Here is a 115,343-nt window from a genome sequence, read left to right as displayed (position 1 = left end):
TTGATGAATACCGTATTCTAAATGAAGAAGGTCTGCGCTTTGATAATGAGTTCGTTACTCATAAAGTGTTGGATGCAATTGGTGATCTTTACATGTGTGGTCACCCAATTATCGGTGAATTCCGTGCATTCAAATCAGGCCATGGTCTAAACAACCAGCTTCTGCGTGCTGTTCTGGCTGATCAGGAAGCATGGGAATGGACAACATTCGAAGAAGAAGTAGGTTCGCCAGTCGCATTTGCGGAACCAAACATGGTACTAGCGTAATTCCGCTATAGAATATTAAAAACCAGGTCTTGACCTGGTTTTTTTCTATCTAAAATTTACGCTGGCTAGATCTGTTATTGCTTTGACTTGTCTGCCATCTCGGCCAGTCTTTTTAGGCGCTCCTGAATTTTAGGTGGTGCCATGTCGGCAATGATCATTAGGGACTTTGCTGCAGACTCGGTTAAAGGTGGTCGCTTTGGCCTGTCATCTAGATCATATCGATTGCGGTAAAGGGAAGGGTTAATTCTGACCTCAACGCTCATCAATTTTGCAAAACCTTGGGTTCGCAGTTTATTGAGGATCATCAGACGATCGTAGTCGATCTTCATTTTGATCGCCGCGCTGGATACATCGATTAACAGGTGGCCGTTACGAATGTTCGCCACTCGGCAATGATCAGCCGTTCCTTTAGGCAAAATCTCTTGCAAAGCTTGATTGATCTGCAAGATTTCTCCGGCATGTTCTTGAATCTGCTTAAATTGAGATTCAGCGATAACATCCTCTGTTGAGGTTGGGCGGTGATCACGCATAGGTAAAATCTAATTTTGTTGATATATGAACTATTCTAGAGCAGCTTTCTAGCTAGGTATAGTTTACATTAGCCACTTTGACTTTAGTTTTGCAATCGGTTGTGGAATTAGCCTATTGAAAAGTAAGAGTGATAGATTCACCGCTTTGCTGCTGGAATGTTGGCTAATCGATCGCCACTTTAACTAAAAACTTCAGAGTGCTTCAAACAAATACGTCTATTTATGGTTGTATCGATTAAAAATCCTTACACTAAGCCACATTGTTTCGAATTTAGCCTTGAAATATGGATGTTTGAACTCAATATCTTTGATAAATGATTTATCTCAGTATCCTTAGTTCCAAACTGGCAGAGACTGAATGCATTACGAGTAGATCGGGAACGGTCTGATGAAAGAGAGATTCACGAAAAATGATAACTAAGCTACTGACAAAAGTAATTGGCAGTCGCAACGACCGAACACTGCGCCGCCTTAGAAAAATTGTAAAAGAAATTAATAATTACGAGCCGACTTTTGAAGCTCTAAGCGATGAAGAATTAAAAGCGAAAACTGTTGAATTTCGTGAGCGTCTAGATAAGGGCGAAACTCTTGATCAACTCATTCCAGAAGCCTTTGCTACTGTCCGTGAAGCGTCTAAGCGTGTATTCGGAATGCGCCACTTCGACGTTCAGCTAATTGGTGGTATGGTTCTGAACGCAGGCCAAATCGCGGAAATGCGTACAGGTGAAGGTAAGACTCTAACTGCAACTCTTCCTGCTTATCTAAATGCACTCGCTGGCAAAGGTGTTCACGTAGTAACGGTGAACGATTACCTTGCTAAGCGTGACGCAGAGACAAACCGCCCACTATTTGAATTCTTAGGTATGACCGTTGGTGTTAACGTGCCAAACATGCCGCCTCATGAGAAAAAAGCGGCGTACCAAGCGGATATCCTTTACGGAACAAACAACGAATTCGGTTTTGATTACCTTCGCGATAACATGGCTTTCCGTACTGAAGACCGTGTACAACGTGAACGCTTCTTTGCGGTAGTCGATGAGGTGGACTCAATCCTTATTGATGAAGCTCGTACGCCTCTTATCATTTCTGGTCCTGCTGAAGACAGTTCTGAACTGTACACACGCATCAACCTATTGATTCCATATCTTGAAAAGCAAGACAAAGAAGATTCAGAAGAGTACCGCGGTGATGGTCACTACACAGTAGACGAAAAATCTAAGCAAGTTTACCTTACTGAAACGGGTCAAGAGTACGTAGAAGAACTGCTGGTTAAGAATGGTCTGATGGAAGAAGGCGATACGCTTTATTCTCCAGCGAATATTAGCCTGCTTCATCATGTGAATGCAGCACTGCGTGCCCATGTTTTATTTGAACGTAACGTGGATTACATTGTTACTGATGATGGCGAAGTGGTGATCGTTGATGAACACACTGGCCGTACTATGCCGGGTCGTCGTTGGTCTGAAGGTCTGCATCAAGCTGTTGAAGCGAAAGAAGGCGTTAAGATTCAAAACGAAAACCAGACGCTGGCTTCTATCACTTTCCAGAACTACTTCCGTCTGTACGAAAAACTGTCGGGTATGACAGGTACTGCAGATACTGAAGCGTTTGAGTTCCAGTCTATCTATGGTCTGGAAACAGTGGTTGTTCCAACCAACAAGCCGATGATTCGTAATGATATGCCGGATGTGGTGTACCGTACCGAAGCGGAAAAGTTTGCAGCAATCATTGAAGACATCAAAGAGCGAGTAGCAAAAGGTCAGCCAACGCTGGTAGGTACAGTTTCAATCGAAAAGTCTGAGTTGCTGTCTAATGCGCTTAAGAAAACGAAGATTAAGCACAATGTATTGAATGCTAAATTCCACGAGAAAGAAGCGGAGATCGTTGCTGAAGCTGGTATGCCTAGCGCGGTTACTATCGCGACTAACATGGCGGGTCGTGGTACCGATATCGTGTTGGGCGGTAGCTGGCAGTCAAAAGTAGAAACTTTGGAAAATCCAACCAAAGAACAAATCGATGCGATTAAAGCTGACTGGAGAGTCGTGCACGATCAAGTTCTGGAAGCGGGTGGTCTGCACATTATCGGTACAGAGCGTCACGAATCTCGTCGTATCGATAACCAGTTACGTGGTCGTTCTGGTCGTCAGGGTGACGCGGGTTCTTCTCGCTTCTATCTATCGATGGAAGATTCACTACTTCGTATCTTTACCTCGGATCGTATGGCAAGCCTAATCCAAAGTGGTATGGAAGAAGGCGAGGCCATCGAGTCGAAAATGCTTTCTCGCTCAATTGAAAAAGCACAGCGTAAAGTTGAAGGTCGCAACTTCGATATTCGTAAGCAACTGCTTGAGTACGATGACGTAGCGAACGATCAGCGTAAAGTGGTTTACGAGTTACGTGATGAGTTGATGAGCGTTGATGATATCAGCGATATGATTGAGCAGAACCGTCAAGACGTAATGATCGCGGTTATTGACGAGTACATTCCACCACAATCTCTGGAAGACATGTGGGATGTTGAAGGCCTGCAAGAACGCCTGAAAGCTGACTTTGACTTAGATGCGCCAGTCAAGCAATGGCTTGAAGAAGATGACAAACTTTACGAAGAAGCACTTCGTGAGAAGATCATTGCATTGGCAGTTGATGTCTACAAAGCGAAAGAAGAAGTGGTTGGTGCTCAAGTTCTGCGTAACTTTGAGAAATCAGTGATGCTACAGACGCTGGATACACTTTGGAAAGAGCATCTGGCAGCAATGGATTACTTGCGTCAAGGTATTCACCTACGTGGTTACGCGCAGAAGAACCCGAAACAAGAGTACAAGCGTGAGTCGTTTGAACTGTTCGAAGGTTTATTAGAGGCTCTGAAAACAGACGTCATCACAGTGTTGTCTCGCGTACGTGTTCAACAGCAAGAAGAAGTTGAGCGTATGGAAGAGCAACGTCGTGCTCAAGCTGAAGAAGCGGCACGTCGCGCACAAGCTCAGCATGCGGCAGCAGAAAATCAGCTGGCTGATGGTGAAGAATCGGATGGTTCTCACCAACCGGTTGTCCGTGACGAACGCAAAGTGGGTCGTAATGAGCCTTGTCCATGTGGTAGTGGCAAAAAGTACAAACAGTGCCACGGTCAAATCAACTAATAGTCTGATGATGTATAGAGAAAGAGTCGCTTAGGCGGCTCTTTTTTTAAGTGAATTTTATTGTTCCCAATGGCGCTATCCTCATTGTAAGGTATGACGGCATTTCAGTTTTAGGTATTAATCTCCATGAAAAGAATTCACATCGTTGCGGCGATCATTTTTAACCAAGATAAATCGCAGATCTTCATTACCAAACGTCCTGATGACAAACATCAAGGTGGCTTCTGGGAGTTTCCTGGTGGAAAAGTTGAATCTGAAGAAACTATCGAGCAAGCGATGATCCGTGAGCTTGATGAGGAGATAGGCATTCGCGTGACAGAGCAAGCTCTGTTTGAGCACCTTGAATACGATTACCCAGACAAGTCGTTGAAGTTTGATTTTATCTCAGTGACCGCTTTTGAAAATGAACCTTATGGCAAAGAAGGTCAGGAAGGGCAATGGGTTGATGTAAGCAGCCTTTCTGAATATGCATTTCCAGAAGCCAATGTGCCAATTCTTGAACGTGTGGTGCAAGAGTTTTCTTCCTAGTTTCCACATCAAGCATCTTGTGGTTAGCAAAGTATGTTGTTAGTTTAAAAAGATTCAGCGAGAAGAGAGAACGAGTGCAGACCTCGTTGTCCAGAGAAGGAGATAAAACGCAATGGTTCGTATTGCAATCGCAGGGGCAGCTGGCCGCATGGGCCGCAATTTAGTTAAAGCTTCGCACCATAATCAAGCAGCTTCTGTAGCGGCAGGCTCTGAGCGTCCAGAGTCATCACTAGTAGGTGTTGATATCGGTGAACTTTGTGGCGAAGGTAAATTTGATGTCGTACTGACTGATGATCTAGCTAAAGAAGTGGACAACTTTGACGTCATTATCGATTTTACTGCACCAGTAAGCACCTTAGCTAACCTGGAATTATGTAAACAGTACGGTAAGAGCATTGTAATTGGCACAACTGGCTTTAGTGATGAGGAACGTGCGCTTATCGATGAAGCAGCAAAACAAGTTCCTGTTGTGATGGCTCCAAATTACTCTGTTGGTGTGAACCTAGTCTTTAAACTGCTGGAGAAAGCAGCCAAAGTCATGGGTGACTACTGTGATATCGAGATTGTTGAAGCGCACCACCGTCATAAAGTTGATGCGCCATCAGGCACAGCAATTGGTATGGGAGAAGCTATTGCTGGCGCAATGGGTAACAAGCTTAACGACGTTGCTGTTTATGCTCGAGAAGGTATCACCGGCGAGCGTACCAAAGACGAAATCGGATTTGCGACCATTCGAGCTGGGGATATTGTTGGCGAACACACTGCAATGTTTGCTGACATCGGTGAGCGTGTCGAAATCACGCATAAAGCTACCGACCGTATGACCTTTGCTAATGGTGCGGTGAAAGCGGCGGTTTGGTTGAGTACTAAACCAGCGGGCTTTTATAGCATGACTGATGTATTGGGTTTGAACGATCTATAAATACATAATTATTCGCCGGCGTAAGCCGGCTTTTTTATATATGCTTATAAGGATGTAAAATATATGATTCAAAATTGCTCGCGTTTCTAGTTGAGTTAGCTGTCTTTTTTGGTGGTTTGGTGCTTTATTTTCGGTGTAAAGCTTAAAAGTTCATGCTTATTTTGCGTAGTGAACGTTTGCGTAAAAATATCATCAATTTTTGTGATCTATAGAAAGTTCAAATTTGTAAAATTCACAAAAAAAGCACCCCTAATCATCTTACGGAGAGAAAAACTTGCATTTTTGAGGCTTATTATGCCCAAATGGCTTTACTCGCTAGAAAGTGGTGATTTATTTTTGATTGTGTGTTGACAGGTTTGAAGTCCGTCTTTAGAATACCGCCAATTTGTCTGAAATACCTATTTATGTCGAATTTTTAGGTAAAGGAAGGCATGTTTGCAGTTTGATTTATTTTTTTTGCATTTTTATTCTGGAGGTTGTCTTGGGTAAATTAGCACTGTTAGTCCTAGAAGATGGGACAGTGTTCCGCGGAGTGTCCATTGGGGCAGATGGCGTTTCCGTCGGTGAAGTTGTTTTCAATACCTCGATGACGGGGTATCAAGAAATCCTCACTGATCCTTCCTATTCTCAGCAAATCGTTACTCTTACTTATCCTCACATTGGCAATACCGGAACCACTTCCGAAGATGAAGAATCTTCTTCAATCCATGCACAAGGCCTTGTGATTCGCGATCTTCCTCTTATCGCTTCTAACTTCCGTAATGAGCAATCCCTTTCTGATTATCTTAAGTCACAAAATATTGTTGGCATTGCTGACATTGATACGCGCAAACTGACTCGTATCTTACGTGAAAAAGGTGCGCAGAATGGTTGTATTGTTGCAGGTGACAGCTTGGATGAAGCTTTGGCACTAGCTAAAGCAAAAGAATTCCCAGGTCTGAAAGGAATGGATCTTGCGAAAGTAGTGACGACAAAAGAAGCGTATCAATGGAAACAAGGTTCGTGGACGCTTGAAGGCGGACTTCCAGAGGCGAAAGATGATAGCGAGTTACCGTACCATGTCGTTGCATACGACTTCGGTGCTAAACGCAACATCCTACGCATGCTGGTTGACCGCGGCTGTCGCTTAACTGTTGTGCCTGCTGAGACTTCAGCAGAAGAAGTTCTGGCTCTTAATCCAGACGGCGTTTTCCTATCAAACGGCCCTGGCGACCCAGAACCATGTACTTACGCGATTGAAGCAACAAAAGTATTCCTGGAAAAAGGCTTACCAGTCTTCGGTATCTGTCTAGGTCACCAAATCCTGGCATTGGCCTCTGGTGCTAAAACTGTGAAGATGAAGTTTGGCCACCATGGTGCTAACCACCCGGTGAAAGATTTAGACCGTAACGTTGTAATGATTACCTCTCAAAACCACGGTTTTGCTGCAGATGAAGCAACGTTGCCGGAAAATTTGCGTGCTACTCACGTATCTCTATTTGATGGTTCTCTACAAGGTATTCACCGTACAGACAAACCAGCATTTAGCTTCCAAGGTCACCCAGAAGCAAGCCCAGGTCCACATGACGCGGCACCGCTATTCGACCACTTTATCGAACTAATCAAAAAACACAGCGCTTAATTCGGAGTAGTAGACAATGCCAAAACGTACCGACATTCAAAGTATTCTTATTCTTGGTGCTGGTCCGATTGTTATCGGCCAGGCCTGTGAGTTTGACTACTCTGGCGCACAAGCGTGTAAAGCTCTTCGTGAAGAAGGCTACCGAGTTATCCTTGTTAACTCTAACCCTGCAACGATCATGACTGACCCTGAAATGGCAGATGCGACTTACATCGAGCCGATTCAGTGGGAAGTAGTACGTAAGATCATCGAGAAAGAGCGCCCAGATGCGGTACTACCAACAATGGGTGGTCAAACAGCGCTAAACTGTGCTCTGGAACTAGAGAAGCACGGCGTTCTTGAAGAGTTCGGCGTAGAAATGATTGGTGCAACGGCAGACGCGATTGATAAAGCAGAAGACCGTTCTCGCTTCGATAAAGCAATGAAATCTATCGGTCTTGAGTGTCCGCGCGCTGATACAGCTAAGACCATGGAAGAAGCTTACAAAGTTTTAGACATGGTTGGCTTCCCTTGTATCATCCGTCCGTCATTTACGATGGGTGGTACTGGTGGTGGTATCGCGTACAACAAAGAAGAGTTCGAAGAAATCTGTCGCCGCGGTCTGGACCTATCACCGACAAACGAGCTATTAATCGATGAATCTCTAATCGGTTGGAAAGAGTACGAAATGGAAGTGGTTCGCGATAAAGCGGACAACTGTATCATCGTATGTTCAATCGAAAACTTCGACCCAATGGGTATCCACACTGGTGACTCAATCACGGTTGCACCTGCTCAAACACTGACTGATAAAGAATACCAGCTAATGCGTAATGCATCGCTAGCGGTTCTACGTGAAATCGGTGTTGAAACAGGTGGTTCTAACGTACAGTTTGGTATCAATCCGAAAGATGGCCGTATGGTTATCATCGAGATGAACCCACGTGTATCTCGTTCTTCAGCGCTAGCGTCAAAAGCAACAGGTTTCCCAATCGCGAAGATTGCAGCGAAACTGGCTGTTGGCTTCACTCTGGACGAGCTACAAAACGACATCACTGGTGGTGCAACTCCAGCATCATTCGAACCAACAATCGACTACGTAGTCACTAAGATTCCTCGTTTTAACTTCGAGAAATTTGCAGGTGCTAACGACCGTCTGACGACTCAGATGAAATCAGTTGGTGAGGTGATGGCGATTGGTCGTAACCAACAAGAATCTCTTCATAAAGCACTTCGTGGCCTGGAAGTTGGTGCGACTGGCTTTGATGAAATGGTTGACCTAGAAGCTCCAGATGCACTGACTAAGATTCGTCACGAGCTAAAAGAAGCTGGTGCAGAGCGTATTTGGTACATCGCGGACGCATTCCGTGCTGGCATGTCAGTAGATGGCGTGTTCAACCTAACAAACATCGATCGCTGGTTCCTGGTTCAAATTGAAGAACTAGTGAAGCTAGAAGAGCAAGTTAAAGCGGGCGGTTACGCAGGTCTTACAGAAGATGTTCTTCGTCTGATGAAGCGTAAAGGCTTCTCTGATGCGCGCCTATCTAAACTACTTGGTGTCGCTGAAAGTGAAATTCGTCGTGCGCGTGAGCAGTTCGATATTCACCCGGTTTACAAGCGTGTAGATACTTGTGCAGCAGAGTTCTCTTCAGACACGGCTTACATGTACTCATCTTACGATGAAGAGTGTGAAGCGAACCCAACAGACAAAGACAAGATCATGGTTCTTGGCGGCGGTCCAAACCGTATCGGTCAAGGTATCGAATTCGACTACTGTTGTGTACACGCGTCACTAGCATTGCGTGAAGACGGTTACGAAACCATCATGGTTAACTGTAACCCAGAGACGGTATCAACAGACTACGATACGTCTGACCGTCTGTACTTCGAACCAGTAACACTGGAAGATGTACTGTCTATTGCTCGTGTTGAAAAACCTAAAGGTGTGATTGTTCAGTACGGTGGCCAAACTCCACTTAAACTGGCTCGTGCACTGGAAGCTGCTGGTGTGCCAATCATCGGTACTAGCCCAGATGCTATCGACCGTGCGGAAGACCGTGAGCGTTTCCAAGCTGCAGTTGAGCGTCTAGGTCTGCTGCAACCACAAAACGCGACCGTAACAACAATGGAGCAAGCGATTGAGAAGTCGAAAGACATTGGCTTCCCACTAGTTGTTCGTCCATCTTATGTACTAGGTGGTCGCGCGATGGAAATCGTATACGACGAGCAAGATCTACGTCGCTACTTCAACGAAGCAGTAAGCGTATCGAACGAGTCTCCAGTACTGCTAGACCGTTTCCTTGATGACGCAACTGAAGTTGACATCGACGCTATCTGTGACGGTGAGCGCGTAGTTATCGGCGGTATCATGGAGCACATTGAGCAAGCGGGTGTTCACTCAGGTGACTCAGCATGTTCACTTCCTGCTTACACGCTAAGCCAGGAAATCCAGGATAAGATGCGCGAGCAAGTTGAGAAACTAGCATTCGAACTTGGTGTACGCGGTCTGATGAACACTCAGTTTGCAGTGAAAGACAACGAAGTTTACCTAATCGAAGTTAACCCTCGTGCTGCACGTACGGTACCATTCGTATCGAAAGCAACAGGTGCACCACTAGCGAAAATCGCTGCACGTGTAATGGCGGGTCAATCTCTAGAGTCGCAAGGCTTTACTAAAGAGATTATTCCACCTTACTACTCAGTGAAAGAAGTGGTTCTTCCATTCAACAAGTTCCCTGGCGTTGACCCACTTTTAGGCCCAGAAATGCGCTCTACAGGTGAAGTGATGGGTGTTGGTGCAACGTTCGCAGAAGCTTACGCGAAAGCGGAACTAGGCTGTGGTTCAGTTTATCCTGAAGGTGGCCGTGCACTACTATCAGTACGTGAAGGCGATAAAGAGCGTGTTGTTGACCTGGCTTCTAAGCTAGTGAAACTAGGCTACCAGTTGGATGCAACTCACGGTACGGCTGTAATTCTAGGCGAAGCGGGTATCAACCCACGCTTGGTAAACAAAGTACATGAAGGTCGCCCACACATTCTTGACCGCATCAAGAACAACGAATACACCTACATTGTGAACACGGCTTCAGGTCGTCAAGCAATTGAAGATTCGAAAGTTCTACGCCGTGGCGCACTGGCAGAGAAAGTGAACTACACAACAACGCTGAACGCTGCGTTCGCAACGTGTATGTCTCAAACTGCTGATGCGAAAGCGACAGTAACTTCTGTTCAAGAGTTACACGCTAAAGTGAAAGCGAGTCTGGAAGCGTAAATAGATAAAAATCAGTAAGCTCGATAATCAGAGCTTATATGACAACCTCATTGCCCGCTCATCTGAGCGGGCTTTTTTGTTTTAGCTTTTTCCTACTGCTATTGATGAAAATTTGGAATAGGTTGGTGTCTTGTCTTTCCCTTTGTCCCTGTGCTGATTAGTGCTACCGTTGCTTTCCTTTAGGTATCTATCTCTTTGACAAGGAAGCATAAGTGGAAATCACGTTTGAGGTTTTGGCGGCACTGTTTTTTGTAGCATCAGTGGCTGGATTTATTGATGCGATGGCGGGCGGAGGTGGTTTGTTGACACTGCCTGCATTGTTGGCTGCAGGACTCAGCCCGACACAAGCTCTCGCCACCAATAAACTTCAAAGCTCATTCGGCAGTTTTTCCGCTAGCTGGTATTTTGTGCGTAACGGCATAGTCAATCTAAAAGATATGCGGGTTGCCATCTTATGTACTTTCATTGGCTCCGCCATCGGTGCTGAGGCGGTACAATTTATTGATGCGGGTGTTCTGACCAGCTTAATTCCGGTTCTGCTCATTGCTATTTCACTCTATTTTTTACTTGCGCCAACCACAAAAAAAACAGGGGGAGAACCAAAGGTTTCAGAGGCAATGTTTGCGCTTTGTATCGGTGGTGGTGTGGGTTTTTATGACGGATTTTTCGGCCCGGGAACTGGCTCTATCTTCACGGTCTGCTTTGTTGCTCTAGGGCACTTCTCTTTAGTCGATGCCACCGCGCGGACTAAAATCCTCAACTTCACGTCTAATATTGCCGCATTGCTATTCTTTGTATTAGCAGGGCTTCCGGTGTGGGAGATTGGCTTAACCATGGCTGTCGGTGGCTTTATCGGTGCTCAACTAGGGGCAAAAGTGGTGGTGACAAAAGGCCAGAAGTGGATTCGACCTTTAGTGATTACGATGTCGATGTTGATGGCGATAAAACTTCTTTGGCAACAACATCAGCAATGGCTTCTGTCAGTTTTTTAACACGTTGATTGCGATAAGTATTATGACGCAAGCAGATGTGAATTGGCCGGATGAGACTTGTCAGCTCTTCGAAGTCAAAACTGAATTTTGCGTCGATGTTGAGCGTGTTGACGATAGATTTGGGGATCAAAGCGGGTGCCATGCCACCTAATGCCAACTGAGCGGCTGCAGTATAAGAGTCCATCTCCATGAGAGGTTCGATGCCGTACTTAGATAAAATAGCCTGCTGATAAGTATTGGCCGGGTTATTTAAGTCATTGGTCAACAGGGCTTTAGGTAATTTGGTGAGGGGATATTTGCTGACTATAGTGAAGGGTTCGTCGGCAAGGTGAAAGCTCATCAAGCCGTGATGCGGAGGTAAATAGCCAGCACAGAATCCAAGCGTCGCTTTTCCTGATTTAACGTTTTCTATGATTCTTGGAGTATGGTTGGTTGAGATGCGCAGATAGGGATCTTCTATGAATCGCTCTTTCATGATCAAACTCAGATAACCAGCGACCAGCGTTTCTGAGCAATCGAGTTTAATCAAGGAGGTATCTTCGAGTACTTGCTGATCGTGTATCTGACCAATCAGCTCGTTGAAGGTTGGCTCTATTGTGCCGATAAGGGCAAGCGCGTCTGATGTTAATTTGATATGTCGGCCGCTTGGCTCAATAAGCTTCTTCCCTAACCTTTTCTCCAGATTGGCAATACGCTTGCTTACCGCAGACTGGCTAATGTACAGCTGACTGCCTGTGCGGCTCATGGTTTTCTCTTTACTCAGAACGAGTAAGGTTTCAATGCCTTCTAATAACATACCAATTGATGAAAATAGGGAATAGTAGCGTTAATTTAGCGTACTGCCGTTTGATTGGCGAGAGGTGGGGTTCAAAATAATAAGAGCCGAAACGATGGCCGGCTCTTATTCATACGTTGATGTGCTGGGCTTAGCGATTAATCGCAAAGGTAGGCAAAGAGAGATGCCAGCGAATTGCCCCTAGGCGGATGATCAATGTTGAGCTTACACAAGCCATTAAGGCCGTTGAGTGGTCATAACCCATGGCGACGGCTGTGGTATGGAAGATCCCACCAATAATACACGCCGTGGCATACACTTCACTTCTTAATACCATCGGCACCTCTCGCGCCAGTACATCACGTATGATACCACCACCACATCCGGTAATGACTCCCATGATCACGGCGACCATACCGGATGCGTTATAAGCCAGTGCCTTTTCAACCCCGATACCAACAAATACGGAAAGGCCAATTGCATCGCAAACGGGTAATACCCACCAAGCAAGACGTTTTGGGCGTCGGACGACAATCATTGTGAGAAGACAGGTAATAAAGATCACCCAGAGGTAAGTTGTGTCTGTGATCCAAAAAACGGGTGTAGCACCAAGTGCCATATCCCGGATGGTTCCGCCACCGATAGCCGTAACGCTACCGAGCACAATGACTCCGAATGGATCCATCTTTAATCGGCCTGCAAGTAAAACTCCGGAGATGGCGAAAATAGCGGTGCCGAATATATCGATCATAAAAAGCAGCATGGAATCCATGTCACTTGGTACCTTTAAAATGTGTGATAAAAAATGGGCGCAAATTGTACGGTATTTACCACGAAAACGTTAGCGTTTTTGGCGAACGCTTTCAAAGTGTTCACACACTTCTGTGATCGCATTAAGTGTTCTTGGTGTTGGACGATTTATCCAGTCTGCATTCAGTGACCAAATATGGCCATTCTTTAAAGCCGGAAGCTCATTCTTCCATTCGGACCACATGCCATCGTTGCTCATTGCATGACGCGACGTAAAGATGACATCTGGCTGACGAGTAATGACTTGTTCGATGCTGACTTGAGGGTAGGGCGAGCCCGAGTCGGTAAAAATATTTTCACCGCCACAAAAAGTAAAGACTTCACTTGGCCAGTTTTTACCAGCAACGGTAATGATGGGCTTTTCACTGAGCTGATAAAAATAGCGGACTTTATTCTCTGTGTTGTACTTCTTTTTAAGCGCTTCTAGCTGAGTTCTAAAATCGTCAGCGGCTTTTTGGCCGACTTGTGGATCCTCGCTGTATTGACTCAATTGCTCTATATTGCTGGCAATATCTTCCAGTGATCCTGTGGTGGAGTAGTAAATAGGTACATCAAACTGCTTTAGTTTTTCAAGCTCTTTGGCTGGGTTTCCCGCAGGCCAGGCAATCACTAAATCTGGCTGAAGTGCAATGATGCGTTCGAGCTTGATTCCTTGGTAATTGGTGACTTTTTCGAGTGAATTGGTTTGTGCAGGGTAATCGCTCATCTCACTCACCGCGATCAGTTTGTCTCCAAGGCCTGCAGCATAGGCAATTTCGGTCGCATGCGGGGCTAAGCTGATAATCCGTTGAGCTGGTTGGCTAGCTACGACAATAGAGGAGAAGAACAGTGGAAACGAAAAGGCAATTTTGTTCATCATAATCCTTGATAAATCATTCCGAGAAGAAGGCTTTGGATAACAATCCAAGCAAAAATACGCCAAATCAACAGCGTTTGGATCTGGGCCAGATGAATGGCTGCTGGAGCGATACGTCCACCCATTTTTGCCCGTTCAGTTCGTATGCCTTGGTAGAGTGCGGGTCCGCCTAATGAGAGCTGTAACTTGTGTCCGACACAACTTAGCAACCACGCCGGTCCCGGTGATGGCCAGGATTTTGACTGTTGTTTCACACCGTTAAGGACGTTGGATAGATTCTTGCCTGCAGCGATAAAAATTGCAAACAAGCGTAGCGGAATGACTTCAAGCGCAGCGAGTAGTTGAATCACAGGTTTGCCAAATGGAGAATATTGCCTGCGGCTTGGTGACCAGGTACGAGCAAGTTCGGCAATGAGCCGGTAAATGAAAGCCCCGATACCACCCGTAATCGCATACCAAAACAGCACACAAACTACATTTCGTCCGTATCCCATTATGATGGTTTCCGCTCCCGCTTTACCTATCCCCACGAGAGAAAGATTATTTGTATCTCGATTGAGATATCGCTTTAACCTCTGACGGCATTGAGCTTTGTCTTCTTTCGACATGGCTTGGACAAGTTGCTTAGTCAATATTTCACTGCTGCGCCAGTCTAATGCGAGTAGTAACAGAGCTAGCTCGTACAGAGGTGCTTGCCACACCAGAGGCTTTAACGCCATCAATAACACCAAACAAGGCAATATCATGAGGATAATAGAGAGGCTGCCTGCCAGGGTGCTTTGCGAATAACTATGGTGACGGTTAACTTTATTGGCCAGTTGCTTAGCCATTGTGTGCCATAAAGTCAGAGGATGCGCGGAACGAGGGATGGGAAGGAGCAGATGAAACAGCAGTGCGCCCCACATGACAAGGAGCGCACCATTGGCATAAAGTTGCTGAAAAGTTTCTTCCATGAATCGTTCGATTTACTTAACCAGCTCGATTTATTTTACTAGCTCTAGCATTTTGAATACCATTTCCGAAGAGCTTTTCGCTGCTAGTGGTAAAAACTCTTCGAAGCTCATAGGAGATTCTTTGTCTGCTACATCAGAAATTGCGCGTACAACCACGAATGGTGTATTGAACTGATGACAAGTCTGGGCGATTGCCGACGCTTCCATTTCTACTGCAATTACTGATGGGAAGTGTTGGCGAATAAACGCCTGACGTTCCGCTGTACAAACGAAAGCATCACCAGTACAGATAAGGCCGCGAACTGCATGGGTGTTTTCCATTTGTGCCAGTGCTTGCTCTGCCAGCTCCATCAGCTTTTCATCCGCTTTAAATGCTGCAGGCTGACCAGCCATTTGGCCTATTTCGTAGCCGAAAGCCGTTACATCAGCGTCGTGATGGCGAACTTCCGTTGAGATAACCACATCCCCCAGGTTAAGACTTGAGTCGAAACCACCCGCAGATCCTGTGTTGATCACTACGTCTGGTTGGTATTCATCAAGAAGAATTGTAGTACCAATAGCCGCAGCAACTTTACCAATTCCCGACTGCAGTAGTACTACATCTACACCGTTAATTTGACCAGCGAAAAACGTACAACCTGCTCTGTTTACAGTCTGGCAGTTTGTCATTGCTTCTTTCAGGATGGTCACTTCTTGTTCCATCGCACCGATGATACCAACTTTCATAACACTCTCTTTGGGTAAAAAATTTAATCGGCGAGAGTATAACACTCCCGGTCATCAGTTTTCTATTTGATGAGCTCTGCGTCAGAGAGTTCTTTACGCAATTGCTCTGCTCGCTTTCTGTTGACGCCGAAATCGGAGTACCCAATACGAGACTCGGATCGAACGATGAGTTTATCGCCAGTGACCTTGAGTTCTAGATCATCTACAAAGCGCATGATTTTGGATGTACATTCGATGCGCAGGTAATCATCTTCTTTAACCGCCGTTTTGGCTCCTGGCAAGTTTAGAGCGGCTTGTTCTATGGCATCTAATGTTGCGGACTCCGTTAACATAAATGGTGCAAGGTGGTGCTCTTCACGTGCGTCCTGAGTGGAAACGCAGTTTGGCTTGTTACCACATGGCGTTTGAGAACGATCGGTCATGGTTGATACTCCTTGGCTGCACGCAGTTAAGCCGAGAAAGGTGATGATAAGGAGAGCGATTTTATTCATGTCTTTGATTCCTTGCGGTAGGAATTTACTCATTCTGAGATTTATTACGTAATTATATGTAATAAAAGAAAAAAAGGATCCTAATTTAGGATCCTTTTTGAGAGGTTTCGCTGTGTAATTTTAGACTTCGAGGTAGTCGAGAATTCCTTCGGCAGCTTTGCGGCCTTCGTCGATAGCTGTTACCACCAAGTCAGAGCCACGTACGGCATCGCCGCCAGCAAAGATTTTTTCATTACTGGTTTGGTACTGGAACGTTTGCTCAAGTGGTGCTTTGATTCGACCCCATTGGTCAAGTTCGACATTGAAAGGTGTTAACCAGTCCATTTGATGAGGCTGGAAACCAAATGCCATGATCACCGCATCCGCTGGTAATACATGTTCGCTTCCTTCAACTGGCTCTGGGCGACGTCGTCCTGCTTCATCTGGTTCACCCAGTGCCGTTTTCACCACTTTTACGCCGGACACATTACCAGAGACATCGACTTCAAGGCTAAGAGGCTGAAGGTTGAACATGAATTTCACGCCTTCTTCCTTCGCATTTTTTACCTCTCTGCGTGAACCCGGCATGTTGGCTTCGTCACGGCGGTACGCACAAACTACGCTGGATGCACCCTGACGGATAGAGGTACGAACACAGTCCATCGCTGTATCACCACCACCAAGCACGACAATTTTCTTACCTGCCATGTCGATATATGGTTCGCTGGCTTTAAGGTCCATCACTTTGTAAGTGTTAGAAATCAAAAACGGCAGAGCGTCATATACACCCGGAGCGTCTTCATTTTCCAAACCTGCGCGCATGTATTTGTATGTGCCAACGCCGAGGAAAACAGCATCATATTCATCAAGAAGCTCTTGCATTTGAACATCTTGACCGACTTCCACGTTCATACGGAACTCTACACCCATCTCAGTAAAGATGCGGCGACGATTTTCCATTACCCCTTTTTCAAGTTTGAATGAAGGGATACCGAATGTCAGTAGCCCGCCAACCTCAGGATAACGGTCGAATACCACAGGTTTTACCCCGTTACGGACTAGGATGTCCGCAGCAGCCAAACCCGCAGGTCCGGCACCGATGATGGCAACTTTTTTGTCTGTCCATTCCACTTTGGACATGTCCGGCTTCCAGCCCATTTCAAAAGCTTTATCGGTGATGTACTTTTCGATGTTCCCAATGGTGACTGCACCAAAGTCATCGTTAAGTGTGCACGACCCTTCACATAAGCGATCTTGTGGGCAAACTCGGCCACATACTTCCGGTAAGCTATTGGTTTGATGACACAACTCTGCCGCTTCCAGAATACGCCCCTCATTGGCCAGTTTTAGCCATTGAGGGATGTAGTTATGAACCGGGCACTTCCATTCACAATATGGGTTACCACAATCCAAGCAACGGTCCGCTTGTGCTGTTGCCTGCTGTTTGGTGAACGGCTCATAGATTTCAACAAACTCAATCTTTCGAATTTTAAGTGGCTTTTTTGCCGGGTCTACGCGTTGAACATCGATAAATTGATAAACGTTCTGGCTCATGATTCAAACATCCTCCATGATTTATTGTGCTTGAACGCGCAGTTCAGCAGCGCTACGACTCTGGTGACCAAGCAGGGTACTTAAATCCGCAGCTTGAGGTTTCACCAAGTAGAACTTCGGAATCCATTCATCGAAGTTCGCCAAAATACGTTCTGCATGACGAGAGCCTGTTTCCTCTAAATGCTCTGCAATCAGACCGCGAAGGTGCTCCTGATGTATGTATAGATCAGACAGTGAAATCGCCTCAACCGATTCATCATTCACCCGACCTTGGAAGCTTTGGTTTTCATCCAGTACGTAGGCAAAACCACCTGTCATACCTGCACCAAAGTTCACGCCAGTCGCGCCAAGAATTGCAACGATGCCGCCTGTCATGTATTCACAAGCATTATCGCCAGCGCCTTCAATAACAGCGATGGTGCCAGAGTTACGTACACCAAAGCGTTCACCAGCTTTACCTGCTGCAAACAGTTTACCGCCAGTTGCACCATACAAACAGGTGTTACCGATGATGGTTGCTTCGTTACATTTGAAGGCCGTACCTAAGTGAGGCTTGATGACAATCTTACCCCCTGCCATGCCTTTACCGACGTAGTCGTTTGCATCACCGGTCAGGTAAAGTTCTACGCCACCCGCATTCCAAACGCCGAATGACTGACCAGCCGTACCATCTAAATGCAGCTTAATTGGTGTCCCTGCCAGACCTTGGTTGCCATAGCGCTTAGCTATTTCACCAGATAGTCGTGCGCCCACTGAGCGATCGGTGTTAATCACGTTGTAATAGAAGCTGGCTGAACGACCTTCTTCTACTGCATGAATAGCATCGTCAACAATTTTTTGGTTTAACGCTGCTTTATCAAATGGCGCATTTGGTTCAGTCCAGAATAACGGGTGTCCTTCAGGAGAAACGGGAGCTTCTAAAATGTTAGACAGATCCAGCTTGATTTGTTTTGCCGTGAAACCTTCGACTCTTTCAAGAAGGTCAGTACGACCAATCAGATCGGTCAGCTTTTCAACCCCGAGCTCTGCAAGTAAGCCGCGCACCTCTTCTGCAATGCCTGTGAAATAGTTAATCACCATTTCAGGCAAGCCCTTGAAGTACTCTTTACGCAGAGTTTCATCTTGGGTTGCTACGCCGGTCGCACAGTTATTTAAGTGACAGATACGTAAGAATTTACAACCCATTGCTACCATCGGCGCGGTACCAAAACCAAAGCTTTCTGCGCCTAAAATGGCGCCTTTGACCACATCTAAGCCCGTTTTCAGACCGCCGTCGACTTGTAGACGAATCTTGTGACGCAGGCCATTGGCAACCAGAGCCTGCTGAGTTTCTGCTAAACCAAGCTCCCATGGACTACCAGCGTATTTCACTGATGTCAGTGGACTTGCTGCTGTACCACCGTCATAACCTGAAATGGTGATAAGGTCAGCATAGGCTTTAGCTACGCCAGTGGCGATTGTGCCAACACCCGGCTCGGATACGAGTTTCACAGAAACCAGCGCTTTCGGGTTAACTTGTTTTAGGTCGAAGATCAGCTGAGCCAAATCCTCAATCGAGTAAATGTCATGGTGCGGAGGAGGGGAGATCAAGGTAACCCCTTGCACTGAATAACGCAGTTTAGCGATTTCAGCCGTCACTTTATGACCCGGTAGCTGGCCACCTTCACCCGGTTTTGCCCCTTGAGCCACTTTGATTTGCAATACGTCAGCATTGGTTAAGTAATGTGGGGTTACGCCAAATCGACCTGATGCGATCTGTTTGATACGTGAGTTTCGCTCAGTGCCAAAACGGCGCGGGTCTTCACCACCCTCACCAGAGTTAGAGTAACCGCCAAGACGGTTCATTGCCGTTGCGAGTGCCTCATGAGCTTCAGGACTTAGTGCCCCGATAGACATGGCTGCAGAGTCGAATCGCTTAAACAGATCGACTCTTGGTTCAACTTTTTCTAGTGGTAACGGTTTGTCGGACTTTTTCAATGTCATCAAATCACGCAGCATGGCAACCGGACGTTGGTTTACTTGCTTAGCGTAGGTTTGATAATCGTTGATATCACCGGATTTAACTGCTGTTTGTAGCGTGCCTACCACGTCAGGGTTGTAGGCATGGTACTCGCCACCATGTACGTATTTCAGTAAGCCACCATGGTCGATCGATTTACGTTTTGCCCACGCTTTACGAGAAAGGTTTGTCAGATCTTGTTGGAAGTCCTCAAAGTTTGCACCTGCAATTCGAGTGGTAACACCTTTGAAGCAAAGATCGACAACTTGCTGGCTTAAACCGACGGCTTCAAATAGCTGTGAACAGCGGTATGAAGCAATGGTAGAAATACCCATTTTCGACATGATCTTGTACAGGCCTTTATTGATGCCGTACTGGTAGTTTTGCATGACATCACGGTAGTCTTTATCCAGTACTCCATCATCGACCATTTTACCCAGCGTTTCATACGCTAAATATGGATAAATCGCTGTCGCGCCAAAACCAAGTAATACTGCAAACTGGTGTGGGTCACGTGCCGTTGCGGTTTCTACTACGATGTTTGCATCACAGCGTAAATTGGCCTCGGCGAGACGAGTTTGCACCGCACCCACCGCCATTGCTGCCGGAATTGGAATTCTGCCTTTGACCAGTGCGCGATCAGATAGTACGACCAGTACTGTGCCTTCACGTACTACCTGTACTGCTTGATCACACAAGAAGCTGATGGCTTCCTCAAGATTTCTTTCTTTCGGGTCGTAGTTGATATCGAGAATCGTATTGCGATAGTGATCGTCACTCAATCCAAGCAATTGCTGCATATCAGAATAAAGCAGAACGGGTGAATCGAATGTCACACGGTGAGCGTGTCCATCTGTTTCGCAGAAAACGTTCATCTCCTGACCGATACTGGTTGCCAGTGACATAACGTGTTTTTCACGCAGCGGGTCGATTGGCGGGTTGGTGACCTGAGCAAATTTCTGACGGAAGTAGTCAGTCACAAGGCGTTCTTTCGAAGAGAGCACGGCCATTGGGGTGTCGTCACCCATCGAACCGACGGCTTCTTGTGCCATTTCACCGAGTACGCGAAGTACTTGATCGATCTCTTCGTTGTTCATGGCGAACTGCTTTTGATAAGTCTTAAGCAAGTCTTCATCGAAGCTACGTTCACCAACCTGATCTTCCGGTAGTTCTGAGAACGGCGTTAATTTACGCACGTTGTTTTCCATCCACTCGCGGTATGGGTGGCGGCTCTTCAGATCATTATCAATTTCGCTCGACTGCCATAATTTACCTTTTCGGGTATCGACAACCAGCAGCTCGCCCGGGCCAACGCGGCCTTTTTGCGCCACTTCATCGGGTGCGTAATCCCAAATACCGATCTCAGATGCAAGCGTGATCAACTTGTCTTTAGTGATCACATAGCGTGCCGGACGCAAGCCATTACGGTCTAGGTTACATGCTGCATATCGACCATCTGAGAGAACGATGCCGGCTGGGCCGTCCCATGGTTCCATGTGCTTAGAGTTGAAGTCATAAAAAGCACGCAAGTCCTTATCCATATCTGGGTGATTTTGCCATGCTGGTGGCACAAGCATACGCATAGCACGGAAGATATCCATACCGCCTGCAAGGAACAGATCCAGCATATTATCAAGGCTTGAAGAGTCCGACCCAGTTTCATTAACGAATGGCGCAGCTGTTTGCAGATCCGGTAACAGTGGAGACGAGAATTTATACGCGCGAGCGCGAGCCCACTGACGGTTACCTTCTATGGTATTGATCTCACCATTATGTGCCAGATAGCGGAATGGTTGAGCAAGTGGCCAGCGAGGCTGAGTGTTTGTTGAAAAGCGTTGGTGGAACAGACAAATAGCAGACTCCATACGTAGATCCGCAAGATCAAGATAGAATCGTGGTAAGTCGGCAGGCATACAAAGACCTTTATACACCAACACTTGAGTCGATAAGCTACAGATATAGAAATCCGGATCTTCCGTGATCTGCTTTTCGATGCGGCGACGTGCTATATATAGACGGCGCTCAATATCTCGTTCACGCCATCCAGCTGGCGCAGAGATAAATACTTGCTGAATATGTGGCACCGAGTGAAGGGCGATAGGACCCAGCACTTCAGAATTTGTTGGTACTTCGCGCCAGCCTGCTATGGTTAACGTCTCTTGAGCAAGTTCTTTGTTAACTATTTCTCGGGCTTGGTGAGCTTTGATAGGATCTTGGCTAAAGAAAATCATCCCCACGGCATATTGCTTACCAAGGTTAAAACCATTCTCTTGAGCGACCAGGCGTAAATAGGAATCGGGCTTTTGTAATAGAAGACCACAACCATCACCTGTTTTACCATCGGCAGCGATACCACCACGGTGGGTCATACGGTCAAGTGCAGAAATTGCTGTACGAACCAGCTTGTGGCTTTGTTCGCCTTCCATATGAGCGATCAAGCCAAATCCACAGTTGTCTTTCTCAAGACTTGGATCATAAAGAGCCATTGCAATTCTCCCTTTGCTTATCTGTCATCCCGACAGATACATCAACACTGCTTATGCTGACAATGATGACTAACTATGCGTCATTTTTTATTGTTTTATGTATATTTATTCAATAAATGCTGTGAAATATTTAACAATTTTTGACTGTTTTATTTTCATCAACTTCACAAGCTATAGCTTATTGTAAAAAAGGTCAAGTTATTAGTGGATCATCACGTGAATAAGAGATTATCCATTTTATTGCCTGAAATTATTTAATAATTTCAACTAGATAGAAAATCGATTGTTACAATAAAATAACATTTGATGCTGCGAGGAATAAAAAAGACCAGCATAAAATGCTGGTCAAAAAAGAAAGATTGGAAGGAATTGTTTTCTTTCTACACCAACAGCCAACAATATAATTTTTGGCTGATTAATGGCTCTGAAAGAGGGGGAGTGTGTCTCCCCCCTATTATGCAGACAGCATTAGTGAGTCTGCTTTTGCTTCAAGGTGAGTACCGCCCATCAGGTATGCATCGACAGCACGAGCACACTCGCGACCTTCGTTAATACAACGAACGACAAGTGATTGACCTGTACGCATATCACCTGCAGCGAAAACACCCTCTTGGTTGGTCGCAAAGCCTTGAGTTGCAACGTTGCCACGATCATCAAGAGCAATATCTAGTTGTGCTAAAACACCCGTTGGTTCTGGATGTAGGAAGCCCATCGCCAGGAAAGCCATATCGCAAGGAATCACTCGCTCACTGCCTTTCACTTCTTTAAAGCTTGGGCGTTCGCCAGGTTTTGCATCTTCCCAGACGATGTCCGCAATGCGCAGACCTGTTACTTCACCTTTATCGTTACCAATGAACTCTTTAGTAAGGATGTTCCAGTGACGATCTACACCTTCTTCGTGAGACGTAGAAGTACGTAGGATCATTGGGTATTGAGGCCAAGGCATATTCGCTGGACGTTTTTCTGGTGGAATCGGCATGATCTCAACCTGAGTCACACTCGCTGCACCATGACGGTTTGATGTACCTACACAGTCAGAACCTGTGTCGCCACCACCGATAACTACCACATGTTTGCCTGCAGCGTGAATTTCTTCAGTTTTCAGGTCCATGCTGTTTGCACGGCGGTTGTTTTGCGCAAGGAACTGCATCGCGAAGTAAACGCCGTTAAGCTCACGTCCCGGTACCGGTAGGTCACGAGGAACTGTTGAGCCACCAGTCAGTAGGACAACATCGTATTCCTGACGTAGTTGTTGAGCGTTTACATCGACACCAACGTGTTGGTTCACTTTGAACTCAACGCCTGCTTCTGCCATCAGGTTGATCTTACGATCAATCACTTCCATGCTTAGCTTAAAGTCTGGGATACCAAAGCGTAGTAAGCCGCCGACTTTTTCATCACGTTCAAATACCGTCACTGAGTGGCCAGCACTGTTCAACTGTTCAGCCGCTGCCAGACCAGCAGGGCCTGAACCGATGATGGCAACGGTTTTGCCTGTGCGAGAGCGTGGTGTTTTCGGTTTGGCGTACCCTTCACGATACGCCGTTTCCACGATGGTTTTCTCAATATTACAAATGGTGATTGGGTCTTGGTTGATACCAAGTACACAAGCGCTTTCACATGGCGCAGGACAAACACGACCCGTAAATTCAGGGAAGTTGTTGGTCGAGCTTAGGATGTTCCACGCTTCTTCCCAGCTATCACGATAAACTGCATCGTTAAACTCAGGGATGATGTTACCAATCGGGCAGCCGTTATGACAAAACGGCACACCACAATCCATACAGCGAGAAGCCTGAGTATTGATCTTGCTACCAAACTCCTTGTTCAGAACGAACTCTTTGTTGTTCTTGATACGTTCAGCCGGGTCGATCTTCTGTGGAAGTTCACGACCATGCTCTAAAAATCCAGTAGGCTTACCCATTACACTGCCTCCGCTTCAGTTTGTTTTTCTTCAGCCTTACGCTTTTGAAGTACCGCTTTGTAATCGCGCGGCATAATCTTAACCATAGAGATCAAGCTTGCTTCAAAGTTGTCAAGGAATGACTGAGCAACTTCACTTCCTGTGAATTGAACATGCTTAGTTAGCATGTCGAGTAACAGATCTTTATCTTCTTGTTCGATTGGATCTAAATCAACGAGCTCTGAGTTAAGTTTTGACTCGAAGTCGCCTGATTTATCCCATACGTAAGCGATACCGCCGCTCATACCAGCAGCAAAGTTGCGACCTGTTGAGCCTAGAATGATCGCCGCGCCACCAGTCATGTATTCACAACCGTGGTCACCAACGCCCTCTACCACAACTTTTGCGCCAGAGTTACGAACACAGAAACGCTCACCAGCCATACCACGGATGAAGGATTCACCAGAGGTTGCGCCGTAGAAACATACGTTACCTACGATAATGTTGTCTTCTGCAACGATGCTTGAATTCGCATTTGGATACAGTGCTAACGTACCGCCAGACAGACCTTTACCCCAGTAGTCGTTTGCGTCGCCTTCAACTTCGAACGTTACCCCTTTCGCAAGGAATGCACCGAATGACTGACCCGCAGAACCTTTGAACTTGACCTTCATTGGTTTAGGCAGGCCCTGATCTTTGTACACTTTCGAAATTTCATTCGACAACATAGTACCTGCAGAGCGGTCTGTGTTGACGATAGGGAACTCAGCATTGACTGCTTCGCCTTTCTCCAGCGCAGGAATTGCCGCTTGGATCAACTTACGGTCGAGCACCGCTTCAAGGTTGTGATTTTGCTGCGTTTGGTTGAAAACGCCATCCGCTTCACGAGGTTGCTCAATGTGTAGAACAGGAGAAAGATCCAGGTTCTTATATTTCCAGTGAGAAACATCTTGGCGCACTCGTAGCTTCTGACCTTGGCCAACCATTTCATCGATAGTACGGAAACCAAGTTCAGCCATGATTTCACGTAGACCCTGAGCCATGTACTGGAAGAAGGTCACAACGTCTTCTACGCGGCCATCAAAGCGCTCACGCAGAGTTTTGTTCTGAGTTGCGATACCAACAGGACAGGTGTTTTTATGACACTTACGCATCATGATACAACCTTCAACAACCAATGCTGCTGTTGCTACACCCCATTCTTCAGCACCTAGAAGCGTTGCGATTGCAAGGTCACGAGGAGTTTTCATCTGGCCGTCAGCTTGAACAACGATACGGTTACGCAGACCATTCTTCAGAAGTGTTTGGTGTGTTTCTGCCAAACCTAGCTCCCAAGGAAGACCAGTGTGACGAATCGAAGAAATTGGAGACGCACCTGTACCGCCATCGAAACCTGCGATCAGTACAACGTCTGCTTTTGCTTTCGCTACACCTGATGCGATCGTACCAACGCCTGCTTCAGATACCAGTTTCACGTTTACACGACCCGCACGGTTCGCGTTCTTCAGATCGTAGATTAGCTGAGCCAAGTCTTCGATAGAGTAGATATCGTGGTGTGGCGGTGGAGAAATCAAACCGACGCCCGGAGTCGAGTGGCGAGTTGCACCGATCCAGTCATCGACTTTATCGCCAGGTAGCTGACCACCTTCACCTGGTTTCGCACCTTGAGCCATCTTGATTTGAAGCTCTTCTGCGTTAGTCAGGTAGTAAGACGTCACGCCGAAACGACCTGATGCAACCTGTTTGATTGCTGAGCGTTCCCAGTCGCCGTTTTCTTTACGCTCAAAGCGAATTGGATCTTCACCACCTTCACCCGAGTTGGATTTCGCGCCCAGGCGGTTCATCGCAACAGCCAGTGTTGAGTGTGCTTCGTGAGAGATCGAGCCGAATGACATTGCACCGGTCGCAAATCGTTTCACGATGCTTTCTAGTGACTCAACTTCGTCGATAGAGATAGAACCTGCCGGGTTCTTGATGAACTCTAGCTGGCTACGTAACGTAACAGCGTTGTCGCCTTGCTTGTCTACCGCGCTCGCGTACTGCTTGAACTGGTCGTAGTCTTTGTTACGAGTTGATTGCTGTAGCAGAGAAATCGTTTCTGGGTTGAACAGGTGTTTCTCACCACGTTGTTTCCATTGGTAAACACCGCCCACATCAAGCATTTGAACTGGGATTTCACGTTGTGGGTAGCCCACACGGTGACGAACCAAAACTTCTTTCGCGATATCGTCCAGAGTCAGACCCTGAATACGAGAAACCGTACCAGTAAAGTATTTATCGACAACAGATTTGTGAATACCCAGTGCTTCAAAGATTTGCGCACCGTGGTAAGACTGCAGCGTTGAGATACCCATCTTTGAGAAGATCTTCAACAGACCACCGTTGATTGCTTTACGGTAATTGTTGAACAGTTCACTTGGGGTTGCTTCTGGATCGAGTTTCTTCGTGCGTTGCAGATCAACGATGGTTTCGATAACCAGATACGGGTTAACCGCATTCGCACCGTAACCGATCAAGGTTGCAAAGTGGTGAGTCTCGCGTGCATCGCCTGTTTCTACGACTATGCCACACTTCGCGCGCAGACCTTTACGGATTAGGTGGTGGTGAACAGCGCCCACTGCCAGCATTGCTGGGATAGCCGCGTGGTTAGAGTTAACCGCACGGTCAGTCAGAAGGATGATCGAGTAACCATCAATAACGGCATCTTCCGCGTATTGGCAAATACGTTTAAGTGCACGCTCTAACTTGCCTTTATCTTCACTAGCCTGGAATACAATATCCAGCGTCTTAGCTTGTAGGTGCTCGTTGTCGATAGCACGTAGTTTTTCAAGTTCAGAGTTAGCCAGTACTGGTGATTCAAGCTCAACTTTCTGACAGTGAAGCGGTGTTTCCGTCAGTAGGTTGTGATCTTTACCCAGGTAAGTGTTCAGTGACATAACCATGCGCTCACGGATCGGGTCGATCGGCGGGTTAGTCACCTGAGCAAATAGCTGCTTGAAGTAGTTTGATAGATGCTGTGATTGGTGAGACAGAACGGCTAGTGGCCAGTCGGCTCCCATTGCAGATAGTGGCTCTTTACCATCGTCTGCCATTGGAACGATGATTTCGTTCACTTCTTCTGAGCTCACACCAAATGCTTGTTGGCGGTGCATTAAACGCTCTGGAGAAGGCTGGCTGAATTGGTTGCTCGCATCTGGCAGTTTCTTCAAGCTCAGCAGGTTGTCTTTCAACCATTTCTCGTAAGGCTGCGCGGTTGCGATAGTGTCTTTCACTTCTTCGTCAGAAATGATGCGACCTTGTTCTAAATCGGCAACGAAAATACGACCAGGTTGCAGACGACCACGGAACTCAACATTTTCTGGTGCGATGTCTACAACGCCAGACTCTGACGCCATGACCAGGAAGTTGTCTTTAGTCACTGTGTAGCGAGAAGGACGCAAACCGTTACGGTCAAGAGTTGCACCTACTTGAACACCGTCTGTAAAACATACTGATGCTGGGCCATCCCATGGTTCCATAATGTTTGCGTGATACTGATAGAAAGCACGACGCTTAGGATCCATGTTTTTATTTTCCTGCCATGCTTCAGGAATCATCATCATCAGCGCGTGAGGCAGGCTACGGCCGGACAGAACCAGCAGTTCCAGTGCCATATCAAAGTTTGCTGAGTCAGACATGCCTTCCTGACAGATAGGCAGCAGCATATCGATTTCAGCCTGAGTGAACAGGTCTGATTCAATAATCGCTTCACGGGCTTTCATCCAGTTCAGGTTACCGCGAACTGTGTTGATCTCACCGTTGTGAGCGATGTAACGGAAAGGCTGTGCAAGACGCCATCTCGGGAATGTATTGGTAGAGAAACGAGAGTGTACCAGTGCCAGTGCAGTCACCATGGTTGGGTTCTGCAGGTCAAGGAAATACTGTGGTACCTGTTCTGTCGTCAGCTGGCCTTTATATACCAGAGTCTTGTACGACATAGAGTTGATATAAAACTCGTCTTTGATATTCGATACGCTTTCTAGGCAGACACGTACTGTATAGTTACGCAGAACGTACAGTTTACGTTCCAGTTCCTCAGGTGATACACCTGGACCACCAGAGATAAATACATGTTCGAATTGCGGCTCCGTGCTAAGCGGGTCAGCACCAAGCATAGAGTTGTCGGTTGGTAGCACGCGGTAACCAATGACTTCAAGATCCAAGCGTTTGGCGTTACGCTCAAGAATGTCACGGCACTGTTCGCGTTTGTATTCGTCTTTAGGGAAAAGAACGACACCAACACCATACTTTTCGAAAGAAGGCAGTTTAATACCTAGCTTAACGGCTTCTTCTAATAGAAATTCATGAGGTTTTTGTAGCAGGATACCGGCACCGTCACCGCTGCATGGGTCACAACCTTGACCACCACGGTGTTCCATACGAGCCAGCATATCCAATGCTTGCGTAACTACTTCATGAGATTTACGGTTTTTAAGGTGAGCAACAAAACCGATTCCACAAGCATCATGCTCCAGTTCAGGAGTGTACAGACCCTGTGAATTTTGCTCTCTATCTACCATAGATAAATCCTTCCAGTTCAATGTAGACGCGAAAACTCCAGGCAGACTCTGCCTGCCCAGGCACATTTATTTAGCGTCTTGTCCTTTTATATTTATGATTCGCCACTAGTCTAGGTTGACCAGTCTTGATTCCTTTCCGTATCTCGCAGGAAAAGTATTGCGAGAAAAACATTCCTTGGTGATATCTCTTTGTTATTTGCCACTTCTTGGTGACTTATATAGGTAGGATTGAGATAACACCAACAAATCCCGTAGTCCGTGTTGTAATCCAAACTACAAAAACGACGGGGTTGCGTAAGTATCCTACAATTTTGTTACTTCAGAATGCAATGAAAAGTCGACTTTGTGACCCATTTTTTTTGTTTAAATATGCACAAAGTGTTTAACAATTGCGCAACATCGTCTGATTTTGTATTTATTTATGCAGGTTTATTGATTTGGATAGGGCTGGGTATTGGTTGGACTGATTAATATTATGTGTTTTTTCTTGCAGGGATGTAATTTATTTACATAAACCGTAGTGAGATTGATTGCGGTTTGCGACTGGTGGAAATTTATGCAGTTACATGAGTTGGTCAATACATTGGGCCAGGACCTTCAGCGTCGTTATGGCGAAAAAGTTCATAAATTAACGTTACACGGTGGTTTTAGCTGTCCAAATCGTGATGGCACGATAGGGCGTGGTGGGTGTACATTTTGTAATGTGGCATCGTTTGCGGACGAGGAAGTGCAGGTCAAAAGCATCCACGATCAATTAAGTGATCGTGCTGGTGAGATCCATCGCGCGAAAAAGTATCTCGCCTATTTTCAGGCATACACAAGTACTTATGCTGAAGTACAAGTTCTAAAGAGCATGTATGAGGAGGCATTAAAAGCGGCAGATATCGTTGGATTGTGCGTGGGAACTCGTCCTGATTGTGTACCAGATGCTGTGCTGGAGTTGTTGTCTGATTACGTAAATCAGGGTTATGAAATCTGGCTCGAGCTTGGTTTACAAACTGCCCAAAATGGCACACTCAAGCGAATCAACCGTGGTCACGACTTTGAATGTTACGCGGAGATCACCAAACGCGCGCGTGCACTCGGTATTAAAGTCTGCACTCATTTGATCGTAGGGTTACCAAAAGAAACTCGCGAAGATAATGTGGAAACGATGAATAAAGTGCTAGAAGTCGGTACTGATGGCATCAAATTACATGGTTTGCATATTGTGGAAGGCAGTAAGATGGCCAAAGCCTGGCGCGCAGGTAAATTGGAAGCACCTGAACTGGAAGAGTATGTCGCAATCGCCAGTGAATTGATCCGTATGACACCACCGGATATTGTTTTCCATCGAGTTTCCTCCGCCGCTCGTCGTCCGACGCTGCTTTCCCCGCTCTGGTGTGAAAACCGCTGGCTAGCGATGACAGAAATTGGCCGAGCATTAGATAGAGAGGGGGCTCAAGGTAGTTTAACAGGACGGTCGTTTATTTATACTAAACCGGACTTAAAACAATAATCTCTATCTGACCGATAACCGAGACTTAACGTTTATCGTAATTGGTTGAGTTAATCCAGATATCTCAAATCGTTGGAACCTATTCTCACTATTTTTACTGTTTTGGGGCGAGTTGAAACATCGCCCGAATGCTTTCTTCCTAAGTTGAACGAGATAGTCATTCGTCTTTCGCCAGTCTAATGCGAGCCGTTGTGCCTTCTAAAATTCTCTTTTCAAACCTCTTTTCGGTCGACCACTATTAATCATTTGAAGATTAACCTAAGTTGTGATCAACGCTTTGTGACCTTTTGCTCTAAGTTGAGAGCGAGAAGTTTAAATCAGCATATCAAACACGTTAAACTGCTGGTAATTGGTGTTTTTCGATTATTGCCCTGAAGTTTTGTTTGGACACCAATGTGAATTTCTAATGTTCAGGGATGATATCTAGCTTTGCGCCGTGGAGTTGCGAATGAAACCGATGAAAAATCTCGCCCAGTACTATGTAGACCTTCTGGTTAAACTGGGTATTGTACGTTTTTCAATTTTGCTGGCACTTGCGCTGGTGGCATTGGCTGTCGTGGTACAAGTCGGTATCACATTGGCATTAAAAGGCCGAGTTGACGATATTGATATTGTTCGCTCCGTGTTCTTTGGTCTGTTGATTACCCCTTGGGCGGTGTACTTTCTCTCCGTGGTTGTTGACCAGCTTGAGGAATCACGCCAGAGGTTAACCAAACTGGTTTCGAAACTGAAAGACATGCGTTCTCGAGATCAGGAGCTGAATTTCCAGCTACAACAGAATATTGAAAAGCTCAATCAAGAGATTGAAGAACGTATAAAAGCAGAAGAAGCGCGCGAAGAAGCGATGAAAGATCTGGAAAATGAGGTCTTCCAGCGAGAGCGTACACAATTGGAGCTTGCTGAACGGACTGCTTTATTACGATCCTTCATTGATGCTTCACCAGATTTGATTTACTACCGCAATGCTGATGGTGTGTTCTCGGGTTGTAACCGCGCTATGGAAGAGCTAACTGGCAAGAAAGAGCATCAACTGGTCGGTCTTAGCCCTTGGGATGTTTACAGTAAAGAAATCGCGCAGCCAATCGTTGATACGGACCAAAAAGTCTTTAGCGATAATCAGGCCATTACTTATGAACAATGGCTCGAATACCCTGATGGCCGTAAGCATTACTTCGAATTGCGCAAAGTACCTTTCTACAGTAAGGATGGGCGTCACCTTGGCTTAGTTGGCTTTGGTCGCGACATCACGGAACGAAAACGCCATGAAGAGTCGCTTGAAAAAGCCAGCCGGGATAAAACCACCTTTATTTCAACAATTAGCCATGAACTTCGTACGCCGCTTAACGGTATTGTTGGTTTGAGCCGTATGTTGCTCGATACTCAGCTTACTGAAGAGCAACGGAAGTACATGCAAACCATCAATGTGAGTGCGATTACGCTTGGTAATATCTTCAACGATATCATCGATATGGATAAGTTTGACCGCCGTAAACTTGAGCTCCTTCCTGAACCACTAAACTTTGAAGACTTTGTCGCTGAAATTGAAAGTATTTCTGCACTAATGGCACAGCAAAAAGGTTTGCGTTTTGACCTGGAACGTCTGAGTGATTTACCGAAAGCGATTGAAGTGGATGCTACCCGACTACGTCAGGTCATCTGGAACCTGGTCAGTAACGCTATGAAGTTCACCAAAGAAGGTGGAGTGGTGATGACGGTGAGTGCAGATGTTGAAGATAGCTTCGCTACGATTATTATCGAAGTTGAAGATACCGGTATCGGCATTCCTGAAGAGGAATTGAACAAAATTTTCGCCATGTATTACCAAGTGAAATCAGGTAAAGATAACCTGCATGCGGTTGGTACCGGTATCGGTCTGGCGGTTTCCAAGCAGCTTATCAATATGATGGACGGTGATATCACGGTTGCGAGTGAGGAAGGGTTTGGTAGTACGTTTACTGTTTCTATTCATGTTCCGGTTGTGACTCTTGATGAGCCAGTTATCGATGCGCAACGCGACAATGTTCACTTAAATATCTTCATGGTTGAAGATATCGAACTCAATGTCACGGTGGCCAAATCATTGCTGGAAAGCTTGGGGCATTCCGTCACTGTTGCCATGACTGGACAAGAAGCACTGGTTAACTTTGTACCAGAGCAATATGACTTAGCGTTACTCGATATCCAGTTGCCTGATATGACCGGTTTTGACGTTGCTAAGTATTATCGAGAGCATTATGACCACTTACCGCCTTTGGTGGCATTGACTGCAAACGTGATGAAAGACCGACGTGAATACCTGGAAAATGGTATGGATGACGCAATTAGTAAACCGTTAGCCGTACACGCCATTCAGTCGGTCATTGATAAGTTTTTTGTGCATAAAGTGGGTAATGCGGAACCTATTGAGGTTGCTGAAGTGAAAGAACATCCTGTGATAACACCATCTCCGGTTATTGAGACGCATCTGCTTGACCTCGACATGTTGGAATCCTACGTAGATATTGTTGGTGCTAATCCTGTGTATGACAGTATCAAAATGTTTGAAGACATGATGCCGGACTATATTGAAGTCCTGGACTCAAATATGACTGCCAAAGACAAGGACGGAATTGTCTCAGAAGCGCACAAAATAAAAGGTGCGGCGGGATCAATAGGACTTAAGCGTATTCAAAACGTGGCACAAAAAGCCCAATCTCCTGACATGCCAGCATGGTGGGAGAATATTTCAGACTGGGTCGAAGAAATTAAAAATGAATACCAGAATGATATTCAAGTACTAAGAAGTTGGTTAGAGCAAAGGAAATAACATGAAGAAACTTGCATCAGTAGTCATAGCTACTGCATTGCTGACAGGCTGTAGTGCTGTTCCTGAAGTGAATTGGAAACAAGACAGCCAAATAACAATTAATCAGGTTAACATTGAACTTAAGAGTAGCCTTTGGGTAAACCTAATGCCGACTATTGGTGGCACTCAACAACCTAGTCTTCATGGCTCGCTGTCGTTAGAAAGTGATCAGGAGTTGCCTGCCAATCTGACGGTAGAGGCTCTGATTATAAAACAAGGTGATAAAGAGTGGGTGGTAGGAGAGGAGTCACTTGAAACTCGTACCAACAGTGAAAACCAATGGGAAGTTGCCTTTAATTTGCAAAATGAACTTAATACCGAGAAGTGGGTTGATCTGGCGATACTTCTTGATGATGAAGGCGAGAAACGCTGGCTGGTAGAAAAGTATGTGAAGATTAACAAAGTGTATTAACTTTGTCTTTTCAACTAAAAAGGGCTTGCTCAATGAGCAAGCCCTTAGTGTTTAAGCGAATGAATTAGTCTTCAAGATCGCCACAGAAGCGATAACCTTCACCATGAATTGTCGCGATGATTTCAGGTGTACCAGATACTGATTCAAAGTGCTTACGAATGCGACGAATGGTTACGTCGACAGTACGATCGTGTGGCTTAAGCTCGCGACCAGTCATCTTCTTAAGAAGATCGGCACGTGTTTGAATCTTTCCTGGGTTCTCACAGAAGTGCAGTAGAGCACGGAACTCAGAACGAGGTAGTTTGTAGCTATCGCCAGAAGGGCTAACTAGAGAACGACTGTTGATATCTAGAACCCAACCGTTGAATTCGTATTTTTCTACCGAGCGTTTTTCTTCTTGAACTGTGCTGGTGCTCATTGAGCGGCTTAACAAGTTACGTGCACGAATAGTCAACTCACGAGGGTTGAAAGGTTTAGTGATGTAGTCATCTGCACCTATCTCAAGACCTAGTATCTTGTCTACTTCATTGTCACGGCCTGTCAGGAACATCAACGCGATGTCTGCTTGCTCGCGCAATTCACGTGCTAGTAGAAGACCATTCTTACCTGGAAGGTTAATATCCATAATGACCAAGTTGATAGAGTTATCAGACAAAACTTGGTGCATCTCTTCACCGTCACTGGCTTCAAAAACAGCGTATCCCTCTGCTTCAAAAATACTCTTAAGAGTGTTACGAGTTACTTGCTCATCTTCAACGATCAGAATCTGCGGGGTTTGCATTGGCGGTACCTAAATTTGTGACAAAATTGTGCTAATAGAATAAATTCTAGGCAAAAATATAACATACAGGTAATGTAATTTTGATAATAAATCAAGTTGATCAAAATTACACTTCTTTCAGTTATCCGCCCTCCGTGGAGTTTTACCAGCTCACCAAATCCAGTGGTGGCTTTTATTCTAAAGGGCCTTTTACCTTTCAGTCCCTTCGGGTAATGGGAGATGAAACGTAAACACCCTTGATATTGGCGGATTTTATATTGTTAACAGCATGCTAACAATGCTCAAATGTTAATTCCATGCACTTTGTTGATTTACATCAATTGATGAAATTTAACTGTTATTAATCATTTAAGAGTTATGATAGAAAAAAGTAATTCGAACATAGACACATCGTTATGGAATTCTTATTCAAATGCCTTCTTCCATTTCGAATCCCAATGGAGTGTTTTGAGCTACGTTGTAATAACTGCTTGGAACCCTTACAGTAATTTGCGGTCAAAAAAAGACAATTGCATAACTAATCAAGAGCTAGTAAAACGATTACAACACACTAACTATGTGCCTGTCACTGTGGGTGATCGTGGCTTTGAATGGTATGAAGAAAGCTTTGCGGTGGATATCACAATAGAGGAAGCGATATCACTGGCAAATGAGTATCAACAGAATGCTATTTATTACGTAACTGATGGAGAGCTCTATCTCATCGCCTGCTCGGATCCGGAGAATAAACATAAAATTGGTAAGATCAGCGACAGGCTTGTTTAACAGGATACTAATCGTTGGAGCAAAGCTCGGGCGACAAAATTCACGGAGGGAATATGATCGATATAACACCAGATATTTGTGATCGATTTGAAGATAAAGTAACGCAGTTGATTTTGCCATTACAGAACTATGGGCAACGAACTGCTTTTTTTGGTGAAATTGTTACAATTCGATGTTATCACGATAACTCTAAGGTACGAGAAGTTCTTGGGCAGAATGGGAAAGGCAAAGTGTTGATTGTGGATGGCCATGGATCCTGTCAAAAAGCTTTGCTCGGTGACCAGCTCGCCATACTCGGTATAGAAAATGGTTGGGAAGGTATTATTGTCTATGGTGCGATACGCGATGTAGCACAAATGTCACAAATGGACATTGGTGTGCAAGCACTTGGCACATGTCCGTTTAAAACCGAGAAGCGTGGAAAGGGTGATGTCAACGTGAGCTTAACCATGCACAATCAGATAGTTCAGCCGAAACACTATGTGTATGCAGATTGGAACGGAGTGTTAATCTCAAAAGAAAAGCTCGACTTCTAGAAGCGGAAACCTAAACCTACCTCAAAGCCTTGTTGCCAGTCTTGATAATCCAAAGTAGCGTGAATATCTAACTTATCAGTGATCTTCACACGGCTAGACACTTCGGCAGCAAGGCCATTATCTTCCTCGCGAACACCTTCTGTCACCTCACCTTTAAAAGAACGCAAGGTACTTTTTACTGTCACACGATCATTAAAGTGGTAACTGACGCCGCTTAGAAAGCCGCTTTGGTTCTGAACCGGAGAATTGTTTACACGCGCACCAACGTAAAGATCGACGGAGTCAAATAACTCGTAGGAGTACCCGCCATCAATATTCCATACGTCGAAACTGTCTGATTGGTAACTTTCACTAGAGATAAACAATTTGTGAGGGGAAGTGATGGCTTTCCCTGGAAGAGGGGGGAGCTCAGTGGCAAAAGAAATACCGGGCACGACAAAAAGCAACAGAAAAAACCATTTTTTCATGCTCACCACTCCTTGTGTTCCGCGATTTTTATTGGTATGTGCTTAACGCTTCCCACAATTAAAGCATAGAATATGAAAGCTAGCTCACTTATTTTTTGAAATTATCTATTCCGATGAATAGTGATCACATTTGGGTTGTTGCCTGAATGTCACATCAGTATTCGGTTGTTTGATCTGATCCTTTTAAAAAGTGATCCTCCAAATGCGAGTGTTAGTTCTCTTTGCTGTCAGGGTTAAAAGATAAAGGGAAGTGTATACAAAATTTATTTAATAATTATTTGTAAATAACCATTTGATATCAAGATCTTGCTGCAGGATTTATCTCTACAAGGCTGGTAAATGAACAATTTTTTTGTTGACTATGATTCAGAAACTCGGTAAACGTAGAGCTAAGCAAACACACATATCATTGAATATTGATTTATGACACTTAACAGCCAAGTAGCAATGACCACAACCATTATTATTACCGACATTACATTTGTTGGGGCAGGCTGCTAAGCGAAAGAAATTCACAAGAAAGGCCTGTATCCAACAAGATACAGGCCTTTTTTTATGCTTTCTTAATACAAATTTTAAACAAGTTTAAGAAGATACACTGGAGGAAGGGATGCGAGTATTGAAGTTTGGCGGTTCATCATTGTCTGATGCAGATCGCTTTTTACGAGCAGCAGATATCATTGCGAATAATGCTCAACAGGAAGAAGTAGCGGTTGTGCTTTCTGCGCCAGGTAAAACAACCAATAAACTGGTTGCTGTAATTGAAGGTGCATTACGTAATGGGGAAGCAGACTTACAAATTAATGAGTTAGAAGAATCGTTTAAAACGCTATTCTCAGATATTCAGGCAGTGGTACCGAACCTTGATGGCACTGCTTACGACAATCAAGTTAAAACCTCTCTTTCTCAACTACGTCAATTCGTTCACGGTATCAGCTTGCTAGGGATGTGCCCAAACAACGTGAATGCACGAATCATCAGTAAAGGTGAACGTGTGTCTATCCAGTTGATGAAAGCGGTACTTGAAGCAAAGGGTCAGCCAGCCAGCTTAATCGATCCGGTTGAATACTTGTACGCTCAAGGCGATCATCTTGAAGCGATGGTTGATGTCGACATTTCTACTCAAAACTTCCGCCAAAAACCACTTCCAGAAGGTCATGTCAACATTATGCCTGGTTTTACTGCAGGCAATGAAAAAGGTGAACTGGTTACACTAGGCCGTAATGGTTCGGACTACTCAGCAGCAGTTCTGGCAGCGTGCCTTCGTGCCGATTGTTGTGAAATCTGGACGGATGTTGATGGTGTCTATAATTGTGACCCTCGCTTAGTCGAAGACGCGAGATTACTTAAATCTCTTAGCTATCAGGAAGCGATGGAACTGTCTTACTTCGGTGCGTCTGTTCTGCATCCGAAAACTATCGCTCCAATTGCTCAATTCCACATTCCATGCCTGATTAAAAACAGTTTCAACCCTCAAGGTGCAGGTACTCTGATTGGTCAGGACACTGGCGAAGACAAGCTGGCAATCAAAGGCATCACAACGCTGAATGACCTAACAATGGTTAACGTTTCCGGCCCTGGAATGAAAGGTATGGTGGGTATGGCGAGCCGAGTATTCGGTGCTATGTCTTCAGCAGGTGTGTCTATCGTACTTATTACTCAGTCTTCTTCAGAATACAGTATCAGTTTCTGTATTGAAGCAGAGGACAAAGCGAAAGCGGAAAAGGCACTTGCAGAATCATTTGAGTTGGAATTGAAAGATGGCCTGCTTGAGCCAGTTGAGTTTATTGATGATGTTGCAATCGTAACGCTTGTTGGTGATGGTATGCGTACCTCACGAGGTGTCGCGTCTCGTTTCTTCTCATCTCTTGCAGAAGTGAATGTCAACATTGTAGCGATTGCCCAAGGATCTTCAGAACGTGCTATTTCTGCGGTTATTCCTGAAGACAAGATCTCTGAAGCGATCAAAGCGTGTCATATGAACTTGTTCAACTCTAAACACTTCCTTGATGTCTTCGTTGTTGGTATCGGTGGTGTTGGCGGTGAATTGGTGGATCAAATTGAACGTCAACAAGCGAAGTTAGCCGAAAAAGGCATCATTATCCGCGTTTGTGGTCTGGCGAATAGTAAAGGCTTGCTCCTAGATAGCGAAGGGTTACCACTTGATCATTGGCGTGACCGCATGTCATCTGCAACAGAAGACTTCAGTCTGGCGCGATTAATTGCGCTTGTTCAACGCAACCACATCATCAACCCAGTGTTGGTGGATTGTACTTCAAGTGAAGAGATTGCAAATCAATATGCCGATTTCCTGGCGGCAGGTTTCCATGTGGTTACACCAAACAAAAAAGCAAACACAGCAAGCATGGCGTACTACCATCAACTTCGCGATGTGGCTCGCAGCTCTCGTCGTAAATTGATGTACGAAACAACAGTAGGTGCTGGTTTGCCAGTTATCGAAAACCTGCAAAACCTCATTTCTGCTGGTGATGAGTTAGAACGATTCAGCGGTATTCTGTCAGGTTCACTGTCATACATCTTTGGCAAATTAGATGAAGGCATGAGCTTGAGTGAAGCGACTAAGATTGCGAGAGACAATGGTTTTACTGAGCCGGATCCTCGTGATGACCTATCTGGTATGGATGTGGCTCGTAAGCTACTGATTCTGGCTCGTGAAGCGGGAATGTCACTGGAGCTGGAAGACGTGGTTGTCGATCAAGCTCTGCCACCAGGTTTTGATGATTCAGGTAGTGTCGACGAGTTTATGGCTCGTCTGCCAGAAGCCGATGCCTACTTTAAAGAGATTGTCGCAAAAGCGGCAGAAGAAGGTAAAGTTTTACGTTATGTTGGTGAAATCAACGATGGTAAATGCAAAGTGAGCATTGCTAGCGTGGATGAAAATGATCCAATGTTCAAAATTAAAGATGGTGAAAACGCACTGGCGTTTTACAGCCGTTACTACCAGCCAATCCCATTGGTATTGCGTGGTTACGGAGCGGGTACTGAAGTTACCGCAGCAGGCGTATTTTCAGATGTGATGCGTACTTTAGGTTGGAAACTAGGGGTATAACAGTAATGAGTTCAAGTGATATGGATGTAGTGGTTTATGCCCCAGCATCAATTGGGAATGTAAGCGTAGGTTTTGATGTTTTGGGAGCGGCTGTATCTCCTATCGACGGCACCTTATTGGGTGACCGAGTACAAGTGAAAGCTGGTTCTGAACCCTTCAGCTTGAAAACATCAGGTAACTTCGTCTCGAAGTTACCTACCGAACCAAAAGAGAACATCGTTTACGACTGTTGGGTTGTATTTGCTCGCGAGCTGGACAGAAAAGGCGTTGAGCTTAAACCACTAGAAATGACGCTTGAGAAGAACATGCCTATTGGTTCAGGTCTTGGTTCCAGTGCTTGTTCTATTGTTGCCGCATTAGACGCTTTAAACCGTTTCCATGGCCAACCGCTGAATGAGACAGAGCTGTTGGCGTTGATGGGTGAAATGGAAGGCAAGATCTCTGGTGGTATTCACTATGACAACGTTGCACCTTGCTACCTAGGTGGTGTGCAATTGATGCTTGAAGAGCTTGGCATTATTAGCCAAGAAGTACCATGTTTTGATGACTGGTACTGGGTAATGGCTTATCCGGGAATTAAAGTATCCACGGCGGAAGCGCGAGAGATCCTACCATCTCAGTACCGTCGACAAGATATCATAGCTCACGGTCGCCACCTTGCAGGCTTTATTCATGCGTGTCATTCTGGTCAGCCAGTGCTGGCTGCAAAAATGATCAAAGACGTGATCGCAGAACCATATCGTGAGAAACTGCTGCCAGGCTTTGCTAATGCACGTCAATACGCCGCGTCTGCTGGAGCTCTGGCAACCGGTATTTCTGGCAGTGGGCCGACACTGTTCAGTATTTGCAAAGAGAAAGATGTCGCTGAGCGAGTTGCTCGCTGGTTAGAACAAAATTACGTACAAAACGAAGAAGGATTCGTCCACGTTTGTCGACTGGATAAGCAGGGTTCGAAAGTAACAGGAAGTGAGCTATGAAGCTTTACAATATAAAAGAAAATGATGAACAAGTTTCCTTTGGCCAAGCCGTTCGCCAAGGATTAGGTCGTAATCAAGGCCTGTTTTTTCCATTGGAATTACCAAAATTTGATGATATTGACGCTCTATTAGAAGAAGATTTTGTCTCTCGCAGCACAAAAATTCTTTCTGCCCTGATTGGTGATGAGCTAACTGAAGAGCAAGTTCATGCAATGGTTGATGCTGCGTTTCAGTTTCCTGCACCGATCAAACAGGTAAAAGATGATGTTTATGCACTGGAGCTTTTCCACGGCCCAACATTGGCTTTTAAAGACTTTGGTGGTCGTTTTATGGCTCAATCGCTGGCGGCTGTTTCGGACGGTGGGAAGATCACGATTCTTACTGCGACATCTGGCGATACAGGTGCAGCGGTTGCTCACGCTTTCTACGGCATGGAAAACATCAACGTCGTGATTCTTTACCCTAAAGGTAAGATCAGCCCGCTACAAGAAAAGCTATTCTGTACACTGGGTAAGAACATCCATACGGTCGCAATCAATGGTGACTTCGATGCATGTCAGGCGTTAGTGAAGCAAGCCTTTGATGATGCTGAACTGCGTCAGGAAATTGGCCTTAACTCAGCTAACTCGATTAACATCAGTCGCTTGATGGCGCAAATCTGTTACTACTTTGAAGCAGCCGCGCAAATGAGTAAAGCAGAGCGTGAAAACCTAGTTGTATCAGTACCAAGTGGTAACTTCGGTAACTTAACTGCTGGTTTGTTAGCAAAAGCACTGGGTTTGCCAATCAAACGTTTTATCGCGGCAACCAATGCTAACGATACTGTGCCGCGTTATCTAGAAACGGGCAAGTGGGATCCAAAACCGACGGTTGCAACGACATCTAATGCGATGGACGTGAGCCAACCTAACAACTGGCCGCGTATTGAAGAGCTGTGCCGTGTGAAAGAGTGGGGCTTGGAAACATTAGGTAGAGGTGCGGTTTCTGATCAGCAAAGTGCTGATGCAGTTAAAGAGCTGAATTCATTTGGCTACCTTTGTGAGCCTCACGGCGCAATCGCCTACAGCGTACTGGATGAGCAGCTTCAGGCTGGTGAAACTGGCCTGTTCTTATGTACGGCTCATCCGGCTAAGTTCAAAGAAGTCGTGGATGACATCCTGCAATCTGATATCGACTTGCCAGCGCCATTAGCGAAACATGCAGCAATGGAGTTACTGTCTGAAGATTTAGATGCTGATTTCGATGCTCTAAAAGTGGTTTTACGTCGAGTACAGTAAAATAACTGCAAGCTAAATAAGGAAGGTGGAGCTTGGTCTCCGCCTTTTTTGTTTATGCCGGCCGATAAAAAAACGACGCTCACTGAGCGCCGTTTTCAAATTTTACCGGAGCGTGTCTCTATTATAGAGTCTCAGTAAATGTACGAGCGATTACGTCACGTTGTTGTTCTGGAGTTAGCGAGTTGAAACGAACTGCGTAACCTGAAACGCGAATAGTTAGCTGTGGGTATTTTTCTGGGTGAGCAACAGCATCTTCTAGCGTTTCACGCTTAAGAACGTTTACGTTCAGATGTTGACCGCCTTCGATGCGAGGTGCAGTTTCGATTGCCACTTCACGGCTTTCGTATTCACCTAGGTCGTTGATAGAGATAACTTGGTCTGCTTCGTAGCCAGCTGCAGCAGCAACACAACGCGCTTCATTCTTTTCACCATCTAGTAGCCAGATAGAGTTTAGTAGTTCGTCATTTGCCGCTTTAGTAATTTGGATACCTTGGATCATTACTGTCTCCTAGTCCACATACGTGGTGTTTATTGGTGTTAGTTTTCAAACTTGGTGTCGAGCTGAGTATTATATAGCTAATATCCACTATTTTAATATTGATTTAAGTCAAAAAACAACCAAAAGCATCATTTTTTATAAGGTTGTTTTGTTGAGTTAAATCAATAAAGTGTTTAAAAACATGGTAATTATAATATTTTTGATATTATCAAAAATATTTGATGTTTAATTTTGTTGTTTTTTTACTACATTTTAGTGGTTTGAATTCAACTAGATTTATATAACTAATTGTATTTAGGTACACATACTGAAAGTTTAAAGTGATTAAATGACAAACATGAAAAACAAGCTTGGGAACAAGCTGATTGGCGCTCATGTCTCTGCTGCTGGTGGTGTGGATCAAGCTCCATTACGTGCTCGAGAGATTGGTGCAAACGCGTTTGCGTTGTTTACCAAAAACCAGCGCCAGTGGGTTGCCAAGCCTTTGGATGGTAAGACCATCAGTGCATTTAAAGCCAACTGTAGAATGCTTGGATTTGGCTCAGAGAGTATCCTTCCGCATGACTCATATCTAATTAACCTGGGTGCTCCGGAAGAAGAGAAGCTCAATAAGTCTCGTGCAGCATTCATCGATGAAATGGAGCGCTGTAGCCAGCTTGGCCTGACACTCTTGAACTTTCATCCCGGGAGCCACTTAAATAAAGTCTCAGAGCAAGAGTGCTTAGCGACGATTGCTGAATCCATCAATCTGGCACACAAAGCCGTACCAGATGTTATTGCAGTAATTGAAAACACCGCAGGCCAGGGGACTAATTTGGGCTGGAAGTTTGAGCATCTTGCAGAAATCATTGAGCAAGTCGACGACAAAGAGCGTGTCGGTGTGTGTATTGATACCTGTCATACTTTTACCGCCGGCTACGACTTAAGAACCAAGGAAGATTGCGAACACACCTTTGCCGAATTCGATCGTATTGTTGGTATGCACTATTTAAGAGCAATGCATCTAAATGATTCAAAAGTCGAGTTTGCGAGCCGTGTGGATCGTCACCATTCTCTGGGTAAAGGCGAAATTGGCTGGGACTGTTTTGAGTATATTGCGAGAGATTCTCGATTTGATGGTATCCCACTGATTTTAGAGACAATTGATCCGGATCTTTGGCGTCAGGAGATTGATGTTCTTCGTGGTCATCACTTGGAAGAATTAAAGAAAAATTAATCAATTTGTAATAGTTGGCACTATTCTTTCTTAAGGAGCTTTAGGGGCCTATGAAAGAAGGATTGCACTATGTCTCGAACTATCTCTTTTATTCCATTCTCGAACAGCGGACGTACATCGCGTCTGCCAGTACCTAACCGTCACATTACTGGACAGGGGCACCATCGAACACCACAGAAACACTAATCTTATATTTGCGTTCTTAAATTGATGGCAAGTTTTTGTCTGTGCAGGTTTATCTCGTTAGAATAGAGATAAACTTTACGACAGGAACTTTCCATGAATCAGTCACCGACTTGGCATGATGTGATCGGCGAAGAGAAAAAACAAAGCTACTTCGTCGATACTTTAAACTTTGTTGAATCAGAACGTTTGGCGGGGAAAACGATTTATCCTCCAGCCAAAGATGTGTTCAACGCATTTCGTTTTACCGAGTTTAACGATGTAAAAGTGGTGATTTTAGGTCAGGATCCTTACCACGGTCCTAATCAGGCGCATGGGTTGTGTTTTTCTGTGTTACCCGGAGTGAAAACACCGCCATCTTTGGTGAACATCTATAAAGAACTTGCTCAGGATATTGAAGGATTTCAAATCCCACAGCACGGTTTTCTGCAAAACTGGGCTGAACAGGGCGTATTGCTGCTCAATACGGTATTGACCGTAGAGCAAGGCAAAGCGCACTCGCATGCAAAAACTGGTTGGGAAACTTTCACTGATAAAGTGATAGAAGCAATAAATTTGCATCAACACGGTGTCGTATTTTTGCTGTGGGGTTCGCATGCACAGAAGAAGGGCAGATTCATCGATCGCTCAAAGCATCATGTACTTGCAGCTCCTCACCCTTCGCCACTCTCTGCTCACCGAGGTTTTTTAGGTTGCAGGCACTTCTCTCAAGCAAACCAAATACTTGCAACGCAAGGTAAACAGCCTATAAATTGGCAGTTACCTCTTGAAGTATAAAAGAAAAGGCAGCGATTAAGCTCTGCTTATCGCTGTTTTTTTGAGCAGGCTCAAGCTGGCAATGCATTTCTCATGTACACTTATTAAAAGAAGGTGTTAAGGAGAGACGCTATGATGATCGAAAGAATTCGACGCGAACACGGCTACATGGTTCGTCTGTTGGCTATATTGCGCCACAAACTCAACGCAATAAAACAAGAACGCTCAATTAACTATGCGCTAGTGGGCGAGATTGTTGATTACCTCTCTACTCACTCAGAAAAAGTACATCACCCGAAAGAAGACATCCTCTACCACCATTTTCTTGAGCATTATGGTAAGCAACAGACCATTGAGAATCTTGAGCAGGAACATAAAGATTTGGCAGAAAAAACCAAAGAGTTCACAACAGTGATTGAGATGATTCTGCAGGACGCTGTTGTACCTCAAGATGTGTTTGTCAGCCATCTCGAAGAGTTCATTAATTCCCAGAAGCGACATCTTGAGCTCGAAGAGCGGAAGATTCTTCCCTTAATTGAAGAACTGTTTACGACAGAAGATTGGCAACAAGTAGAGAGTCTTTGGAGTGAAAATGACGACGACCCTGTCTTTGGCGATACTATTGCGGATCGCTATAAACAGTTGGCAGAGCGTGTTCGTCAAAGTGACATGGAGTATATATAGCTTCATGTTGACCCGGGGGAATGGTGTTTTCTCTCGGGTTTAAATGCTATTTTTCTTACCTAATAAGAATTGAGGGTAAATTAAATGTACTCTGGATAAGGGGAAAAAGAGGCAGCTATTCTCATTATGTGATAATTGGGGATGAATAGGCTTGAAGTGCTCTTGGCACCCTAATTTGCTCGTTCAAAAATAACAAAAGGCACCGTTAAGGTGCCTTTTGTTTAAATTAGAGTTTGATGTCTTCTAAGTTATAGTCGTTACAAACATCAAGTTCGCGCAGCTCTCTTAGCAAGTTGCGTCTGTCGTTCATCGCTTCTATTTCTCGCCATTTACGTTTTACTGGCTTGGTGCGAGATTTGGTTGTTGAGGTACTATCCAGATCAAAAATGTCATCTAGTTGAAAGCCGTCCATAAGCCACCTTACCTTTGTTTATCTAAACTGTTGTAACCAGTCCTTGTGGAGTTTTTTAATTACCACAATAGATGTGAGAATAGCCATGACATATTTCGAAATTGTGTCTGTCACATGACATTTTCGTGCAAAAACCTTCCCAAAATCACATTTTGGTTTGTAATCGTTGCATAAAAAACAGGCAAACGAGCTTAAGAAAACAATTAAATGAAGAGATTTTCTATGTTAATTCGAACCACTCAATTAGAGCACGAAGCAAAGCTTAGAGTTGCATAAAACTGCTTTGACGAATTAGTGTTCAATTGCGGCTTGAGAATAGCTGAGAATTTCGGTAACACCTTATGAACACTAGCCTAGGCTCTGAATAATGAAGTGCCACTTTATTAGTTAGAAGATAATTATCTCTGTTTCTTTTTGGTAATCAAATTGTTGCCGTTTGTAATAATTTAATCTGTCATTTATGTTATTTTTTGGTGACTTTATAGTGAAAAATAACAAAAATAAACAACTTGTTTCATATTGATTTTTGTTGGTTCAGATTGCATTATCCGCCCGTCAAAAAATACGCTGGTACGTAAAATGGATGCATGAAGCGACATTTACGATTCTAGATTGCCCTGAAAACAAACACTACTTAATAAGCTAAGCATACTTTGACACTTAGCAGGCAATCTGGTGGATGGCTAGGATGCATAGACCGGCGCAACTCACTTTGAGGTACGCATGACAGACTTAATCAATTTGATGAACGATCTCCTTTGGGGCTCGATTCTGGTTTATCTTCTCGTTGGTGTAGGTATTTACTTCACTGTTCGATTGGGATTCATCCAATTTCGCCATTTCGGCCACATGTTTTCGGTTCTAAAAAACAGCCGTAAATCAGACAAAGCTGGTATTTCTTCTTTTCAAGCGCTTTGTACCAGCCTTGCTGCACGTGTCGGTACAGGTAACATGGCCGGTGTTGCCGTTGCTCTGACTGCGGGTGGTCCAGGTGCAATCTTCTGGATGTGGCTGATAGCAATGCTGGGGATGGCAACGTCGTTTGCTGAAAGTACTCTGGCGCAGTTATACAAAACCAAAGATGATGATGGTAACTACCGTGGTGGCCCTGCTTACTACATGGAAAAAGGCTTGGGCATGCGCTGGATGGGCGTGTTGTTCTCAGTTTTCCTCATCATCGCTTTTGGTTTGGTATTTAACGCCGTACAAGCTAACTCTATTGCCAACGCGATGGGCAATGCATTTGGCTGGAACTCTCTATACGTAGGTTTCGGTGTTCTGTTATTGTCTGCGGCCGTTATTTTTGGTGGTATTAAGCGTATCGCTAAAGTAGCGGAGATGATTGTTCCACTTATGGCTCTGCTTTATCTGGCACTTGCGTTATTGGTTGTGTTTGCCAATATCGAGAAACTGCCAGCAGTGCTCGCTCTTATCTTCAAGAGTGCATTTGGCCTGCAAGAAGCGGCTGCTGGTGGTCTGGGCTACGCAATCGCACAGGCAATGATTAACGGCGTAAAACGCGGCCTGTTCTCGAACGAAGCTGGTATGGGTTCTGCGCCAAACGCAGCAGCAACCGCAACGCCTTATCCACCACACCCAGCATCTCAGGGTTACGTTCAGATGCTAGGTGTCTTTATGGATACGATCGTTATCTGTTCTTCAACGGTAGCGATTATCCTCATGTCAGGTGAATATGTAGGTCAGGCAACAGAAGTGACGGGTATCGAGTTGACTCAGCGCGCATTGAGCTCGCAAGTTGGTGACTGGGGTGGCATTTTTGTTGCTGTCGCAATCTTCTTCTTCGCGTTTACCTCGATCATTGCAAACTACTCATATGCTGAGACTAACTTAGTCTTCCTGGAGCATAACCATAAAGCGGGTATCGGTATTTTCCGTATTATCTTCCTAGGTATGGTGATGTTCGGTGCCGAGGCTTCTCTACCAGTGGTATGGTCTCTGGCCGACGTTTCGATGGGTTTAATGGCGATAGTTAACTTGGTGGCGATTATTCTGCTGTCCGGCATTGTTATCAAACTGGCGAAAGACTACAACCGTCAGTTGGATGAAGGCAAAGTGCCAACATTCGATGCAAATGATTTCCCAGAGCTTAAGTCTCAGCTTGAAGAAGGCATTTGGCACAACGATAAAAAAGACTAAATGAAGACCGATTCATAGTCGAAAGCTATTAGCACGATTCAAAAAGCCATGCAGACAATGCATGGCTTTTTTTGTACCCTTAACGCTATATAAAATTAAAAGGATAGAGTTAAAGTCATGCTTATCGTAGTTTCTCCTGCTAAGACACTTGATTACGAGTCTCCGCTAGCGACAGAAAAAGTTACTCAACCTGAGTTAATTGAGTATTCAAAAGAGTTGATCGACGTTTGCCGTAAACTGACGCCTGCGGACGTTGCGTCATTGATGAAGGTCAGTGACAAGATTGCAGATTTGAACGTAGGTCGATTCCAGGAATGGAGCGAGACCTTCACGACGGAAAACTCGCGTCAGGCAATCCTCGCATTTAAAGGCGATGTTTACACTGGGCTTGAGGCTGAAACACTATCAGAAGACGACTTTGATTACGCCCAGCAGCATCTGCGTATGCTTTCCGGTCTTTACGGTTTATTGAAGCCGTTAGACCTAATGCAGCCATACCGTCTGGAAATGGGCACCAAGTTGGCTAGCGATAAAGGGGCGAACTTATACCAGTTCTGGGGCAATGTTATCACTGACAAGCTTAATGAAGCGATTGCTGCACAAGGCGACAACGTACTTATCAACCTTGCATCCAATGAGTACTTTAAAGCGGTTAAGCCGAAGAACTTAGATGCACAAGTGATCACGCCAGTTTTTAAAGATTGTAAAAATGGTCAATACAAGGTGATCAGTTTCTATGCGAAAAAGGCGCGTGGCATGATGGCGCGTTACATTATCGAAAATCGCATTGAGAGTGTGGCTGAACTGACGAAGTTTGATACTGCGGGTTACTACTTTGTTGAAGAGGAGTCGACACCAACAGAACTGGTCTTTAAGCGTGAAGAGCAAAACTGATTAGATGATTAATCTCATTGTACAGACACAAAAAAGGGTTGGCATTGCCAACCCTCTTGTTATTTTGAATCTTACTTTTTCTTAGCGGTTTTCTTTTTCGCTGTTTTCTTCTTGTCGTCTTTTTTCTTTTTCTTAAACACAGGTTTTTTGTGCTTTGGACGCATCTCTTTGATGAAACGCTCTTTGATCTCTTCTTTCACGTAACGTGCTACGCGGTCCATCATTGGCTGATCGTGCGCTTCTACCAGTGAGATAGCATTACCTTTTTTACCAGCGCGAGCGGTACGACCGATACGGTGCAGGTATACGTCTGCTGTGCGTGGCAAGTCGTAGTTGATTACGTGTGACACATCTGGAAGGTCGATACCACGCGCAGCAACGTCTGTTGCAAGTAACACGTTAACGGTACCTTCACGGAAGCGTGCAATCGCATTGTTACGACGATCTTGTGGCATTTCGCCTTGGATCCATGCGCAAGGTATTTGTGCACTCTCAAGTTGGGCGCGCAGCTCAGCCAGACGCTCACGAGTCTTTAAGAATACGATAGTACGTTCCGCTTGCTGAGTGATGATGTGTTTAAGCAGTTCTAGTTTGTGCTCTGCATTATCAGCTCGGTGGTACCATTGAGCAATCTTCTTGCGCTCACGCAGTGGCGATTTCGCGTCGATCTCTGCTGGTTCGTTCAGTAGGTCTGCAGTGAAACCTGCTACGCCTTTACCTTCAAGAGTCGCTGAGAACAGAAGGGTTTGTTTACGCCAGCGACACTCTGTTGATAGACGGTCTACCGTAGGACCAAAGCCCATGTCTAGCATGCGGTCAGCTTCATCAAGGATTAACCATTCGATAGCGCGACAATCAAAACGTTCTGCGTCAATGTACTCACGCAAGCGGCCTGGTGTAGCAACAACGATATCCTGAGTGGTTGCCAGGATATCTGCGTGTTCCTGGTACTGAACGCCGCCAGTGATGGTAAAGATGTTCAGTTTGGTATTTTTTGCCAGTGCGCGGGCTTGATCCGCCACCTGCATCGCCAGTTCACGAGTCGGTGTTAAGATAAGAATACGTGCAGGTCCAGGTTTACGACGTGGAAAATCCTGTAAGTATTGCAGAGCAGGCAATACGAATGCTGCTGTTTTACCTGTGCCTGTAGGTGCAGACGCTAAAATGTCACGACCATCCAACGCTTGTGGGATTGCTTCTGCCTGGACTTTTGTTGGGCGCTCAAAGCCCATCTCTTCAATGGCATCAAGTAAATTTGGGTCTAGATCAAGTTCAGCAAAGGTTCTGATCACAATGAGTTCTCCACAAGCAAGGCTTGGTTAATAGTTCGCCGCAACAGCATAGATTACGAAAAGGTCGCATATTATAGAGTGATCGGTGATAAGGATCACATGTTATTTCACATCTTAAGATAAAACTCGTGAGTTAGTTGAACAAAATTGTCGCTGTACCCACCTGAGGCGTGAATGATCAAATTTGATTCTTGGGTCTCACAAGGCTGCTTAGCCAGTTCTAATAACAGACGATGTACGGGTTTTTTCTCTGATGGTTGCACGCGGCAAAGCCGTGATAGATACCAACCTTGCTGTAATGCTAATTCAATAAACTGCTCACCTTCGGTGACAGGCAGCACGAAGCTGGCTCTTCCATCTTTTTCTAACAGCTCGTAGCAATGCTGAAGTAAAGCATCGTGACGCAGCGAATCTGTGTGTCGTGCTGTCGCTCGCTGGCTCTGTTTGGATTGCTCTCCACTGTTGAAATAGGGAGGGTTACATATAATCCGTTGGAATAACTGAGGTGGGATGAAGGTCAATACATCAGTGTGAAGCACAGATAATCTCTCTTGCCATGGAGAGTGAGCAAAGTTTTTCCGGGCAGCGTCGATCGCTGTGGCTTCAATGTCCACTGCCGTCACCTGAGCTTGGCTAAAACGCTGAGCACACATTAAGGCCAGCAGTCCTGTGCCAGTCCCAATATCGAGAATTAACGCATTTTGAGAGCTCTCAATCCAGGCTCCCAGCATCACGCCATCTGTACTGACAGGCATTCCGCTTTCACCACCTTCGATGAAAAACTGCTTAAACTTGAAGCTCTTAGTTTTAAATTTTTCGCTCTTCATGATTGTATTATATAAGATCAAATTTTTAGTGAAATTGTCTATTGTTTTCTAATTGTTTAGTTTCTTGTTTTGTTTGTTAGCAAGTTGTACCTTGCTTGGAGCGAGATGATTTACTGGTTTTCATTTATTGATAAGTCAGATTAACTGGTTTTTTGTTTTAAATATAAATTAATATAGTGTTTTTTTCTTTAAGGTTGCCAAATGATGATTATTTCGTCATTATGCGCCGCGATTTTATAGATTGAACCACGAATACTCCGTATTCCAAAAGTGGTCGATGCATACACAATATTCACACATTTTATAGACAAGGGTTATCTGTGAAGCAGACATTAAAACTAACAGATATTATCGCAGTCGGCTTTATGCTGTTTGCGTTCTTTTTGGGTGCCGGCAACATCATATTTCCACCTCTAGCTGGTCAATTGGCTGGTGAGAACTTGATGCCAGCCATGCTAGGTTTCTTATTAACAGCGGTAGGTTTACCTCTTATTACTATTGTTGCTATTGCTGTTGCTGGTGGATCTTGGGATCACTTAACACAAGATCTTCCGAAGAAAGCGGCGGTTGTGATGGCTGCTTTGATCTTCATTATTATTGGTCCGGCATTTGCGGCCCCTCGAACTGGCCTTGTGGCTTATGAAATGGCCGTTAAGCCATTTTTTATGGAAGCATCTCAGGCATATTTAACGGCATTTTCAGTGATCTTTTTTGCTATTGCGATGCTATTTTCGTGGTTCCAGGGTCGTCTGATTGACCTGATTGGTAAAGTACTGACACCAGTATTGTTCATTGGTCTGTTCATCCTTGCGCTGGCGGTATTTGTTGATCCGCAAGGTGATATGATCGGTGCATCTGGTGATTACTTAACGCAGCCACTGACAAAAGGTTTCCTTGAAGGTTACAACACAATGGATACCTTCGCGTCACTGATGTTCGGCATGTTGATGGTAGATGCACTTCGTGGCAAAGGCATCACAGAGCGTTCTGCTACAACTAAGTACCTGATTTTTGCTGGTTGTATTGCAGCAGCGGGTCTGGCATTTGTTTACATCTCGCTATTCTACTTAGGTGCTACAAGTGCAACAGTAGCTGCAGGTGCAGACAATGGTGGCCTGATTCTGAGTCAGTACGTACAAGCGTTGTTTGGTCCTTATGGTCAAATCGTTCTTTCAGTCATTGTATTATTAGCGTGTTTGACTACGGCTATCGGTCTGATTTCGGCATGTTCTGATTTCTTTAGCTCTAAAATGCCACTGTCATACAAACACTGGGTGTTAATCAACGGCGCAGTTTGTGCGTTGGTTGCAAACGTTGGTCTTGCTCAGTTGATCGCGTTGTCAGTTCCTGTGCTGTTTGCACTTTACCCTGTAGCGATAGCATTGGTTGCGTTGACCTTTGTTCGCAGCAAACTGCCAAATCCTCGCGCCGCTTATCGCTCAGTATTGCTTGTGTCTTTGCTGTTTGCATTGGTTGATGCTGCAAAAGTAGCTGGTTTCGATGTATCAGCGTTCAGCATTTTGCCTCTGTTTGAAGTGGGCATGGGTTGGGTTCTGCCAACATTCGCTGCGATCGTTGCCATGTTCTTCATTTCGAAGCCTCAAGTTGCGCTAGTTGAAGAAACGGCTTAAACGCGCCTAACAACGAATAACAAAATGCCCGATGAAGTGATTCATCGGGCTTTGTTTATTCTGCTTGGAAATATTAACGCACGTTTATAGCGTATCGTGGAATTCTACCAGGACTTGTTCACACCACTTTTCAATACGCTCGTCACTTAAGTCGTATTGGGAATCTTCATCTAGTGCAAGGCCGACAAACTGACTGCCATCTTCCGTTAGAGCTTTAGAGGCTTCAAAATCATAGCCTTCATTTGGCCAGTAACCGATAAACTGTGCGCCAGTTGCTTTTAGCTCATCATGGAGTAGACCCATGGCATCCAGATACCATTCCCCGTAGCCTTCCTGATCGCCAAGACCAAATAACGCGACGACTTTACCTTTTAATGGGGTGGCGGCGATGTCTTGCCAAATCGCACTCCAGTCTTCCTGAATTTCACCGAAATCCCATGTGGAGATGCCAACAAGCAGTAAATCGTAGTCTGCCATCAGTGATAGCGGTGTCTCTTTCACATTGTGAATGTCGACAAGATCTTCTCCAATGATGGAACGAATTTTCTCTGCTGCCATTTCGGTGTAGCAGGTCGTAGAGCCGTAAAAGAGTCCGATTTTCATTATATTCATCGTTATTTGTGTTGCTGTTGAGAAGGATTTTAACCTTAAACCGCCTGCGAATGCAGCGAATATCGTGAGATTCCCCATTGAAGACAATTTTTTATGGCATTCAAACTGGGGCTGTCTTACCCTCAGAGGCTAAAGATAATCAAAAAAAGGAAGCGTGAATGACGGCACAACAGCCTGTCAATCAACAAGATTTTGCGCTTGTTGAGCAATTCTTAGATGCAATGTGGATGGAGCGTGGGCTATCTGAGAACACACTCGCTTCATACCGAAATGATTTGATAAAGCTGTTAACATGGATGGAGCAGCAGCGCTACCGTCTGGATTTCATCAGCTTTTCTGGTCTTCAAGAGTACCAAACCTATTTGGTTGATTTGGATTACAAACAAACGTCGCGTGCTCGTATGCTGTCGGCGATTCGCCGTTTGTTTCAGTATTTGCATCGTGAGAAAGTGCGAGCCGACGATCCTAGTGCATTGTTGGTTAGTCCTAAGCTGCCACAGCGACTACCAAAAGATATCAGTGAAGAACAAGTGGATTCACTTTTGGAAGCGCCAGATCCCAATGATCCGGTAGAGCTGCGTGACAAAGCCATGCTGGAGTTATTGTACGCAACGGGGCTGCGTGTCACCGAGCTGGTTAGTTTGACAATGGAAAATATAAGCCTTCGTCAGGGTGTAGTTCGCGTTACGGGTAAAGGTGGCAAAGAGCGTTTAGTTCCGATGGGCGAAAACGCGGTAGACTGGATCGAAGCGTTTATCCAGAAAGGAAGACCAACATTATTGGGTGAAACCTCTTCGGATGTAGTCTTTCCGAGCAAGCGCGCACGGCAAATGACGCGTCAGACTTTTTGGCATCGTATTAAGTACTATGCTGTGATAGCGGGGATTGATACGGACAAATTGTCGCCACATGTTCTGCGCCACGCATTTGCAACACATTTACTGAACTATGGTGCAGATCTCAGGGTCGTACAGATGCTGCTAGGGCATAGTGACTTATCGACCACGCAAATTTATACTCACGTGGCGACTGAGCGATTGAAGCAGATCCACAGTCAACACCATCCAAGAGCATAATCAAGGTTGTTTCATCCTGATCTCGATGGCGAAAAGATATTATTTTTAAGGTGATTTTAATGAGCGTATTACGCCGACTAACTCTGCTGACTTTACCATTCTTTGTAACCGCTTGTGGCGCAGAAGAAAGTCAGGTTAAAACGGAAACTCCTGTTCAACAAGTTGCGTCTACAGGGCAGCAACACTTTGACGAAGCTGCATTAAAGGCTAAATTTTCAAAACTAGGCTTATCTATTATTGATATCCAACCATCGGACGTTGCAGGTTTGCTGGAAATCCAAACTAATGGTGGTGTGCTATTTGCCTCAAATGATGGTAATCACTTTATCGCAGGTACTTTGTACGCGATTGATAGCAACGGTGATTATAAAGATGTGATCGCAGAGCGTCAGGCACCACTGAATGCGGCTAAGATTGCTGAATTCTCTGACAGCGTTATCGAGTACAAAGCGGACAACGAAAAATATGTCGTTACTGTATTTACCGATATTACGTGTGGTTACTGTGTGCGTTTGCATAGCCAAATGCAAGGTTACAATGACTTAGGCATTACTGTGCGTTACATGGCTTATCCTCGCCAAGGCGCGACAGGTCCTGTTGCTGACCAGATGGCAGCGATTTGGTGTGCTGAAGATCCGAAGACAGCGATCCACAACGCGAAAGTAAATCGTACTTTTGAGAATCCAGTGAATGATCTGGAGCAGTGTAAAGAAACGGTTCAGGCGCATTACAATGTAGGCCGCCAACTTGGTATCTCTGGTACGCCAGCAATCTTCCTGCCTAGTGGTGAAATGGTGGGTGGCTACCTACCTCCAGCCGATCTACTAAGCCGTTTAAAGCAACAATAATCCTTTAGGAGCAGAGCCGACAATGCAGTCGGCTCTTTTCAAGCATGATAGAAATTCAACGACGTCCCGAGCCCGATCTTTCCCTTCTACCCGATTCGATTCCTCCTATCTTAAAGCGCATATACATTAATCGTGGTATTACTGATGTGGCGCAACTGGAAACGTCTGCGCGTGGTTTGCATTCATACCAAAAGCTTGGTGGGATTGACCAGGCTGTCGCTCTGTTATTCCAGGCGATTCAGGAACAAAAACGCATAATCGTAGTAGGGGACTTTGATGCTGATGGCGCGACAAGCTCCGCGTTGTCAGTGCTCGCGCTGCGAATGCTGGGTAGTTCCAACGTGGATTACTTAGTGCCAAACCGCTTTGAAGATGGTTACGGTTTAAGTCCGGAAGTGGTCGATCAGGCCCTAGAGCTCGGTGCGGAAATGATCATGACCGTCGACAATGGTGTCTCGTCGATTGAAGGGGTTCGCTATGCCAAAGAAAACGGCATTACCGTACTCGTGACTGATCATCACTTACCCGGACAAGTCCTTCCTGACGTGGATGCCATGGTCAATCCTAACCTCGACAGCTGCGCTTTTCCGTCCAAAGCCTTGGCTGGCGTTGGTGTTGCATTCTATTTGATGATGGCGCTTTGCGTGCACATGCGCAAACTGAACTGGTTTGCTCAGCAAGGAATGCAAGAGCCGAAGCTGATGGAGTTGATTGATCTTGTTGCACTTGGCACCGTTGCTGACGTAGTGCCTCTGGATGAGAACAACCGCATTCTGGTTCATCAGGGCTTGCAGCGTATTCGCGCGGGGAAAGCTCGTCCTGGTATTCAGGCTTTGATAGAAGTTGCTAAGCGTGATGCCCGTCGTCTCATTGCCTCTGATTTTGGATTTGCTCTTGGCCCACGCATAAATGCAGCAGGCCGTCTGGATGACATGTCCTTCGGGGTTGAGCTGTTGATGTGTAACAACATCCACGCTGCACGCCGCATGGCCAGTGAACTTGATGGACTTAACCAAACCCGTAAAGAGATCGAAGAAGGAATGAAGCAGGAGGCGATGGCCTTTTGTGAGCGCCTGCAGTTTAGTGAAAACAGTGAGCTACCTTATGGGGTAGCCCTGTTCCAACGTGACTGGCACCAAGGTGTAATTGGTATTCTCGCCTCGCGCATTAAAGAAAAATTTCATCGCCCTGTTATCGCGTTTGCAGATGGTGGTGAAGGGACAATCAAAGGATCGTGTCGTTCTATCCCTGGACTACATATGCGAGATGCTCTGGATTTTATTGATACGCAAAATCCTGGTTTGATCATCAAGTTTGGTGGCCATGCGATGGCGGCGGGTTTAACCATCAAAGAGCAGGATTTTGAGCGTTTTAGCCGTTTATTTGATCAAGTGGTGAAGAAAGAACTCGATGAAGCAGCGCTAAAAGGTGTGATTCTGTCTGATGGCGAACTCAAACCAGAAGAGTTTTCGATGCATGTCGCTGAACTATTGCGCTCTGGTGGACCTTTTGGTCAGGCATTTCCTGAACCGGTTTTTGATGGTGAGTTTAAGGTCTTACATCAAAAGCTGGTGGGAGAAAAGCACCTTAAGCTGATGCTGGAGCCACTTTACAAAGGTCATCCAACTAATGTGATGATTGATGGTATTGCGTTCAATGTCGATTTGCGTCGCTGGCCGGATGCGTCTGTCAAAACAGTACGTTTAGCGTTTAAGTTGGATGTGAATGAATTCCGTGGCAATCAATCACTGCAACTTATGATTGATCATATTGAAGCTAAGTAATACCTAAGCTTTTCTTTCATATCGAGTACGGTCTTCTTGAGCGTAGAGGCCGTACTGCATCTCATCGCAATCTGCACTCTCATTCGAAATTTTCCTGTATCTCCGTCACATTTTTCAGTAGAATTCCTCGGTTAAATTCTATTCTAAAATGTTGAGTAAACATGTTTGAAATCAATCCAATTAAAAACCGTCTACAGGACGTGTCTGAGCGCACAAATGTCCTGAGGGGGTATCTTTGACTACGACGCTAAGAAAGAGCGTCTAGAAGAAGTAAACGCAGAACTAGAACAACCAGATGTATGGAACGAACCTGAACGTGCACAAGCACTGGGTAAAGAACGTGCATCGCTAGAAGCGGTTGTGGAAACTATTGATCAACTTGAGCAAGGTGTCGAAGATGTTGAAGGTCTTCTGGAACTTGCTGTTGAAGAAGAAGATCAAGAAACATTTGATGAAATCGGACCAGAACTTGCTGAGCTCGAAGAGAAACTAGCGCAGCTTGAATTCCGTCGCATGTTCTCTGGTGATCACGATAGTTCTGACTGCTATATCGACCTGCAAGCGGGCTCGGGCGGTACTGAAGCTCAAGACTGGACCAACATGATGCTACGTATGTACTTACGCTGGGCTGAAGCAAAAGGCTTTAAAGCAGAAGTTATCGAAGTGTCAGAAGGTGAGGTTGCGGGTCTGAAATCAGCAACGGTTCGTATCTCTGGTGATTATGCTTACGGCTGGCTACGCACAGAAACTGGTGTTCACCGTTTAGTTCGTAAATCTCCGTTCGATTCAGGCGGCCGTCGTCATACTTCATTTGCGTCTGCGTTTATCTACCCAGAGATTGATGAAAACATCGCTATCGACATTAACCCTGCGGATCTACGCATCGACGTTTACCGAGCGTCTGGTGCTGGTGGTCAGCACGTTAACACCACTGAATCAGCGGTACGTATTACGCACGTCCCAACGAATACTGTGGTTCAGTGTCAGAACGATCGTTCTCAACATAAGAACAAAGATCAGGCGATGAAACAGTTGCGCGCAAAACTGTTTGAACTTGAGCTTCAGAAACAGAATGCTGAGAAACAAGCCAACGAAGATGCGAAATCTGATATCGGTTGGGGCAGCCAGATTCGTTCATACGTTCTGGATGACTCGCGTATCAAAGACTTACGTACCGGCGTTGAAAACCGTAACACCCAAGCGGTTCTTGACGGCGATTTAGACAAATTTATTGAAGCTAGCCTTAAATCAGGTCTTTAAGCTTTTCACCGACACTCAAATCGAAACAGGATACATCGAAAAATGACTGATGCTGTTCAAAACGACAACGTACAAGAAGTCTCTACACAAGAAGAGAATAAGCTGATTGCGGAACGCCGCGCGAAACTGGACGAGATCCGTAAGAGCTGCAAAGCAAACGGCCACCCAAACGACTTCCGTCGTGACGCATTAGCGGGCGACCTTCAAAAAGAGTTCGGTGAGAAGACGAAGGAAGAGCTAGAAGAGCTTAACCACGTCGTTGCAATTGCTGGCCGTATTATGGCTAAACGTGGTCCTTTCCTAGTAATTCAAGAGACTTCTGGCCGTATTCAGGCTTACGCTTCAAAAGAAGTACAGAAAGAGCTTAAAGAAAAATACCAAGGTCTGGATATCGGTGACATCATCGGTGTGAAAGGTGCTCTGCACAAGTCTGGTAAAGGCGACCTATACGTAAACATGGAAGAGTACGAGCTGTTAACTAAAGCATTACGTCCTCTACCTGAAAAGTTCCACGGTCTGACTGACCAGGAAATGCGTTACCGTCAGCGTTACGTTGACCTAATCGTTAACGAAGACTCACGTAAGGCGTTTATCGTTCGCTCTAAACTGGTATCTGCGATTCGTAACTTCATGAGCTCAAAAGGCTACCTAGAAGTAGAAACGCCAATGATGCACGTGATCCCTGGCGGTGCGACAGCGCGTCCATTCGTTACTCACCACAATGCACTAGATATCGATATGTACCTACGTGTTGCACCAGAGCTTTACCTGAAACGTCTGGTTGTTGGTGGTTTTGACCGCGTATTCGAGATCAACCGTAACTTCCGTAACGAAGGTTTGTCTCCTCGTCACAACCCAGAATTCACTATGATGGAATTCTACCAAGCTTACGCTGACTACAAAGATCTTATGGATCTGACTGAAGAAATGCTAAGTACAGTGGCAATGGAAGTTCTAGGTTCAACGTCAATGCCGTATGGTGAAGAGACGGTTGAGTTTGGTGGTACTTACGCTCGTATGAGCATGTTTGAAGCTATCAAACACTACAATCCAGAGCACGCAGAAATCCAAGCGCTAACTGAAGTTGACCTTCAAGACCGTGAGAAAATGGTTGCGATCGCGAAATCAGTACACGTTCAAGTAGAGCCATTCTGGACATGTGGTCAACTACTGGAAGAGATTTTTGGTGAAACGGCTGAGCCTCTGCTGATTCAACCAACTTTCGTAACTGGTTACCCAGCGGACATCTCTCCATTAGCACGCCGTAGTGATGATAATCCATTCTTCACTGACCGTTTCGAGTTCTTTATCGGTGGTCGTGAAGTGGCGAATGGCTTCTCAGAGCTAAACGATGCAGAAGATCAAGACGAACGCTTCAAAGCGCAAGTTAATGCGAAAGACGCGGGTGATGATGAAGCGATGTACTACGACGCTGACTACATCACTGCTCTAGAGCACGGCCTTCCGCCAACAGCAGGTCAAGGTATTGGTATCGACCGTTTGGCCATGCTGTTTACAAACACGCACACAATTCGTGACGTGATTCTGTTCCCGGCAATGCGCCCACAAGCGTAATTGATTTATTTGAGATGAAAAACCACCTTCGGGTGGTTTTTTTTTTGCCTCTTATTTAAATAAATTCAGGTGGTTAGATGTAAGGCTTAATAGGATATGCAAATAAACATTCGCCAAAGCGCTATCTATTGCATAGTCTTAATATTGAGACAGACGTGAATGGATGTAGTCTCGATAATGTTACCCGTTCGCAAAGATGCGTTTGTGGCTAGAAAAATTTATCAACAATAATTAATAAGGGTTAAAGAATGGCTGGGCAGTTTAAGATGGATTCCATTCCGGGATCGCTTGTCGTCGTAGGTGGTACGTATGAGCCTTGGTTATCAGTGCTGGAACAAGTTGGCTGGAAGTGTCATCAGGTAGGTGATTTGCGTAAAGCCAATGCTTTGTTAGAAGATATTGGGCCTTGTATTGGTATTGTCGATCTCAGTCAGGATGAGTTTAGCTTGAACGGTTTGGCTAACCTGGTGAGCTCTCATAAACATGTACGATGGTTAGCGTTCATCCGTGAATCTCAGCTTGGTGCAGATACCATCTGCCAGTTTATTGTGAACTTCTGTATCGACTTTTTCACTGCACCGATCCCTGATGCGCAGTTATTAAGCACCATAGGCCACCAATTGGGTATGTTGAAGCTAGAAAAGAAAGTGTGGCCGAGCTTTGGTAACAGTCTGGATATGGGGTTGATTGGTGAATCTATCCCAATGAAACGTCTACGCGACCAGGTTAAGCGTATCGGTCCAACGGATGTGAGTATCCTAATCTCTGGCGAAAGTGGTACGGGTAAAGAGGCGGTTGCGCGCGCTATCCATAAAGTATCTGCTCGCTCCCATAAACCGTTTATGTCAATTAATTGCCGGGCATTGAATGAGCAGCGCTTCCAGGCGGAAGTGTTTGGTGTTGCTGCGAATGGTGATATGGGCCCAAGCCTTCTGGAGCAAGCTGATGGTGGTACGGTTCTGTTTAATGACATTCTCACTATTTCCAAAGTGCAGCAATTGAACCTGCTGAGATTTTTGCAGGAAGGCACGGTTGAAACTCGGGGTGGGGTGAAAAGTGTGAATGTTCGTGTCCTCGCTGCGAATTCGTCTGATGTTGAAAAAGCATTGATTAATGGTGATTTCAACGAAGAGCTTTATCACTACATCAATGTTCTGCGTATCAGTGTCCCTAGCTTGAAAGAGCGTGCCAGTGATATCGCGCTATTAGCCCGTTACTACTTGCAAGAGTTCTCAAAAGAATATAACTCGCAAGCGAAGAGTTTCTCTGAAGATGCATTGAAAGCACTAACTCGTTACTTCTGGCCAGGTAATGTTCGTGAACTGATGAATCAGATTAAGCGTGCGGTATTGATGTCAGACAGTGTCGTGATTGAAGAGCACCATTTAGATTTGCCGCACAGAAATGACACCAGGCGCAGTTTGAAGTCGATTCGTGAGAAGAGTGAGCGAGATGCTTTGTTAGTGGTTCTGGAGTCTCACTCTGGCCAGGTGTCTAACGCCGCGAAGGAGTTAGGAGTATCACGAGCGACGATGTACCGATTACTCAATAAACACAATTTGATCACCGAGCAAACCATCTGATCTGTGATAAAAGTGAAAAAGGAGCGTGCACTAGCCGCTCCTTTTTGTTTTCCATCTCAGGGAGTTATAAAATTTCGCAATCCATTCATTTTCTGGATGAATATTTTACATTTAAAAGCATATGAAACTAATTGTCAGTTCAATGGTTTGTTTTTAATCGACAGGATAAAAATTGTTTGATAAATAAACACTAGAGCTTACAATTTAACCGTAACTCAAAGAGTTATATCACTTCATAAACGGATTAATTTTTAGCTAGGAGGCGCAAGATGAAACATTACGTTGATTACACCGTGACTTGCGCTGATCGTATTTCTTTTGCACCGACAACTCTTACATCGGCAGATAAGAATACCACTGGCTCACTAGATAAAATTAACCCGTAACCTATCTTATTTATTACTAGGCTGCGGAAAAATGGCGGCTTAGTATCACAGAACAGTCTGTTTCTCTGCGCACTATTTTTCCCGGTCGAACTTTATCGTTAATTGGAGAAAATTATGCGTCACTCAATTTACTTGAAACTTGCAACTTTGCTTTTAAAAGCGGATCTAAAACGTGAAGAAAAAGAATGGCAACGAAAAGTACGCCGCTCTGCCCATGATATTCCGTGGACTAATGTGCACTTGCTGAAGGATATTGGTCTGGATGCGGAAGGTCGTTCAACACGAGTAAGTGTTCCAGATACTGTAAAAGTAGAACGTCGAGTTCGTCACCTTCGTCGTGTTTTAAGTGCGCGAATACCGACGTAATTTATAGCGTGTTGGACTCGTCTATTTTGCTATTGGTAAACTCGACTTGTGTTCAGCACGCTGTAAATTAGGCAACAAAACTGATTAGTTTCAAATAGTTCAAACGGGCTGGCCTTGAAGGTCAGCCCGTTTGAGTTTACGGACAAGGATTAGAATAAATCGTACTGAGCGCCTGAATCTCTGTTAGGAGTTCATCGCTGAGTTGAAGATCAATGCTGTCGATATTTGCTTTTAGCTGGTCTAGGTTTGTCGCCCCGATGATATTTGCAGCCACAAACGGACGCTGATTCACAAACGCAAGTGCCATTTGTGCTGGATCTAAGCCATGTTCTCGCGCCAAATTGACATAGGCTTCGGTGGCTTTAACACCTTGAGGAGTAAAGTAACGAGCAAAACGCTCCCACTTCGAACAGCGAGCGCCTTCAGGTCTTGCGCCATGGAGATATTTACCACTCAAACAGCCAAATGCCAAAGGTGAGTAGGCCAACAGCTGCACGCCTTCGTAGTGGCTAATTTCAGATAGACCCACTTCGAAGCTTCGGTTAAGCAGGTTATAAGGGTTCTGAATAGAGACAATGCGTGGTAAGTCGTGCTTTTCTGCTAAACGGAGCAGTGACATTACGCCCCATGGCGTTTCATTTGATACGCCGATATATCGAACTTTACCTGCGTTTACGAGCTCGGTAAGCGCTTCCAGTGTCTCGATTAATGTGACTTCTTCTTGTTTGTCTGGGTATGGATAATTGAGTTGACCAAAGCAGTTGGTTTGGCGTTGTGGCCAATGGAGTTGGTATAGGTCAACGTAGTCTGTTTGGAGTCTTTCAAGACTTGAATCAATCGCATCGTGGATATTGCGACGGTTCAGGCTCATATTTTCACGGATATAAGGCAGGGTACGTGACCCGGCTACTTTGGTGGCCAGAACAACTTTTTCTCGTTTGCCTGATTTTGCCAGCCAGTTTCCTATGTATTGCTCAGTCAAACCTTGAGTGTCCGCATTTGGTGGAACTGGATACATCTCAGCGGTATCGATGAAGTTCACGCCATGATCAAGAGCAAAATCGAGCTGTTCAAACGCTTCCTTTTCTGTGTTTTGTTCACCGAAAGTCATCGTTCCAAGACAGATTTTACTGATCTCGAGAGAGGAGTGCGGTAGTTTGGTGTATTGCATTTCACTTCCTTGCAGAATTGCCAACTTAGTAAGTCATCCCAATATAGGGGATTTTTGGGCTCTCTCGCAAATGATTTGCGTTTAAGCATCCAGGTGACTCGAAAGCTATTCATACCCTAACTACACTTAAAACGAGTTGTTAAGGAGGTGGATCATGCAGAAACATCAATTGGACATGTGGTTACATGGTCAACATAAAAACAGCTATCAAATGCCTAGAGTCTTTGTTATAGGTTGTTCTGATGTCTCTGACTATTTGCTAGCAGTGGAGTACAAACATCAACTGGAGCCAATAAAAGACGGTGAGGATCCTATCCATTACGGATCATTAGAATTGGTGAAAGAGGAACTGCTCAGGTTGGGGTTCGAGAAAGCGTATTTGAGGCTGCACAATACGTACGATGAGTGCGGTAACGATAATGGTGTAGCCTCATATTGTGATATTGAGTTATCACTCATCACACACTAAATAGCTGAGAAACCATGTCACTCTGATGGTGTGTTGATGTAATGTTTTAAAAGGATTTGCTCAGTAAATTGTGTTCTAAGGTAGAAACCTCTTGGTAAGGTTTTTATGGGTTTACCGTTTGAACTGTACGCTTCAGTTTGAGCTTTTGCATTAGCTGCTTTTGGTCGCAGATGGAGTGCTTCTCCGTGTCTGGCGGAAATTTGATCAAACTGTCCAAGCACGATCATTTCCATTAATTCTTCCCAGTCGTTACGTAAGATGCGCTCCTCTTCTTCATCCGGTGACCAGATAAGTGGGCTACCAACGCGACGTTCCGCAAGTGGGATTTCTCTCTCTCCTTCAACCGGTACCCAAAGAACACGGGATAATTTATTGCGTACATGGCTTGTTTCCCATGTAAGCCCTTGAACTCCAGTTAAAGGTGCTACGCAGACGAAAGTCGTTTCTAATGGCCGACCTGAATAACCAACGGGAATGCTTTTTAATTCAATCCCCAGTTTAGAAAAGTCTTGTTGGGGCTTACTGCCAGCTGGTGCACCTAAATGCCATTCAAGTAGTTGACCGACCCAGCCTTTATCACGTTTTAAATTTTCAGGAACGATCATGCCAGCTTCTTCTGCGAGTTCGGCAAAACTAAGGCCAGCAATATCGTGGGCACGCTCCATCAGTTCCGCTTCTGTCTGTGGTTCTGGTTTCATAATGACTACGTATCGGTTTAAAAAATGTAGTTTAACAAATTACAACAAAATCTACTGTTCAAGATTTCATCCGGATGGATTAAGAATGATCAATCCATAACTTATCCACAAGTAAGGGTGTTTAGAAGTGGATTCAAAAGAGGGGTGGATGAATAAACAGGTGTTTTATACAGAATTTAGGCTTGATTTTATCGTAATGACATGAACTTCTACTGATGGGGTGTGGATAAATTAGTGGTTGGTGGATCTTTGACCGATCTGAGTTTGATGAAAAGATCATCAGTCTTCAGAAGATCTTTTTATCATTAATTTAAAAATAAAATTCATATTTATCAGTAAATTATTTTCTTATTGCCTATTATTTAAATAGTTATAGGAAAAAGGTTTTGAACAAAAATATGTACTGTTAGTGAATTCTTCACAAAGTTATTCACAGAAAAGGTGAATAAATGTGGGCAATGTCTCAGTCTTGTGTTGATAAAGTATTTATAGGCTAAAAGATATCCAATGTTAGTGGAAAAGTAATAAATCTTGCTCATATCACATCAGTAAGTTTGCTAGTAATGGGGATATGTGGAAAAATCACGGTAATAAAAAATTATTCATAGAGGTTAGCCAGTGATAGATGGCGATGGTTACCGACTTAATGTTGGTATTGTAATATGTAATAACCATGGTCAGGTCTTCTGGGCTAAACGATACGGGCAACACTCATGGCAATTTCCACAAGGTGGAATTGACGAAGGTGAAACCCCTGAGCAGGCGATGTTCAGGGAGTTATATGAAGAAGTCGGTTTAACGAAAAAAGACGTTAAGATCATTGCAACAAGTCGTCATTGGTTAAGATATAAACTACCAAAGCGATTGGTGCGTTGGGACTCTAAGCCTGTTTGTATCGGCCAAAAACAGAAATGGTTTCTGTTGCGATTGGAATGCGATGAGTCATGCATCAATATGCAACGTGGGAAATCCCCTGAATTTGATGGTTGGCGTTGGGTAAGTTATTGGTACCCCGTCAGGCAAGTGGTATCTTTTAAGCGAGACGTTTATCGTCGTGCAATGAAAGAGTTTGCTTCTTTAGCCATGCCTTTTCGAGAAAGAAAAACGAAAGGGAAAAGAAAAAAGCAACGTAGAGGATAGTCATGCTCAGCCAGCTAAGGGAAATAGTTGAAAAAGTCTCCAGAGTTGAAGATGTTCATCTGGCACTCGATGTATTGGTTAAGGAGACTTGTATTGCCCTTCGCACAGAGTGCTGTACGATTTACCTCGCCAATGAAGAAATGCAACGCCTTGAGCTTATGGCTACTCAAGGCCTGATTTTTGAAGGTGATAGTATACATATCAACTTCAATGAAGGTTTGGTTGGCCTCGTAAAACGCAGTGCTGAGCCGCTCAACCTTGCCGAAGCCTCAAAACATCCAGAGTTTAAGTTCTTTCCTCAACTCGGCGAACAAATTTACCACTCTTTTCTTGCTACACCGATTATTCACCGCAAACAAGTTTTGGGTGTCCTCGTCATACAACAGAAAACGCCGCGTTTGTTCAGTGAAATGGAAGAGTCATTCCTCGTCACGTTGTCGGCTCAGTTAGCGGTTATCATTGCGCATGCGCAAAGTCTTGGTCACTGGCAATTGGCCTCCAAACCCACGGTACTAAAAGGCTTACCGGCTTCTACAGGTGTGGCGATAGGTGAATTTTGGTTTGATAATACTCAGCCTAGTTTGTCAGATGTCTTTCCTGCTTCAACGTTGGACAAAGAGCGGGAATATGAACTCTTGCTGGTGGCAATTGAGCGCGCACTGAATGATTTTCGCCGGATGCGTAAAAAGCTTGATAGTGAAATTAACAAAGACGCTTTGGCTATCTTCGATCTTTTTACTCACTTGCTGAATGATCCGATGCTGCGTGGTGATCTGAAAAAGCAAATCGAGAAAGGGGACAGGGCTGATTGGGCATTACGTCAGGTTGTTGAGTCGTACTCGAATCGATTTGCGCGTATGTCAGATGTCTACATGCGTGAACGTGCGCAGGATATCAGAGAACTAGGCCAGCGTTTACTTTACTTTTTGCACAATAGTGAGCAAGAAAACTCTGCTATCGATCGCTCTATTATTCTGGTAGCAAATGAGCTTACCGCTACGTTATTGGCATCAGTTCCTAAAGAATACTTGTTGGCGGTAGTCTCTCTGGAAGGTGGTGTTAACTCTCATGCAGCCATCTTATCACGTGCTCTGGGCGTCCCTGCTGTCATGGGGGCAAACATCAATACCGACGTGGTCAATGGAAAACTGGGTATTGTTGATGGGTATACCGGTGAGATTTTCCTCGAGCCGAATCGCCAACTGTTACGTGAATACCGTAGCTTAGTCAGCGAAGAATCTGAGTTGACCGCGATGGTGAACAAGGATCTCGCCTTACCTGCGATTACTCAAGATAATCATAAAGTGGCAGTGATGTTAAACGCGGGTCTCAGTGCCGACAGCAATATCGCGATTAATACCGGCGTTGATGGTGTTGGTTTATATCGCACGGAAATTGCATTTTTACTTCAGCATCACTTTCCATCTGAAGATGAGCAGTATCATCAGTACCGAGCGATATTGAACAGTTATCAGAATCAACGTGTTGTCATGCGCACACTGGATATCGGTGGTGATAAGCCATTGCCTTATTTGCCGATAGAAGAAGACAATCCATTTTTGGGCTGGCGTGGGATCCGTTTTACTCTGGATCATCCGGACATCTTTCTTATCCAGTTACGGGCTATGCTAAGGGCAAGTGCCGAGAGCGGAAATCTGGACATTCTGCTACCAATGGTATCTGGAGTGAAGGAACTGGATGATGCAATTACTTTGATCAATCAGGCATACACTGAGACAGTGCTGCTTGATGAGCGAATTCTAATGCCTAAAATCGGCGTTATGATTGAAGTACCTTCAATGGTGTATCTACTGCCTACTATTGCGCACCGTGTGGATTTTGTTTCTGTCGGTACGAACGATTTAACGCAGTATTTATTAGCCGTTGATCGGAACAATTCGCGCGTTGCAGATGTCTATGAATCTATGCATCCAGCAGTATTGCTGGCCTTGAAACAAATTCATGATGTCTGTGAGCAATACCATGTACCGGTTTGCATTTGTGGTGAGTTAGCCGGAGATCCGTTTGGATCGCTTTTGCTACTGGGCTTAGGCTATCGCACCCTAAGTATGAACACATCTAATGTGGCTAAGGTGAAGTATTTAATTCGTCATAGCCAACAAGAAGAACTAAAAAAATTAGCGGAACAAGCTATGACACTTTCATATGGACAGGAAATTCATGAGATGATGCATGATTTCTTTATCCAACAAGGTTTTGCTGGCTTTATTCGGGCAGGTAAGAAGTAGGTAATCGTGACCCTCTCTCTATTTTTGTTATTGCTGGCATTAGGCGCTTTTGTAGGTGTGATGGCCGGTCTGCTTGGTATTGGCGGTGGGTTAATCGTAGTTCCGGCTTTAGTGTATCTTCTGCCTCTGGCCGGAATATCCCCAGAAATGAGTATGCACATCGCACTTGCCACATCATTGGCGAGTATCATCATCACATCGGGCTCATCTGCAATGCATCACCTAAAGCTTGGGAATGTCGATATGTTTGTGGTGAAGTGGTTAATGCCTGGTGTTGTGATAGGCGGCTTTGTTGGAGCGAGCTTGGCCGAATGGATCCCCACTCAATATTTGCCAAAAGTTTTCGGCGTGATTGTGCTGCTTTTGGCGGTACAAATGTTCCGTTCGATTAAAGTGACTGATTCCAAGCCAATGCCGAGTAGCCCGGTTACCATTATGTATGGAACTGGAATTGGCGTCGTGTCGAGTCTTGCTGGTATTGGCGGTGGGTCGCTGTCCGTCCCTTTCCTCAATAAACACGGTATCGAAATGCGAAAAGCCGTCGGCTCCTCATCCGTATGCGGCTGTGTGATAGCAATTTCTGGTATGATCGGTTTTATCTTACATGGTTATAAAGTAGAGAATTTGCCACCGTATAGTGTTGGTTATGTTTACCTTCCTGCTTTATTAGCGATCGTCATGACGTCGATGCTGACAACAAAAGTTGGTGCTAAGTTGGCGACTAATCTCCCGACAGCAGTATTGAAAAAAGTCTTCTCAGTATTTCTGATTTTTATTGCTGCAACAATGCTGCTGTAACTTCCATCCGTTTATTTGTAGTAAGAAGAGAATGATTTATGTCTCAGGGATACATTGAATTTCCCAATATTGATCCGGTTTTAATCTCCTTTGGTCCGGTCTCAATTCGCTGGTACGGCTTGATGTACCTAGTCGGCTTTATATTTGCTTTATGGCTGGCTAATCGTCGCGCAGACAAGCCAAATAGTGGCTGGACACGTGAACAAGTCTCAGACTTGCTATTTGCAGGCTTCCTTGGCGTAGTGATCGGTGGCCGAGTTGGCTATGTGATTTTCTACAACTTTGAGTTGTTCCTGGACGATCCTTTATATCTCTTCAAAGTCTGGACCGGTGGTATGTCATTCCACGGTGGCTTGTTGGGCGTGATTACCGCCATGATCTGGTACGCACGTAAAAATGGTCGTACCTTCTTTGGCGTAGCGGACTTTATCGCACCACTCGTACCATTCGGATTAGGAATGGGACGTCTGGGCAACTTCATGAACAGCGAACTTTGGGGTCGTGTGACCGATGTTCCATGGGCGATTGTTTTCCCTAATGGTGGTCCGCTACCTCGTCATCCTTCTCAGTTATACGAAATGGCGCTGGAAGGCGTGGTGTTGTTCTTTATCTTGAACTGGTTCATCAAAAAACCACGTCCATTAGGCTCGGTATCAGGGCTATTTTTAGCTGGATATGGTACATTCCGCTTCCTGGTCGAGTTCTTGCGCGAACCGGATGCTCAGCTTGGTCTGTTTAGTGGTTTTATTTCAATGGGACAGATCCTGTCTACTCCGATGATCGTGTTGGGAATTCTCATGATGGTTTGGGCGTACAAACGTGGTCTTTACCAAGATAAAGCTCAAGTGAAAAAGAAGTAGGGTATTGGTGTGAAACAGTATTTAGATTTGTGTCAGCGCATCGTTGACCAAGGTGTTTGGGTTGAAAATGAGCGTACAGGCAAGCGTTGCCTGACTGTTATCAACGCGGATTTAACCTACGATGTTGCGAACAATCAATTCCCATTGGTAACCACACGCAAAAGCTTTTGGAAAGCCGCAGTTGCGGAACTATTGGGCTACATTCGCGGTTATGACAACGCGGAAGATTTCCGTAAATTGGGCACCAAAACCTGGGATGCCAACGCTAACGAGAATGATGCTTGGCTGAGTAATCCTTACCGTAAAGGCGAAGACGACATGGGCCGTGTATACGGTGTTCAAGGTCGTGCATGGGCGAAGCCAGATGGCGGTCATATCGACCAGTTACGCAAGATTGTTGATGATTTAACCCGTGGTGTTGATGACCGTGGCGAGATCCTCAACTTTTATAACCCGGGTGAATTTCACATGGGCTGTCTGCGCCCTTGCATGTACAGTCATCACTTTTCACTGTTGGGCGATACGCTTTACCTCAACAGCACTCAACGTTCATGTGATGTGCCATTAGGCCTCAACTTCAACATGGTTCAAGTGTATGTTTTCCTGGCTATCATGGCGCAGATTACCGGTAAGAAACCGGGTCAGGCATACCACAAGATTGTGAATGCGCACATCTACGAAGACCAGCTTGAACTGATGCGTGACGTGCAACTGAAGCGTGAGCCGCTTAAAGCGCCAACTTTCCATATCAACCCTGAGATCAAATCGTTGGAAGATTTAGAAACTTGGGTAACGTTGGATGACTTCTGGGTGGAAGGTTACGAGTACCATGACGCAATTCGCTACCCATTCTCTGTGTAGTCTGTTTCGTTATGATTGAAAAAAGCTCCATGTCGGAGCTTTTTTCGTTTTGACGGGATTACTTTAAGGCACTGACGATATAACGGTGTATCGGATTGGTTTGTTGTGGCTTAGAAAGGGCTGGGCTGATGTGCTCTGGTCTTGAAAAAATCCCTTTATTCACAAGTGAACGAATCAAATCAAAGTATTTCAGCTCGGTTTTCCCACACAACAACAAATAGAAATCGTCGCCCAGTTGATCATAAGCGTTAAGCACCTCTCGGAAACCCCGTAGATACAAGTAATCTTTCGTCAGGCCACCACCGCGGTACACTCGTGAGGTAATAGTGAACGCGAGCATATCAGAGGCGTGGTATTGCTCCTTCAATAGTCTGAAGGTCTGACGAAAATCCCGATCTTTTATCATCGATTCAACAGCCAGTACTCGCAGCGCTAATGTGCGTAATCGTTTGATGCTGAAATGTCCTGACAGGTATTCACACAGAATCGCCACGCCTTCCTGAGTATTGGTATTGGCAGGGCAACCTAAGCTTAGAACGTTGAGAGGCTGGCGACGACCATTTATGGTTGTGAGCAGGTGAACCCCCATTTCATGATGAGCGAGCGCTTCCAATTCGTCCGTAGTGATGTGTGCCGCGCTATTGATCTTCACTCGTATACCAGACACCAGTGCGTTAGCCAGCATCCCATCAAGAACTTGTATGTCGCATTCGTAGCCGTTTTTCTGGGCAAAGTGACTCATGAAACGAGCAATAGACTGGCTGTCATGCTCTGGCTTACTTTCTTCTTCGGTCGGCAAGTGCAAAATGAAATGTGCATTGGAAATATCTTTAGCACTTGGCTCGCCGTAATAGCGTAGAGAATTGTACAGGAAATCCTGTGTACCAATGGTATCTACTTGATCGAGTTTATCCGCATAGGACTGAATCACATCCGCGTAAAGCTTTTGTAGCTGTGTATCTTGGATATGTTCTAAAGGCAGTTCATACAAACGACGCTTAGATTGGTGGGTATCGAGAGGCGATTTCTGGTACTCAAATTTGGGCTCCAGAGAGTATTTATTGCTAATGAATCGTTCTCTTTCTTGTGCGTAGTTGATCGGGTTGACGCTGCTAAGGATATCAATATCACTAACCAATTGGGTTAGGCTTTCATCTATCGCTAATAGTCGGCTGGGAATCGATTCGTAAGCTTGAGCCATGCTTTTTAACTCCATGTGAAAATACTACCAACCAAAAGCGTGGATTACTCGGGATGGTATGGCTCAAATTATCATCGTGAACGGGTTTTGAACAACAAATATTTATACATGTGTCACATTTAGCTTTGAGTTTCGCATTTCTGACCGTGTACACATACAAAAAAGGCCCCACGATGTGGAGCCTGAAAATAAGCGATGGTATTTCGTTATTATTATGCGGTCAGAGCTAGAATTGCGCCTGGCAAAATAATGAAGACTGACATTAGGTAGCCACCTACAACCGCCTTATTCTTAATTGCCATCTCTGAAAGCTTTTCTGCGCCTTTTAGTGGCAGCTCACGCAAGAATGGAACACCAAAGATTAACAGTGTCGCTGCAACGTTAAATGTCAGGTGAACCAGTGCAATCTGTAGTGCAAACACAGCAAACTCACCAGAGACAGCCGTTGCAGCCAGAAGAGCAGTAATACATGTCCCGATGTTAGCACCTAACGTGAATGGGTAGATGTCACGTACTTTTAGTACGCCAGTACCCACCAGTGGAACCATCAAGCTTGTTGTTGTTGAAGATGATTGCACAAGTACAGTCATGATCGAACCAGAAAGGATGCCGTGGATAGGGCCACGACCAATTGCATTCTTAAGGATGTCACGAGCACGACCCACCATCAGGCTCTTCATTAGTTTACCCATCACTGTGATAGCAACGAAGATAGTTGCAATACCAAGGAGGATAAGAATCGCACCGCCAACGGTGTCACCGAATGTTGACAATGGCTCTTTAATTGCTGAAACGACAGGTTTAGTGATTGGCTTGATAAAATCGAAGCCTTTCATGCTCATATCGCCAGTGTTCAGAAGTGGTGAAACCAGCCAGTGAGAAACCTTTTCTAACAAGCCGAACATCATTTCTAAAGGTAGGAAGATAGCTACAGCAAGCAGGTTGAAGAAGTCATGGATCGTGGCACTAGCAAAAGCGCGTTTGAACTCTTCTTTACAACGTACGTGACCTAGTGAAACTAGAGTATTTGTTACTGTAGTACCAATGTTGGCACCCATTACCATTGGAATTGCGGTTTCTACAGGTAGACCACCCGCAACTAAGCCCACAATAATAGAAGTTACAGTACTAGAGGATTGGATTAGGGCTGTTGCCACCAGACCGATCATTAGACCAGCGATAGGGTGGGATGCAAATTCAAACAGTATTTTTGCCTGGTCGCCAGTCGCCCATTTGAAGCCACTACCAACCATAGATACAGCTAAAAGAAGCAGATACAGCATGAATGCCAAGTTAGCCCAGCGTAACCAACGAGTTGTGCTCGAGATTGGCGCCGCTGCCGAAGTAGCTTGGTTCATCATAATTTTCTCCGTTGACCTTTCTGTATGTTTTTAGGTCTTTAGTTGAAACTGCGAGCGATGTTAGAGAATAAATATTTCAGTAATATTACAGATTCATGTCTTTGATGGCTTTTTATTGTCATTTTTGACAGTTACTTTGCGTATTTTCTCCATAAAATTTTAAGTTAATGAAATTAAATGTTTTTTATTCTGGTTTGATTGTGTGATTTTTTAGGGGGGAAATGATAAAAACTGCATTTTAGGTCGTGTTTTATGACAATGTGAATTTTATAACTTCGGTAAAATCTTGGTTTTTAATGGTTTGGTTATGGTTTTGTCGAATTAATTGTTTATCGTTGTCACATTTGATATAAAAACGATTACCTTCTTTTCGGGAACTGGGTATGTCACATCTAAATTATAACCATCTGTATTACTTCTGGATGGTCTGCAAGCAAGGCTCTGTTACCAAAGCAGCAGATGCTCTTTTCCTCACTCCTCAAACTGTGACCGGACAAATCAAAGCATTTGAGGAGAGAATGAAAGGAAAATTGACAAAGCGAAATGGCCGCACTGTAGAACCAACAGAACTTGGTCAGTTAGTGTTTAAATACGCTGACCGGATGTTTGGTTTGAGTTATGAGATGTTGGATATTGTGAACTACAGCCAGCATTCGAATATCTTGTTTGAAGTAGGGGTGGCGGATGCGCTGTCAAAGCGCCTGGTCAGTAAAGTACTCATGACCACGGTTCCCGAAGATGACAGTATCCACCTGCGTTGCTACGAGTCGACCCACGAACTGTTATTGGAGCGACTATCTCAACACAAACTCGATATGATTTTATCCGATTGTCCGGTCGACTCGACTCAAAGCCCTGGCCTCTATAGTAAGAAGCTTGGCGAGAGCAGCATGAGCTTTTTTGCTTCGTTTGAAATAGATGAAGTGAGATTTCCGGAGATTCTGGAAAAGAAAAAGCTTTTGATTCCTGCCAGCCGCACAGCGATGGGACGTAAAGTAATTCAATGGTTTGATCGGCAAGGTCTGCAACCAGATGTGTTGGGCGAGTTTGATGATGTGGCGTTGATGAAGGCATTCGCGCGATATCATGATGATGTTATCTTCCTGGCTCCGACAGTATATATGTCTGAAATTGAAGACGACCGCAAGTTACAATTAATTGGTCATGTGGATGATTTGAAGGAAGAATATTATGTTATTTTTGCTGAGCGCATGATTCAGCACCCAGCAGTTAAGAACGTTTGTGATGCTGATTTTAGCCAAATGTTTGAATAAACACGTATCGTTGCGCAACTAAATAGATTACTATCGTCAAAAATACAAGCCTAAATCTAAATGAGACTTAAGTAACTTTGGGGTTTGTGAGTATCAGTGGTGTCGCGAGATAGGCGAGTGATTACTGCTGAGGGCGCTTAAATTTCCATAGCGTCACCCAAAAGACGAATTAAAAGTTATCAATATTGAGGCATCTATTATTTATTTAGATGTCACAGGAAAATTTTTGCAACACAACTAGCTAGCCAGAGTTGGAATAGGTAAGTTGTAGCTAGAGGTCCGACACATGAATCTACAAGACATGGAGAAAAACTCCGCTAAAGCCGTCGTGTTGCTCAAGGCGATGGCAAACGAAAGACGTTTACAAATTCTTTGCATGCTGCATAACCAGGAGCTGTCTGTTGGCGAGTTGTGTGCAAAACTAGAGTTAAGCCAGTCGGCGTTATCTCAACATCTAGCTTGGCTACGTCGTGATGAATTGGTCGCGACAAGAAAGGAAGCGCAAACGGTGTACTACACCTTAAAAAGTGATGAGGTGAAAATGTTGATTAAAACCCTTCACGGTCTGTATTGCGAAAGCTAATAACAAGTACTGAATAGTGCATCTTGTTCACCTTTGGGCGGGCTATTGAAAAAAGATGCGTTTGGCTTGGCAAATGGAGAAAAGAAAAGCTGGCACTGCCAGCTTTTTTTATTAAGAAATTTAGATATAAAAAAACCGACACTAAGTCGGTTTTTTCTTCACTGTAAAATCAGGACTCTATTAAAGAGCTTTGATTTGTGCAGCGAAACGAGACTTATGGCGAGCTGCTTTATTCTTGTGAATAAGGCCTTTAGTTGCCATGCGGTCTAGGATAGGTGTAACTACAGCGAATGCAGCAGTTGCAGCTTCTTTGTCGCCTGCTACGATAGCAGCAACAGTTTTCTTCATGTAAGTACGCATCATTGAGCGACGGCTAGCATTGTGCTGACGACGTTTCTCAGCTTGGATAGCGCGCTTCTTAGCAGATTTACTATTTGCCAAGGGTCTAACTCCCAAAAACTTAGTTCTGTGACAATTTAAGGGCGAGGAATATCCCTCATTTGCGCTTAAATGTCAAATGATTTGTGCAAAAACCGTTCTAAACCAAAACAAGTTTTGGTAAGAGAGGTCATCGCGGTTAAGATGGCGGGGATTCTAACAGCATTTTTATACCAATGCTAATAATTATCCGCATAGAACTAACAATAAGCGGATAAATTTTTGACGCCTATTTAGAGCCACCGCGAACCCAAAGGTATAGGGTTGGCTTTATTATAGTTATATTCCGAGGTTACAGTGAGTAAACGACTGCTCAAGTCAGGCATGATCGTCAGTGCCATGACGCTTATTTCCCGCGTTCTAGGTTTAGTACGTGATGTAGTAGTGGCAAACCTAATGGGGGCAGGGGCGAGTGCAGACGTCTTTTTCTTTGCCAATAAAATTCCCAACTTTTTACGACGTTTATTTGCTGAAGGTGCATTTTCCCAAGCATTTGTTCCCGTTCTGACTGAAAGTCATGCCCAGGGTGACATGGATAAAACCCGTGAGCTGATTGCTCGAGCAGCCGGAACACTGGGTGTGATTGTCTCTGTGGTGACGCTGTTTGGTGTGCTCGGCTCTGGCGTAGTCACTGCACTGTTTGGCTTTGGCTGGTTTTTAGACTGGATAAATGGTGGGCCGTCGGCGGAAAAATTTGAGCTCGCGAGTATGATGCTCAAAATCACCTTCCCTTATCTCTGGTTTATTACTTTCGTCGCGCTTTCTGGCGCAATTCTCAATACGCTCGGCAAGTTTGCCGTTTCATCATTTACGCCGGTCTTTTTGAACGTCATGATCATTTTGTCGGCATGGTTTATTTCACCACAGATGTCGCAGCCAGAAATTGGCCTTGCAATTGGTGTCTTCTTGGGTGGCTTAGTTCAGTTTTTATTCCAAATCCCCTTCCTTATAAAAGCGGGCGTAATGGTCAAGCCTATGTGGGGATGGCATGATCCTGGCGTGGTTAAGATCCGTACCCTAATGATTCCGGCTTTATTTGGTGTATCAGTCAGTCAGATTAACCTGCTGTTTGATACCTTTATTGCCAGTTTTCTACAAACCGGATCGATAAGCTGGCTGTATTACTCGGATCGCTTATTGGAGTTCCCGCTCGGGTTGTTTGGTATTGCCATTGCGACAGTGATTCTGCCGGCACTTTCCCGTAAACACGTTGATGCGCACAGTGAAGGTTTTGCACACACCATGGACTGGGGCGTCCGTATGGTCACGCTACTCGGTATTCCTGCGATGTTAGGCCTAATGGTGTTGGCTAAGCCAATGCTGATGGTGTTATTTATGCGCGGTGAGTTCTCACCACAAGACGTACACCAAGCTTCACTTTCATTGCTTGCTTACTCATCAGGCTTATTAAACTTTATGTTGATCAAGGTTCTTGCGCCGGGTTACTACTCTCGTCAAGACACCAAAACGCCAGTGAAATATGGCATCATTGCGATGGTAACGAACATGGTATTTAATGCTATTTTTGCCTACTTCTATGGTTATGTTGGTTTGGCTGTTGCAACTGCCTTGTCTGCACTTGTGAACATGGTATTGCTATACCGAGGTTTACACTTAGCTGGCGTTTACCAAATTACCAAACGCACTGTCTTCTTTATTATGCGTTTGTTTCTTGCGGGTGCAGCGATGGTTGCAGCCATCATGTGGCAACTGGAAGATATGCCTGTCTGGCTAGACTGGAGCTTTGCACACCGTAGTGCTGTGTTGGGAATGTTGATCGCCTTAGGTGCTGCAGTCTACCTTGTGGTTCTATTTTTAACAGGTGTACGCTTAAAAGACCTAAAAGCTGGGACAGAGTAAGGGGGATTAGTATATAATCCGTCAGTTTCACACAGTGCAAAGTAAAAACAGGGGCATAAAGCAGTATCCAATGGAACTGATCAGAGGCATTCACAATATCACATCGCATCACTACGGGTGTGTTCTGACTATTGGCAATTTCGATGGCGTACACAGAGGCCATCAACAAGTATTGCAGCAAGTGTCTGAACAGGCGAAGGAACTTTCGTTACCTTCGGTTGTGATGACCTTTGAACCTCAGCCGATGGAGCTGTTTGCTAAAGATAAAGCACCAGCTAGGTTGACACGATTGCGCGATAAGTTCGTCCAGCTAAGCAAGCTCGACATCGATCGTTTGCTATGTGTCAATTTTAATCGACATTTTGCCAGCTTGACGGCGGAAGAGTTTATCCGTGACTTGTTGGTCGAGCGTTTGGGTGTTAAGTTTCTTGTCATTGGTGATGATTTCTGTTTTGGCCAAGGCCGCACAGGAAACTTTACTATGTTGCAAGAAGCCGGGGAAAAATACGGCTTTGAAGTCGTCAGTACCCGAAGCTTTTGTTTACAACAGTTACGAGTCAGCAGCACCGCGATTCGCGAAGCCTTGGCTGGTGATGACTTGCATTCCGCACATGACATGCTGGGAAGAAATTACAGCATCAGCGGGCGTGTTTCCCATGGAAGAAAGCTAGGCAGAACGATTGGTTTCCCTACTGCGAATATTCCTCTGAAACGCTGTGTCTCTCCGGTTTCCGGAGTCTATGTTGTTCAAGTGCTTGGCTTAGGCGATAAACCGATGGGTGGTGTGGCTAACATTGGCCAAAGACCAACGGTAAATGGCGTTCGCCAGCAGTTAGAAGTACACTTATTTGACTTTCATGCCAATTTATATGGCAAGCAACTAGAAGTGGAACTTTTGCACAAACTTCGAGATGAGCAAAAGTTTGAGTCGTTTGAAGCACTTAAACAACAAATCGAATTGGATGCTGAAGCAGCAAGGGTGTGGCTGCGTCAGCTTAAGGGTTGAGCGGTTTATTCCACCGTTCGACATAATGTCTAATTTTCGCCCAATATAACGGAATTAAGAATCGATGAGTGAGTATAAAGATACCCTGAACTTACCTGAAACAGGGTTTCCAATGCGCGGCAACCTGGCTAATCGTGAGCCAGAAATGCTTGAGCGTTGGTACAAAGAAGATCTTTACGGTGAAATCCGTAAAGCTAAGAAAGGCAAAAAGTCATTCGTATTGCACGATGGCCCTCCTTACGCAAATGGTGACATTCACATTGGTCACGCACTAAACAAGATTCTTAAAGACATTATTATTAAATCCAAAACACTTTCAGGTTTTGACGCACCTTACATCCCTGGTTGGGACTGCCACGGTCTGCCTATCGAATTGATGGTAGAGAAGAAAGTAGGCAAACCAGGCCAAAAAGTAACTGCAGCAGAATTCCGCGAAAAATGTCGTGAATACGCATCAGGCCAGGTAGAAGGCCAGAAAGAGAGTTTCAAGCGTCTTGGTATCTTGGGTGAGTGGGATAAACCATACCGCACTATGGATTTCGATACTGAAGCGAACATTATCCGTGCGCTTGGTAAAATCGCGAGCAAAGGTCACCTGCTAAAAGGCTTCAAACCTGTTCACTGGTGTACAGATTGTGGTAGCGCACTGGCTGAAGCAGAAGTGGAATACAAAGATAAAGTATCTCCATCTATCGACGTACGTTTTAAAACGGCGGACGAATCGGCACTTCTGTCTAAGTTCGAACTGACTCAAGGTCATGAAGGTAAGGGTGACGTTTCTATCGTTATCTGGACAACAACGCCTTGGACATTACCAGCGAACCGCGCTGTGTGTCTGCGTGACGATCTTGAGTATGTACTTATCCAGGTTGAAGGTGACAACCCAGAGCGTATTATCGTTGCTGCTGAGCTAGCAAAAGAGGTAATGGATCGCGCGGGCATTGAGCACTTCCACAACCTTGGTTTTGCCAAAGGTGCGGACTTAGAGCTTTCTCAGTTCCAACACCCATTCTACGATTTCACTGTACCGGCGATCTTAGGTGATCACGTTACTACTGACTCAGGTACTGGTGTTGTACACACTGCACCTGGCCACGGTCAGGAAGACTTCGCGGTTGGCCAAAAGTACAACCTAGAAGTAGCAAACCCAGTAGGTTCAAACGGTGTTTACTTACCTGATACTGAGCTATTCGCTGGTCAGCACGTATTTAAAGCAAACGATGCCGTTGTTGAAACGCTAAAAGAAAAAGGCGCGCTACTGCATCATCACGCTTACGAGCACAGCTACCCACACTGTTGGCGTCATAAGACTCCAATCATTTTCCGTGCAACACCTCAGTGGTTCGTATCAATGGACCAGGCTGGCCTTCGTGCAAAAGCACTAGAAGCAATCAAGGGTGTTCAGTGGATGCCTGAGTGGGGTCAAAGCCGTATCGAAGGTATGATTGAAGGTCGTCCTGAGTGGTGTATCTCTCGTCAACGTACTTGGGGTGTGCCGATCGCTCTGTTTGTACATAAAGAGACAGCTGAACTTCATCCAAATACGCTTGAACTGATCGAAACAGTGGCAAAACTGGTTGAAGAGAAAGGCATTCAGGCATGGTGGGATGTGGATGCTGCCGAGATTCTGGGTGAAGAAGCAAGCCAGTACGAAAAAGTGTTAGACACGCTAGACGTATGGTTTGACTCTGGTGTTACTCACTTCTCTGTCGTTGATGCTCGTGAAGAATACAACGGTAACAGCGCAGATTTATACCTGGAAGGTTCTGACCAACACCGTGGTTGGTTCCAGTCGTCTCTGATTTCATCTATCGCGATGAAAGATGTAGCGCCTTACAAGCAAGTACTGACTCATGGTTTCGTTGTTGATGGCCAAGGCCGCAAGATGTCGAAATCTATCGGTAACGTTGTTGCACCAAAAGATGTAACGAACAAGCTAGGTGCAGATATCCTGCGTCTATGGGTTGCTTCGACAGACTACACTGGTGAAGTAGCGGTTTCTGATGAAATCTTAAAACGCAGTGCAGATGCATACCGTCGTATCCGTAACACAGCGCGTTTCTTCCTTGCGAACCTGAATGGTTTCAACCCAGAAACCGACATCGTTCCTGCTGAAGAAATGGTTGCTCTGGATCGCTGGGCGGTAGGCCGTGCACTGGCTGCGCAAGAAGAGATCGTGAAAGCGTACGACGAGTACAACACGCACGCTGTAATGCAGCGCCTAATGCACTTCTGTTCTATCGAAATGGGTTCGTTCTACCTAGATGTGATTAAAGACCGTCAGTACACAGCAAAACGTGGCGGTCACGCTCAACGTAGCTGTCAGACTGCACTTTACTACATCGTAGAAGCACTTGTTCGTTGGATGGCTCCTATCATGTCTTTCACTGCAGATGAAATCTGGAGCGAAATGCCAGGTGAGCGTGACAAGTTCGTGTTTACTGGTGAGTGGTTCGATGGTCTGTTTGGTCTTACTGAAGACGAAGCGCTTAGCAACGAGTTCTGGACTGAAATCCAGAAAGTTCGTGGTGCGGTGAACAAACTACTAGAAGCGGCACGTGGTGAGAAAACCATCGGTGGCGCACTTCAAGCTGAACTAACTCTATTTGCTGATGACGCACTGGCTGCGAAAATCAACAAACTGGAAGATGAACTACGCTTCGTACTACTTACTTCTGCAGCAACAGTGAAGCCACTAAGCGAGAAGTCTGACGCAGCACAAGCGACAGATATCGAAGGTCTGTTCGTTGAAGTGAAAGCAACGGAATCTGAGAAGTGTGACCGTTGTTGGCACCACACTCCAGACGTAGGCACAATCGCGGGTCACGAGACAATCTGTGGTCGTTGTGTGTCGAACGTTGAAGGAGAAGGCGAAGTACGTAAATTTGCATAAGTAGCAAAGTAACGACTGAACTTTTTAGCAATTCTATAGCCCCAGTATCTACTGGGGTTATTTTTATTATCCAGTACAGTCTCTTACCTGTGAATTCCACTCACGTTATCCTTGCAAGGAGATAACGAGCGAGTGGGATATCTATGGTATTAATGACAGTTTAGGTCCCTTATTGTGCTCGTTCCTTACTATCGGGAATGATGAGTTTGCAGTGGGTTAGTTGATTGAGATAGGGATAGAAATGAGTCATATTCCATTAAAGCAATCTGGTGTACGTTGGCTATGGCTGGCTATTGTAATTTTTCTGGCTGACATTGGCATCAAGTACCTAGTGATGAACAACATGGGTTTCGGTTGGGCAAACCGCATTGAGATTTTGCCTTTCTTTAACCTCCTGTATGTCCATAACTATGGTGCAGCATTTAGCTTTTTGAGCGATCAGGCGGGTTGGCAACGTTGGTTGTTTACTGGCATTGCTTTCATTGTGTCAGGTCTTTTGACTTACTGGATGAGCAAGCTTCCAGCGAAAGAAAAATGGAACAACATCGCTTACGCCATGATTATTGGTGGCGCAGTTGGCAATGTTTTCGACCGGGTGATTCATGGCTTTGTGGTCGATTACCTCGACTTCTACTGGGGCAATTACCATTGGCCAGCTTTCAATCTTGCAGATATGACGATCTGTGTTGGTGCGGCGATGATCATCCTTGATGGATTTCGTAAAAAAGAGTCTGAGAAGTAAATCTAGCCAACAATATTCCAATAACCTTAGGCGTCGTCCGTTGATTCGTGCGGCGCTTTTTATTATGTTGGAGCGCACATCAGCGCACCTTCATAAATAAAGTTAAAAGCGCTGTATATCAATCACAGTAAATGAGTGTGCAGAAATGGCGTAGGAAAAAGACTTGAGAGCAAGGCACAGTTTTTAGATAAGTAGTTATTCTACAATCCAAAAGTGTAACGAAGTGATCGAGCTTTTTAACAAGCTAGAATGACCAGTTATTTACTACGATTGGTATTACCCAAGAATAAGGAAGCAGTAACGTGACAACAATTACTAATGATTCGGTAGTAACTCTACACTTCACCATTAAAATGAAAGATGGCTCGGTGGCAGACAGCACTCATAATATGGGTAAGCCAGCTAAATTTGTGATGGGCGATGGCAGCCTGAGCGAAAACTTTGAGCAGTGCCTGGTTGGACTTCAATCCGGTGAGCAAAAAGCGATTGAGCTTGAAGCGAAAGATGCGTTTGGCATGCCGAATCCGGATCATATCCATTATATGGATCGCGCCAAATTTGTTGGCGATGCAGAAGTCGAGGTTGGTACCATCATGGCATTCAGCGGTCCAGATGGTATGGAAATCCCGGGCATCATTACTGAAATTGCCGGTGATTCAGTAACGGTTGACTTTAACCACCCTCTGGCAGGACAAGACGTGACTTTCGAAGTTGAGATTTTGTCAGTAGAATAGCGACCCAAGTAAAGATAACTTCCATGAGCAATGAAATGAAAATCCTATTAGCTAACCCACGCGGTTTTTGTGCAGGTGTTGACCGTGCGATTAGCATCGTAGAGCGTGCGCTAGAGATGTATCAGCCACCGATTTATGTCCGTCATGAGGTGGTTCACAACCGTTTTGTGGTAGAAGGGCTCAAACAACGCGGTGCGATCTTCGTAGAAGAGTTACATGAAGTGCCTGACAATAACATTGTGATTTTTTCTGCTCATGGTGTATCACAAGCAGTTCGCCAAGAAGCGAAGCTACGTGATCTCACGGTATTTGATGCAACGTGTCCACTGGTAACTAAAGTCCATATGGAAGTGGCGCGTGCAAGCCGCCGTAATATGGAAGTGGTGCTGATTGGTCACGCAGGGCATCCAGAAGTGGAAGGTACTATGGGGCAGTACGCTAGTGAAACGGGCGGTATGTACTTAGTAGAAACACCTGCTGATGTAGAGAAGCTAAAAGCGATCGTTAAAGATCCTTCCGATCTGCATTACGTAAGCCAGACCACGCTTTCTGTTGATGAGACGGCTGATGTCATTGAAGAACTACGACGCGTATTTCCGGATATTCAAGGCCCTCGTAAAGATGATATCTGCTACGCAACGCAAAACCGTCAGGACGCAGTGCGCGACATGGCGAGCGACGTGGATGTGATGGTTGTGGTGGGTTCTAAGAACTCGTCTAACTCAACGCGTCTAAAAGAGCTGGCAGAGAAGCTGGGTACACCGGGCTACCTGACAGATTGTCCTGAAGACATCAAACCTGAATGGTTCGAAGGCAAAACGAAAGTGGGTGTGACAGCTGGCGCATCGGCACCAGAGGAATTGGTTAATCAGATTCTTGAACGCATTAAGGAACTGATTGGTGCGCGCTCCGTAGATGAAGTTTCAGGCAGAGAAGAGAACATGTTCTTCGAAGTACCTAAAGAACTGCAGATCAAGCAAGTGGACTAATATCCAGTTATCAAATATTCAAAGGTGAACCTCAAGGGCGCCTTTTTTGGTCGAATTGATTGGTGCTTAATTATTGATACCAAGCATTTCTTTGAGTACTTTCAGATAGCGTCGACTTACTGGGATCTCAAAACCTGTCTTGGTGATGATTTCCGCTAACCCGTTTTCTAACAGTTTAATTTCGCTGATCGCTTTGATACTGACGAGGTACTGCCGATGACACCGTACCAGTGGCGTTTTTTCTTCGATTGTCTTTAGCGTTAACTGCGTACTGGCTGTCTGACTTACAGATCGCACGTGAACGCCGCTGAAATCGCTATAGGCACATTCAACCGTATCGGTTGCCATAATCACAATCCGGTTATGACCAATACAAGGTATCTGGTCTAATGTATCTGGCGTGATGGCCGACAATTGCTGAGTCAGTGTCGACTGGTTGATGGTCTTATGCAGACGTTTCACGGTTTTGTTTAAGCGATTCGGGTCGACGGGCTTCAGCAAATAGTCAAAAGCATTATCTTCGAACGCCTGAATGGCATACTGGTCGTAGGCCGTCACAAAGACCACGTATGGCATCGTTTCAGGATCCAGCATGCCGAGCAGTTCAATGCCAGTCACTTGAGGCATCTGGATATCTAAGAACACCACATCAGGCTTGAGTTCATTGATTTTTTTCAGTCCCAAGATGGCGTTAGACGCATCGCCTACCACTTCTACCTGGCCTGTTTCTGACAATAACTCTGCTAATTCTTCACGAGCAAATTGTTCATCATCAATGACGAGTGCGGTTAACATCCTCTATTACCTTTATTGTGACTGTCGTTTTTACGATTTAGAGGGAATGATAAAACTCATTTTAGTAAATTGATGCTTCTCGCACGTAATTTTTAGCGCTGAATCACGTCCGAATTGATTTGTGAGACGTTTATCGACAATTTCTAAGCCTAATCCCGAGTGGTTATCTTGAGGAGGCTTAAAGCTACCAGCATTGTCTTCTACGGTAATCAGGTAACCTTGTGGATGCACTTGGCTGTATATCTTGACTTTACCGCCTTCCAGCATGTTGGAAATGCCGTGTTTGATGGCGTTTTCAACCAGAGGCTGGAGTGTGAAGCTTGGTAACTTGATGTCCAGTAATTCTGGTTCAATATCTATCTCTACTTCTAGACGGTCAGTAAAACGTGCTTTCTCAATACTCAGGTAAGAGTTCACATGGGCGAGTTCTTCTTTTAGCGTCACGGTATTGATGTTTTGTTTTAAGTTACTGCGGAAAAAATGAGATAAATTTTGAATCAACTCGCGAGCTTTATCTGGATCACGACGCGTGATCGCACTAATAGTATTCAGTGCATTAAACAAGAAATGCGGGTTGACCTGCGCATGCAATAATTTGATTTCTGCCTGAGCTAACAAGGCTTGTTGTTGCTGGTAATCGCCATATAAGATCTGGCTCGACAATAGTTGGGCAATCCCTTCTCCCATTGACTTGTTTACCGTTGAAAACAGCTTTCGCTTCGGCTCATAGAGCTTAATCGTGCCAATCACTTCCTTACCTGCACGCAGAGGAATGATAAGCGCAGAACCTAGTTTGCAGTCTTTCGCTATTGAGCACTGATATGGACGCTCCGAGCCATCGAGATAAATGATGTCGTTTTTCTCCATCGAGTCCAACGTACTCTGTGAAGAAATCGGGGTATTTGGCTTATGGTGATCATCACCGATACCAACAAAGGCGAGGATTTTTTTCTGATCCGTAATCGCGACGGCACCCACGTTTGTCTCTTCGTAAATGATGCGCGCGATTTTCTCTGCATTTTGGGTGTTAAAACCGTTACTTAAAATACCCACAGAACGGTCAGCAATGGTTAAGGCGCGACGTGAGAAAGTGGCAGAGTATTTTTCAAAAATAGTTTTACGATCTTGCAGGATACTCATAAACAGAGCTGCGCCGAATGAGTTGGCAATGATCATAGGAGCAGCAATGGCAGACACCAATTCATAGGCTTGGTCGAATGGTTTTGCGACTGCCAGCAGCAAGATCATCTGAACCACTTCAGCCACAAAGGTAACGCTGAATACAACGCTTGGGTTAAACAGCAGGGCACCTTTGTTACGTTTGATCAGATACACATGGAGTAGGCCACCAATTACTCCTTCGGCGGTCGTTGAGATTGCACAGGCTAAGTCAGTAAAACCACCAAGCGTGTAGCGGTGAATACCGCCGGTGAGACCGACAGCGAAACCAACCACTGGGCCGCCAAATAATCCGCCCATCACCGCGCCAATAGCTCGGGTGTTAGCTATTGCATCGTTAATGTGCAGACCAAAATAGGTGCCGAGAATACAAAAGCCGGAAAAGAGTACATAACAGATTAAGCGGTGACTTAAACGTGAAGAAATGCTCAGCAAAGGTAAGATTATTGGCGTTTTACTCAGCATGTACGCCAGTACCAAGTAAACACACATTTGCTGTAATAGGGAAATAACCAGTTCCATAACGAACCTAACCTGAAATCAATGATGTTATTGTATACCTAAACAACCTCAAGGTTTTATCAGCCTTTAAAGTCATTTGGGTATAAAACAAAAAGAGCCTGCGTTGGGGCAGGCTCTCTGTCTTAATCAGTCAATGAATGATCTGGGATTAAGCGGTTTCTGATGCTGCTTGTGGTTTCTCTTCGTCCGCCAGTTCAGTTTCGCCTTTACCTTTAGAGGTTTTGATAACGTAACCTGTTACAACTAGTGAGAAGATGATACCTGCGATAGTTGATACTTGCATTGGCAGACCGAAACCTAGCGTGCTGTTGTTCAGAATGAACGTCACACATACTGTAGTCATGAACATTGCAGGGACAGTGGTAATCCAGTGCAGTTTGTTATGACGAAGTAGGTAAGCAGAAGCAGTCCAAAGCATCATTACTGCGGTTGTCTGGTTTGCAAAACCGAAGTAGCGCCAGATGATACCGAAGTCTACTTGAGTCAGGATAGCGCCGATAACGAACAGTGGAAGTGCCATCAATAGTCGGTTACGCAGCGTTTTCTGTTCCATGTTGAAGTATTCAGCAAGGATTAGACGGCTTGAACGGAACGCTGTGTCACCTGAAGTGATAGGCAGGATAACCACACCTAGGAACGCGATGATGCCACCAAACACACCTAGTAGACCAAATGAAGCGCTGTATACCACGTTACCAGGACCACCGTTCTTCACCGCTTCTGACAATGCGTCTAGAGAACCGAAGAAAGACAGAGCGATAGCACACCAGATTAGGGCGATAACACCTTCACCGATCATTGCACCGTAGAATACGAAGCGACCATTTTTCTCATTTTCCATACAACGAGCCATCAGTGGAGACTGAGTTGCGTGGAAGCCTGAGATAGCACCACATGCGATAGTGATGAATAGTGCTGGCCATAGAGGCATGTCATTCGGATTTAAGTTCGAGAACATGTCTGATACTTGGAAATCACCCATTACTGTGTGCTCGCTAGAGAAAGCAATCGCAGACATCAGGCCAACAGACATGAAGATTAGCAGTGCGCCAAACAGTGGGTAGAAGCGACCAATGATCTTATCAACAGGAACAATTGTCGCAATGATGTAGTAGGCAAAGATTACAACAACCATCGTTGTCATGCTTACGTTTAGGCTAGTTTGATCATTGATTAGGTTTGTGATCATGCCAGCAGGTGCCGATACGAATACCACACCAACAAGAAGCAACAAGACAATGGCAAAAATGTTCATAAAGTGTTTAGCGCCATTACCTAAGTAGCGACCAGTAATCGTTGGTACAGAAGCACCACCGTTACGAACAGACAGCATACCTGAGAAGTAATCGTGTACTGCGCCCGCAAAGATACAGCCAATTACGATCCACAGCATTGCCGCAGGGCCGTATAGTGCACCCATGATTGGGCCAAAGATTGGACCTACGCCAGCGATATTCAGTAGCTGAACCAGGTAAACTTTCTTGGTTGACATTGGAACGTAGTCAACACCATCTGCTTTGGTATGAGCAGGTGTTTGGCGTTTTTCATTAATGCCAAAAATTTTCTCAACGAAAGCGCCGTAGATGAAATATCCGCCGATAAGGGCTGCGACACAGGTTAGAAACCACATCATAACTATTGTCCTTAGTTAGTAGGATAGGGTAATTGTTTTAATTTCAGGATGCATGTTATGCGCTGCAGTTGTTAATTGCATTCGCTTAGTCGATGAGTGGTCGAATAGGGTTACGAGTGGTCGATATGACCCGCGAGTGGTTTTAATCCTTGCTCAGTGGTCGCCAAAAGCAGTGAGTGGTATCTGTGTGGATTGAATGGTACCGACTTTGCCGTGAACGGTTGGCTGGCACAATCAGCGGCGAAATACACAGATAAACGGTCAAACCGAGAAATTAGTGATAAGCTTATTTTGAAAACGAATTTTTAAAACAATAAGTTAAGGGAATATATGAAAAAGGCAACGTTAGGGTTAGCGCTGGCTTTACTGGCAGGGTGTACAGCAACCACAGAAGATCTTGCGCAATCCGGGGACTGGTACCAAATTGGTTATCGGGATGGTGTGGCGGGCCATACATCACGCACGGTAAAAGAGCTAAGAGAGATGGGAAATGCAAAGCAAGGGGATTACGACCAGGGTTATCTGGAAGGTTTAGCTGAATACTGTAACCCAGATATTGCATACCAGATTGGACTATCCGGTCAGTACTATGAAGGGGTATGTGAAGGGACAAAGAATGCGCAAAAATTCCGTATGGAATGGCAGCGTGGTTGGAATGAATACAATAAGTAACAGTGCAACTCATGCTATTGCATAATCAAGACGACCGTCTGACTTGTTAATCTTCTGACAATTGAGGTGAACTTGTTTGTTTTACTTTTGCCATTGAGATTGAATTCAGAGTGATTCCGACGATGAAAAAGTACTGCCTGCTCACTTTAGTTTTATTACCACTGACTGTCAGTGCGTCTAATGCGCTGAAGGATACGATTAAAGCTAAACGTAAATACGAGCATAGCAAAAGTCATATTACTAATACGCTCGATAATACGAAACGTGATATCGAAGAGATCACCAGTGGAACTTACGTGCAGAATCAGGCGAAACGTGAGGCTAAGAAAGCAACGAGCAAGTACACCAACAAAGTGGAAAACGTTAAAAATGCCGCAGACCCAGAGCATATCAAGCGTAAAGCCAACAATGAGCTCAATCGCCAGGTTGATGAATGGCTATATGAAGATTAACGAGTAAAGAAAAAGGTGACAATCGGTCACCTTTTTAACTCTTATTTGGTTTGGTGCTTTTCTACCGCTTTCCGCAGGAAACCATCCTGATGAGCCAGTTGCTGACGAGCAGTGTCGATATCAAGATCGGTCAGGATCATCAAGATCGCCAGTTTTACCTCATAGTCCGTTTGCTTGAGTACTGCTGTTGCCTGTTCTTTACGGCAGTCTGTCGCTTGCATCACGATACGAGCAGCACGAGCGACCAGTTTTTCATTGGTTGCTTTTACGTCTACCATCAGATTTTGGTAGCTCTTACCAATACGAATCATACTTGCAGTTGTCAGCATGTTCAGCACCAGCTTCTGTGCCGTACCTGATTTCAAGCGGGTCGAGCCCGTCAATGCCTCAGGGCCTACGACTGGACTGATAGCAATGTCAGCGATATCGGCAATCGGAGAGTCTGGGTTACAAGATAGCGCTACTGTTGTTGCTCCAATCTCATTCGCATACTCTAATCCACCGATCACGTAAGGCGTTCTGCCACTTGCTGCGATACCGACAACCACATCATTTTTATTGAAGTCGATACTCATTAAATCTTGTTCGCCAAGCAAAGGGGAGTCTTCTGCGCCTTCTTTGGCTTTCAAGATAGCTTCTGGTCCGCCAGCTATCAGACCAATCACCATCTTATCTGATACTCCAAACGTTGGTGGGCATTCTGATGCATCCAGTACGCCTAAACGACCGCTGGTTCCTGCACCCATGTAAACCAGTCTGCCACCTGCTTTAAATGCATCCGTGATCTTATCGACCGCGAGTGCTATCTCAGGAAGGACCTTTTCCACGGCAAGAGGAACGAGTTTGTCTTGCTGATTGATTCGCTGAACAATATCCAGAGAAGGCAGTAAGTCGATATCCATCGTTTCAGGGTTACGTCCTTCTGAAACGAGATGCGATAAAGCAGCGATAAGTGCGTCGTTTGTCATAATTAAGCCTTCGTTATTAATTGTTGGAATAGAGCACACCAAGAGAAGCAAAGCTTCTCGCCCCAGTGACTTCCGGTAAATTGCTCGGCAAACCATGAATATGACGCTGAGCTAACCACGCAAACGCCATCGCTTCCATATAGTCGCCATCCACACCTCTCTCATTTGTGGTGGCCACTTGCCATTGCGGGAGTAATTTCGCTAAACGCTGCATCAACAGTGGGTTTCTCGCTCCGCCACCACAAACCAGTAGTTGCGGAGATGAGCCATAAGCAAATTTCTCTACTTCATTGGCAATGGTTATTGCTGAGTACTCACAGAGTGTCCGCTGCACATCTTCCGCAGATAGCTGGTGGTTAGTCACATGGGATTGCAACCACTCGATATTAAACAGCTCACGACCAGTGCTTTTTGGCGCCGGCATGGCTAAATACGGATCTTGCAGCAATTGTTCAAGGAATGCTTGGTTAACTTTACCTTGTAGAGCCATTTGTGCGTCTTTATCGAACCCTTGCGCAGTATGCTTCTCGCACCAGGCATCCATCAACATATTACCCGGTCCGGTGTCGTAACCAATAACGGGTTGTTGCGGGTGTAAAACAGAAATATTGGCAATACCACCAATGTTTAATACAACCGTTGTTGAATCTTGCATAGCAAAAATGCTTTTGTGGAAAGCAGGAACAAGAGGAGCGCCCTGACCACCAAGCGCCATATCCTTACGACGAAAATCGGCCACCGTATCGATGCCGGTTTTCACCGCGATGATATTGGCATCACCCAATTGAGTAGTAAAAGGATACTCGCCGTTTGGCTGGTGGAACACGGTTTGACCATGATTGCCAATCGCCCGAATTTGCTCAGCCGAATAGCCGGACTTCTCTAGCAGTTGCAAAACCGCATCTGCGAACAGGTGACCAAGTTGGTGGTCGAGCTCACCGATGGTTTTTAAGTTAGTGGCTTGACCGGTGCAAACGGATAATAAAGCCTGCTTGAGTGGCTTTGGCATTGGATAATCATCGTGCGCAATAAGCTCAACCCGGCTACCTTCAATTGCAACCAAAGCGGTATCGACACCATCCATACTCGTGCCAGACATCACGCCAATGTAAAGTTCGTTAAAATTCACAGCCGATCTCGTCAATTCTTCATTCGCTTATTGTAAAGCAAATCTGAAGCGAATAACCTCATTTAGAACCAGATATTTGAGGAGAAAACATGGGTCCGTTATGGGTTGACGTTGCAGGTTATGAGCTGACTGCTGAAGACAAAGAAATTTTGGAGCATCCAACGGTTGGTGGCTTGATTCTGTTTACACGTAATTATCATGATAGCGAGCAACTTCAGGCACTTACCCAGTCTATCCGTAAAGCGGCGAAACGCCCGCTTCTGATTGGTGTCGATCAGGAGGGAGGTCGAGTTCAGCGATTCCGTGAGGGCTTCTCTTTAATTCCCGCTGCAGATGAATATGCCAAACATCGCAACGGCGAAGAGCTTGCCAGAATGGGTGGCTGGCTTATGGCGGCAGAGCTGATTGCGCACGACATTGACTTGAGCTTTGCTCCCGTGCTGGATAAGGGCCATCAATGTAAAGCGATTGGAAGTCGATCTTTTGGGGAAGATGCAGATACCATACTTCGTCACAGCAGCGCTTATATGCAAGGTATGAAAAGTATCGGCATGGCCACAACGGGCAAACACTTTCCCGGTCATGGTGGGGTGATTGCTGACTCTCATCTGGAAACGCCATATGACGAGCGCAGTGATATCTTTGAACAAGATATGGCGATTTTCAAAGCTCAGATCGAGGCCGGAATTCTGGATGCCATGATGCCTGCTCACGTTATTTTCCCCAATTACGATTCTCAACCTGCCAGCGGTTCCGAATATTGGCTGAAGAAAATTCTGCGTCAGCAGCTGGGCTTCAAAGGCTTGATCTTCTCTGATGATTTGACGATGGAAGGGGCCGTCATCATGGGCGGGCCAGCAGAACGTTCTATTCAGGCTTTGAATGCGGGTTGTGACATGCTACTGATGTGCAATAAACGAGATGCTCAAGTCGAGGCGCTGGATAACTTGCCTATCTCGAGTGTGCCACAAGCCAACGCGTTGCTGAAAAAACAGGGTTTCTCATTAAGTGAACTTAAGCTATCGCAAGAATGGAAACAAGCCAGTGAAGCGATGAAACGTTTAACTCAATAAAACTTGCCATTTGTATCAGTGTAAACTGTTAAAAACACCCAACTTAAGCCAAAGCTAAACAAGTTTTGGCTTTTTATTTGGTGTAAATATATTCTTACATTTAATGTTTTTTAATTTGTACACTTGTTTTTCTGTTTTAGCCTGTTATCTTGTCGTTAATGCTTAGTTGTCTCACCAAGGATTTGGTTGGGTGTAAAAAATAATATACAGGTCAAGATTATGAAAAAAAGTGAATTGAGCGACATTAACATCGTCGAAGAACAGGTTCTTATCACTCCTGATGAGTTAAAAGCAAAACTGCCTCTGAGTGAAAAAGCACGTCGCTTTATCAGAGAATCTCGTCAAACCATTGCTAACATCATCCATAAGAAAGATCACCGTCTACTTGTTGTGTGTGGGCCTTGTTCTATCCACGATGTTGAAGCAGCAAAGGATTACGCAAAACGTCTTAAAGCTCTTTCTGAACAACTAAGCGACCAACTGTATATTGTTATGCGTGTTTACTTTGAAAAGCCTCGTACGACTGTTGGCTGGAAAGGTTTAGTCAATGACCCACACCTGGACGGCAGTTTTGATATCGAGCATGGTCTGCATGTAGGTCGCGAATTGCTGGTTGAATTGGCTGAGATGGAAATTCCACTTGCAACAGAGGCTCTTGACCCTATTAGCCCTCAGTACATAGCCGATACCTTCAGCTGGGCAGCGATTGGTGCGCGTACAACGGAATCGCAAACTCACCGAGAAATGGCAAGTGGTCTATCGACGCCGATTGGTTTTAAAAACGGTACGGATGGCAGCTTAGCGACTGCTATCAACGCGATGCAGGCAGCATCTTCTAGCCACCGTTTCATGGGCATTAACCGTGAAGGGCAAGTTGCACTGCTGACGACCAAAGGTAACCCTAATGGTCATGTGATCCTACGTGGTGGTAAGCAGACTAACTACGATTCGGTGTCGGTGAATGAGTGTGAACAAGAAATGGCGAAGTTAGGCCTCGATGCTTCACTGATGGTTGACTGTAGCCATGCTAACTCACGTAAAGACTACCGCCGTCAACCGTTGGTTGCTGAAGACGTTATCCATCAAATCCGTGAAGGCAACAAGTCTATTATTGGTCTGATGATTGAAAGTCACATCAATGAAGGCAATCAGTCTTCTGATCTTAAACTGGAAGAGATGAAATATGGTGTATCTATCACCGACGCATGTATCAATTGGGAGTCAACTGAGGCACTATTACGCCATGCACACGAAGAGCTGGTGCCTTTCCTAGAAAACCGCCTAAAAGGCTAAAACGGAACTTATTTAAGGAACATCAATGGCAGTTGAACTTAACGCATTACGCGATCAGATTGATGCAGTCGACAAACAAATGTTGGAGCTTTTGTCTCAGCGTTTAGCGCTGGTAGAAAAAGTGGGGGAAGTAAAAAGCGAACACGGTTTGCCAATTTATGCCCCTGATCGAGAGGCGGCAATGTTAGCCTCTCGTCGAGCTGAAGCTGAAAAAATGGGTGTACCTCCACAGCTGATTGAAGACATTCTTCGTCGTACCATGCGTGAGTCTTATGCCAGTGAGAAAGATTCCGGTTTTAAGTGTTTGAACCCAGAATTGCGTTCAGTCGTGATTATTGGTGGTAATGGTCAGCTGGGCGGTCTGTTTGGGCGTATGTTCAAATTGTCCGGCTACCAGGTCAAAGTACTGGGCAGTAAAGACTGGGATCGAGCTGATGAGATCTTAGACAATGCGGGTTTAGTGGTCGTTACTGTGCCGATTCATCTGACGGAAGGGGTTATCGAGAAGCTTGGTAACCTTCCGGAAGATTGTATTTTGTGCGACTTAACGTCGATCAAGTCGAAGCCACTGCAAGCGATGCTTAAGGTGCACTCTGGTCCGGTTGTCGGTCTGCACCCAATGTTTGGCCCTGATGTTCCAAGTCTTGCTAAGCAAGTTATCGTTTACTGTGACGGCCGCGGTAATGAGCACTACCAATGGCTGTTACAACAATTTGCCATTTGGGGTGCAAGCTTGTGTCAAATTGATGCTGAAGAACATGACCATGGAATGACGCTAATTCAGGCACTGCGCCACTTTACGTCATTTGCTTACGGCATGCACTTGAGTAAAGAAAACCCGAATATTGAGCAACTGTTGAAATTGAGTTCTCCAATCTACCGTCTTGAATTGGCGATGGTTGGCCGACTGTTTGGTCAGGATCCGAACCTGTACGGCGATATCATTTTCTCGTCGCAGGAGAACATTGATATGATCAAGCGCTTCCATCAGCGCTTAGGTGATGTCGTTGCGATTCTCGATAGTAAAGATAAAGCCAAATTCGTGGCGAGCTTCAGACAGGTCAGCGATTGGTTCGGCAAGTACTCTCAACAATTTATGAATGAGAGCCAAAACTTGCTTAAGCAAGCAAATGATAATATTCACCGTGGTTAATCGATTGATATAAAAAGAAAAGAGCAGCTTTGGCTGCTCTTTTCTTTTTATGCTTTCTGAAAAATCAGTTAACCGCAGTTTCGTCGTTATCTTCACTGGATACGGTGTTAATACTGGTATCACGGTAAGGTGAGTTGGTTAAATTGATTTGCAGGCGAACGACGTTATCAATCAACTGGACCAATGGTCCCCATTTAACTCTGTTCTCTTTTTCAAATACATAATTGAAGTTTTCTGGTGTCCAATCCATCAAATGCTGAGGGTTCATTGCTCTGCCAAGGAAATGTACTTCGTAATGTAGGTGCGGGCCTGTTGAGCTACCGGAGTTCCCGCATTGAGCGATAACATCACCTTTACTGACGAATTGGCCGCTTTTCACATTGAAGTGCTGCAAGTGAGCGAAAGAGCTCATAAAACCAAACGAATGACGTAACGTAAGGTAGTTGCCATAACCTGAGCTACCCGGGCGAACCGTCTCCACGACGCCATCTGCAGGGGCTAATACTTCCTCACCGCTCTTACAGGTTAAATCGATACCGGTATGAACGTGCCTTTTTCCTGATATAGGGTTAATCCGGCTGCCATAAGGGGAAGAAATACGCTGATAAGTAATCGGACTGTCATTGGGTATTAGACGAAACATGGTTGCACGAACGGCAGAATCTATCGCCGCGGCGTCGATCCTTTCTTCTAGCGCTAAATTGTTTTCATCGAGCATCAGTTCTTCGTCTGCCAGACCAAGAACGGACTCAACATCAAATACACGTTTTCCTAACAGCTGGATTTGATTGCTCTTGTCGGTAAGTGCTTGAGATAGCGAGTGATTGGTATCAAGCTGCTCTTCGTAAAGAGCGGTGATTTCGTTTTTCTCGCTCTCTAACTTAGCGATGGTCTCATCTTGATCATAGCGTTGCTGCTGAGTCATGAGCCAAGCACCACCGAATACAGCAGGTAATGCGATGACTGAAGCTAATAGTGTAATGACCGAAGTGCGGCCAAAATAAAAGTGTTGATCTCCGTTTTGTGTCGGGATCTGAATAGTGATTTTTTTAGACATAGTTATTGTCACTTAAATAGGCATTGATTATTTCTCTCCTAAATCCGAATGATGTTTTGACCCTCGATTCAGGAGTTCGTTACTGCTCATATTCAATTCTGAAAATTGTTTTAATTTGCTTATGGCTTTCTATGAGCGTTAGCCTAATTACGTCGTTCTACTTGCATTGGAGTGAGCTGACAGCTCGTGAATAACGTCATCTCTCCGTTATATTATTTTTCATGCCAAGTATTAGAACAAGTTGAATAATATATCAAAAAGAATAAAAAGTGTTCGATTTTTGTCTGGAATTGTCGAATTCGCTGCAGAGTAGTGTCAGAACAAGTCATATTCTTCTATAAAAAAGAAAGGCCGCTATCATAGCGGCCTTTGTGCAGATTACAATCAGACTTACTTAGCAATACGCTTGTATTTGATACGGTGAGGCTCTGCGGCGTCAGGGCCAAGAGTCTTCTTCAACCACTCCATGTATTCGGTGTAGTTACCTTCGTAGAAGTTAACCTGACCTTCATCACGGTAGTCGATGATGTGCGTTGCAATACGGTCCAGGAACCAACGGTCGTGCGAGATCACCATTGCACAGCCCGGGAATTCCAGAAGCGCTTCTTCTAATGCACGCAGTGTTTCAACATCAAGGTCGTTGGTTGGTTCGTCGAGTAGCAGTACGTTGCCGCCCGCTTTAAGCAGTTTTGCAAGATGTACACGGTTACGCTCACCACCAGACAGCTCACCAATCACTTTCTGTTGATCAGAACCTTTGAAGTTGAAACGTGAACAGTATGCACGTGCCGGGAGTTCGAAGTTGTTGATCTTAATGATATCAGCACCTTCAGAGATCTCTTTGAACACCGTGTTCTTATCGTTCATTGAATCACGGAACTGCTCAACAGACGCCAGTTTCACTGTCTCACCAAGTTCGATTGTGCCCGAATCTGGTTGTTCTGTGCCGCTTAGCATCTTAAATAGCGTTGATTTACCTGCACCGTTCGCACCGATGATACCAACGATAGCACCTTTAGGGATGCTGAATGACAGGTTGTCGATCAGTACGCGGCCGTCGAATGATTTAGTCAGGTTATTCACTTCAATAACCTTATCGCCCAGGCGTTCACCTGGCGGAATAAATAGTTCGTTAGTCTCGTTACGTTTCTGGTGGTCTGTGTTTTGTAGTTCTTCAAAACGAGCCATACGCGCTTTAGACTTCGCCTGACGACCTTTAGGATTCTGACGAACCCATTCCAGTTCTTTCTCGATAGTTTTCTGGCGAGCTTTCTCTTGAGACGCTTCTTGTTGTAGACGCGCATCTTTCTGCTCTAACCAAGAGGTGTAGTTACCTTCCCATGGGATACCTTCACCACGGTCAAGCTCAAGAATCCAACCCGCAGCGTTATCCAGGAAGTAGCGGTCGTGGGTAATCGCAACAACGGTACCTGAGTAATCAACCAGGAAGCGTTCCAGCCATGCAACAGACTCAGCATCCAAGTGGTTAGTTGGTTCGTCCAGCAGAAGCATGTCTGGCTTCTCTAGTAGAAGGCGACAGATAGCAACACGGCGGCGCTCACCACCTGATAGGTGTGCAATCTTTTGGTCCCATTCTGGAAGACGTAGTGCATCCGCAGCGCGCTCTAGCGCATTATCCAGATTGTGGCCATCTTTAGCTTGAATCAGCGCTTCAAGCTCGCCTTGCTCTTTTGCCAGAGCATCAAAATCTGCATCTGGTTCTGCGTAAGCTGCATATACCTCATCTAGACGCTTCAGTGCACCTGCTACGTCTGATACGGCTTCTTCTACGATCTCACGAACGGTTTTTGATTCATCAAGTACAGGTTCTTGAGGAAGGTAGCCAACATTGAGTCCTGGTTGTGGACGCGCTTCGCCATCGATATCCGTGTCGATACCGGCCATGATACGTAGCAGAGTAGATTTACCCGCACCGTTCAGACCTAAAACACCGATTTTCGCACCAGGGAAGAAGCTTAGAGAGATGTCTTTAAGAATTTGACGCTTAGGTGGCACAATCTTGCTCACCCGCGACATGGTATATACGTATTCAGCCATTGCCGATCGTTCCTAAATTAACTGTCATTTAAACCCGGTATTTTATACCAACTGCCTGATATACCCAAATGACTTCAAGATGCAGGATTCATTTGTGGATATTTGTTACCGCAATGCAAGAATTTCCCTCGCAATGAGATTTCTTATTTTTAGCTGACCGGAAACTTACACGGTTACGGTATACACTTTTGTTATTCGCTATTAGTAAAGAAAGGTTTTCTTTACCAGTTTTGAACATCTTGTCCTCATTGCTGTAAAGGTTCACGAGTATAAATTTTAATACATCATTTTACTTTACATAGGCATCAGTGTTTTGTGTAAATATATGCATATGTTCAAAGTGCCTTTGATACATAAACTCTAAGATAACTAGGTTTTGAGGCGGTATATGTCCGGGGAAATTAATACAAATGAAATTCAACGTTACGGAATTGGCTAAAAGCGTTTGCTGTGCTGCCGCTTTGTGTGCGGTCAGTCTGACAGTAAACGCTGCGCTCAGCTTAGAAAAGCAGCGCGAAGTTTATGAGCAGGCTCAAAATTTATTGGATAAGAACGATATCAACGGATACTTAGCGATTCGCCCAAAAATCTCAGATTATCCACTCACACCTTATGTAGACTACCGTACTTTTTTACGGCAGTTACCCAGCAAGTCACTCACACAAGTGAACGACTTTATTTCTGAGTACGAGTCGTATCCTTTCTCTCGTCGAGTCAGGGCACCATACCTTGATCACCTATACAGGCAGAAAGACTGGAAGGCTATTACTGAATTTCAAAAAGTGATTCCGAGTGGTGAGCGTTATCAGTGTATTTTTTACTACGCTCAACTCAAGCAGGGTAAGCAAGTCGCTGCGTTTAAAGGTGCGGAAGATATGTGGTTAAGTGGAGCCAGCATTGCGGGCGAGTGTGACCCATTATTTGCCGCTTGGGATAACGCAGGTGAACGAACCGACGATTTGATCTTGCAGCGGATGTTGCTGGCGTTTGATGCCCGCAACGACGGCCTGATGAGTTATCTACAAAAGCTACCTAAATCAGCAAAGGCTAAGCAACAAGCCAAAGATATGAAGGCACTTTTTGATAAGCCAGCAACAGTGGCTGATTTTGCACAGAAAAAGCCAGCTAATGATTTTAATCGCACCCAAAGTAAGTATGCATTAGAGAAGTTGGCACGCATGGATATCAACCAGGCGCAAAAAGCGTATGCTCCGGTAGTTAAAGGGCAGAAATTCTCTGCGGAAAAAGCACAATCACTTGCAGATTATATTGCATTTCGCTTGACCCGCACTGAGTCCGCTAGTCTGGCTAAATGGCGAGATGACATCACTAAAACCAGTCAAGATATCCCATTGATAGAAACACGTGTTCGTCTTGCTATACAAAATGCAGACTGGAAAGGTGTGCAAGAGTGGATTGCCGTTCTTAATAAAGAGGAGCAAGCCACACTGCGTTGGCAATATTGGCTTGGACGTAGCGAAATCGCATTAGGTAATGAGGTCGCGGGCAAGAAGCGTTTGGCTACTTTGGTTGGTCAACGCGACTTCTATAGTGTTGCAGCAGCAAATGCGATTGGTCAGTCGATAAATTATCCAACTCATAGAATAAAACTGGATAATAAAGTGATTCAGCCATATCACGAACCTTTGGCGCGTATCGAGGAGCTCATCGCTACCGATAAGATTGCTGCTGCTAAAAGCGAGTGGGCATATCTGCTGGGGCGTACAAATAAAGATGAAAAGGCCATGCTTGCGGCATATGCGTCTTCCAAAAATTGGCACAACTTGACGGTCACCGCGAGTATTCAAGCACAGATGTGGGACAATATTGAACTAAGGTTCCCCGTCGCACATCACTGGTGGTTTAACTTCTATGCGAAAAAGCATGATATTGATCCAGTGACAATGATGTCATTGGCAAGACAGGAGAGTGCGCTGGATGTGCAAGCTCGTTCGCCAGTGGGTGCAAGAGGTATTATGCAGATCATGCCAGAGACTGCCAAATATACTGCACGCAAATATAAGCTCAGTTACCAAGGTACTGAAGATTTATATAACGTCGGCAAAAACATCGAAATTGGTAGCCATTACCTGCAAGGTTTACTAGAGGATTACGATAATAATCGTATTTTTGCTCTAGCTGCTTATAATGCTGGCCCTAACAGAGTGAAAACGTGGCGAGAGCGCACCCAGGGAAAAGTGGATGCTTATGCCTTTATTGAGGCCATTCCATTTAAAGAGACTCGTGGTTATGTGCAGAACATTTTGATGTTTGAAACCTACTATCGCGATCTTTTGGGTATCGATGGCGCGTTCTTGAATCAACATGAGATCAAAACCAAGTATTGAGTGAGGTAAATTGATGTCACATGAACCCGAGTACAAAGACTGGCAGCAGATTGTAGAGCTGATCCGGGCAAGTGCAGATAACCAACAGCACGAAATGTTGTTGACTATGCTGATGACGCCAGATGAAAGAGATGCATTAATTGCCCGAGTTAATATTCTTAATGAACTTCTAAAAGGCGAGCTGTCTCAACGTCAGATCAGCCAGATGTTGGGAGTGGGCATTGCTACTATCACTCGTGGTTCAAATGAGTTGAAGTCTAAAACGGATGCAGAAAAAGATCAGCTCAAGGCATTGTTAGAGCCAGTTGCTCAGTAAGATAAAGAAGAAAAACAAAAGGGCGGAGATTCCGCCCTTTTTAATGTCATCAATTTAGCGCTAGAGATTCGCCGGGAAATGTTCTGAGTTAGTGAAAGGAATCAAAGCCAGAATCAGTGCTTGATGGTAAACCGAGCTGCGTGTCAGTTGGTTTTGGGTTAACAAACTAATTGCGCCGCCTTTCTGTTTAATATTTTCAGTGCCGAATACTTGATCCATGACATCACCCAGTTCATTGGCATGTTCCAGCTGAGCCAATACCTCTGGTGGTAGCATCAAACTTGCCGAGCGAGATTCCCCTCGATGGGTATCAGATTCGATCACCATCCAGGCAAAGGTCACATTGCCTTCTATCCCTGCCTCTAAACCAACGTAAAAGTCGCCGTCTAGTATTTCTACCTTAGCGTTACTCACCCGATTCAACGCACCTAAGCGTGTTTCTTCATTGCTCATTGGTTGATCCGCAACTCCACTCGGTACACTAACGCCAGCAAAATTAAACTTTTGGCTAGGGAATGCACTTTGAAATGCACTCTCAACCGCCTTGATTTTTGCCGGGTTTAAAGAAGCTATTACGACTTTTTGGGTTGCCATGATCTTTTCGCTCACCGATGTCTATTAACTCAATTTTACTTGGGTTGGTTTTATGTTTTCGCTAGGGTAGCAACCTAGAACTTTCAAATGCTTAGTGATCTTTGTCAGCTCTTGTAAAGCCTGTTGCATCTCTTCTGAATCCAGGTGAGATTCTAAGTCTACATAGAACATTTCTTCCCACGGATTGCCCATGATTGGACGAGATTCTAGCTTGGTCATATTGATGCCGTAGCGTTGCAAAACCAGAAGTGTTTCAACCAGAGAACCAGCTTCCTGAGAGGTCGACATGATCAGCGTGGTTTTAGCTGGAATTTGCGTGGAGACTTCAACTGGCTTACGAGCCACAACGATAAAGCGAGTGTGGTTTTCTGTTTGGTTCGCAATGTTGCCCTGGATCGCCTGCAGGCCATACAGCTTACCACTCGATGCGTTACCAATAGCAGCAACGTCATCGCGATTGAGCTCTTGTACTTTTTGCATTGCATCTGCCGTGCTTGCACAAGATTCCAGTTTTACGCCCTTCATGCGGCTCAGGAATTCACTGCATTGTTGATGTGGCTGAGGATGCGAGTAAAGCGTTTTGATGTCTTCAAGACGAATGTCTTTCGTCGCTACCAAGCAATGTTCAATTGGCTGTGTTAGCTCACCAACGATGTAAAGCGTGGTGCGCTGTAGTAAGTCATAAACTTCGTTGATTGAGCCTGAACTTGTATTTTCAATCGGTAGTACACCGTAATCTGCATGACCTGATTCGACGGTCTGAGTGACTTCTCTAAAGTGCTCGCAGTTTAGTTCAATCAACTCGGTATTCTTACGGCTGAAATATTCACGGCTTGCCAGATGTGAGTAAGAGCCTTTTGCCCCAAGGAAAGCAACACGGGCCAGTGGTTTGCGACTTTGCTGTGGATTAACCAAATTCTGCAGATAACTTTGTTGCAGCAAGACAGAGTCTTCAATAATGGTATGGAAAAGTTTGGTGATGTACTGAGCGTCTAGATCATATTTATCGCGACCATTAGAAATCAGCTTCACCAATAACTGTTGTTCACGAGCTGCATCTCGAACAGGCTTTGAGGTTTGTACTTTGCTTTTGGCTACTTCAATGCTGAGTTTACGGCGTTCAGACAACAGGCTAAGTAACTCATCATCAAGCTCATTTAAGCGCAAACGAATCTCTTCCAGAGAAATGGGTTGGTCAGTCATCAATTCTTTCCTTATAAAAAAGCCTCCCTTTTTGGGAGGCTTTCTGTTTGTTTTTGACTTTTCTTTCACAAACGATCGAGCCCCTCCAACTATGGAAGGAAAAAGAAGTCAAAAATAAACAGAGGGGTTAAATGCATGGATATTACTCAATTTATGGATGCTCAAACACAATAAGCAAGCCAGCGGGGAGCGTCAAGCAAAAAAATAGCGCCTTTCGGCGCTACTTCCTCAATCTGGTCGATTTACTCTTCTTCAGCTATAAGCTCTGGCTTGTTAGCACGGCGAGCATCAGGTTTGTGGGTCAGCTTATTAAGTTGTCGTTCTAGTTTTTGCTCCACTTCATTGATCGCGATGTATAGATCGTCGTGAGTTGCTGACGCGATGAGTTGGCCTTTTGGAACCGTGATAATCGCTTCAAATTTTTTCTGTTTATTTGGTTCCTCACTGAACGTTGCTTGGCATCCAATTAGGTCGACTTGCCATTTCTCCAGTTTTTTAAATTTGCTCTCAATATGAGCACGGATTGCAGAGGTGATTTCGATGTTTTTGCCAGTGATATTCATTGTCATAAGTGCTTTTCCTCTGTTGCATCCCTCATGGGTTAAGTTCAGATTACTGCTTTAGGGATAAAAAAATGTGATATACATCACCATTCTAGTCGAGGTTTTTACAATGGAAAATGAATGTGATCTTACTCAAGAACTGCTGAGATTTATTGTTAAATTGCTTGTTATCGGTTAGCAAATCATTAGATTGGGTAGAGTACTCAGCTGAAAACATCCCCGTTTTTAGGGACGTTGTACAGCCTGGAATTTAGAGTGATCAAAATTTAACTGACTAAAAGGTGTGATGTTTGTCACGCTAGATTTCGGTCAGAGAGAATTCAGACTAGCCGCTTAGTTGATAAGCGGCTTTGTTGTTTCTGGTTCGTGAGTCATTTTATTTAAGGGGATCATAAAAACAGGATCGTCCGGGATCAGTGAAACATTCTCGACCGTTTTGGCTCGGTCGAGATGTTCTAGTTGTTTGTATATGATGTAGTAACGATTGATAGTGGTTACGTACCCGGCAGTCGAGTTTAAGTTCTTTTTCATCACCACTTCGACATTGTTGAACCAAACATTTGGGTTATAACCTTGTCTGGCAGCAAGCTTACGAATTCTTTCTACATTCCCTGGCCCCGCATTATAGGCAGCTAAGGTAAAATAAAGTTTGTTTTCAGCGGTAATGGCTTTATCACTAAAGTACTGACGGCGTAAAAACGCCAAATACTTCACACCCGCATGAACGTTGTTTTCTAATTGCCGAACATTTTGGATGTTGATATTAGGGTCACGTGCGGTACTGGGTAGGATTTGCATAATGCCGACAGCACCGCTCCTGCCAACTAAATTGTTATTAAATCCTGATTCTTTGTAAGCGATTGCCGCTATCAGTAGGTAGTCGATGTCGTATTTCTCCCCATAGCGTGAAAATAACGCCGACAGTTTTTCTAATTGGGCCATCTTTTTTGGATTGAGTGCTTTATCGAGCCACCTGGTATTGTCAATGTACTTGCCGTAAATGACGTTACCGAGCAAAGTTCCTGAGCGTGATTTCTTGATGAACTTGTTGACTACGGCTTTGAGTTGCGGACTGTCTTTACGCATCGCCCAACCAATTTTACCGCTTTTGCGTAGTGGGACTTTTTTATGTACTCGAATATCATCCATCACGTTTAGCCACAGCGTCGCTTTATGGCTATCCAGCACAGTGGCTTTGACATAGCCGCTATTTAGCATGCCGACCAGTTCGTAATCTTGCAGGTTTTCTTCCACGAAGTGGACAATAACGGGTGGCAGTCCTTTCTTAGTCAGGTTTTTATTAAGAGTCTGGATGCTCTCAAAATAACTGGAGCTTGCTCTGACCCATATTTCTTTTCCACTCAGTTGCTCTATCTTCGTAATAGCTGGTGTATTTTTGTTTGTAACGATCCACTCCTCGATCCCAGAGATTATTGGTGAACTAAAATCGACTTTCGCTTTACGGCTATCGGTAATGGTGAGATTCGCGACCACTAAATCACCGAGCCCTTTATTTAAGGAAGGAATCAATTGGTCTCGCGATACAGGAATAATCTGAATGTTAAGTTTAGGTGTCACTTTGCGTAAATCTTTCTCGAAGTGAGCCAACAGTTCAGCGCCGATCCCTTTGGGGGTACCACCTTCAATGTAGTAAAACCCTAAGTCAGCAGAAACAAGTACACGCAGTAAGTTTTTTTCTTTAATAACGTCCAGGTCACCAGTATATGGCGGTTGTTTTAACGGTGAAATTTGCAATGCGTAAACGGATGCTGACAACAGAATCAGTAATATTGCCAATAGCTTAGAAATTGCCACGTTCACGTCCAGGTTAATGTTGGGAGAGCTTTAAGCATATATTGTGCTCAAAAAAGCATCAAGTTAGTGTGTGGAGAGCGGTTTTGACAGGGAAAACAAAACGCCACAGCATGAGGCTGTGGCGGTTAATCGTTCGAGTTGTCTTAGGCTTAGTTGGTTGGATTAAGTCTAATTAGCTCTTCTGTTCTTGCAATTGAATCTTCTAGACCAAGCTGTTTGTATGCTTCTAACTGTATTTCAAGTGATTTACGTGCAGCGTCTGTGTCAGGGAAAGTCTTTTGCAATTCTTGACTACGGTTAATTGCCGCAATCCATGCTTCACGGCGTAAGTAGAAGTCTGCGGTCGCTAAATCATAATTAGCCAGACGGTTTTTCAAAGCAATCATGCGTTTTTGAGCGTCTTCAGCATAGTGGCTGTTTGGGTAGCGCTGCAGTAGCTTTTTGAAGTCATCAAAGGCTTGTTTAACTGGCTCAGGATCTCGGTCACTACGGTCGATGTTAAACAGGTCGTGCATAAAGTTACGGTCTTGCGCCATATGGGTCAGGCCGCGCATGTACAGTACCCAGTCCATTTTTTCATGTGTTGGGTTTAAGCGCATAAAACGAGAGATAGTTGCGAGACCAAGGGCTAAGTCGTCGTTTTTGTAGTACGCATAAATTAGGTCAAGTTGTACCTGTTCTGAGTAGGCGCCAAATGGGTAACGTGAATCTAATGCTTCTAGTTTTTCAATGGCGGTTAGCCAGTTACCAGTTTGAAGCGAAGTTTGCGCGTCTGCATACAGTTCCGAAGGTGGCACATCAGGAACGATTTCTTCTTTGCTTGCACATCCAAACAGAAGGGATACCGCTAAAAGGCCTGTTAAAGTCTGACGTTTCATATCAGGAGTCTGTTCCTTGAATCTAAATATTTCTTAAGCTGCCGTTACTTTCTTTCCAGTAACAGATACAATGACGTAATAGTCTATTTTTCCACAGTCGTGAGCATTAGTCTCACAGTTTTTAAAAAAGTTCGATATGGCTCAGCAGATAGTATTAACAAATACCGTAAAAGATAGCCAGTTAGGTCAACGTTTAGACCAAGCTATCGCAGAATTATTCGCTGACTTCTCTCGCTCTCGCCTGAAAGATTGGCTTCTTGAGGGGAAAGTTCAAGTGAATGGTGAAGTTGTCACCAAACCTCGCACCAAAGTAATGGGTGGTGAGGAAATTACATTGCAAGCCGAGCTGGAAGATGAAGAACGCTGGGAAGCGCAGGATATCCCGTTAGATATCGTCTACGAAGATGATGACATCATCGTAATCAATAAGCCTCGTGATTTTGTCGTACACCCAGGTGCAGGTACCCCGGATGGCACTGTGCTTAACGCACTGCTATTCCATTTCCCGGATATTGCGGAAGTGCCTCGTGCCGGTATTGTTCACCGTCTGGATAAAGACACTACTGGTCTGATGGTGGTAGCGAAAACGGTACCAGCGCAAACTCGTTTAGTTCGTGCTCTGCAAAAACGTAATATCACTCGTGAGTACGAGGCGATTGCGATCGGTCGTATGACAGCTGGTGGCAAAGTGGATAAACCAATCGCTCGCCACTCAACAAAACGTACCCTGATGGCAGTAAGCCCAATGGGTAAGCCAGCCGTGACACACTACCGTGTGGCGGAGCATTTCCGTGAGCATACTCGTATCCGTCTGCGTCTGGAAACTGGCCGTACTCACCAGATTCGTGTGCATATGTCTTACTTGCAGCACCCACTGCTGGGTGATACTGCGTACGGCGGTCGTGCTCGTATCCCATCTGGTGCTTCGCAAGAACTAACCGATATGATCCGTGGCTTTGATCGTCAGGCTCTACACGCTGTTATGTTGCGTTTTGAACACCCAATCACTGGTGAAGAACTGGAGTTCCATGCTCCAGTGCCAGATGATATGGTGGCAATTACTGAAGCATTACGTAAAGATACCGAAGAACACGGTTTACCTGACGAGTTCTAAGATGAAGATCATTGTCCCTAACTGGCCAGCGCCTAAAAATGTCAAAGCGTTTGCTTCCACACGAGTGGGAGGCTTTTCGACGGGTTTATATCACGGACTGAATGTCGGAGCTCATGTTGGGGACGATTTGTCTTTGGTAGAAAAGAACCGAGATTGGTTGGTGCAGCAAGCTGAAATGCCAAGTGTGCCAATTTGGCTTAATCAGACTCATTCGACGATTGTCACACAAGTCTCGGAGCCTACGTCTCATGTGCTTGATGCCGATGGTGTGTTTACCCGTTCTCGAAATATCGTGTGTTCTGCGATGACTGCCGATTGCTTGCCGGTGATATTTACCAATACGCAAGGTACACAGGTAGCGGCGGTCCATGCTGGTTGGCGCGGTTTGTCAAATGGCATCGTTGAAAACGCATTGGCGATGTTTTCTGGCGACGTCATGGCGTGGCTAGGGCCGGCTATCGGTCCTCAGGCATTTGAAGTTGGCGAGGATGTTCTGCAAGCCTTTGTTGACTTCGATTCCCAGGCTGAACAAGCATTTACCCCGCGAGATATTAAAGGCAAATGGTTTGCTGATATGTCAAAACTTGCGACGCAGCGTCTTAATAAAGCTGGAGTTACTCAAGTTTTTGATTCGGGTCTATGTACCTACCAAAACCAGCAGGATTTTTACTCTTATCGCCGTGATGGGGTGACCGGGCGTCAAGCGACCTTCATCTGGCTAGAAGATTAGATTTTAACCAGTCATTAAAAGTAGTGATGCATAGCCATGAGTTTGCATCACTGTTTATATTTATTTACATCCTCCCTTGAAATTCCCCTACTGAGTATCCATCTTTCTACTGTAATTAGTATTCTCTTATATAAGGTTAGGAAGGTAGATATGCGTCTTGATAGATTCACAAGTAAGTTTCAAATCGCTATCTCTGATGCTCAATCACTGGCGTTAGGGCGCGATCATCAATATATCGAGCCAGTTCACCTGATGGTGGCTTTGCTGGATCAAAATGGCAGTCCAATTCGTCCATTGCTGACTATGCTGGACGTAGACGTAACTCATCTACGATCTAAGCTGGGCGAAATGCTTGATCGATTACCAAAAGTGAGCGGCATTGGTGGTGATGTGCAGCTTTCTGGTTCTATGGGTACTTTGTTCAATCTGTGTGACAAAGTTGCTCAAAAGCGCCAAGACTCTTACATCTCGTCAGAAGTATTCCTCCTAGCCGCACTTGAAGATCGAGGCCCTCTTGGTCAGTTGCTGAAAGATGTGGGGTTAACTGAGAAAAAAGTTAGCCAGGCGATCGAAAAGATCAGAGGTGGTCAAAAGGTTGATGATCCGAATGCAGAAGAGCTTCGTCAGGCTCTGGAAAAGTTCACCATAGACCTTACCGAAAGAGCAGAGCAGGGTAAGTTGGATCCAGTGATCGGTCGCGATGATGAAATTCGTCGTACGATTCAAGTTTTGCAACGACGCACTAAAAATAACCCGGTTATCATTGGTGAGCCTGGTGTTGGTAAAACGGCGATCGTTGAAGGTCTGGCGCAACGTATTATCAATAATGAAGTGCCTGAAGGCTTGCGTGGGCGTCGAGTCCTCGCCTTAGATATGGGGGCGTTGGTTGCTGGTGCCAAATACCGTGGTGAATTCGAAGAGCGCTTGAAATCAGTATTGAATGAATTGGCCAAAGAAGAAGGCAATATCATTCTGTTTATTGATGAGCTGCATACCATGGTTGGTGCTGGTAAAGGTGAAGGTTCCATGGACGCAGGTAACATGCTGAAACCAGCGTTGGCTCGTGGTGAACTTCACTGTGTTGGTGCGACAACATTGGATGAATACCGTAAGTATATCGAAAAAGATGCGGCCTTAGAGCGTCGCTTCCAGAAAGTATTGGTAGACGAGCCAACGGTTGAAGATACTGTCGCGATTTTACGTGGTCTTAAAGAGCGTTACGAGCTACATCATCATGTTGAAATTACTGACCCAGCTATCGTTGCGGCAGCAAGTTTGTCACATCGATATATTTCCGACCGCCAGTTGCCGGATAAAGCTATCGACTTAGTTGACGAAGCAGCATCAAGTATTCGTCTGCAAATGGACTCTAAGCCGGAAGCTTTGGATAAGTTAGAGCGTAAAATCATTCAATTAAAGATTGAACAGCAGGCGTTAAGTAACGAGCATGATGAAGCCAGTGAAAAGCGTCTGATCACCTTAAATGAAGAGCTGAACGTAAAAGAGCGCGAATACGCTGAGCTAGAAGAAGTTTGGAATGCTGAAAAAGCGGCTCTATCAGGTACACAGCACATTAAATCAGAACTTGAGCAAGCGCGAATGGATATGGAATTCGCCCGACGTGCTGGTGATTTAAACCGGATGTCTGAGTTGCAATATGGCCGTATACCTGAGCTGGAAAAACAATTGGATCTGGCTGCTCAAGCTGAAATGCAAGAAATGACGCTGTTGCGTAACAAAGTTACCGACAATGAAATTGCAGAAGTACTGTCCAAACAAACTGGCATTCCGGTATCTAAGATGCTCGAAGCAGAGAAAGAGAAGCTGCTGCGCATGGAAGATGTTTTGCATCAACGTGTTATCGGGCAGGTAGAAGCGGTTGAAGTGGTTGCGAATGCGATTCGCCGTAGCCGAGCAGGCCTGTCGGATCCAAACCGACCAATTGGCTCGTTCTTGTTCTTAGGTCCAACCGGTGTGGGTAAAACCGAGCTGTGTAAGACACTGGCAAACTTCATGTTTGATAGTGAAGACGCGATGGTGCGTATTGATATGTCAGAGTTTATGGAGAAACACTCCGTAGCGAGACTGGTTGGTGCGCCTCCTGGTTATGTTGGTTACGAAGAGGGCGGCTATCTGACAGAAGCGGTTCGTCGTAAACCTTATTCTGTGATTCTATTGGATGAGGTTGAGAAAGCGCACCCGGATGTGTTTAACATACTGCTCCAAGTACTTGATGATGGACGTCTGACTGACGGTCAAGGTCGTACGGTTGATTTCCGTAACACGGTGGTGATCATGACTTCAAACTTAGGCTCGTCACGAATTCAGGAAAACTTCGCAAGGCTGGATTATCAAGGCATTAAGAATGAAGTCATGGACGTGGTCAGCAAACACTTCCGTCCTGAGTTCTTGAACCGAGTTGATGAAACAGTGGTATTCCACCCACTTGGTAAAGAGCATATTAAGTCGATTGCGTCAATTCAGTTGGAGCGTCTGCATAAACGTCTGTCTGAAAAAGACTACGACCTAGAAATCGATGAAGAGGCGTTAGAGTTGATTGCTCAGGTTGGCTTTGACCCTGTATATGGTGCACGTCCGTTGAAACGTGCTATTCAACATTATGTTGAAAACCCATTAGCGAAGTCGATTCTTTCCGGGCAGTTTTTACCAGGAAAGCCTATCAAACTGGGTGTTAAAGATAGTAACATCTTCGCCAGTCAATAAAGATAAAAAAGCCATGCATCAATCTGCATGGCTTTTTCTTTTCCTAAATTAAGGTCACGAGGGCTCGTCACGTAACCTCAGTTACCAGGAATCTACGATTAAGAGAAGTTCGCATTAATGCGCATCTTCAAATAGTCTTCAGCAGTGATTGGATCATAAACTTTTAGAGGCCCCTGAATGACCTGGTCTCGGTTCGCTTGGCAGAAAAACGCCATGCTATAACGAGAGTCTTGGTTCTCTTCCGGGGTTGGCATGCGCACGCGGTGCAGAGTAGATTTAAATATGTCATCACTCCAACGCATGAGCATGTCACCGATATTACAAGTGATCACACCAGCTTTGGGTTCCACTGTACTCCAAACTAAGTTTTCTTTTGCGTCTTTCCCTGCCGCAACTTGCAAACCACCTTGATTTTCCTGCTGGAATACCATCGTTAAGCAATCAAAATCGGTGTGCGCACCAGCACGCCAAAATGTGCCTGTTTCTGGCACTTCTTTCATTGGCAGGTAGTGCAACATACGCAAAGTGCTCAGGTAGTTTTCTGAATCTCTTTGGTGTGCTTTAGTGAAAAAGTCGCGTTCAAAGCCAAGCTTGTCGGCAAAGCAAGACAGAATCTTCATACCGAGTTGCCAAGCTTGATACTCGAAAGACAACAGGTGCGATTCAAAACTCTTGACCACATCATTACTCGGCCATAAATCATCCATGTGAGGCAGAGTAATTTGATAGGACTCTTTTTGGTCCGCTGTTCCTGTCGATGGACGAACTTGTTGTTTAAATTCCCAACCTGCGTTTAAGCCTTCTTTCAATGGGAACTTTTGCTTAGTTTCCATCGGTAGTGAAAAGAATCTCTCACTAAGCTCAAAGGATTTTTCAATGTCAGCTAAACTGATCCCGTGATCAACGAGCTGAAAAAAACCGACTTGGGTGGCGGCCTCCCAGAGTTGTTGTGTGATCTCGTCACGACGGTTATCAAAATCATGTAAGTTGATCAAAGGGATCGCCGTATCATTTGATACTAATCCGAGTCCACCAATCGTTGTTTCAAAGTTAAGTTCATCTAAAAGGTAGGATTGAGTCATTATTGCTTTCTCCAATTAACAATTAAGTAAGTGCTTGTTATTGGAGCAATGTCCAGCAATAGCTCAAGAACCAAAATATCTTGCTATTGCAGACCGCTTCTACTCCGAGTGGTTATTAAGAGAGGTGAATCACTCCCGTGCTAAACGGGAGAGCTATTCATCTCGAACAGTGTGTTTATTCAACGCCGGGCTACCTTTGTTTTTCTTCTTCGGTCAGGCTCCAGGAGAAGCAAGAACGTTGCACCCAACTTACCGCTTTAAAGAGCAACATGCTGACAAGAGACAAGAACACGAGTGCGGCAAACGCTTGTGGGATCTTGAAATACGAAGTTGAGAATTGAACCAAATAGCCTAAGCCTTTTTCCGCTGCGACGAACTCTGCAATTACGGAACCGATTACGGCTAAAGTGATCGCTACTTTTACACCACTGAAAATATGAGGTATGGCGTAAGGTAGACGAATTTGCCAAATCGTTTTGCTGTTTTTCACGCTTAAAGAACGGGACAGTTCAATCAGTTCTGGCGGGGTTGCCAGCATGCCTGTTGTCGCCGATACCACAAGAGGGAAGAATGTGATCAGGCAGGTAATCGTTAAACGAGGTGCATCATCCGTTCCCAAAATAACGATCAATAGTGGCGCGATTGCCACGACAGGTGTTGACTGGATGACGACTAATATTGGAAAAAGCGCTTTAGTAAGAAACTTCGAGTTCACCATCATGATGGCCAAAGGAATACTGATTAAAAAAGAAACTCCAAAGCCGAGTAGCGCAATACGTAAAGTCGCCCACAAGTTATCTAACCATCGTTCAAGAGGAACTTGGCTGAAAGCCAGTGCAATATCTGATGGTGCAGGCAAAATGAAAGAAGGTACAGAAAAGACTCGACAAGTCGCTTCCCAAATCGGAATCAACGTCAATATTGCGACAAGTGGAAGCCAGTTCTGCGACCATTGTGATAAATACCGTTTCATATCTATTCCTTTAGACAATTTCTATTAAGCGACCGTTTTACGTATTGGTTCAACGTTATTGTGCTCGCTGCTCTCGGTATAACTCTGTTTCTCGAAGCGATAAAAGTATTCGCGTATTTTATTGGTATACGAACCAAATGTCGGATCCTGAAGTGTGTGAATGTTTCTAGGGCGAGGCAAATCGATATTGATTTCCTCTAATACCGTACTCGGACGAGGTCCCATTACTAACACTTTATCAGCGAGCAGTACCGCTTCAGAGATGGAATGAGTAATGAACAAAACAGTTTTTGGTTTTTCCATCCAGATCTTCTGTAACTCGAACCCCATCTCTTCACGTGTCAAAGCGTCAAGTGCAGAAAAAGGTTCATCCATGATCAAAATATCTGGATTGAGTAGTAAGGCTCTTGCTATACCAACACGTTGCTGCATACCGCCGGACAACTGATGGGGCATACTTGATTCATAACCTGATAGTCCGACCATATCTAACAGCTCTTGTGCATGCTGTTGTTCTTTCTTAGCGACGTAGTTGAACTTGTGTTTCAATGGAAACAGAACATTGTCGAGAATGTTTTTCCAAGGCAATAAGGTCGGTTTTTGAAACACAATACCGATATCTTCTCTTGGCTTAGTTACTGGCTGACCAAAAACTGAAATCTCACCTTGGGTTGGCAATATAAGACCTGACAGTAGGCGCAGCAAGGTAGACTTGCCGCAACCTGAAGGTCCAACGATGGCAACAAATTCATGCTTATTTACATTGAAGTTGACATCGTTGAGAACCGTAACCGAATGTTTGTCAGAGTCATAGGTGTGCCATATATTCTTAAACGAAACAAATGGTTGCATCAGTTCACCTCTTGGTAAAATTGACGAGAAATCGCGGTTTCCGGATCGAACTTGCCAAGATCAAGACCTTGCGCTTCCGCTGTCCATTTCCATGTTTCATTTAATCGAGCAGGAGTAAATACGCCTACGCCGTCTCTTTCCGATACTTCATTCATCACCAGACTACGAATGGATTTGATGGTATCGCTTGCTTGATTTGCATCGACATCTGGCACCATTTTGTGAATGGCTGTACCGCTTTCTTCAGGATGTGCCCAAGTGTATTCAACCGCCTTTACGTAAGCTTTAACGAACCTTTTAACCACATCTGGGTTTTCTGACATGAATTTGTCGCTGGCGATGACAGATGCTGAATAGAACTCAAGACCAGCGTCATACCATGGCAATACATTCAGCTTTTTACCTGCTTGTTCGGCTTGCTCCGTATTTTTAACACGATCTGTCATCCAGGAAATCATCACATCTGATTGTCCAGTGATCAGCATTGGATTGAGTGCGCCTGGATCCGCTTTAAGGACTTTTACACTGTTTTCATCGATGCCATTTTTCTTTAGCATAATTGGCAGAAAAACGTTTGCAGAAGTGAATGGAGAAGTGACGATGGTTTTTCCTGAGACATCTTTAACTGACTTGACTCCGGAATCATCTAGTACAAAAAAAGCATAAGGTGCTTTATTAAAGAGGGAGTAAATCGCTTTTACTGGCACATTATCATTCGCTTTCGCGACCATTAGAGCAACAATGTCAGCATAACCAATATCTGCTGTGCCTGTCGCTACTTTGGTAATCGCATCCGTTGAGCCTTTGCCGCCAAGTATAGTTACATCCAGATCCTCTTCGGCAAAGAATCCTTGTTGAACCCCAACAAATACGGGGGCTTCATCTCCTCCAGGTAACCAATCAAGCTGGAAAGTCACTTTATCTGCTGCAAGGCTACTTCCTGAAGCGCATAGCAAAGATAACGAAAGGGCAAGTTTGTTCAATTTAGAAATATTTTTCATAGTTACTCCGTGTCTTCCTTTTCACTGTCTCTATAGGCGTGACCTTATTGTTGGTCACGGATCTATAGAGGTTAACTATGAGCAATGTCCCGATACCTTTAATTGCTTGTATCTAACCGCTTCTACCCACGCTTTTAGTTAACATTTGGCAAACAATGTGCCATACAACGACAAAGAGTTAACTGATTGTATGTAACTTGCGGTTAACTTATGATTAACCTTGCATCTGAGGGATTAGTACCAGAGTCTGTTTTGTATACAATTAGTATTTAAGTTGCAGTAGTGTGTGAGTTTTTTGCACCATGTTTGTGCGTATTGGTTGTGAAAGTTACATTTTAGTGCATCTTGTAGATGTCAAACGTAGATAGATAAATACTATTAATATGGTGTAGTTATTGCGTTGTATACAAAATGAGGCGGGGGAGTGCTTATTCCACATCCTCTATATGTTAATTGAGTAGAAGCGGTTAAGAGTTGAATCTCTGGGACATTGCTCAAAGGTCCATCGACCTTAGTTATCTCAACAAAGACGAGATAACGATTGTTCATTAAAAAGGAAATTTACATGAACTACTTAATTAAAAATGCCGATAGTGTGTTTACTTCTAAATTGGATGTACAAGATATTCGAATTCAAAACGGCGTTATCACTGAACTGGGGCATAACTTACTTCCGAATGAAATGGAAAAGCTGGTAGATGCTACAAATTGTGTCATCTACCCAGGATTTGTTAATACTCACCACCATATTGCTCAATCTATATTAAAGGGGATACCTGCCGGCATAAATCATGGCTTGGGTGACTGGCTGGCAAGTGTTCCTTATCGTTATTGGCCTCAAATTACACCAGAGATTATGTATTCTGCTGCAAAGCTAGGCTTCTATGAGTTGCTTCGTTCTGGAGCAACAACATGTGCTGACCATCATTACCTTTATCATGCGAACTCAAGCCAAGAGTTAGAAGATGTACTTTGGCAAGCGGCCGATGAAATGGGAATCCGTTTAGTGCTGTGTCGAGGAGGCGCGACCATTAAGGGGACACACAAAGGCTTAGCGAAGGCAGGAGTCATACCTGAATCCGCAGAGCAGATGATTTCACGTCTGGAACATACTCGTAGTCGTTATCATCAGGAAGGTGGGAATGCGATGCGCAAGCTGGTGGTCGCACCAACCACCATTGCTCATTCAGCAGCACCTAGCGACCTTAAGTTGACGGCTGAATATGCAAGAAGTCAAAAGTTAAAAATGCACTCTCACCTTTTAGAGGTGGATTTTGATAATGAACAAACATTAGCGAAGTACGGTATGAGTGCGGTTGAGTTTGCTCAAAGCTGTGATTGGCTAGGTGAGGATGTGTGGTTTGCGCATCTGGTTCAGGCGAGTGAAAAAGATATACAGTTATTGGCAGAATCAAAAACGGGCATCGCACATTGTCCAACATCTAACTGTCGTTTGGGGAGTGGTATTGCTCCTGTCATTGATATGGCAAAAGCGGGCATGCCAATTTCTATAGGCGTTGATGGGTCAGCATCTGCTGAGTCCGGTTCGATGTTGCAAGAGTTGAATCTGACTTGGCTAATACATAGAGCGCAAAATGGACCTGACGCAACATCACTGGAAGAAGTCCTCAAATGGGGCAGTAAAGGTGGGGCTGATCTGTTAGGTCTAAATAAAGTCGGGGAAATTAAAGAAGGTTTCGCTGCGGATCTCGTTCTCTATGATTTAAATCAGCCTCGCTTGTCGGGTTGCCACTCTTCACTTATGGCTCCACTTATGTGTGGTGAACCTGCATCTGTTAAATTAAGTTTTGTAAATGGTCGTATTGCTTATCAGCAACAACATGACGATCAGTACAGCTATTTAGTAGAGGAAGTGAGAAAATCCATCGCTGAACTCAAGCGGCGTGTTGCTATTTTAGAGTCATAATCTTGTCATTTCGTCTATAGAACCTCCAGATTGATGGTTATTTAAACGTTCAGTCTAAAAATGCCTTTTTTAGACTGATTTCCCCTTGCCAAGTCGATTTTTCTCCCTATAATTCGTCTCCGTTGTCTCGCAAAGTGATGCCAGATAACAAGACGGTTGAGTTAAAACATAACTCACAGAGAAATAACTGAAAAAAGTGTTTGACACCAGAAGTTATCTCGCTAAAATGGCCGTCCGATTTGAGTGGGCAAGTGGCTCAAGTCTGAATCGAAAGCTCTTTAACAATATAAACCTATCAATCTGTGTGGGCACTCGTTGATGATAATCCAATTAGAAACTTCGGTTTCAAATTAGGTTTCAATGATACGAAGTGACCATTCCAAATTGGAAAGCAGCCTTGAGCTGTTTTGTTTTACTTTTTCAAAAGTAAAAACCAATAAGGAGCACAGTCAATTCAAACATTACTTATGTAATGTTCAGTATTCATTGAGCCGACAAAATCTTAGGCCGTCCGATTTGAGTGGGCAAGTGGCTCAAGTCTGAATCGAAAGCTCTTTAACAATATAAACCTATCAATCTGTGTGGGCACTCGTTGATGATAATCCAATTAGAAACTTCGGTTTCAAATTAGGTTTCAATGATACGAAGTGACCATTCCAAATTGGAAAGCAGCCTTGAGCTGTTTTGTTTTACTTTTTCAAAAGTAAAAACCAATAAGGAGCACAGTCAATTCAAACATTACTTATGTAATGTTCAGTATTCATTGAGCCGACAAAATCTTAAATTGAAGAGTTTGATCATGGCTCAGATTGAACGCTGGCGGCAGGCCTAACACATGCAAGTCGAGCGGCAGCGACAACATTGAACCTTCGGGGGATTTGTTGGGCGGCGAGCGGCGGACGGGTG

Annotated in this window: 92 protein-coding genes, 1 rRNA gene and 2 other annotated features (1 of these 95 running past the window's edge); of the genes, 54 read left to right on the top strand and 39 right to left on the bottom strand. The window is 44.9% G+C overall.

The features are described from left to right. Positions 1–266, top strand: partial view of a UDP-3-O-acyl-N-acetylglucosamine deacetylase gene (gene lpxC / locus WJM94_RS12880; protein WP_444494619.1) — the final stretch only. It extends 652 nt beyond the left edge of the window; 266 of the gene's 918 nt are visible here — the last part of the coding sequence; its start codon lies off the left edge, out of view; its stop codon occupies positions 264–266. A 74-nt stretch (positions 267–340) separates the two neighbouring features. On the opposite strand, the gene WJM94_RS12875 is transcribed toward lpxC, so the two are convergent. Next, positions 341–796 carry a DUF721 domain-containing protein gene (locus tag WJM94_RS12875; protein WP_444494618.1) on the bottom strand — a complete coding sequence of 152 codons (456 nt, stop codon included), beginning with the start codon at positions 794–796 and terminating at the stop codon, positions 341–343. A gap of 410 nt (positions 797–1,206) precedes the next feature. Here WJM94_RS12875 and secA point away from each other — a divergent pair, with 410 nt between their 5' ends. From secA to WJM94_RS12845, 6 genes are all read left to right on the top strand, one after another. Beyond that, positions 1,207–3,933 (top strand): preprotein translocase subunit SecA, encoded by a 2,727-nt coding sequence (secA, locus tag WJM94_RS12870; protein WP_444494617.1) that lies wholly within the window; start codon positions 1,207–1,209, stop codon positions 3,931–3,933. Between the two features lie 126 nt (positions 3,934–4,059). Next, a complete protein-coding gene (gene mutT, locus WJM94_RS12865; RefSeq protein WP_444494616.1) occupies positions 4,060–4,461 on the top strand; it encodes an 8-oxo-dGTP diphosphatase MutT in 402 nt (133 codons plus the stop codon). A 112-nt stretch (positions 4,462–4,573) separates the two neighbouring features. Next, complete coding sequence (gene dapB, locus WJM94_RS12860) at positions 4,574–5,383, top strand: 4-hydroxy-tetrahydrodipicolinate reductase (protein WP_444494615.1); 810 nt, start codon at positions 4,574–4,576, stop codon at positions 5,381–5,383. A gap of 481 nt (positions 5,384–5,864) precedes the next feature. Next, entirely contained in the window at positions 5,865–7,004 is a 1,140-nt protein-coding gene (carA, locus tag WJM94_RS12855; protein ID WP_444494614.1) for a glutamine-hydrolyzing carbamoyl-phosphate synthase small subunit, read from the top strand. A 16-nt stretch (positions 7,005–7,020) separates the two neighbouring features. After that, entirely contained in the window at positions 7,021–10,254 is a 3,234-nt protein-coding gene (carB, locus tag WJM94_RS12850) for a carbamoyl-phosphate synthase large subunit (protein WP_444494613.1), read from the top strand. Positions 10,255–10,466: 212 nt separating this feature from the next. Then, the gene (locus WJM94_RS12845; RefSeq protein WP_444494612.1) at positions 10,467–11,246 is read left to right on the top strand and encodes a TSUP family transporter; all 780 of its coding nucleotides are present in this window, start codon (positions 10,467–10,469) and stop codon (positions 11,244–11,246) included. Here the strand turns inward: WJM94_RS12845 and WJM94_RS12840 are convergent. From WJM94_RS12840 to gltB (WJM94_RS12795), 10 genes are all read right to left on the bottom strand, one after another. Further along, complete coding sequence (locus WJM94_RS12840; RefSeq protein WP_444494611.1) at positions 11,173–12,042, bottom strand: LysR family transcriptional regulator; 870 nt, start codon at positions 12,040–12,042, stop codon at positions 11,173–11,175. The two genes, WJM94_RS12845 and WJM94_RS12840, sit on opposite strands and share 74 nt — an antisense overlap. 130 nt (positions 12,043–12,172) lie before the next feature. Then, the gene (locus WJM94_RS12835) at positions 12,173–12,793 is read right to left on the bottom strand and encodes a TRIC cation channel family protein (RefSeq protein ID WP_444494610.1); all 621 of its coding nucleotides are present in this window, start codon (positions 12,791–12,793) and stop codon (positions 12,173–12,175) included. A 69-nt stretch (positions 12,794–12,862) separates the two neighbouring features. After that, positions 12,863–13,690, bottom strand: coding sequence for a vitamin B12 ABC transporter substrate-binding protein BtuF (btuF, locus tag WJM94_RS12830; protein WP_444494609.1), 828 nt, complete (start codon positions 13,688–13,690; stop codon positions 12,863–12,865). Further along, entirely contained in the window at positions 13,687–14,640 is a 954-nt protein-coding gene (locus WJM94_RS12825; protein ID WP_444494608.1) for a cobalamin biosynthesis family protein, read from the bottom strand. Before WJM94_RS12825 ends, btuF begins: the two co-directional genes overlap by 4 nt. 30 nt (positions 14,641–14,670) lie before the next feature. Beyond that, on the bottom strand, positions 14,671–15,366 hold the full coding sequence (gene mtnN, locus WJM94_RS12820) for a 5'-methylthioadenosine/S-adenosylhomocysteine nucleosidase (protein ID WP_444494607.1): 696 nt from the start codon (positions 15,364–15,366) through the stop codon (positions 14,671–14,673). A 62-nt stretch (positions 15,367–15,428) separates the two neighbouring features. After that, positions 15,429–15,857, bottom strand: coding sequence for a DUF1499 domain-containing protein (locus tag WJM94_RS12815; protein ID WP_444494606.1), 429 nt, complete (start codon positions 15,855–15,857; stop codon positions 15,429–15,431). Positions 15,858–15,977: 120 nt separating this feature from the next. Then, entirely contained in the window at positions 15,978–17,390 is a 1,413-nt protein-coding gene (locus WJM94_RS12810; RefSeq protein WP_444494605.1) for an FAD-dependent oxidoreductase, read from the bottom strand. A 21-nt stretch (positions 17,391–17,411) separates the two neighbouring features. Further along, positions 17,412–21,875: a glutamate synthase large subunit gene (gltB, locus tag WJM94_RS12805; protein WP_444494604.1), complete on the bottom strand. Its 4,464-nt coding sequence runs from the start codon at positions 21,873–21,875 to the stop codon at positions 17,412–17,414. 454 nt (positions 21,876–22,329) lie between these two features. Beyond that, a complete protein-coding gene (locus WJM94_RS12800) occupies positions 22,330–23,799 on the bottom strand; it encodes a glutamate synthase subunit beta (protein ID WP_444494603.1) in 1,470 nt (489 codons plus the stop codon). Next, positions 23,799–28,337 carry a glutamate synthase large subunit gene (gene gltB / locus WJM94_RS12795; RefSeq protein WP_444494602.1) on the bottom strand — a complete coding sequence of 1,513 codons (4,539 nt, stop codon included), beginning with the start codon at positions 28,335–28,337 and terminating at the stop codon, positions 23,799–23,801. The genes WJM94_RS12800 and gltB (WJM94_RS12795) overlap by 1 nt, the downstream gene beginning before the upstream one ends. A 556-nt stretch (positions 28,338–28,893) precedes the next feature. Here gltB (WJM94_RS12795) and WJM94_RS12790 point away from each other — a divergent pair. The 3 genes from WJM94_RS12790 to WJM94_RS12780 all read left to right on the top strand — a co-directional run bounded on the left by WJM94_RS12790 (position 28,894) and on the right by WJM94_RS12780 (position 33,092). Further along, positions 28,894–29,835 carry a TIGR01212 family radical SAM protein gene (locus WJM94_RS12790; protein ID WP_444494601.1) on the top strand — a complete coding sequence of 314 codons (942 nt, stop codon included), beginning with the start codon at positions 28,894–28,896 and terminating at the stop codon, positions 29,833–29,835. A gap of 448 nt (positions 29,836–30,283) precedes the next feature. Next, complete coding sequence (arcB, locus tag WJM94_RS12785) at positions 30,284–32,641, top strand: aerobic respiration two-component sensor histidine kinase ArcB (protein WP_444494600.1); 2,358 nt, start codon at positions 30,284–30,286, stop codon at positions 32,639–32,641. A gap of 1 nt (position 32,642) precedes the next feature. Then, the gene (locus tag WJM94_RS12780; RefSeq protein WP_444494599.1) at positions 32,643–33,092 is read left to right on the top strand and encodes a hypothetical protein; all 450 of its coding nucleotides are present in this window, start codon (positions 32,643–32,645) and stop codon (positions 33,090–33,092) included. 64 nt (positions 33,093–33,156) lie between these two features. On the opposite strand, the gene arcA is transcribed toward WJM94_RS12780, so the two are convergent. Beyond that, positions 33,157–33,873: a two-component system response regulator ArcA gene (gene arcA, locus WJM94_RS12775; protein ID WP_444494598.1), complete on the bottom strand. Its 717-nt coding sequence runs from the start codon at positions 33,871–33,873 to the stop codon at positions 33,157–33,159. A gap of 357 nt (positions 33,874–34,230) precedes the next feature. Between arcA and WJM94_RS12770 the strand changes: the two genes are divergently transcribed. Further along, complete coding sequence (locus WJM94_RS12770) at positions 34,231–34,638, top strand: DUF3293 domain-containing protein (protein WP_444494597.1); 408 nt, start codon at positions 34,231–34,233, stop codon at positions 34,636–34,638. Between the two features lie 53 nt (positions 34,639–34,691). Then, on the top strand, positions 34,692–35,174 hold the full coding sequence (locus tag WJM94_RS12765) for a putative 4-hydroxy-4-methyl-2-oxoglutarate aldolase (RefSeq protein ID WP_444494596.1): 483 nt from the start codon (positions 34,692–34,694) through the stop codon (positions 35,172–35,174). Here WJM94_RS12765 and WJM94_RS12760 read toward each other — a convergent pair. Further along, entirely contained in the window at positions 35,171–35,641 is a 471-nt protein-coding gene (locus tag WJM94_RS12760) for a ribonuclease regulator (protein WP_444494595.1), read from the bottom strand. The two genes, WJM94_RS12765 and WJM94_RS12760, sit on opposite strands and share 4 nt — an antisense overlap. Positions 35,642–36,076: 435 nt before the next feature. Beyond that, positions 36,077–36,197 (top strand) — a sequence feature (Thr leader region). A 54-nt stretch (positions 36,198–36,251) separates the two neighbouring features. On the opposite strand from WJM94_RS12760, the gene thrA reads away from it, so the two are divergent. Genes thrA through thrC form a run of 3 tightly spaced genes read left to right on the top strand, consistent with a single transcriptional unit; the run spans position 36,252 to position 40,965 of the window. Next, positions 36,252–38,711: a bifunctional aspartate kinase/homoserine dehydrogenase I gene (thrA, locus tag WJM94_RS12755; RefSeq protein ID WP_444494594.1), complete on the top strand. Its 2,460-nt coding sequence runs from the start codon at positions 36,252–36,254 to the stop codon at positions 38,709–38,711. A 20-nt stretch (positions 38,712–38,731) separates the two neighbouring features. Further along, positions 38,732–39,688 (top strand): homoserine kinase, encoded by a 957-nt coding sequence (gene thrB / locus WJM94_RS12750; protein WP_444494819.1) that lies wholly within the window; start codon positions 38,732–38,734, stop codon positions 39,686–39,688. Then, positions 39,685–40,965, top strand: coding sequence for a threonine synthase (thrC, locus tag WJM94_RS12745; protein ID WP_444494593.1), 1,281 nt, complete (start codon positions 39,685–39,687; stop codon positions 40,963–40,965). Before thrB ends, thrC begins: the two co-directional genes overlap by 4 nt. Before the next feature lie 121 nt (positions 40,966–41,086). Here thrC and grcA read toward each other — a convergent pair whose 3' ends face one another. Further along, positions 41,087–41,464 carry an autonomous glycyl radical cofactor GrcA gene (grcA, locus tag WJM94_RS12740; RefSeq protein ID WP_444494592.1) on the bottom strand — a complete coding sequence of 126 codons (378 nt, stop codon included), beginning with the start codon at positions 41,462–41,464 and terminating at the stop codon, positions 41,087–41,089. 328 nt (positions 41,465–41,792) lie between these two features. Between grcA and nfo the strand changes: the two genes are divergently transcribed. The 3 genes from nfo (at position 41,793) to WJM94_RS12725 (ending at position 44,303) form a co-directional block, all read left to right on the top strand. Next, a complete protein-coding gene (nfo, locus tag WJM94_RS12735; RefSeq protein WP_444494591.1) occupies positions 41,793–42,680 on the top strand; it encodes a deoxyribonuclease IV in 888 nt (295 codons plus the stop codon). 279 nt (positions 42,681–42,959) lie between these two features. Beyond that, the gene (gene ung, locus WJM94_RS12730) at positions 42,960–43,640 is read left to right on the top strand and encodes a uracil-DNA glycosylase (protein WP_444494590.1); all 681 of its coding nucleotides are present in this window, start codon (positions 42,960–42,962) and stop codon (positions 43,638–43,640) included. A 111-nt stretch (positions 43,641–43,751) separates the two neighbouring features. Continuing rightward, entirely contained in the window at positions 43,752–44,303 is a 552-nt protein-coding gene (locus tag WJM94_RS12725) for a hemerythrin domain-containing protein (protein ID WP_444494589.1), read from the top strand. Between the two features lie 226 nt (positions 44,304–44,529). Here the strand turns inward: WJM94_RS12725 and WJM94_RS12720 are convergent, their stop codons facing one another. Beyond that, positions 44,530–44,715 (bottom strand): DUF3545 family protein, encoded by a 186-nt coding sequence (locus tag WJM94_RS12720; protein ID WP_444494588.1) that lies wholly within the window; start codon positions 44,713–44,715, stop codon positions 44,530–44,532. A gap of 723 nt (positions 44,716–45,438) precedes the next feature. Between WJM94_RS12720 and WJM94_RS12715 the strand changes: the two genes are divergently transcribed. Together WJM94_RS12715 and yaaA are read left to right on the top strand one after the other, a co-directional pair. Then, complete coding sequence (locus WJM94_RS12715; protein WP_444494587.1) at positions 45,439–46,872, top strand: alanine/glycine:cation symporter family protein; 1,434 nt, start codon at positions 45,439–45,441, stop codon at positions 46,870–46,872. 117 nt (positions 46,873–46,989) lie between these two features. Further along, positions 46,990–47,766 carry a peroxide stress protein YaaA gene (gene yaaA / locus WJM94_RS12710; RefSeq protein ID WP_444494586.1) on the top strand — a complete coding sequence of 259 codons (777 nt, stop codon included), beginning with the start codon at positions 46,990–46,992 and terminating at the stop codon, positions 47,764–47,766. A 71-nt stretch (positions 47,767–47,837) separates the two neighbouring features. Here the strand turns inward: yaaA and srmB are convergent, their stop codons facing one another. Further along, on the bottom strand, positions 47,838–49,058 hold the full coding sequence (gene srmB / locus WJM94_RS12705; protein WP_444494585.1) for an ATP-dependent RNA helicase SrmB: 1,221 nt from the start codon (positions 49,056–49,058) through the stop codon (positions 47,838–47,840). Between the two features lie 107 nt (positions 49,059–49,165). Next, complete coding sequence (locus WJM94_RS12700) at positions 49,166–49,885, bottom strand: tRNA1(Val) (adenine(37)-N6)-methyltransferase (RefSeq protein WP_444494584.1); 720 nt, start codon at positions 49,883–49,885, stop codon at positions 49,166–49,168. 320 nt (positions 49,886–50,205) lie between these two features. Here WJM94_RS12700 and brnQ point away from each other — a divergent pair, with 320 nt between their 5' ends. Next, positions 50,206–51,516: a branched-chain amino acid transport system II carrier protein gene (gene brnQ, locus WJM94_RS12695; RefSeq protein WP_444494583.1), complete on the top strand. Its 1,311-nt coding sequence runs from the start codon at positions 50,206–50,208 to the stop codon at positions 51,514–51,516. Positions 51,517–51,600: 84 nt separating this feature from the next. Here brnQ and fldB read toward each other — a convergent pair whose 3' ends face one another. Further along, entirely contained in the window at positions 51,601–52,119 is a 519-nt protein-coding gene (fldB, locus tag WJM94_RS12690) for a flavodoxin FldB (protein WP_444494582.1), read from the bottom strand. Between the two features lie 167 nt (positions 52,120–52,286). Between fldB and xerD the strand changes: the two genes are divergently transcribed. The 7 genes from xerD (at position 52,287) to WJM94_RS12655 (ending at position 61,006) form a co-directional block, all read left to right on the top strand. After that, positions 52,287–53,204 (top strand): site-specific tyrosine recombinase XerD, encoded by a 918-nt coding sequence (xerD, locus tag WJM94_RS12685; RefSeq protein WP_444494581.1) that lies wholly within the window; start codon positions 52,287–52,289, stop codon positions 53,202–53,204. 59 nt (positions 53,205–53,263) lie between these two features. Beyond that, positions 53,264–54,052, top strand: a complete 789-nt coding sequence (gene dsbC / locus WJM94_RS12680; RefSeq protein ID WP_444494580.1) for a bifunctional protein-disulfide isomerase/oxidoreductase DsbC — start codon at positions 53,264–53,266, stop codon at positions 54,050–54,052. 44 nt (positions 54,053–54,096) lie between these two features. Continuing rightward, the gene (gene recJ / locus WJM94_RS12675) at positions 54,097–55,836 is read left to right on the top strand and encodes a single-stranded-DNA-specific exonuclease RecJ (protein WP_444494579.1); all 1,740 of its coding nucleotides are present in this window, start codon (positions 54,097–54,099) and stop codon (positions 55,834–55,836) included. A gap of 161 nt (positions 55,837–55,997) precedes the next feature. Continuing rightward, positions 55,998–57,096, top strand: a protein-coding gene (gene prfB / locus WJM94_RS12670; protein ID WP_444494578.1) for a peptide chain release factor 2 whose coding sequence is annotated in 2 segments (ribosomal slippage) — positions 55,998–56,072 and positions 56,074–57,096 — 1,098 coding nt in all. Because the reading frame shifts where the segments join, the coding sequence is not laid out codon by codon here. A 42-nt stretch (positions 57,097–57,138) separates the two neighbouring features. Continuing rightward, a complete protein-coding gene (gene lysS, locus WJM94_RS12665) occupies positions 57,139–58,671 on the top strand; it encodes a lysine--tRNA ligase (protein ID WP_444494577.1) in 1,533 nt (510 codons plus the stop codon). Between the two features lie 248 nt (positions 58,672–58,919). Then, positions 58,920–60,254, top strand: a complete 1,335-nt coding sequence (vpsR, locus tag WJM94_RS12660) for a cyclic-di-GMP-binding transcriptional regulator VpsR (RefSeq protein WP_444494576.1) — start codon at positions 58,920–58,922, stop codon at positions 60,252–60,254. Positions 60,255–60,754: 500 nt separating this feature from the next. Beyond that, on the top strand, positions 60,755–61,006 hold the full coding sequence (locus tag WJM94_RS12655; RefSeq protein WP_444494575.1) for a DUF1127 domain-containing protein: 252 nt from the start codon (positions 60,755–60,757) through the stop codon (positions 61,004–61,006). Positions 61,007–61,142: 136 nt separating this feature from the next. Here WJM94_RS12655 and WJM94_RS12650 read toward each other — a convergent pair whose 3' ends face one another. Then, the gene (locus WJM94_RS12650) at positions 61,143–62,177 is read right to left on the bottom strand and encodes an NADP(H)-dependent aldo-keto reductase (protein WP_444494574.1); all 1,035 of its coding nucleotides are present in this window, start codon (positions 62,175–62,177) and stop codon (positions 61,143–61,145) included. A 154-nt stretch (positions 62,178–62,331) separates the two neighbouring features. On the opposite strand from WJM94_RS12650, the gene WJM94_RS12645 reads away from it, so the two are divergent. Next, positions 62,332–62,646 carry a DUF6482 family protein gene (locus WJM94_RS12645; RefSeq protein ID WP_444494573.1) on the top strand — a complete coding sequence of 105 codons (315 nt, stop codon included), beginning with the start codon at positions 62,332–62,334 and terminating at the stop codon, positions 62,644–62,646. A 17-nt stretch (positions 62,647–62,663) separates the two neighbouring features. Here WJM94_RS12645 and mutH read toward each other — a convergent pair whose 3' ends face one another. After that, a complete protein-coding gene (gene mutH / locus WJM94_RS12640) occupies positions 62,664–63,344 on the bottom strand; it encodes a DNA mismatch repair endonuclease MutH (protein WP_444494572.1) in 681 nt (226 codons plus the stop codon). A 618-nt stretch (positions 63,345–63,962) separates the two neighbouring features. Here mutH and rppH point away from each other — a divergent pair. The 5 genes from rppH to WJM94_RS12615 are packed head-to-tail and all read left to right on the top strand — an operon-like array spanning position 63,963 to position 69,252. After that, positions 63,963–64,484 carry an RNA pyrophosphohydrolase gene (gene rppH / locus WJM94_RS12635; protein ID WP_098416479.1) on the top strand — a complete coding sequence of 174 codons (522 nt, stop codon included), beginning with the start codon at positions 63,963–63,965 and terminating at the stop codon, positions 64,482–64,484. Positions 64,485–64,486: 2 nt separating this feature from the next. After that, the gene (gene ptsP, locus WJM94_RS12630) at positions 64,487–66,733 is read left to right on the top strand and encodes a phosphoenolpyruvate--protein phosphotransferase (protein WP_444494571.1); all 2,247 of its coding nucleotides are present in this window, start codon (positions 64,487–64,489) and stop codon (positions 66,731–66,733) included. 6 nt (positions 66,734–66,739) lie between these two features. Further along, positions 66,740–67,531: a sulfite exporter TauE/SafE family protein gene (locus WJM94_RS12625; RefSeq protein ID WP_444494570.1), complete on the top strand. Its 792-nt coding sequence runs from the start codon at positions 66,740–66,742 to the stop codon at positions 67,529–67,531. Between the two features lie 38 nt (positions 67,532–67,569). Then, complete coding sequence (gene lgt / locus WJM94_RS12620) at positions 67,570–68,391, top strand: prolipoprotein diacylglyceryl transferase (RefSeq protein ID WP_444494569.1); 822 nt, start codon at positions 67,570–67,572, stop codon at positions 68,389–68,391. A gap of 9 nt (positions 68,392–68,400) precedes the next feature. Beyond that, entirely contained in the window at positions 68,401–69,252 is an 852-nt protein-coding gene (locus WJM94_RS12615) for a thymidylate synthase (RefSeq protein WP_444494568.1), read from the top strand. A 58-nt stretch (positions 69,253–69,310) separates the two neighbouring features. On the opposite strand, the gene WJM94_RS12610 is transcribed toward WJM94_RS12615, so the two are convergent. After that, entirely contained in the window at positions 69,311–70,468 is a 1,158-nt protein-coding gene (locus tag WJM94_RS12610) for a flavohemoglobin expression-modulating QEGLA motif protein (protein ID WP_444494567.1), read from the bottom strand. A 197-nt stretch (positions 70,469–70,665) separates the two neighbouring features. Beyond that, positions 70,666–71,814: a Na/Pi symporter gene (locus WJM94_RS12605; RefSeq protein ID WP_444494566.1), complete on the bottom strand. Its 1,149-nt coding sequence runs from the start codon at positions 71,812–71,814 to the stop codon at positions 70,666–70,668. 383 nt (positions 71,815–72,197) lie between these two features. Here WJM94_RS12605 and nhaR point away from each other — a divergent pair, with 383 nt between their 5' ends. Then, positions 72,198–73,088: a transcriptional activator NhaR gene (gene nhaR, locus WJM94_RS12600; RefSeq protein WP_444494565.1), complete on the top strand. Its 891-nt coding sequence runs from the start codon at positions 72,198–72,200 to the stop codon at positions 73,086–73,088. A gap of 286 nt (positions 73,089–73,374) precedes the next feature. Continuing rightward, entirely contained in the window at positions 73,375–73,671 is a 297-nt protein-coding gene (locus tag WJM94_RS12595; RefSeq protein WP_444494564.1) for an ArsR/SmtB family transcription factor, read from the top strand. A 180-nt stretch (positions 73,672–73,851) separates the two neighbouring features. On the opposite strand, the gene rpsT is transcribed toward WJM94_RS12595, so the two are convergent. Further along, positions 73,852–74,112, bottom strand: a complete 261-nt coding sequence (rpsT, locus tag WJM94_RS12590) for a 30S ribosomal protein S20 (protein WP_444494563.1) — start codon at positions 74,110–74,112, stop codon at positions 73,852–73,854. Positions 74,113–74,406: 294 nt separating this feature from the next. Here rpsT and murJ point away from each other — a divergent pair, with 294 nt between their 5' ends. From murJ to ispH, 6 genes are all read left to right on the top strand, one after another. Further along, entirely contained in the window at positions 74,407–75,969 is a 1,563-nt protein-coding gene (gene murJ / locus WJM94_RS12585) for a murein biosynthesis integral membrane protein MurJ (protein ID WP_444494562.1), read from the top strand. Positions 75,970–76,039: 70 nt separating this feature from the next. After that, positions 76,040–76,975, top strand: coding sequence for a bifunctional riboflavin kinase/FAD synthetase (gene ribF / locus WJM94_RS12580; protein ID WP_444494561.1), 936 nt, complete (start codon positions 76,040–76,042; stop codon positions 76,973–76,975). A 64-nt stretch (positions 76,976–77,039) separates the two neighbouring features. Beyond that, positions 77,040–79,868, top strand: coding sequence for an isoleucine--tRNA ligase (gene ileS / locus WJM94_RS12575; RefSeq protein ID WP_444494560.1), 2,829 nt, complete (start codon positions 77,040–77,042; stop codon positions 79,866–79,868). A 241-nt stretch (positions 79,869–80,109) separates the two neighbouring features. Next, entirely contained in the window at positions 80,110–80,610 is a 501-nt protein-coding gene (gene lspA / locus WJM94_RS12570; RefSeq protein WP_444494559.1) for a signal peptidase II, read from the top strand. A 302-nt stretch (positions 80,611–80,912) separates the two neighbouring features. After that, complete coding sequence (gene fkpB / locus WJM94_RS12565) at positions 80,913–81,344, top strand: FKBP-type peptidyl-prolyl cis-trans isomerase (RefSeq protein ID WP_444494558.1); 432 nt, start codon at positions 80,913–80,915, stop codon at positions 81,342–81,344. A gap of 23 nt (positions 81,345–81,367) precedes the next feature. After that, a complete protein-coding gene (gene ispH / locus WJM94_RS12560) occupies positions 81,368–82,333 on the top strand; it encodes a 4-hydroxy-3-methylbut-2-enyl diphosphate reductase (RefSeq protein ID WP_444494557.1) in 966 nt (321 codons plus the stop codon). Between the two features lie 66 nt (positions 82,334–82,399). Here the strand turns inward: ispH and btsR are convergent, their stop codons facing one another. The 3 genes from btsR to WJM94_RS12545 form a co-directional block, all read right to left on the bottom strand. Continuing rightward, positions 82,400–83,128 carry a two-component system response regulator BtsR gene (gene btsR, locus WJM94_RS12555; protein ID WP_444494556.1) on the bottom strand — a complete coding sequence of 243 codons (729 nt, stop codon included), beginning with the start codon at positions 83,126–83,128 and terminating at the stop codon, positions 82,400–82,402. Between the two features lie 30 nt (positions 83,129–83,158). Beyond that, a complete protein-coding gene (locus WJM94_RS12550) occupies positions 83,159–84,829 on the bottom strand; it encodes a LytS/YhcK type 5TM receptor domain-containing protein (protein WP_444494555.1) in 1,671 nt (556 codons plus the stop codon). 148 nt (positions 84,830–84,977) lie between these two features. Continuing rightward, positions 84,978–86,462, bottom strand: coding sequence for a carbon starvation CstA family protein (locus WJM94_RS12545; RefSeq protein WP_444494554.1), 1,485 nt, complete (start codon positions 86,460–86,462; stop codon positions 84,978–84,980). A gap of 330 nt (positions 86,463–86,792) precedes the next feature. Between WJM94_RS12545 and WJM94_RS12540 the strand changes: the two genes are divergently transcribed. Together WJM94_RS12540 and WJM94_RS12535 are read left to right on the top strand one after the other, a co-directional pair. Beyond that, positions 86,793–87,134, top strand: a complete 342-nt coding sequence (locus tag WJM94_RS12540; protein WP_444494553.1) for a DUF2799 domain-containing protein — start codon at positions 86,793–86,795, stop codon at positions 87,132–87,134. Between the two features lie 122 nt (positions 87,135–87,256). Next, positions 87,257–87,586: a hypothetical protein gene (locus WJM94_RS12535; RefSeq protein ID WP_444494552.1), complete on the top strand. Its 330-nt coding sequence runs from the start codon at positions 87,257–87,259 to the stop codon at positions 87,584–87,586. Positions 87,587–87,627: 41 nt separating this feature from the next. Here the strand turns inward: WJM94_RS12535 and murQ are convergent, their stop codons facing one another. Both murQ and WJM94_RS12525 read right to left on the bottom strand, forming a co-directional pair. Continuing rightward, positions 87,628–88,554 (bottom strand): N-acetylmuramic acid 6-phosphate etherase, encoded by a 927-nt coding sequence (murQ, locus tag WJM94_RS12530; RefSeq protein ID WP_444494551.1) that lies wholly within the window; start codon positions 88,552–88,554, stop codon positions 87,628–87,630. 16 nt (positions 88,555–88,570) lie between these two features. After that, on the bottom strand, positions 88,571–89,683 hold the full coding sequence (locus WJM94_RS12525) for an anhydro-N-acetylmuramic acid kinase (protein WP_444494550.1): 1,113 nt from the start codon (positions 89,681–89,683) through the stop codon (positions 88,571–88,573). An 89-nt stretch (positions 89,684–89,772) separates the two neighbouring features. Between WJM94_RS12525 and nagZ the strand changes: the two genes are divergently transcribed. The 3 genes from nagZ (at position 89,773) to tyrA (ending at position 93,202) form a co-directional block, all read left to right on the top strand. After that, positions 89,773–90,756, top strand: coding sequence for a beta-N-acetylhexosaminidase (gene nagZ, locus WJM94_RS12520; RefSeq protein WP_444494549.1), 984 nt, complete (start codon positions 89,773–89,775; stop codon positions 90,754–90,756). Positions 90,757–90,975: 219 nt separating this feature from the next. Next, the gene (locus WJM94_RS12515; protein WP_444494548.1) at positions 90,976–92,049 is read left to right on the top strand and encodes a 3-deoxy-7-phosphoheptulonate synthase; all 1,074 of its coding nucleotides are present in this window, start codon (positions 90,976–90,978) and stop codon (positions 92,047–92,049) included. Positions 92,050–92,074: 25 nt separating this feature from the next. After that, positions 92,075–93,202 carry a bifunctional chorismate mutase/prephenate dehydrogenase gene (gene tyrA, locus WJM94_RS12510; protein WP_444494547.1) on the top strand — a complete coding sequence of 376 codons (1,128 nt, stop codon included), beginning with the start codon at positions 92,075–92,077 and terminating at the stop codon, positions 93,200–93,202. Positions 93,203–93,266: 64 nt separating this feature from the next. Here the strand turns inward: tyrA and WJM94_RS12505 are convergent, their stop codons facing one another. After that, the gene (locus WJM94_RS12505; RefSeq protein WP_444494546.1) at positions 93,267–94,259 is read right to left on the bottom strand and encodes a peptidoglycan DD-metalloendopeptidase family protein; all 993 of its coding nucleotides are present in this window, start codon (positions 94,257–94,259) and stop codon (positions 93,267–93,269) included. 390 nt (positions 94,260–94,649) lie between these two features. Continuing rightward, positions 94,650–96,317, bottom strand: coding sequence for an energy-dependent translational throttle protein EttA (gene ettA / locus WJM94_RS12500; protein WP_444494545.1), 1,668 nt, complete (start codon positions 96,315–96,317; stop codon positions 94,650–94,652). 410 nt (positions 96,318–96,727) lie between these two features. On the opposite strand from ettA, the gene sltY reads away from it, so the two are divergent. Next, on the top strand, positions 96,728–98,665 hold the full coding sequence (gene sltY, locus WJM94_RS12495; protein ID WP_444494544.1) for a murein transglycosylase: 1,938 nt from the start codon (positions 96,728–96,730) through the stop codon (positions 98,663–98,665). Between the two features lie 13 nt (positions 98,666–98,678). Further along, positions 98,679–98,981, top strand: coding sequence for a trp operon repressor (gene trpR, locus WJM94_RS12490; protein WP_444494543.1), 303 nt, complete (start codon positions 98,679–98,681; stop codon positions 98,979–98,981). Between the two features lie 60 nt (positions 98,982–99,041). Here trpR and yjjX read toward each other — a convergent pair whose 3' ends face one another. The 5 genes from yjjX to WJM94_RS12465 all read right to left on the bottom strand — a co-directional run bounded on the left by yjjX (position 99,042) and on the right by WJM94_RS12465 (position 104,034). After that, positions 99,042–99,575 (bottom strand): inosine/xanthosine triphosphatase, encoded by a 534-nt coding sequence (yjjX, locus tag WJM94_RS12485; RefSeq protein WP_444494542.1) that lies wholly within the window; start codon positions 99,573–99,575, stop codon positions 99,042–99,044. A gap of 24 nt (positions 99,576–99,599) precedes the next feature. After that, entirely contained in the window at positions 99,600–100,778 is a 1,179-nt protein-coding gene (pheA, locus tag WJM94_RS12480) for a prephenate dehydratase (protein ID WP_444494541.1), read from the bottom strand. 12 nt (positions 100,779–100,790) lie between these two features. After that, positions 100,791–100,912: a sequence feature (Phe leader region), on the bottom strand. A gap of 108 nt (positions 100,913–101,020) precedes the next feature. Further along, on the bottom strand, positions 101,021–101,347 hold the full coding sequence (hpf, locus tag WJM94_RS12475; protein ID WP_444494540.1) for a ribosome hibernation-promoting factor, HPF/YfiA family: 327 nt from the start codon (positions 101,345–101,347) through the stop codon (positions 101,021–101,023). A gap of 327 nt (positions 101,348–101,674) precedes the next feature. Continuing rightward, positions 101,675–103,156, bottom strand: coding sequence for a transglycosylase SLT domain-containing protein (locus WJM94_RS12470; protein ID WP_444494539.1), 1,482 nt, complete (start codon positions 103,154–103,156; stop codon positions 101,675–101,677). 149 nt (positions 103,157–103,305) lie between these two features. Beyond that, on the bottom strand, positions 103,306–104,034 hold the full coding sequence (locus tag WJM94_RS12465) for an outer membrane protein assembly factor BamD (RefSeq protein ID WP_444494538.1): 729 nt from the start codon (positions 104,032–104,034) through the stop codon (positions 103,306–103,308). 136 nt (positions 104,035–104,170) lie between these two features. On the opposite strand from WJM94_RS12465, the gene rluD reads away from it, so the two are divergent. The 3 genes from rluD (at position 104,171) to clpB (ending at position 108,602) form a co-directional block, all read left to right on the top strand. Further along, on the top strand, positions 104,171–105,148 hold the full coding sequence (gene rluD, locus WJM94_RS12460) for a 23S rRNA pseudouridine(1911/1915/1917) synthase RluD (protein ID WP_444494537.1): 978 nt from the start codon (positions 104,171–104,173) through the stop codon (positions 105,146–105,148). Position 105,149: 1 nt separating this feature from the next. Further along, on the top strand, positions 105,150–105,878 hold the full coding sequence (gene pgeF, locus WJM94_RS12455) for a peptidoglycan editing factor PgeF (protein WP_444494536.1): 729 nt from the start codon (positions 105,150–105,152) through the stop codon (positions 105,876–105,878). 150 nt (positions 105,879–106,028) lie between these two features. Next, the gene (clpB, locus tag WJM94_RS12450) at positions 106,029–108,602 is read left to right on the top strand and encodes an ATP-dependent chaperone ClpB (RefSeq protein ID WP_444494535.1); all 2,574 of its coding nucleotides are present in this window, start codon (positions 106,029–106,031) and stop codon (positions 108,600–108,602) included. Between the two features lie 98 nt (positions 108,603–108,700). Here clpB and WJM94_RS12445 read toward each other — a convergent pair whose 3' ends face one another. From WJM94_RS12445 to WJM94_RS12430, 4 genes are all read right to left on the bottom strand, one after another. Beyond that, on the bottom strand, positions 108,701–109,684 hold the full coding sequence (locus WJM94_RS12445; protein ID WP_444494534.1) for an isopenicillin N synthase family dioxygenase: 984 nt from the start codon (positions 109,682–109,684) through the stop codon (positions 108,701–108,703). Between the two features lie 190 nt (positions 109,685–109,874). After that, the gene (locus WJM94_RS12440; protein ID WP_444494533.1) at positions 109,875–110,657 is read right to left on the bottom strand and encodes an ABC transporter permease; all 783 of its coding nucleotides are present in this window, start codon (positions 110,655–110,657) and stop codon (positions 109,875–109,877) included. 24 nt (positions 110,658–110,681) lie between these two features. Further along, a complete protein-coding gene (locus WJM94_RS12435) occupies positions 110,682–111,509 on the bottom strand; it encodes an ABC transporter ATP-binding protein (protein ID WP_444494532.1) in 828 nt (275 codons plus the stop codon). Further along, positions 111,509–112,510, bottom strand: coding sequence for an ABC transporter substrate-binding protein (locus WJM94_RS12430; RefSeq protein WP_444494531.1), 1,002 nt, complete (start codon positions 112,508–112,510; stop codon positions 111,509–111,511). Before WJM94_RS12430 ends, WJM94_RS12435 begins: the two co-directional genes overlap by 1 nt. A gap of 565 nt (positions 112,511–113,075) precedes the next feature. On the opposite strand from WJM94_RS12430, the gene WJM94_RS12425 reads away from it, so the two are divergent. Both WJM94_RS12425 and WJM94_RS12420 read left to right on the top strand, forming a co-directional pair. Further along, entirely contained in the window at positions 113,076–114,437 is a 1,362-nt protein-coding gene (locus WJM94_RS12425; RefSeq protein ID WP_444494530.1) for an amidohydrolase family protein, read from the top strand. 781 nt (positions 114,438–115,218) lie between these two features. Beyond that, positions 115,219–115,343: ribosomal RNA gene (locus WJM94_RS12420) — 16S ribosomal RNA — on the top strand; the annotation flags it as partial.

The sequence above is a fragment of the Vibrio sp. YIC-376 genome (genome assembly GCF_052353105.1).
GTDB lineage: Bacteria > Pseudomonadota > Gammaproteobacteria > Enterobacterales > Vibrionaceae > Vibrio.
Note: the sequence above shows the minus strand (reverse complement) of the source record. Positions and strands in the feature narration are given on the sequence as shown.

Excerpts from the sequence above, each read along its gene's own strand:
- WJM94_RS12445 (WP_444494534.1), bottom strand. The coding sequence starts at position 109,684 with ATGACTCAATCCTACCTTTTAGATGAACTTAACTTTGAAACAACGATT.
- pgeF (WP_444494536.1), top strand. The coding sequence starts at position 105,150 with ATGAAGATCATTGTCCCTAACTGGCCAGCGCCTAAAAATGTCAAAGCG.
- WJM94_RS12465 (WP_444494538.1), bottom strand. The coding sequence starts at position 104,034 with ATGAAACGTCAGACTTTAACAGGCCTTTTAGCGGTATCCCTTCTGTTT.
- thrA (WP_444494594.1), top strand. The coding sequence starts at position 36,252 with ATGCGAGTATTGAAGTTTGGCGGTTCATCATTGTCTGATGCAGATCGC.
- WJM94_RS12605 (WP_444494566.1), bottom strand. The coding sequence starts at position 71,814 with ATGATGAACCAAGCTACTTCGGCAGCGGCGCCAATCTCGAGCACAACT.
- mtnN (WP_444494607.1), bottom strand. The coding sequence starts at position 15,366 with ATGAAAGTTGGTATCATCGGTGCGATGGAACAAGAAGTGACCATCCTG.
- WJM94_RS12595 (WP_444494564.1), top strand. The coding sequence starts at position 73,375 with ATGAATCTACAAGACATGGAGAAAAACTCCGCTAAAGCCGTCGTGTTG.
- WJM94_RS12780 (WP_444494599.1), top strand. The coding sequence starts at position 32,643 with ATGAAGAAACTTGCATCAGTAGTCATAGCTACTGCATTGCTGACAGGC.
- WJM94_RS12535 (WP_444494552.1), top strand. The coding sequence starts at position 87,257 with ATGAAAAAGTACTGCCTGCTCACTTTAGTTTTATTACCACTGACTGTC.
- ettA (WP_444494545.1), bottom strand. The coding sequence starts at position 96,317 with ATGGCTGAATACGTATATACCATGTCGCGGGTGAGCAAGATTGTGCCA.
- WJM94_RS12515 (WP_444494548.1), top strand. The coding sequence starts at position 90,976 with ATGAAAAAAAGTGAATTGAGCGACATTAACATCGTCGAAGAACAGGTT.
- dsbC (WP_444494580.1), top strand. The coding sequence starts at position 53,264 with ATGAGCGTATTACGCCGACTAACTCTGCTGACTTTACCATTCTTTGTA.
- WJM94_RS12610 (WP_444494567.1), bottom strand. The coding sequence starts at position 70,468 with ATGGAGTTAAAAAGCATGGCTCAAGCTTACGAATCGATTCCCAGCCGA.
- fldB (WP_444494582.1), bottom strand. The coding sequence starts at position 52,119 with ATGAAAATCGGACTCTTTTACGGCTCTACGACCTGCTACACCGAAATG.
- WJM94_RS12655 (WP_444494575.1), top strand. The coding sequence starts at position 60,755 with ATGCGTCACTCAATTTACTTGAAACTTGCAACTTTGCTTTTAAAAGCG.
- gltB (WP_444494602.1), bottom strand. The coding sequence starts at position 28,337 with ATGGTAGATAGAGAGCAAAATTCACAGGGTCTGTACACTCCTGAACTG.
- ispH (WP_444494557.1), top strand. The coding sequence starts at position 81,368 with ATGAGCAATGAAATGAAAATCCTATTAGCTAACCCACGCGGTTTTTGT.
- WJM94_RS12505 (WP_444494546.1), bottom strand. The coding sequence starts at position 94,259 with ATGTCTAAAAAAATCACTATTCAGATCCCGACACAAAACGGAGATCAA.
- xerD (WP_444494581.1), top strand. The coding sequence starts at position 52,287 with ATGACGGCACAACAGCCTGTCAATCAACAAGATTTTGCGCTTGTTGAG.
- ptsP (WP_444494571.1), top strand. The coding sequence starts at position 64,487 with ATGCTCAGCCAGCTAAGGGAAATAGTTGAAAAAGTCTCCAGAGTTGAA.
- WJM94_RS12435 (WP_444494532.1), bottom strand. The coding sequence starts at position 111,509 with ATGCAACCATTTGTTTCGTTTAAGAATATATGGCACACCTATGACTCT.
- WJM94_RS12800 (WP_444494603.1), bottom strand. The coding sequence starts at position 23,799 with ATGGGTAAGCCTACTGGATTTTTAGAGCATGGTCGTGAACTTCCACAG.
- btuF (WP_444494609.1), bottom strand. The coding sequence starts at position 13,690 with ATGATGAACAAAATTGCCTTTTCGTTTCCACTGTTCTTCTCCTCTATT.
- WJM94_RS12725 (WP_444494589.1), top strand. The coding sequence starts at position 43,752 with ATGATGATCGAAAGAATTCGACGCGAACACGGCTACATGGTTCGTCTG.
- rluD (WP_444494537.1), top strand. The coding sequence starts at position 104,171 with ATGGCTCAGCAGATAGTATTAACAAATACCGTAAAAGATAGCCAGTTA.
- clpB (WP_444494535.1), top strand. The coding sequence starts at position 106,029 with ATGCGTCTTGATAGATTCACAAGTAAGTTTCAAATCGCTATCTCTGAT.
- nagZ (WP_444494549.1), top strand. The coding sequence starts at position 89,773 with ATGGGTCCGTTATGGGTTGACGTTGCAGGTTATGAGCTGACTGCTGAA.
- WJM94_RS12645 (WP_444494573.1), top strand. The coding sequence starts at position 62,332 with ATGCAGAAACATCAATTGGACATGTGGTTACATGGTCAACATAAAAAC.
- WJM94_RS12720 (WP_444494588.1), bottom strand. The coding sequence starts at position 44,715 with ATGGACGGCTTTCAACTAGATGACATTTTTGATCTGGATAGTACCTCA.
- WJM94_RS12825 (WP_444494608.1), bottom strand. The coding sequence starts at position 14,640 with ATGGAAGAAACTTTTCAGCAACTTTATGCCAATGGTGCGCTCCTTGTC.
- murQ (WP_444494551.1), bottom strand. The coding sequence starts at position 88,554 with ATGACAAACGACGCACTTATCGCTGCTTTATCGCATCTCGTTTCAGAA.
- WJM94_RS12440 (WP_444494533.1), bottom strand. The coding sequence starts at position 110,657 with ATGAAACGGTATTTATCACAATGGTCGCAGAACTGGCTTCCACTTGTC.
- WJM94_RS12540 (WP_444494553.1), top strand. The coding sequence starts at position 86,793 with ATGAAAAAGGCAACGTTAGGGTTAGCGCTGGCTTTACTGGCAGGGTGT.
- yaaA (WP_444494586.1), top strand. The coding sequence starts at position 46,990 with ATGCTTATCGTAGTTTCTCCTGCTAAGACACTTGATTACGAGTCTCCG.
- mutT (WP_444494616.1), top strand. The coding sequence starts at position 4,060 with ATGAAAAGAATTCACATCGTTGCGGCGATCATTTTTAACCAAGATAAA.
- WJM94_RS12550 (WP_444494555.1), bottom strand. The coding sequence starts at position 84,829 with ATGGAACTGGTTATTTCCCTATTACAGCAAATGTGTGTTTACTTGGTA.
- WJM94_RS12810 (WP_444494605.1), bottom strand. The coding sequence starts at position 17,390 with ATGAGCCAGAACGTTTATCAATTTATCGATGTTCAACGCGTAGACCCG.
- btsR (WP_444494556.1), bottom strand. The coding sequence starts at position 83,128 with ATGTTAACCGCACTCGTCATTGATGATGAACAATTTGCTCGTGAAGAA.
- WJM94_RS12875 (WP_444494618.1), bottom strand. The coding sequence starts at position 796 with ATGCGTGATCACCGCCCAACCTCAACAGAGGATGTTATCGCTGAATCT.
- dapB (WP_444494615.1), top strand. The coding sequence starts at position 4,574 with ATGGTTCGTATTGCAATCGCAGGGGCAGCTGGCCGCATGGGCCGCAAT.
- thrB (WP_444494819.1), top strand. The coding sequence starts at position 38,732 with ATGGATGTAGTGGTTTATGCCCCAGCATCAATTGGGAATGTAAGCGTA.
- gltB (WP_444494604.1), bottom strand. The coding sequence starts at position 21,875 with ATGGCTCTTTATGATCCAAGTCTTGAGAAAGACAACTGTGGATTTGGC.
- ung (WP_444494590.1), top strand. The coding sequence starts at position 42,960 with ATGAATCAGTCACCGACTTGGCATGATGTGATCGGCGAAGAGAAAAAA.
- WJM94_RS12815 (WP_444494606.1), bottom strand. The coding sequence starts at position 15,857 with ATGAATAAAATCGCTCTCCTTATCATCACCTTTCTCGGCTTAACTGCG.
- secA (WP_444494617.1), top strand. The coding sequence starts at position 1,207 with ATGATAACTAAGCTACTGACAAAAGTAATTGGCAGTCGCAACGACCGA.
- carB (WP_444494613.1), top strand. The coding sequence starts at position 7,021 with ATGCCAAAACGTACCGACATTCAAAGTATTCTTATTCTTGGTGCTGGT.
- WJM94_RS12650 (WP_444494574.1), bottom strand. The coding sequence starts at position 62,177 with ATGCAATACACCAAACTACCGCACTCCTCTCTCGAGATCAGTAAAATC.
- WJM94_RS12545 (WP_444494554.1), bottom strand. The coding sequence starts at position 86,462 with ATGATGTGGTTTCTAACCTGTGTCGCAGCCCTTATCGGCGGATATTTC.
- hpf (WP_444494540.1), bottom strand. The coding sequence starts at position 101,347 with ATGACAATGAATATCACTGGCAAAAACATCGAAATCACCTCTGCAATC.
- trpR (WP_444494543.1), top strand. The coding sequence starts at position 98,679 with ATGTCACATGAACCCGAGTACAAAGACTGGCAGCAGATTGTAGAGCTG.
- nfo (WP_444494591.1), top strand. The coding sequence starts at position 41,793 with ATGACAAACATGAAAAACAAGCTTGGGAACAAGCTGATTGGCGCTCAT.
- WJM94_RS12790 (WP_444494601.1), top strand. The coding sequence starts at position 28,894 with ATGCAGTTACATGAGTTGGTCAATACATTGGGCCAGGACCTTCAGCGT.
- ribF (WP_444494561.1), top strand. The coding sequence starts at position 76,040 with ATGGAACTGATCAGAGGCATTCACAATATCACATCGCATCACTACGGG.
- arcB (WP_444494600.1), top strand. The coding sequence starts at position 30,284 with ATGAAACCGATGAAAAATCTCGCCCAGTACTATGTAGACCTTCTGGTT.
- arcA (WP_444494598.1), bottom strand. The coding sequence starts at position 33,873 with ATGCAAACCCCGCAGATTCTGATCGTTGAAGATGAGCAAGTAACTCGT.
- sltY (WP_444494544.1), top strand. The coding sequence starts at position 96,728 with ATGAAATTCAACGTTACGGAATTGGCTAAAAGCGTTTGCTGTGCTGCC.
- pheA (WP_444494541.1), bottom strand. The coding sequence starts at position 100,778 with ATGACTGACCAACCCATTTCTCTGGAAGAGATTCGTTTGCGCTTAAAT.
- vpsR (WP_444494576.1), top strand. The coding sequence starts at position 58,920 with ATGGCTGGGCAGTTTAAGATGGATTCCATTCCGGGATCGCTTGTCGTC.
- WJM94_RS12840 (WP_444494611.1), bottom strand. The coding sequence starts at position 12,042 with ATGTTATTAGAAGGCATTGAAACCTTACTCGTTCTGAGTAAAGAGAAA.
- lspA (WP_444494559.1), top strand. The coding sequence starts at position 80,110 with ATGAGTCATATTCCATTAAAGCAATCTGGTGTACGTTGGCTATGGCTG.
- lgt (WP_444494569.1), top strand. The coding sequence starts at position 67,570 with ATGTCTCAGGGATACATTGAATTTCCCAATATTGATCCGGTTTTAATC.
- ileS (WP_444494560.1), top strand. The coding sequence starts at position 77,040 with ATGAGTGAGTATAAAGATACCCTGAACTTACCTGAAACAGGGTTTCCA.
- WJM94_RS12770 (WP_444494597.1), top strand. The coding sequence starts at position 34,231 with ATGATAGAAAAAAGTAATTCGAACATAGACACATCGTTATGGAATTCT.
- nhaR (WP_444494565.1), top strand. The coding sequence starts at position 72,198 with ATGTCACATCTAAATTATAACCATCTGTATTACTTCTGGATGGTCTGC.
- WJM94_RS12715 (WP_444494587.1), top strand. The coding sequence starts at position 45,439 with ATGACAGACTTAATCAATTTGATGAACGATCTCCTTTGGGGCTCGATT.
- WJM94_RS12430 (WP_444494531.1), bottom strand. The coding sequence starts at position 112,510 with ATGAAAAATATTTCTAAATTGAACAAACTTGCCCTTTCGTTATCTTTG.
- recJ (WP_444494579.1), top strand. The coding sequence starts at position 54,097 with ATGATAGAAATTCAACGACGTCCCGAGCCCGATCTTTCCCTTCTACCC.
- lysS (WP_444494577.1), top strand. The coding sequence starts at position 57,139 with ATGACTGATGCTGTTCAAAACGACAACGTACAAGAAGTCTCTACACAA.
- WJM94_RS12700 (WP_444494584.1), bottom strand. The coding sequence starts at position 49,885 with ATGAAGAGCGAAAAATTTAAAACTAAGAGCTTCAAGTTTAAGCAGTTT.
- mutH (WP_444494572.1), bottom strand. The coding sequence starts at position 63,344 with ATGAAACCAGAACCACAGACAGAAGCGGAACTGATGGAGCGTGCCCAC.
- WJM94_RS12765 (WP_444494596.1), top strand. The coding sequence starts at position 34,692 with ATGATCGATATAACACCAGATATTTGTGATCGATTTGAAGATAAAGTA.
- WJM94_RS12760 (WP_444494595.1), bottom strand. The coding sequence starts at position 35,641 with ATGAAAAAATGGTTTTTTCTGTTGCTTTTTGTCGTGCCCGGTATTTCT.
- yjjX (WP_444494542.1), bottom strand. The coding sequence starts at position 99,575 with ATGGCAACCCAAAAAGTCGTAATAGCTTCTTTAAACCCGGCAAAAATC.
- tyrA (WP_444494547.1), top strand. The coding sequence starts at position 92,075 with ATGGCAGTTGAACTTAACGCATTACGCGATCAGATTGATGCAGTCGAC.
- thrC (WP_444494593.1), top strand. The coding sequence starts at position 39,685 with ATGAAGCTTTACAATATAAAAGAAAATGATGAACAAGTTTCCTTTGGC.
- WJM94_RS12425 (WP_444494530.1), top strand. The coding sequence starts at position 113,076 with ATGAACTACTTAATTAAAAATGCCGATAGTGTGTTTACTTCTAAATTG.
- grcA (WP_444494592.1), bottom strand. The coding sequence starts at position 41,464 with ATGATCCAAGGTATCCAAATTACTAAAGCGGCAAATGACGAACTACTA.
- WJM94_RS12835 (WP_444494610.1), bottom strand. The coding sequence starts at position 12,793 with ATGGATTCCATGCTGCTTTTTATGATCGATATATTCGGCACCGCTATT.